Source organism: Pseudomonas sp. WPR_5_2, from assembly GCF_003634475.1.
Taxonomy (GTDB): Bacteria; Pseudomonadota; Gammaproteobacteria; order Pseudomonadales; family Pseudomonadaceae; genus Aquipseudomonas; species Aquipseudomonas izuensis.
On sequence record NZ_RBLA01000001.1, the window covers coordinates 916,701 to 1,032,043 of the forward strand.

The following is a 115,343-nucleotide window of genomic DNA, read 5'->3' on the forward strand; positions in this document are numbered from 1 at the left end:
GGCAATCTCGGCGGATTTACCGGCCCCTTCATGATTGGCCTGATCAAAGATGCCACCCATAGCTACTCGATGCCTTTCTTCGCAGTGGCGGCAATACTTTTGGTTGGGACATGCTTGATGGTGTGGCTGGGAGATCCGGCTCGACTAAAGCCAGAAAATCACCAAGTAGCCACTAGCACTGCCTAATTGGGTCAATACCAGTAGCCCGCCATTTGCTGGATGGGTAATAAAAAGAGCCCGCGCCTAGGGCCGCCACTCGCTTTGTGTGAGGAGATACCGCGATGACGACGCTCAACTCCGGGGCCCAGCCCCAGAACCGCACGCCACAATCCATAGGCTTTCTGCTGTTGGATAATTTCACATTGATTTCCCTGGCTTCGGCGGTCGAACCGCTGCGCATGGCCAACCAGCTATCGGGTCGTGAGCTGTATCGCTGGTCTACCCTGACCGTTGATGGCGGTCAGGTGTGGGCCAGTGACGGCCTGCAAATCACCCCCGATGCCGCCATGCACAAGGCCCCGCCCCTGGACGCTGTGATCGTTTGCGGTGGCATCGGTATTCAACGCACCGTTACCCGTGAGCACATTACTTGGCTGCAGAGCCAGGCGCGTCAGTCCAAGCGCCTCGGCGCGGTGTGCACCGGCAGTTGGGCATTGGCCAGCGCCGGCTTGCTTGATGGATTCGATTGCAGCGTGCACTGGGAATGTCTGGCCGCCATGCAGGAAGCCTTCCCGCGAGTGAACATGAGCACCCGGCTGTTCACCCTCGATCGCAACCGATTCACCAGCTCCGGCGGCACCGCGCCGCTGGATATGATGCTGCACCTGATCAGTCGCGATCACGGTCGTGAACTGTCGGCGGCGATCTCGGAAATGTTCGTCTACGAGCGCATCCGCAACGAGCAAGATCATCAGCGCGTGCCGCTCAAGCACATGCTCGGCACCAACCAGCCGAAGCTGCAGGAAATCGTCGCACTGATGGAAGCCAACCTGGAAGAGCCGATTGATCTGGATGAGCTGGCCGTCTACGTTTCGGTGTCGCGCCGTCAACTCGAGCGCCTGTTCCAGAAGTACCTGCACTGCTCGCCATCGCGGTACTACTTGAAACTACGCCTGGTTCGCGCACGGCTACTGCTTAAGCAAACGCCGATGTCGATCATCGAAGTGGCGTCTGTCTGTGGTTTCGTATCTACACCACACTTTTCCAAGTGCTTCCGCGAATACTACGGTACTCCACCACGCGACGAGCGAGTCAGCTCCAACACCGCGAAACACGTCGCGATGATTCCGTTGCCGCAAACCCTGGTGCTGTCACCGTTGTCCAGGGCGCTGTCGACGCTCAACGACGCCCGCGACGAATCAACCTTTGCCAGCGTCCGTCTTTAGGTTTTGCATCATGCTGATCCGAATACTTATTTTCTTCCCCAAATGCGGAGCGTTGAAGGGCGATGCATCTATAAAACCACTACAGCCGGTCGCACCTAATGCAACGAGGAGGCCCACCATTTCCGAGCCTCCTCAGCGGCAATGGGTTAACTGCTGACCGCAGCGATTCGCTTCGCACGACGGTTCTGTTTGCCAATCAGAAACACCAACAGTGAACCGATTGCGGTCAAGGCGCAGAGCGGCATCAGTGCGATAGGAAAACTCCCGGTCTGATCACGCAGTACCCCGATCACCGAACTCATGGCGCCCGTACCCAAATGGGCAAAGGTATTGATCGCTGCAATTCCCGTGGCCAAAGTCGCCGGCGGCAGGGATTCGGAGCAAAGCGCCCAGAACGGTCCCTTGATCGCATAGTTACCCATCAATACGAGCGTCAGCAGTATCAGCGTGATGGTCAGGGAGTCCGTGAACAGCGTGGCCGCGAAGCTCACTGCAGTAATGGCCAGCGGTATAGCAGTGCTCTTGATCCGTTCCCCGCTCTTGTCCGCACGCAGTCCCCAGAAAATCATGAAAGCGGCGGCTATGCCGAACGGAATCATGTTCAGCAGACCCGTTTGCATGTTGGACAGTTGGAAGGATTTCAGGATCTGCGGCATCCACAGCGACAGCGTATTGCTGGTTGCCGAACTGCCCATGTAGATAATCGAAAGTACCCATACATATTTGTTGGTAAATACAGCCTTGAGGGTGCTGGTTACGCTATGAACGGGCTGAGGAATTGTGCTTTCGCGCGTGGCCTTATCGCTGTTCAGTTGCTCGCTCAACCAATCCTGTTCCTGCCGAGTCAACCATTTCGCTTCGCTTGGCCGATTTGGCAACACTTTCAGCGCGAGCAATCCCAGCGTGATGGCGGGAATTGCTTCAAGCATAAGCAACCATTGCCATCCCTTGAAGCCTGCCACACCGTCCAGTTGCAACAGCAGGGCCGACACAGGTGAGCCGAGAAAGTTGGAGAGTGGTATTGCCACCATGAACAGCGCAACTATTCGAGCCATGTACGCTTTGGGGATGCACTGCGTGAGGTAAAGAATGACGCCGGGAAAGAAACCGGCTTCGGCTGCACCCAAGAGGAAGCGGGAAATCGAATAGGATATCGGCCCGACCGCAAATGCCGAACAGAAGCCGACGATTCCCCAGGTGATCATGATGCGCGCGATCCACCGCCGGGCACCGAAACGCTCCATGGCCATGTTGCTGGGCATTTCGCAAAGTACATAAGCAACGAAAAACAGCGTGGCGCCGAATCCGAACGCACTGGCCGTCAGGCCGATGTCCTGGTTCATGGTCAGGGCAGCAAAGCCGATATTGACCCGGTCAATGTAGGCGATGAAATAACAGAGCACGAGAAAGGGAATCAGGCGAAACCCCAACTTGCGCATCGTCGAACTTTCAATTTCAGCATTGGAAGGCTTGTTCATGGAAACCCCTCTTTTGTAATTGGAATAGGCTGACCCTGTGCAGAACTTCTCGATGCGGCACGAGAGGTTTGACTGCAACGTCACACTTCAAACGTTCTGTATGTTTTCGTTAATGGGTGAGATGAATGGTTATCTGCAAATACACGCGTCAGTTTTAGCGTTCGCCTTTTGCAAAACCGAATAACCTTCGAGGTGCTTGCACCAGCAACGAATAACTAAGCTGCGTCGAACACTCCAGGGCTTGCAACTGATCGATTACTGTGCCGAAGCCGATGCTTTGCTCATGCTGCGTGTGCGGCCAGTCGCTGCCCCACACAAGCTGGTGAAGGCCGAAACTTTGTTCCAACAGCGGTAATGCCATTCGAGCGAAATTGATGTTCTGTTGCGGCGTACCTCCCAAGCGATAGATTCCCGATACCTTGATCCAGATCGACCCTTTCGAGCCCAATTCCAGTAACTCGCAAAACCCCGGCTGATCGACGCCCGAACGGGCATCCGGCCGGCCGAAATGATCAATCACCAACTTCAAGCCGAACGGCGTCAATTGATGGATCAGTCCCGGCAGATCCTTTACCTCCCGATGCAATTCCACATGCCAGTCAAGATCAGCGATGTGGCTGAAAAACTCTCTCCAGGCACTGTTACGAAAATCAGGTAACGCCTTGCCCATGAGGTTCAAGCGAACGCCGACCACGCCCTGGTGATCCATCTCATCCAACGTGGCGCGACTGACGCCTGGTTCCAGCACGACCACGCCTCGCAACTGCTCCGGCGCTTGTCTCAACGCCGCCAGCAGGTAGCTATTGTCGGTCCCGAGAAAGCTCGGCTGCACCAGTACGCCATGACTCAAACCATGAGCACCCAGATGGTTCAGATACTCGGCAAGCAGGGCATCGTAGTCAGGGGCGTAGCGCCGTGTAGCGGCCAGGCTCAGTCCCCGACTAAAGACATGCGCATGGGAATCGATGCCAGTGATCGATGTTGAACAGGTATCAGACATGGGTTTCATCTATCGCAAGTAAGGATCATCACGCTCGGGCGCTCTCGCCGTTAACCGGGATGGATGGGGTTGTGGCTTCGAGACTGCGACCACGGGTTTCCGGCAGGCAGAGGGCCGCGACTACCGCCACGCCATAGGCGATCCCGGCGTCGATGCCAATGGCCGAGCCCAGCGACATGGAGTCACTCATATGGCCGACCAGAAACGGGAACACCGCAGAGAGCACTCGGCCGAAGTTGTAGCAAAACCCCACGCCAGCACCGCGCACATCCGCCGGATACAGCTCATTGAACAGTGCACCGAGGCTGGCCGGAATGCCCGCCGCGAAGAAGCCGAGCGGAAAACCGAGGAACAGCATTTGGGTATTGGTCAGGGGCAGGAACACGTAGCACTGCACGGTTACCACACAGCACAGGGCGAACAGCACGATGTTTTTGCGGCGGCCAATACGATCGATCAAGAATCCGCTGACGACACAGCCACACCAGAAGGCAATGATGATCACGGCCAGGTAGCCGCCGGAGTTCAGCACCGACAGGTTGCGCTCGGTCTTGAGGAATGTCGGCAGCCACGTCATCACGGCGTGGTATCCGCCATGTGCGCCCAGGCCCAACAACCCGCCGAACAGCGTTACGCGGATCAGCTCAGGACGGAAAATACCGGCCAGGGATTTGAAGAAATTCTGAGGAATGGCGTGTTCTTTCTGCAAACGCTGGAAGCTGTCGGGCTCCTCGACATTGCGGCGCACCCAGAGGATCAGGAATGACGGCAGCAGGCCTACGATAAACATCACACGCCAGGCCATGTCTTGCGGTACGAACGTATAAATCAGTGCAAATACCCCGACCGCCAGACCCCAACCGACGGCCCAGGCACTTTGCACGGTGCCCATCACTTTGCCGCGATATTTCGGGTTGATTGTTTCGGCCATCAGTACCGCACCCGCAGCCCACTCACCGCCAATGCCGAAGCCTTGCAGTGCCTTGACCATCAGCAACTGATGGAACCCGGTGACGAAGGCGGACAGAAAGGTGAAGAAAGAGAACCACAAAATCATCCACTGCAACGTACGCACCCGGCCGTAGCGGTCGGACAACGTCCCCCCTACCCATCCGCCGATGGCCGAAGTGACCAGCGTGACGCCGCTGATCAGCCCGGCATCGCCCTTGGTCAGGGCGAACGCAGCGATCAACGCCGGAATGGCCAGGCCGAACATTTGTACTTCCAGAGCATCCAGCGACCATCCGCCGAAGCAGGCCCAAAACGTTTTGCGCTCCCGAGGAGTGACTTGGCGATACCAGCTGAACATGATTTCTTATCCTTATAAGTGAAACGTGAGGCAGCCGAAAGCGAACCGCGCCGCTACGAGGCCAGGCATGGCGAGCAAGACGATGAAGCCGGCGCAGATCAGGCGCCGATGAGCGATCCGCTATTGAGGCAAGGCGCTAGCGAATATCCACGCTGTAACGGAAATGCTCGGCATGCCCACGGGAGCGACGCCATTCCAGAGGCGTCCCGGCGTAGTCACGCGCCAGACGCTCGATCACCACCACGGGACTGTTGACCGGGACTTGCAGTAATCGCGCATGCACGTCGTTTACAGACTCGGCGGTGAGCGTTTCTTCGGCAGAGGCGACGACCTGACCGCAGACCTCTTCATAAATCGGGTAAAGCAATGGCCCTTTTCGGCTCAGATCAATTTCCAGCAGCGGCTGAAAACGGTTGCGAGGCAGCCAGATTTCTTCGGCAAGTACCGGCTGAACATCGAGAAGACGTACGCGAACAATGCGAATAACCGGTGCGTCGATTGCCAGGCCTAACGTTTGGGCCACCGCCGAAGGTGCAACCACCGGCTCAATCGACAAGATGCGGCTCTGCGGCACCTGGCGTTCGCCCGCGGCCGTCTGGAAGCGGAAAAACCGGAACAGTGAAGATTGAAACTGCGGCCGGCGAACGAAGGTGCCCCGACCTTGCTGACGCTCCAGAACGCCCTCACTGACCAGCGCGTCGACCGCTTTGCGTACGGTGCCAGTCGACAGTTGGTACTCCGCAGAAAGTGCGGCTTCGGTGGGAATGGCCTCCCCCGGACGCCAACGATTGTTGGCAATCTGTTCGGCCAACTGATCTCGCAGGCGTTGATAAAGCGGTAGCCGGGCATCACTGGATAGAGAATTCATCGACTTTACTCATCTTGTTATCTAGTCATGTATATGAATTTTAGGCGAGTATTCTCCTGATGCATTTTTCTGTCAAGAAGGGTTACCGAACCTGGCTGACGAACGGAGGGCGATAACCGATTCAAGCAGCGCAATGCCGCCTCGGCAGTTCTTGTCGCTGGGTCTGCGAAGCTTGTCCAGCAACGACCTTATCTCTGGCTACTGAGGTGTACATGCCTTGTAGATCAGGCTGATTGGCCGTGTGGTATGGCTCAGCGGGAGCAGCCCTCTGATGTTCCGAATCGGTCGAATCTTGTTTGCTACGTGTTGAACGTTGTCGCCCGGAAATAGCATCCCTGGACGATTGTTGTCCGTCGCGACAGGCAGCTGTCGGCCAAAAGCGGACCGAGTGCAATATCCGCTTTTGGCCGATCTCTGCTTTTCGCCACTGGCAGCTTCACGCCCTGAGGAAGTCAGTCAACCTAAATCGAGGTTCTTCAGGAGCGGTGAACCGCGCTTCCTCAAGGCATTCAAATAGGTCGTTTCATCGTAGAGCGTCCTGGTCTGCCAGCACCGATATAGAATCCGAATCCACTTAAACGCGAGTGCGCGTACAGCAGCTTGATAGGTGCTCCCTTTGGCGCGTTGCTGCCGGTAGAAAGCTCCAGCCCAAAAGGATTTATTGATGGTCTGCCCCGCCCATTCCACAAAGGTCTGACGAAGAAATGTTGGACATTGCCAGCGCCAATGCACCCAGCTCTTCTTACCGCTCCGTTCCGTCACCGGGGCAATGCCTGAGTATTTTTGCAACTCGTCCGCGCCATGGAAACGCTCACGTTGCTCTCCGAAGGCTGCGAGTAAACGTGGCGCTAGATGCGGGCCTGCGCCCGGCAAGCCACGAAACAATGCGTAATCCGGTAGTGCAGAAGCGACCCGCTCGACTTCCTTATCGAAGCGATCGATCACCGTGAGGACGGTGCGTAGTTGCTCCACCAACGCGAGGGCGTGTAAGCGGCAAGGCTCGATAATGCCGGCATCTTCTGTGAGCGCAGATGCCGCACGAATCGACGCCAAACGCGCCTCGATCAATGTGGCGCGACGCCCGTTGTGGGCATAAAAGAACGCCTCAAGCGTGGTTTTACGCGCCCGTTTGGCTGACAGGAGTGTCGGCCAGCGAGTGAGGAAATCGCAAAACAACAGAGTGTCTCGCTGCTCGAACCATTCCAGTGCCTGCGGGTAATATTGCTTGAGGGTGTTGCATAAACGGTTGGTAAAACGCGTCTTGTCGTTGACCAGATCCCGGCGCTGTTCGATCAGGCTAAGCAGCGAACGCATGGCCACACTCTGCGGCCTGAGCGCGGTGAACCGTTCAGGATGGCGAAGCAGTAGATCGAGTGCTAACTCCGCATCGGTGGGATCATCCTTGGCGCGACTCGGCTTGAACGCCACGCGATATTTGGCAAGCGTCGAGGGATTGATCGGGAACAGCACGAAAAAGTCATACTTCAGCAGAGCCGACACAATAGGCCCTTTGGCCAACTCCAGAGCTACAGCGATAGGGCCACCGAAGCGCAGGTGCAATGCCTTGGCCCACTCATCAATGCGATCAACCTGGTGCGGAATACAGTCGAACTGACGATGATTGTCATCCCCAGCCTGTAGGCAAATATCATGTTTGGTATCTGCCCAATCAATGCCGACATAGGCTGTGAAGTGCTGACTCAAGGACGCTGTCACGTGAACCTCCGCAAGCGATAAAATAGCTGCTAGGGACATGCATGCTTGCGTTCAGCGAAGGCAATATAGTGAGCCGGTGCGACGGCGAACCCTGAGTATTCGTTATCGAGCGCAAGCGCACCTGTAGACTCGGAACTAAAGCTGCAAACGTCATGCGTTTGGGTCGTTTTATTCGTAGTCTACAGGTGCATGTTCCACCCTCGCTGACAGCTACCTGCCAACCGTTACCAGTATCGATGAAGGTGGGACGGACTATCTATAAAGGGTCACTCTCTGCCGGTCATGGTTACGAAGCGTGCTGGTCAAATCCGATGCAATCGGTGGTCAGATCGAATGCAAACGGGAGGTCAAGTGGTAACTATTCTTTTCACTTATGGTCAGGTCAATAGTCGCTCACTTACTGCCATTTGATCCCGTCCACGGGCTACCAGCCATCGATGGAAGTCGCGACAGTGGGCTTTATCGAAAGCATCTTTGGCACCCACTAAAAAATACGACGAAGGCATTTGCAGCCCCTGCGCGAACGGCATGATCAAACGCCCATCCGCCACGGCATCGGCAATCATTGAGTATTGTGCCAATACCACGCCCTGCCCAAGGATCGCCGCCTGGATTGCCATTGACGACAGTGAATAGACACGATAACCGTCACAAATCTGAGAACAGTCGACTTGTTGCGTGCTGAACCAATCTCGCCAGGAAGGTGGGGAGGCGAACTTGGGCAACCAATCGATAGACAATAGCGGATAAGCCAACAGATCTGCCGGAGTCCGTAACGGCATATCGGCACGCAACATGTGAGGGCTATAGACCGGAACGACACAATCGCGGAACAGCTCGATGGCGTGCTCGGTTGCTGCATAATCTCCGTATGTCACCCGAAAATCGATTTCATAGCCGTCAGGTGAGGGTTCCGCATGGCTGCCATCAAGGAACAGATTAATATCCGGGTGGTCGCTCTGCCAAGTGTAGATGAGCGGAGCCAGCCAATCTGAAAGCAGCGATGGCAAGGCACTGATTCGCAAGTTGGTGGCACTCTTCGCTCGCTCGACCTCTACCTGAGCAATACGCAGCACTTCAAACGCCGCCACGCAGCTATCGTGGTATCGCTGCCCCGCAGCAGTCAGGCGAATACGCTTGCCCACCCTGAAGGTCAAGCTCATCCCCAGACTGTCTTCCAGCAATCTCATTTGCTGACTGACAGCCCCTGCCGAAATGCCCAATCGCCTTGCCGCTTCGACAATCCCGCCGAAGCGTCCAACAGCTTCAAATACCTGTATGGCCCGTAGAGAAGGCAAGTTGTTCATAGGCACCTCCAGAAAAGCGAGTGCGAATTAATACTTTAGCTCAGCTACACAAAGCAACAGTTTTAGGCATCTTTTCGAATGTTCAGACTCTCGTATTCTGGTCCTACCAGCGCTGCTGATTGCAGGCAGCGAGGGCAACACGATGAGCCTTGCACCCTGACCTTGCATTAGCCCTGCGCACACTCCAATGACTAAAAAAGGCAAAGAACAATGAAAAAAATAATTCTCGCCACAGTATTTGCTCTCGCTTCGACTTACGCGTTCGCCAACGACATGAACACGCTTCGCTTCGGCGTAGATCCGACCTTCGCGCCTTTCGAATCGAAGGAGCCCAGTGGTCAATTAATCGGTTTCGATATTGATCTGGGTAATGCCATTTGCGCTCAGCTCAAGGTCAAGTGCGTCTGGGTCGAAGTCGCTTTCGACAGCATCATCCCGGCACTCAAGGCGAAGAAGTTCGATGGCATCCTTTCGGCGATGACGGTCAACGAAAAACGCAAAGAAAATATCGCGTTCTCTGACCGGCTCTACAACTCACCCAATCGTCTGATCGCCAAGGCTGACAGTGGTTTGCTCCCCACCGTGGAGTCGCTCAAGGGCAAGCGTGTCGGCGTCGCCCAAGGCAGCACTCAAGAAGCTTACGCCAAGGCAATCTGGGCACCACACGGCGTTACCGTTGTGTCTTACACCAATCAAGACCTTCTCTACCCAGACCTTGTCAGCGGCCGTATCGATGCCACCCTTACAGACGCGGTCGTCGCGGATATCGGCTTTTTGCAAACACCGCAAAACAATGGGTTCGCCTTTGCCGGCGACACTGTTCAGCATGAAGAGCTACTAGGCCAAGGGATTGCGATTGGGCTGCGCAAGGATGACGAAAAACTTGTCCAGGCTATCAATGGTGCGCTTGCAGAAATACACAAGAACGGAACTTACGACGCGATTCAGAAAAAGTATTTCACCTTCGATATCTATAACTGAGTCCTTGTCCTGGCGGGCTCTGATCTCCATGCATGGGTGATCAAGAGCCCTGGCCATGCCCCCCCGCGATTCCCCCTGATTTCAAAGCCTCTAAATAGACGGTTTACGGACCACTATTGCCGAAGGAGAGACAGAACATGTTTTTACAGGGTTATGGTGCGTTGATTCTCGAAGGTACTTTCGCAACCATCAAACTGGCGTTGCTCTCGATGTTGCTGGCTGTTTCGCTCGGTTTAATCGGTGCGTCGGCAAAGCTTTCCAACCGGCGCCTCTTGCGAGTGTTGGCAACAGGTTACACAACGTTGATCCGCAGTGTTCCTGATCTGGTGATCATGTTGCTGTTGTTCTACAGCCTGCAAATTTTGTTGAATGTTTTTACCGAACGGATGCACTTCGAGCAGGTTGATCTCAATCCATTTGTTGCCGGGGTTTTTACCCTTGGTTTCATCTACGGCGCCTATTTCACCGAGACGTTTCGTGGCGCCTTTCAGTCCGTACCTGGCGGCCAGCTTGAGGCCGCTATCGCTTATGGAATGAGTCGTCGACAACTATTTGTGCGGGTCCTGTTCCCACAAATGATGCGCTTCGCACTTCCAGGCATCGGCAACAACTGGCAGGTGCTGATCAAGGCGACCGCGCTGGTCTCGATTATCGGTCTTATCGATATCGTCAAGGTCACGCAGGATGCCGGCAAACACTCGATGCAACTGTTCTACTTCAGCCTGATCGGCGCTCTGATTTATCTAGTGATTACCACCCTGTCCAACGGCATCCTGATGTGGCTGGAGCGCCGCTACTCTGCCGGTGTCAGAGGGGCGCAGCTATGATCGAAATCATCCAGGAGTATTGGCAATCCTACCTCTGGTTCGACGGCTATCAACTGTCCGGCGTTGCCATGACGTTGTGGCTGCTGGTGGTTTCCATCGCCATCGGCGGCGTCTTCGCTGTGCCACTGGCAGTGGCACGCGTCTCAAGAAATCCGTTCATCCGTGGGCCCGTCTGGTTCTATACCTATGTGTTCCGGGGTACGCCGCTGTATATCCAGTTGCTGCTTCTTTACACCGGCGTCTACAGCCTGGAAATGGTCCGCTCCCAACCGGAACTGAATGCCTTCTTTCGCGAAGGGATCAACTGCACGTTACTGGCTTTTGCCCTCAACACCTGCGCATACACCACAGAGGTTTTCGCCGGTGCGATCCGCGCCACACCTTACGGTGAAATCGAAGCCGGACGCGCTTATGGCATGTCCAGCTTTACCTTGTATCGACGAATCATTTTGCCGTCTTCGCTACGTCGTGCGCTGCCGTACTACAGCAATGAGGTGATCCTCATGCTGCACTCCACCACCCTTGCATTCACCGCCACCGTTCCTGATCTGCTCAAGGTCGCCCGTGATGTGAACTCGGCCACTTACTCCTCGTTCGAGGCATTCGGGATAGCGGCGGTGCTCTATGCCTTGATGGTGTTTACCCTGGTCTGGCTTTTTCGTCGCTGCGAAATCCGCTGGCTGGCTTTCTTGAAACCTCAAGCTCATTGATCTGCCGCTACCTGGAGAGCATCGATAATGTACAAACTGAAAATAGATGAGTTGTACAAGAAGTACGGCCCTCATGAAGTCCTCAAGGGTGTATCGCTCAAAGCAAAAGCAGGTGATGTCATCAGCATCATCGGTTCGAGCGGATCGGGCAAGAGCACCTTCCTGCGCTGCATCAACTTCCTCGAACAGCCCTGCGCCGGGCGAATTACCGTGAACAACGAGGAAATTCGCACGAAACAGGATATCAACGGCGCCATGAGTGTGGCCGATCCGCGCCAACTGCAAAAAATACGCACCAAACTGTCGATGGTGTTCCAGCACTTCAACCTGTGGCAGCACATGACGGTGCTGGAAAACATCATCGAAGCGCCCGTTCATGTCCTTGGCATCAAGCGCAAGGAAGCTGTGCAGCGAGCCCACCAGTACCTGCGCAAGGTTGGCCTGGACTCAAGCGTGGACAGTAAATATCCCTCGCATCTCTCGGGCGGTCAGCAACAGCGCGTGGCGATTGCGCGTGCGCTGGCGATGGAACCGGAAGTGATGCTTTTCGACGAACCGACGTCAGCACTCGACCCGGAACTGGTCGGCGAAGTGTTGAAAGTGATGCAAGCGCTTGCAGAGGAAGGCCGAACCATGGTCGTGGTCACCCACGAGATGGGCTTTGCCCGCAACATTTCCAACCACGTCATGTTCTTGCATCAAGGTCGCGTAGAAGAAGAAGGACATCCCGGCGAAGTATTGGTCAACCCGAAAAGTGAACGATTGACCCAATTTCTCTCCGGCCGCTTGAAATAGCGCTTCGTTCAAAACCCTCGCACCGGACGCTCCATGAGCGTCCGGTGCCAGCGATCGACAAGAGATGACCATGAGCATAGGTTTTCCCACGCATCCGAGTTACAACAGCCAACGCGAGCAATTTCTGGCTGCCGCTAAAGCGGCAGATGCCAGCCTGACAACCTACCCCCACCCATTGAACGGGCCCTTTGGCGAGCCACTGAGTACCGATGTTGCCTGGCTTGGCGATCCACGCGCCAGCAAAGTGCTGGTCGCCCTCAGTGGCACCCACGGTGTTGAAGGTTACTATGGCTCGAACTGTCAGATCAGATGGTTACAGGAATTCAACAAAAGGACCCTGCCTGCCGATGTCGCGGTGCTGATGATCCACCTCATCAACCCTTGGGGTACGGCCTGGATGCGCCGCGTCAATGAAGACAACATCGACATCAATCGCAACTATCCGGACTTCACTCCAGGACTGCCCGATAACCGCCAGTACGAGTCACTACACGCTATCTATGCCTGCGAACAGCTGTCGGGGCCATCGCGCGAAAAGGCCGACGCCCTGCTCGACGATCGCGTTCGCACAGAAGGCTGGGCAGCGGTGATGTCGATTGTCGAGGCCGGCCAGTACAACCACCCTGACGGTCTTTACTACGGCGGACAAACTGCAAGTTGGACGAACAAAACCCTGCATACGATTTTGCAGGAGCACCTGCACCGCTGCGACACGGTCATGAGTTTTGACCTTCACACCGGCGCCGGGGACTATGGCCACCCCATGCTGATGACGATTGCCCAGTCCTCCTATCCAGCGCTTGCCGATGCTCAAGCGATCTATGGGCCTTGGCTGTACACCCTGATCACCGGACCTGGCAGCCAGAGTGATACGGGCGTAGCCGCAACAGCGACTGGCTACACATCACAAGCCATCATTGACGCGCTACCGCACGTACACTTGATGCCATTCGTCATTGAATGCGGCACGTATCCGGGAGAACAGATCCATACCGTTTTGCGCAACGACCATTGGTTGCACCTGCACGGGGATTTCACGGATCCAGTTGCCGGGCAAATCAAACGGGAGCTGCTCGAACAGTTCTACCCAGCCGATCTTGATTGGCAAGCCGTCGTCTGGCAGCGCACTCGACAAATATGGGAGCGTGCCTTGGTGGCACTGCCACTCATTCAGCCTCCATCCCACCCATAAATCCCGGCCCACCACAACGGCCGAAATCCATCGCGATACCCCACATTCAAGACTGCCTTGCGCGGTCTTGAATGCGTTGCCTGAGGCAAGTTCAAGTCCAGGTTCCGCGCACTCATTCAATCCTATGACCCGTTAGTAGATCTAAACTAACAAACAGATTTAGACATCTATTCTTACTCAAGCAGATCCTCGTAACCTGTCCTCCTTGTTAGCCAACGTTCGCCAGCACAGGGCGAACAACAAAATAATAAGGAGAAATGCCCATGTTTTTGCGAAACGCATGGTATGTAGCCGCCAGTGAAGCCGAGTTGGGTGAGGATCTCTTCCCGGTGACTCTTCTCAGTGAGTCTGTGGTGCTTTACCGCAAGAGTGACGGCACCCCGGTAGCCCTCGAAGATGCCTGCCCTCACCGCAAGCTGCCACTGTCAATGGGGCGTCGCAAAGGTGATGACATTGAATGTGGTTACCACGGCTTGACCTTCGACTGCTCGGGTAGCTGCGTCCGCGCACCCGGTAGTCAACGCATTCCCCAAGGCGCCAGGGTTCGCAGCTACCCCCTGGCCGTGCGCTACGGTTTGATCTGGATCTGGATGGGTGATCTCGAACTGGCAGACGAAGCGAAAATTTGTCACGTGCCTGAATGGGGTGACCCCGCGTGGGGGCTCAATCGCGGCGACAGCATGGTTATCCCGTGCAACTACCTGTACATGACCGACAACCTGCTGGACCCCGCACATGTCGCGTGGGTGCATCAATCTTCCTTTGGTAACGCAGCCTGCGCAGAGGAACCGTTGCAAACCACGGTAACCGATGTCGGTGTAATTGTTTCGCGCTGGATGCGCGATGTCGAGGTGGCACCTTTCTATGCCAAGTTCGTCAAGTTCAGTGGTCATTGTGATCGCAAGCAGCACTACGAAGTGCACTACCCGTCCCAGGCCATTATCAAGGCGCTGTTCACGCCAGCTGGAACGGGTAGCGATGAAGGTGAACTGCACGAACTTGTGTTCCTGATGAACTCCTACAATTTCATGACCCCGATCGACGAATCGAACACGCGTTACTACTGGTTCCAGGTCCGTAATTTCGATACCGAGAATGAAGATGTATCACGCCAGTTCGACGAAGACGTCCGACACGCCTTTGCCGAAGATCGGGTAGTGCTGAGTGCTGTGCATAAGGGCATGGCTAGTAAAAGCACGCCCAACATCGATCTGGCTTCCGACTCGGGGCCGCTACGTTTTCGCCGTAACCTCGATAAGTTGATTGCCCAGGAACAGGCTGGCAGCTTGATTCCGCTCACCCAACGGCACACTGCGGAACAAAAGACGGAGGCATGAGATGGGCACTCAACTGCAAACGCTGTCCTCCTCTGCAGGTTTCAAGACCTTCCGGGTGATTGAAAAAAAACAAGAGAGCGCAGTCATCACCTCCTTCGTCCTGACGGCGAGCGACGGCGTTTCCAACCTGTGCTTTCGCCCGGGGCAGTACCTCATCGTTCGCCTCGCCCTGGACGGCGGTGTCAAGGTGCTACGCAACTACAGTCTATCCGGAGACGCCAATGACCTTGCGCGCGTCCGCATTTCGGTCAAACGTGAGCCTGCACCGTTCGACCAGCCAGAACTGCCACCGGGTCAAGGGTCCAACCACCTGCACGACCATGTGCAGATTGGCGATTTCCTGGAGATCGCCGGTCCCACTGGCACCTTCGTGCTGGACGAAGAAAGCCCCAGGCCAGTGGTGTTGTTCAGTGGTGGCGTGGGACTCACTCCGATGCTGAGTATGCTCCATCAACTGAGTACACATTCGTCGCGCCCGGTGTATTTCATCCATGCCTGCGAAAATGGAGCGGTACATGCTTTTCGCGATGAGGTTTTGGCACTGGCCAGCCGTCGCCCAGGGATCAGCGTGCATTTCTGCTATCGCAACCCGAATGCCGACGATCAGGCCAGCGCGGCCTTTCACAGCCAGGGTCTGGTAAGCCGAGAAACCTTGCAAAGGCTTCTTCCACTGGACGACTACGACGTCTATCTGTGCGGCCCCCGGTTCTTTATGCAGGCGAACTGGCGCCTGTTGCGCGACCTCGGGATTGCCAGCCAACGCATTCATTATGAGTTCTTCGGCCCGGCGACAATCCTCGAAGAGGATGAAGTCGTACCAGTGGCGCCCCCTCCTCGCGCGTCGCCTGTACTCAAAGCGCCGACCGCGTCGATTGAAGGGGCCCTGACCGTGGAGTTTCTGCCATCGGGTAGGCGCGTGGCATGGGATCAGAGTTGCCAATCACTGCTCGAACTTGCCGAACAGAACGGCCTGACTCCGTCATTCAATTGCCGCGCAGGCCTGTGTAACACCTGCCAGGTCACCCTGCGGAAAGGTTCTGTCGAGTATTTCGAAGAGCCATTGGATACCCCTGAATGCGGCCGAATTCTGCTCTGTTGCACCCGCCCGACCACCGCGGTGACGGTGGACCTGCGGCAGTAATCGGCCCAATCACGATCAACACCGCTACCGCCTTCGTTGCACTGAGGAATCAAGAACATGATCAAATCGCGAGCCGCCGTTGCCTTCGCAGCCAACCAGCCCCTGCAAATCGTTGAAGTCGATGTCGCACCGCCCCAGGCGGGTGAAGTACTGGTGCGGATCATCGCTACCGGGGTCTGCCATACCGATGCCTTTACCCTTTCCGGTGCTGACCCGGAAGGCCTCTTTCCAACCATTCTCGGTCACGAAGGCGGCGGTATCGTTGAGGCGATTGGCGAGGGCGTTATTTCAGTAGCGGTGGGTGATCACGTGATCCCGCTCTACACCCCTGAGTGCGGAGAATGCAAGTTCTGTCTGTCCGGCAAGACTAACCTTTGCCAGAAAATCCGCGCCACTCAGGGCAAAGGCCTGATGCCTGATGGCACCAGTCGCTTCTCATACAAAGGCGAGCCCATCTATCACTACATGGGATGTTCGACCTTTTCTGAATACACCGTACTACCAGCAATCTCGCTGGCGAAAATCCCAAGGGAAGCGCCGCTGGAGAAGGTGTGTTTGCTCGGTTGCGGTGTCACGACCGGCATCGGTGCAGTGCTCAATACCGCCAAGGTCGAAGCAGGCGCTACGGTAGCGATTTTCGGTTTGGGGGGCATCGGCCTGGCAGCCATCATCGGCGCCACCATGGCCAAGGCGGGGCGGATCATCGCTGTGGACATCAATCCGGCCAAGTTCGAGATAGCCAAACAACTGGGAGCCACCGACTTCGTCAATCCGAAGGATTACGACAAGCCAGTTCAAGATGTCATCGTTGAATTGACCGAAGGCGGCGTCGACTACTCCTTCGAGTGTGTCGGCAACGTTCAGTTGATGCGCGCGGCGCTGGAAAGCTGCCACAAGGGTTGGGGCGAGTCGGTGATCATCGGCGTCGCCGGTGCTGGCCAGGAAATCAGCACGCGGCCATTTCAACTGGTGACCGGTCGCGTCTGGCGCGGTTCGGCCTTTGGCGGCGTGAAGGGGCGCAGTGAGCTACCCAGCTATGTCGAGAAAGCGCAAAAGGGCGAAATCCTGTTGGATACCTTCATCACCCATACCATGGGGCTCGATGACATCAACAACGCCTTTGACCTGATGCACGAAGGCAAAAGCATTCGCACCGTCATTCATTTTGATCGCTGAGCTTGGGCGCAGCGACGTTCGTCAGGGTTGCCCTGACATAACTGCACCACCCACTGTGTTTACACTCGGAGAAGTAAATAGATGAGCATCTTTACCCACGTTACCGTCGGCACCAACGATCTGAACAAAGCCCGTGCTTTCTATGACAGTGCTTTGGGTCAGTTGGGCCATAAGCGCATCGCCGATCTGGCCGACAATGGTTCGATCTGGGGTGAGAACGCCCCCTCTTTCTTCGTTTTAAAACCAGCCAATGGCGCCCCTGCCAGCGTAGGTAACGGGGTTACTGTCAGCTTCGCAGCTCCGAATCGCGCCTCGATTGATGCTTTCCACGCAGCAGCACTGGCGGCCGGTGGTACCGATGAAGGAGCGCCAGGAACTCGCGATTGGGCGCCGAATGCTTATGCCGCCTATGTCCGCGACCTAGACGGCAATAAATTGGCTGTTTATTGCTTTAAACCAGCCTAAACGCTGATCCTGCGTCCTTAGAAGTCTCCAGATTGAATCGCCTCTGATTTTTTTCAGAGTCATCTGAGAGACTTCTATTCGCCGGTTATGGTGCCGGCGTAAGGATGCAGACTTCAGGCGCAATTACTCCTCGCTTGGCTCGAACAGCGGTGTTTCACAGACCTCGGTCGGACGGTCCGCTTGGATTTCATATATCTGCTGCAGGGCCTGATCTACGCCTTCCTGTTCAAGCGTGGCCTATTCCTTGCCCTGCTGGAGTTCACCTCGGTGAATTTCGCTTGGACATTCCAGTTCCCACCCAGTGTGATTAACATGCAGGTGATCTGGGCCATCGGTGTAAGCATGATTGCCCTCGCCATACTGGTCTGGCTGCCAAGTCCAACCCTGTTTGCTCTTGGACTGCTCATTGTCGCCGGGCACAACCTGCTCGATGGTCTGCACTTCCCGGTCGGTTCAATAATCTTCATGGTTTGTCCTCCACGTTGAGGGAGGACCCCGGCCAGCTTTCGCGTCAGGAAGTGCGTTGCACCCATCTACTGTTTGAGCGTCCCGAAGGGATGATGCTCTATTCAATTTCTCCCATTCGCCGCTACAGTTTGGCGCTCGTGAAATTGCGGTCGCGGTTGTTGACTGCTTAGAATTTACTGCTATCGATGGGGATCAGATTCTCTCCAAACAGTTCCAACTGCTGACACAGCACAACGAACTAGCGACAGACGCCTCGGATGGCCTTGCTATTGCCTTTTCGGAAGTTCGCGATGGTCTTGAAGTCCGGCATCAAACGCCCGGTCAACCACAAAAGCTCAACGTTGCGTTGAGCTTCTCGTTCCAGCCGCCTGCTCGACTGAATGCGGTTGAGATAGCCGTAGATGTAGATTTTCAGCAGGATTGAAGGATGGTAAGCAGGCCGGCCTGTGTCAGCAGGAATAGCACCGTCAAAACCCAGATTGTCGAGTTCATCGACGAAGACGTCGACTATGCGAATCGGATTGGTATCGTTGACGTAGTCGTCGACGCTTTCGGGAAGTAAGGTGCCTTGGCCTCGATGTTCACCTTGGATGAAGCGCTTCATGGGCGATCCCTAAGATGAAACCCTCAGAAATCATAGCAAGGGCTCGCGGAGGTGTTTTTACACGCTCAGGGCCTATAGCTGTCCTTCACGAAGGGCTGCAATCAAAACCGGTCAGTCGTGGCAGGCAGAAATCGGCCAATTTCTGCCAATGCTGAGCGGCTGCTTCACGCCCTGAGGAAGTCAGTCAACCTAAATCGAGGTTCTTCAGGAGCGGTGAACCGCGCTTCCTCAAGGCATTCAAATAGGTCGTTTCATCGTAGAGCGTCCTGGTCTGCCAGCACCGATATAGAATCCGAATCCACTTAAACGCGAGTGCGCGTACAGCAGCTTGATAGGTGCTCCCTTTGGCGCGTTGCTGCCGGTAGAAAGCTCCAGCCCAAAAGGATTTATTGATGGTCTGCCCCGCCCATTCCACAAAGGTCTGACGAAGAAATGTTGGACATTGCCAGCGCCAATGCACCCAGCTCTTCTTACCGCTCCGTTCCGTCACCGGGGCAATGCCTGAGTATTTTTGCAACTCGTCCGCGCCATGGAAACGCTCACGTTGCTCTCCGAAGGCTGCGAGTAAACGTGGCGCTAGATGCGGGCCTGCGCCCGGCAAGCCACGAAACAATGCGTAATCCGGTAGTGCAGAAGCGACCCGCTCGACTTCCTTATCGAAGCGATCGATCACCGTGAGGACGGTGCGTAGTTGCTCCACCAACGCGAGGGCGTGTAAGCGGCAAGGCTCGATAATGCCGGCATCTTCTGTGAGCGCAGATGCCGCACGAATCGACGCCAAACGCGCCTCGATCAATGTGGCGCGACGCCCGTTGTGGGCATAAAAGAACGCCTCAAGCGTGGTTTTACGCGCCCGTTTGGCTGACAGGAGTGTCGGCCAGCGAGTGAGGAAATCGCAAAACAACAGAGTGTCTCGCTGCTCGAACCATTCCAGTGCCTGCGGGTAATATTGCTTGAGGGTGTTGCATAAACGGTTGGTAAAACGCGTCTTGTCGTTGACCAGATCCCGGCGCTGTTCGATCAGGCTAAGCAGCGAACGCATGGCCACACTCTGCGGCCTGAGCGCGGTGAACCGTTCAGGATGGCGAAGCAGTAGATCGAGTGCTAACTCCGCATCGGTGGGATCATCCTTGGCGCGACTCGGCTTGAACGCCACGCGATATTTGGCAAGCGTCGAGGGATTGATCGGGAACAGCACGAAAAAGTCATACTTCAGCAGAGCCGACACAATAGGCCCTTTGGCCAACTCCAGAGCTACAGCGATAGGGCCACCGAAGCGCAGGTGCAATGCCTTGGCCCACTCATCAATGCGATCAACCTGGTGCGGAATACAGTCGAACTGACGATGATTGTCATCCCCAGCCTGTAGGCAAATATCATGTTTGGTATCTGCCCAATCAATGCCGACATAGGCTGTGAAGTGCTGACTCAAGGACGCTGTCACGTGAACCTCCGCAAGCGATAAAATAGCTGCTAGGGACATGCATGCTTGCGTTCAGCGAAGGCAATATAGTGAGCCGGTGCGACGGCGAACCCTGAGTATTCGTTATCGAGCGCAAGCGCACCTGTAGACTCGGAACTAAAGCTGCAAACGTCATGCGTTTGGGTCGTTTTATTCGTAGTCTACAGGTGCATGTTCCACCCTCGCTGACAGCTACCTGCCAACCGTTACCAGTATCGATGAAGGTGGGACGGACTATCTATAAAGGGTCGTTCTCTGCCGGTCATGGCCACGCAGTGTGATGGTCAAATCCGATGTAAATAATTGGTCTGGTCGAATGCAAATGGCTGGGCAAGTCTGTGCAATTACCCAGATATGATGCCTTCATGTGCATCCAGCTTCCGAAATCAGACTGGTGTCGAGTAGGTGACGCCCAGGCGCAACCACGAAATATCTCAACGTACACCGTGGCCAGCACACGCAGATAAGGTAATTGGCTTACCTGAGAAAGACGCGTCCGAAAAGACTGCATTGACGAGTCAAGAAATCGAGGTCTGCCAGGACGCCGCCAAATTGGACGTAGATAGAGATAAGCGTCCGGCAGACATACCTTGCGTAATTGAACGGGCGGCCATTTATGCGGCAGCAGCTCCGTGATCTCACTTGCCCGCTGCGTCGACAGACGAATCAGAACGACCTTCAGAAAACTAGACGAACATGGCTCCCACCGTCAGCGTTTGGCTGAACCTGTCAAAGGTGTTGTCTCGGTGCAGCGATCTCACCTGCCAAAGATAAAACGAGCGCACCGTCCCTTCCATCAAGACAAGCTCTTTCCGGTAGCCCGTGCCTCGCGAAGTGAGTGCGGTACCGCAGTTACCACCGAACTGCACCGGGCGGGCGGCTCAGAGACGAAGTACACTCCGTAGAGACAAACAATCGTAAAAGACAGCTATGGGCTGTGGGATCAACCCGTTCCATACACTTTCCGACGGTGGCTCCACCATGATTGCTGGCGCTATGCACAAGGATGCTTACCGTGACTACCGGGTTCGGTTGGAGTTGCTCCTGCATATTCCTGCCAATGCGTCAGAGCAGGAAATCCACGAGCTCATTGAGGCTGGCTTCTTGACGGATAGCGTCATGGCTCTTTGCGACATAGGCGTGATAGGCCCATCCGAGCGCAATCAGATTATTCCGCTCAGAACCCTCAAAGCTCGATTGGCAACACATCAGCGACTCACGCTGCACGAGAGTGATCGGATGTTCCGATTTGCTCACATCATAGCCATGGCCGTGACGCTCTTCGGGAGCAACGAGAAGGCGAAGCGTTGGCTCTCCAAACCCAAGGATCGTTTTTCGGGAAAGCCCCCATTTGCGATGCTCTCCACGTTCCTGGGTACCCGTCTAGTTGAGGAGATGTTGATACAGACAGTAGAAGGCATCGCATTTTGAGCCAACACTGGTCTCGAATGGAGTCAACCTTCGGCGCTATTCACTTTGGGCAGTGTTGGACTTGCTGACGTCTCGACAGAAGAGTGGCTGCAATTCGGCGCCCGGGTTTTCAGAGCACATGAAAGCTTCATCGGCTGGATAGCCGAGACCTCCAGCCCAGTCATCTACACATCGCCAAAAGTGGAAACGCCGATTGATTCAATGGCTAGCCCGAACGCACCGGCCCTGGAGGGCACGTCCTCTAGCCAGGAACGAAATCTCATTCGAAAGGATTCCGGTCGGGTGCTCACGGACTGTTTGCCGCTGCAGCGGTCAAATACAAACGATACCAACTGCTCAAGTAAGTTGGGCAACGGGTTGGTTGGGGATTACGTGAAAATACGATCCCACTCACGGGCCAGCAAGACGCGGCATGCCGATACTGAACCACCGAAGCAGCGTTGTGAGACCGTTTGCATGTGGGCCTCAGTAACGTAAGTAATCGGTTGTCCTCGCTCATCGAATAAAACGCCGCCTGCGCCTCTCAAAAGGGCGTGGCCGGCTACCACGTCATGCGCAGAAACTGGATAAAGAGAGACGCCACAGACCCCCTCCCCGGCGGCGACTTTGGCGAGCCTGTAGGCAATGGATGGCATTGCAACAAAGGTGCTGGGTTGGCAGAGCTCGCTGTTAAGTTCAGGTTTATTGATCGCCGCGGCACTGACCATTACGAACTCGTCGCTCGACAACGTTTTGGTTGAAAGGGGTGACACGATCGGCAGCCCATTACGCCTCACCTCGGCCATACCTTCGGCCCAAGCAATGCAATCAGGCACGCCCTCCACGGTGACGGGGGCATACACCACACCTAATACCGGCGTTTGTTGGTGCAACAGACCGATGGAAAGGGCTGAGCCTTTGAGCCCCTTAAGAAAGTCCGCGGTCCCGTCGTTCGGATCAACGACCCAACACCATGGATGGCCGGTCAGACGATGACCAGTTTCCTCTCCCCAGAAATCGCAAGGCAGGAGCTTCGGCAGCTGTTGATGTAAAAACTGTTCGATCTCTTCGTCGACGGCGGCCTTGTCACCTTGACCCCGTGGCCCGTCCATTCTCGCCCACTCGGCAATCAGCAGTTGGCCGGCGCGAACAACGACCTCGATGGTCTGGGTGAGCAGTTGTACAAGGTTGAGGTTTTGCACGAGATGGGATGCCCTAAGGTTGGGTGGGGGAATGCGATGGTCCTCGCCCGTCAGCCGCCCAATTGGCTGTCGGCCAGACGGGCAACGCCGCCTATCAAAATCGGTATCTGCCCTTCTTGGCTCCTGTCCTCAAGATTCGATGGGCATCTCCTCAAAACTACACCTGCAAGACTGATGATCGCTGATGAATTTATGCACAGCGGAGGGGGCGCGGCCCCGAGACACAGCCCGTTGGTGGGTTAAGGACTGTCGAGTCACTTTTTCAAGGTGTACGCCCTTGTGCTTCGACCTGTACCAGCAAGCAAGCCGCTTGCCCCTGCCGGGTGATGACGAACGTATGCCCTTGCGCAACTAACACCAGCAGGCGACGCATCCGCCGGCGAGCCTAGCTTTTGCTGTAGGTGGTGCGCATGGCCGATACCCCTGACTAGATCTCGATTTAGAGTAGCCTTTTCACCCCCCATGCTGCGACCTGAGTGCACCGACGGCACCGCCCAACGCGAGGGGGATGCCCCCCCAATTTGAGGACTGATAACGCCTAAAATTCTAGGCGTTACCGGGGTAAATCTGGCGTTGCGCCTAAAAACCTAGGCATTAGCTCAATGCAGTGGTTGGTCGCACGATGGTCGAGCTACCGCGCAGAATGCTGGAAAACCCGCATTGGTTACCGACGAGGGTGGCGCTGAAACGAACCCTCTCCTTTGGTGGAGTTTCGACGAAAGCACGGGGGTCGAAACCACCACACCCTTCACATTTTATTTCACATATTTTGCTGACCACGCTTCTACAACCACAAGGCTTACAGAGCTGCGTTTAACACACGTAAGACTCAAGGCCTGCACATTTTTTCAGCGCCTCCCGAGCATATAAAATGCCGTATGGCCACGCCACACAATGGCCCACCGCAGTGCAGTTTCAACACGTCCGACTTAGTCTTCGACCCTCATGCGCCTGCGAAGTGGCCAATAGGCAAGTGTCCGAGCCACGGGGTGTAAGGATGGCGTTGGCAGCCTGGACTAACGAGTCGCCAGATCAGCTCGACCGCGGCAGCGGGCGGAGACGCCAAGATCGAGAACAGAGGTGTCAGTCGGATGGAGACCAAAAGACCGTCGGTGGCCGCGACCGAAGCAGTAACATCCATCGACGGTTTCCCGGCGAAGATGGCGAGCGATCGCTGACGGCTCAGCTCGTTGGCACGGGTGATTCCCTCGTGCGTACCAGCGCTGGCGGCCTCAGCGGTAGGGGTAGGCCAACCTAACACCGGCTGACGACAGGATCCGAGTGCCGCCGCCCACTGATTCGCTGCTTCGGCCCTGGTCGACATTGCCTCAGCGCCAACGCACCTTGCAGGTAAAACGCCTATCGTTCAATACGGTGGGTACGCTTCAACGCCGCTCTTCAAGGAGGCAGCATGTCAGCAAAGAAAATCGAGGTCCGCCACGGTTCACACGGCTACACGCCGGCGTCTGAAAAGGCGGACGGGATCCAGCTCCACATTGAGCTGCCGGCAATGAGCGGGCACGCAGCAGACGTGTACCTCGATTGCCTCGAGGTCTTGAACTGTGTGTTTCTCGGCGCCCTGCCCCAGACGGCCGATACAGAGGAGCTTGCCTCAGGCCTCAGCGCGCCCCGCACGCTGAACCCGCGCACCTTGTTCAGGGAGGCGGTCATGCTGGCGGAGGCGCGGCAGTTGATCCTGCAAGGCGGCGACTGGGTCACCGCGGCAGGCTTGTCCCAACTCACCGGGCTCGAACCTGCAGCGCTCGCCGCCGGCCTCCGGGCGTGGCTGCGCGACGGCCGTCTCATCAGCGTGAGCGACCGGAGCCAGGAGTACTTTCCAGCGTTCGCGTTTGGCGACGCAACGGAACCGCGGCCCAGCCCCGAATTCGCCGCAGTGGTCACAGTGCTGCGCGAAAAAAAGGACGGCTGGGGCATGGCGTTCTGGTTCGCCTCGAGCAATCACTTCTTGGGCGGCAACCGCCCCCAAGACCTGCTGCGATCGACACCGGAGCGCGTGCGCGATGCGGCTGAAAAAGAGGTGGCGTGGCAACTGGATGGCTAGTCCGGAGGTCGCTTGGGCGGCAAGCCGGTGTGTGATGGCGGCCGGGTAAACCCAACTGGTGGTGAAACAGCCTTGCCTGCAGTGACAGCACGGTGGATTCCCGCCAGTAATCCGACCGGTTCCAAGTCTCTACCCGCCAACAGGGCGGCGTCCAAGAATCGATTCGCACGGGCCGAGCGCGCCCTGAGCGCCGCCTGCGCCGCGGCCTTGAAATGCTCAGCGACCTGCCATTTTTTCGTTTTGACTTTGCGCTTACCTTTCATCGCGGCTCTCGAAGTGAATCACGAACGTCTACTCCCGACAGACATTGAGCCATGAGCGGACCGCCTTGGGACTCCTCCCGCCCCCACGCTCGTTGCTCCAAAGGGACCACTCACGTTAATCAGGGTGGGCCACGCGTCTCCTAGACGTACCGTCCACCATGGCCATCGCCCCAAAAAACACCATGGGGTTTGAGAATCTTGGTTTCTCAAACCCGTTAACTCACACGAAAGAATGATCAATGGTGGCGCCATACAGGTGTGAGTTCATGACCTAAATTTCAATATAAATCGTTTGTCCTGCAGTCAAATTAAATCTGGCATGGCTATATCACCAAGTGACAAAGGGGGCGTCGGCGTCGACATAGCTCATTCCGATATTAGAAACCATAGTGAGTTAGCTTAGACTCCAGCGCAAACGGCGTAGATGGTGTGGGCGATCCCCCGATGCCACTGTTGACTATTCAGCAAGTCAACATTATCTGAGTCGGCTAAGCTGGGGCACCGGCAGCCTCTCGGGCGACGAAGCGATGCGCAAGCAGATGCGCCGCACCCTCGGTGATGAAGTCGATGACTTCATCTGGCACCTGCGCTGGCGCGGGCACCGGATCATCCAGCAACGGGTGGAAAAATACGGCATTGCCTGCGACCTCAAGCACGGTCACCTGCACGCGGCATACAAACCCAGCCACATGGACGGTTTGCGCAAGGATTACGACGAGGCCGTGCGCCGTGGCATGGGCGATGAGGTCAGCCTGCTCGACCGCAGCCAGGTGCGCGACCTGCTGCAAAGCGACCTGTACTGTGGTGCGATCAAAAACACCCGCAACATGCACCTGCACCCGCTGAACCTGTGCATCGGTGAAGCGCGGGCGGCCGAGAGCCTGGGTGCGCTGATTTTCGAGAACAGCGAAGTGCTGGAGATCATCCACGGCGACACGCCCGGCGTACGCACCGCCCAGGGTCGCATCGACGCCAATCAGGTGCTGCTGGCGGGCGACGTCTACCACAAGCTGGAACCGGGAAAGCTCAAGGGCAAGATCTTCCCGGCCATGGGCGGCATCGTCACCACCGCGCCGCTGGGCGATCTGGCGAAACAGATCAACCCCGAAGACCTGGCCGTGTATGACTGCCGCTTCGTGCTCGATTATTACCGCCTGACTGCCGACGGTCGCCTGCTGTTCGGTGGCGGCGCCAACTACAGCGGCAAGGATTCGCGCGACATCGCCGCCGAACTGCGCCCGTGCATCGAGCAGACGTTCCCGGCGCTCAAGGGCGTGGCCATCGATTACCAGTGGAGTTGCGCGATGGGTATCGTCATCAACCGCATCCCGCAACTGGGCAAGCTGTCGGACAACGTCTGGTATTGCCAGGGCTACTCCGGCCATGGCATCGCCACCACGCACATCATGGGCGAAATCATGGGTCGGGCGATCACCGGGCAACTGCAGCAGTACGACACCTTCGCCGCGTGCCAGCACATCCGCGTGCCCATGGGCGACCTGCTCGGCAACCCGATGCTCGCCGCGGGCATGTGGTACTACCAGATGCTTGAGCGGTTGCGTTGAGATCAGCTATCGGCACAAGACCTGTGTGCGAGCCTGCTAGCGAAGAGGCCGGCACATTCAATATATGTGTCGGCTGCTACACCGCCTTCGCGAGCAGGCTCGCTCCCACAGGGGGCGAGGTCGACCAAAAATCGAGGCTTAAGCCTCCACTTGCACCACCTCGATCCCAAGCGCGCGGTAGTCCTCGATATTGCCCGACGCCACATGGCGCTCGGTGATCAGCGTGTGCAAGCGCGTACACGGCGCGACCACGAACGGTTCCACGGCCCCCAGCTTGTCCGCGGTGGTGACCGCAATCACGTGGGACGCACTGTCGAGCATCGCCTGTTTCACCGGCACTTCGTCAAAGTGCAGGGAACTGATGCCGATTTGCGGGTGAATCGCGCACACCCCGGTGAACAACAGGTCGGCCTTGATGCCGGCAAGCAAGCGCAGGGTTTCATGGCCACTGGCCGACATCGTCGCGGGATTGAGTTGACCGCCGGCCAGAATCACCTTGATGCCTTTGTTTTCGGACAGGGTAATCGCCGTCATCGGCGACGCGGTGACCGCCGTGATGCAAATGTCCGGCGGCAACGACCGGGCGATCTGCAAGGTCGTGGTCCCGGAGTCGAACATCACGATCTGCCCGTTCTCGACCCGATTGGCCGCCAGCTGCGCCAGGCGGGTTTTCACCTCATCGGTTTCGCTGATGCGGGTGAAGTAATCCTTGCCGGTGTCCTTGGGTCGCGGCAACGCCCCACCGTGCACCCGCTGCACCAGACCGGCCGTGGCCAGCTCCGACAGGTCGCGGCGAATGGTGTCTTCGGAGACTGCGAAATGCTGGCTCAGCTCGGACGCCATGACCTTGCCGTCGCGCTCGAGGATCAAGAGAATTTTCTGTCGGCGCAGGTGAGGGAGTTCGGCGGGAGAATGGTCGTGCATGATTTTGCCTGTTTGTGCGCGTAGTTGCGTGTTTGTGCGAGATTAGACAAACCACCGCGCAAATACAAACCCCTGGCAACCACGCCAAGTATCAATTCCTTCGATCTTTCAAATCATTAAGGCGAATTTCTTATTTCCTCCCGGCCTGTTCAGAATGGCGCCGTCACTCATGTTCTGGATGGAAACTTCATGAATCTCAATTTCGCTTTTGCCTGCATGATCGTGGTCTCGTTCACCATCGCGCTGGTGCACGCCTGATCAGCAGCATGGTTGCACGGCGTCCACTCCTACGTTTCAGCTAAGTTTCGCTCGGTAGCCTTTCTCCTGCGCACTTTATAGCGCTGCACAGGAGATTCGACATGAACCCGACCATAGCCGGCTGGCTCAACAAAGTGCCCGAAGTGACGCTGTCCTTCTGGGTCATCAAGATCATGTCCACCACGGTGGGTGAAACCGGCGCCGACTTCCTCGCCGTCGACGCGGGCCTCGGGGCTGGCTGGACCAGCATCGGCATGGCCGTGCTGCTGGCCATCGCCCTGGCCTGCCAACTTCGCACCAAGGCCTACACGCCCTGGATCTACTGGCTCACCGTGGTACTGGTGAGCATCGTCGGCACCCAGATCACCGATATTCTCACCGACATGCTGGACGTCAGTCTCTACGTCAGCACGGTAGTGTTTTCGGTCCTGTTGGTGATCAACTTTCTGGTCTGGTACCGGATCGAGCACAACCTTTCCATCCGCGAAATCGTCACGCCCCGGCGCGAGCTCTTCTATTGGGCCACGGTGCTGTGCACCTTTGCCCTGGGCACAGCGGCGGGTGACCTTGCCACCGAAGCACTGGGCCTGGGCTTCACCCTCGGCGCGGTCATCTTTGGCGCCTTGATCGCCGTGACACTCGTCGCCTGGCGCCTGGGCGGCAACGTCGTGCTGACCTTCTGGATCGCCTACATCCTCACCCGCCCTTTTGGTGCGTCCCTGGGCGACTTGCTGACTCAATCCAAAACCTACGGCGGGCTCGGCATGGGCGCGACCTGGACCAGCGCCCTGTTCCTGACCGTCATTGTCATTCTGGTTGCGGTCGCGCAAATGAGCGTCGGCAACCGCAAACAAGTCACTTCGTAAATTTTCAAGAGCCATCCAAGGAATCCATCGCCATGCGCTATTTCCATAACGCCATCCGCCACGTCGCCATCGTCACCTCCATTGCGCTGCTGAGCATCGCCGCCGGCTGTTCGAAACCCGCCGACAAACCCAGTGCCGGTGCCACGGGTGCGGTGACCACCCAAACTAACGCGGGCTCGAAACTGGGCGACCTGTCCCAATTCCGCAACATCGCCGCCGACGTCGCCGGCCTTGTCGACAAAAGTGACCTGCCCGGTGCAAAAGCCCGGATCAAGGACCTGGAAACCTCCTGGGATGAAGCCGAAGCCGGCATCAAGCCCCGCGCTGCCGCCGACTGGCATGTGGTAGACAAGGCCATCGACCATGCCCTCTCCGCCCTGCGTAAAAGCAGCCCGGTCCAGGCCGACTGCAAGGCAGCCATGGATGAATTGATGAAAGCCTTCGATTCGATGAAAAGCAAAGCATGACCGACGCACGCTGATACGGCGGCGGACAATTCCCTGAACAGGTGTTTCAATACAGGCGCGACGGTGTTTACCGTCGCGCCTCTTTTTTCTGGAGCGGGCTATGCGGATACTGCTGGTCGAAGATGACCCGATGATCGGCGACGCGATCCAGGGCGCCCTCAAGGACGCGAGCTACACCACCGACTGGGTGCAAGACGGCCTCGTCGCCCTGGCCGCGCTGGAGAATCAGCACTATGACCTGGTGCTGCTGGACCTCGGTTTGCCCGGCAAGGATGGGCTCGGGGTACTGAACAGCGTTCGCGGCCAGAACAACCCGGTGCCCCTGCTCATCATCACCGCCCGGGACAACCTCGATGATCGATTGCGTGGCCTCGACGGCGGTGCCGACGACTACCTGCTCAAGCCCTTCGAAATGGCCGAACTGCTGGCGCGCATGCGGGCCGTCCTGCGCCGTCACAACGGCAACGCCTCGTCGCGGCTCGACAATGGCATCGTGTCCCTGGACCTGGTATCCAAGGAAGCCAGCACCGAACAATACCCTGATGTCCTGCTTTCCAGCCGCGAATTCGCCCTGTTGCAAGCCCTGTTGATCCGACCTGGCGCGATTCTCTCGCGCAGTGAACTCGAAGACCGTCTCTATGGCTGGGGCAATGAAGTGGAAAGCAACGCGGTGGAGTACCTGATCCATGCGCTGCGCCGCAAATTGGGCAACCATGTGATCAAAAACGTCAGGGGTATGGGATGGATGGTTTCAAAAAACGTTTAGGGGAGTCGGTGCAGCTCAGGCTGTCCGTTGCCCTGTCGCTGGCCATCCTGATCATTGCGTTCGTGGCAGGGGTTTTCGCCTACGTTTCAGCCTTCGATGAGGCCCACGAAATGCAGGATGACACCCTGCGCCAAATGGCCGAATTGTTCGATCGGCAGCAAATGACGCTCAAGTATCCGGAAAATCCCGTCGAAGAAGATGACGAAACCCGGATCATTGTTCAGTACCTGGCCGATGGCAGCCAAGCGTCCGGCAACGACGACGTCGGCACGCCTTTGCCCTTCCCGACGACGCTGGCGGACGGCTTGTCGACCGTGCCCATCGCCGGCGAGGCGTTTCGCGTATTGGTCAAAACCACCCGCCAGGGTCAGCGCATCGCCGTGGCGCAAGAAACCGGCGCCCGTGACACGGATGCCCGCGCCAGTGCGCTGCGCAGTGTGCTGCCGTTCCTGATTTTGCTCCCTGTCCTGCTGCTGGTGGTGAGCGACCTGGTGCGCAAACTGTTCCGCCCCATCGCCACGCTGTCCTCTGAAATCGACCGGCGCGACGAGCAGGAACTGCACCCGATCGACGAACAGCACCTGCCCGTCGAGATCCGCCCCTTTGTGGTGGCCATCAATCGATTGCTCAAGCGCGTGGCACAGTCCATGGAAACCCAGCGCCGTTTCGTCGCCGACGCCGCCCATGAACTGCGCTCGCCCCTGACGGCCCTGTCCTTGCAAGCCGAGCGCCTGGCCGCCGCCGACATGTCGGCCCCGGCGCGCGAGCGGCTGCTGAAGTTGCGGCGTGGAATCGAACGTGGCAGGAACCTGATCGATCAGCTCTTGACCCTGGCCAGGGTGCAATCAGCCTCGGGGCTTGCGCTCCCGACAGCGGTCTCTGTCCATGACGTCTATCGACGTGTCCTGGAGGATCTGTGGCCGCTGGCCGAGGTCAAGCACCTGGACATCGGCGTCGAGGCCGGCGAAGACGTGCGGGTCATGATCCATGACGCGGACTTGTTGGCCGTGGTCAAAAACCTGGTGGACAACGCCATCCGCTACACCCCGGAGGGAGGGCGGGTGGACCTGTCGGTGACACTTGAGAACGGCGCAGCGCTGTTGCAGATCAAGGACTCCGGGCCAGGCATCGCCAGTGAAGAACAGGAGCGCGTGTTCGATCCGTTTTATCGCAGCCTGGGCACCCAGGTGTCCGGCTCGGGGCTGGGGCTCTCGATCGTCAAGGCCATCATGGATCGTACCGGGGCACGGGTGCGCCTGGGCTTTACGGACGAGCGGGAGCGGCGCGGCTTGTGTGTATCGCTGTGGTTGACCGTTAGCCGGTAAAACCTTGGCGATTCCCGAACTTGATCTATACCCAGTGTTGGCTTGCTTTGGATCAAGGCGCTTGAGCGCGCCGCCACAGCACAATGATCTCTTGAACAACGGTGGACAAATGGATGTCTGCCAGGAGATTTCCCAGCATGAAAGCATTGAAGATTGCCGCGAGCGACACCGTACTCGACTGTTTCCTGACGACCCGCGAAGTCATCCCCATCACACGGACCGACTACACCGACGTCGCCGCCGCCGTGTTTGACGTCAATGATGTCATGGGCGGTGCCCTGGCAGACCTGCAACGCACCGGTTTCAATATTCCGATTTTTCTGGTCGCCGCCCACGGCACCCGCGCCCGCGACGTGTACAAGCATCTGGAAGACGTACTGTTGCAGGTAACCGGAATTTTCGATCCCTCCAGCAAAAACGCCCAATACCATGGCAATCAACTGGAAACGGCGGCCAAAGCCTATGAAGACAGCCTGCTGCCGCCGTTTTTCGACACCCTCAAGCGGTACACCGAATCGGCCAACGCCACGTTCGCCTGCCCCGGTCACCAGGGCGGCCAGTTTTTCCGCAAGCACCCGGCGGGCCGGCAGTTTTTCGACTTCCTCGGTGAAAACGTGTTTCGCGCCGACATGTGCAACGCCGACGTCAAGCTCGGCGACCTGCTGATCCACGAAGGCCCGGCCCTCAGGGCACAAATGCACGCGGCCAAGGTGTTCAACGCCGACAAGACCTACTTCGTCCTCAATGGCACCTCGGCTGCGAACAAAGTCGTCACCAACGCCCTGCTGACCCCCGGCGACCTGGTGCTGTTCGACCGCAACAACCACAAATCCAACCACCAGGGGGCGCTGATCCAGGCCGGCGCCACGCCGGTGTACCTGGAGACCGCGCGCAATCCCTACGGCTTTATCGGCGGCATCGACGCCCATTGCTTTGAAGAAGCTTACCTGCGCGAACTCGTCAGTGAAGTCGCGCCGGAAAAAGCCAACCTGCCACGGCCGTTCCGCCTGGCGATCATTCAATTGGGCACTTACGACGGCACTGTCTATAACGCCCGGCAGGTGGTCGATCGCATCGGCAAACTGTGTGACTACATCCTGTTCGACTCGGCGTGGGTCGGTTACGAACAGTTCATCCCGATGATGCGGGATTGCTCGCCCATGTTGCTCGATTTGGATGAGAACGATCCGGGCATCTTTGTCACCCAGTCGGTGCACAAACAGCAGGCCGGCTTTTCCCAGGCCTCGCAGATCCACAAGAAAGACCGCCACATCAAGGGCCAGGCGCGCTATTGCAACCATCACCGCTTGAACAATGCGTTCATGGCCCAGGCCTCGACCAGCCCGTTCTATGCGATTTTTGCCTCACTGGACGTCAATGCGCGCATACATTCCGGCCGCAGTGGCTTGCGCCTGTGGGAAGACTGCGTGAAGTTCGGTATCGATGCGCGCAAGTTGATCCTCGAAGCCTGCACCATGATCCGTCCGTTCGTACCCGACACCATCGAAGGCCGCGCCTGGGAGGACTACCCGACCGAAGAGATTGCCGCCGATGTGCGCTTCTTCGAGTTTCACCCCAAGGATCGCTGGCACGCCTTCGCCGGTTATGCCGAAAAACAATACTTCATCGACCCCTGCAAGTTGCTGTTCACCACGCCGGGCATCGACCCGGTGGACGGCAGTTACACCGACTTTGGCATTCACGCCGGGATTCTTGCCAACTTCCTGCGGGAAAACGGCATCGTGCCGGAAAAGTGCGACCTGAACTCGATCCTGTTCCTGCTCACCCCGGCGGAAGACTGGGCGAAGATGACTCACCTCGCTTCGCAGATCGCTCGTTTCGAGCGTTTCGTCAGTGACGACGCACCGATGAGCCGGGTGTTGCCGGCCATCTACGCGCAACATCAAGAGCGGTATCGCAATTACACTATTCGCCAACTTTGCCAGGAAATGCACGACCTCTACCGCAAGCACAATGTGCAGCAATTGCAGAAGGCGATGTTCCGCAAAGAGCATTTCCCGAAAAAAGCCATGGACCCCCAGGCCGCGCAAATCGAGTACATCCGTGGCAACGTCGAACTGGTGGCGCTGGCCGACGCAGACGGCCGCATCGCCGCCGAAGGTGCACTGCCCTACCCACCTGGCGTGCTCTGCGTGGTGCCGGGTGAAATCTGGGGCGGCGCGGTGCTGAAATACTTCCTGGCGCTGGAAGAAGGCATCAATGCCTTGCCCGGGTTTACCCCGGAACTGCAAGGTGTGTATTTGAAGGAGGACGGTGGGCGTATTCGTGTTTATGGGTATGTGATCAAGGCTTGACCCCGGCCAGGTCTTTCACCCAGGCAGCCACAGGGCTGTCTGGGCGAAAGCCAGTTGTACTTGATGCGCAAGCACGTTCAGAGAGGACCAGTATTGGATCCATCTCAACTCCCGCTGCAACACCTGTTCCATCGTTGAAACAATAGAGCAAGACGATTACATATTAGTCTTCGTTTTATGCCAGGCCCAAGTAGTTAATGAGTTCTCCTGTCATTTACACGAGTATAAATTTACAGTATCGGCAACTTTACACCCCCCTCTTCAATCTCCCCAGCACGACTTCACGCCGCAGAAAAAGTTTAATTCAATCGACGAAAAAAAAATTACCCCTCAAAACAAGCGCTTGCTGTTAACTCCCTGATTTTTTTGGATAAAAGGCGTGCATTTTGACTGACAGCATTTGACAGTTTCGCAAGACTGGCAGATAACTAAGTCGACCTATCAAAAGTAGGCCAACATCGGAGTACTAGTCGGCGTTCGCCGATCACATGGAAACATTAGAGTAACTATCGACTTGCAGGCCCGATACACGGGTCGTGCGGTAGCTTTGACTCTTGGAACTATCTTAGTGCCAACTCAATTTCATTGAACAGACACTCTCGTCAGTCGAAAAGACCCGAGCTTAGAGTGCTTCATTTTTGACACACCCTTTTCGTCAAAACAAAAACAAAAAACAGTTACGCCGGCGCCAAGCCTCCAACACTGCCTACTAGCAAGCATGAAGGCGTCCTGATTTCAGAACGAACAACGACGCTCATATTTTCGCTAAGTACGGAGTTTGTCGACATGCTGACCACTTGCACCAACGGCTCTAGTTGGTACCTCCTACAGTGCAAACCGCGTCAGGACGACCGGGCACAAATCAATCTGTTGCGACAAAGCTATGACATCTTTCGTCCGCAGCTCACCACCGAACGCCTGATTCGCGGCAAACCCCGAAGGGTGTCCGAATCACTCTTTCCCGGCTACCTCTTCGTTCATTTGAGCAACGAGGACAACTGGTCGCCGATCCGCTCCACTCGTGGGGTCAGCCGAATTGTCGAATTCAATCACGGCCCGGCTGTCGTGGCCGATGAGGTGATAGAGCACCTGCGTGCACGATGCCTGACACCGGCGACACCCGACATTCCAGAACTTCAACCTGGCCAGACATTGCAAATAGTCCGGGGGCCGCTAGCACCCCTGGAGGGCGTTTTTTTGTCAATGATGGGTGCCGAACGCGTCATGTTGTTACTTCAGTTCCTGAATCGGGAGCAGTCGATTTGCGTTCCGCTGAGCGATCTCGTCCCCCAATAAAACAAGAAAAGCCTACTGCCGAAACCACACGACCGAAGAACATCGCACGGGTTAGAACTCACGCCTAATATTTCTATACCAGTCTTGCACTGACAGTGTTCAGTCCAGCGCAAACTGCGCCTGAACACCCACTTTCCAGGAGCAATGATATGGCCATAAAGCCCCACCATCCCTTCGTGCTTATTATGGCCAGTCTGTACCCTGGATACGTCTGGTGCACCAACCCGCAAAGTATCGATGTCTACGGTTTCGACTTCACCCCCAGGTTGCTGTTTTCAGAAAGCTACGACGATAACTTTCGCGAGTTCGAGCACAATGTCCAGTCGTCCATGATCACGCGCATCGCCCCCTCCTTCGAGCTCAAGGCTGAAGACCGCAACAGTGCGACCCGGCTGACCTGGCAACCAACCCGCAACATTTATCATGATGAGCCGGACGCCTCGAATACCGCACAACGGGTGCAATTGGACAGCATCATGGAGTTTACCGACCGCCATCGCCTGAAACTCGAAGGGGAATGGCACAAATACGAGCGTACGACTTCAACGGCAGTCCCAGGCGTCAATGACAAGATCCAGAACAGTCGGGTCAACAGTCTCTATACCTACGGCGCTAGAAGTGCCGACAATCAAATAGATCTGGGGGCCGGTTACGCACAACTTCGCTATGACAACTCCGGTGGAATCAATGACGACAAGGAGCGCGATACCACCGCGCTGACCACCACCTGGTACCACCGCATTGGCAGCAACACCCGTGGCCTGCTGGAATACGACCATACGATCTTCGACTACTTGCAAGCCAACAGCCCCCGCAGCAGCAAATCAGATGCCCTGCTCGCCGGCGCCGAATGGGATTTCACCGCCCGCACGACCGGCAAGCTCCGTGTCGGCTATGAACACAAGAACTTCGATGACAGCAATTCCAAGGATCTGAATAACCCAACCTGGCAAGTAGATCTGCAATGGAAGCCGCGTACCTATTCGACCTTCACTTTTCTCGCTCGTCAGGCCATGGCCGAGGGCGACGATGGTGCCGACGCCGTCAAGACCACCTTTACCCAGGTTGGCTGGCGTCACGGTTGGACTGAACGCATCACCTCCATCGCCGAAATCGGTGCAGGTCGCGACGTCTACGAAGGACAAAGCCGTACCGATGACCTGCGCGATTACCACCTGGCTCTGGCGTACAAAATGCGTCGCTGGCTCGACATTGAAGTTGGCTATCGCTACCTGGACGACAACTCGGATGCCGACAACAAAAGCTACCAACGCAACATATTCCAGATCGGGTTCGATGTAAGTCTCTGAGGAGATTCCCCATGAACACACGCATCTTTGGCCTGTTGCTCGTGTTTTGTCTGACGCCCGTCTCCCACGCCGGCGAACCCGGCACCGAATACAAACTGGCGGCGGGCGACGTTCTGCGCATTACCGTTTTCGGCGAGCCGGAATTGAGTCTCAAACGGATTCGCCTCAACGACGCGGGGACCTTTTCCTACCCGTTCCTGGGGGAAATTTCTGCCAAGGGCCTGACCCCCAACCAGGTCGAAAAAATCATCGTCGACGGGCTTAAACAAGGTTATCTGGTCGATCCCAAAGTCAGCCTCAGCCAAATCGAATACCGCGCCTTTTACATCAACGGCGAAGTACAGAAACCCGGCAGTTATCCGTTCGTACCGGGGCTGACCCTGGACAAGGCCATCGCCCTGGGAGGCGGCCTGACCGAACGAGCGTCGATCAAGCGTGTAACGATCGTGCGCGGCGACGGCGGCCAGACGCTGACCGAGAACATAACCCGCAACACCGCGATCGCTCCCGGTGACACCATTTCCATTGCACAAGGCTTTTTCTAATCATGGACAACAGCCCTAGCACTTACGTCGAACGTCCGCTTCAAGCGTCTGCCCCCGTGCAACACGGTGAAGAAAAGGACACCATTGACCTGCTCAAACTCTGGAGGGTGATCTGGCGTGCCAAATGGAACATCGGATTATGGGTACTGCTGAGCGTCGCACTGGCCATCGCGGTGGTGATGACCATCACCCCGCAGTACGTCGGCAGCACCACCCTGCTGATCAAGGACCCCACACCGCCCTTGCTGAACTTCCAGCAAACGACCGAAAAGGGCAGCCCGACACCCGACTATCTGCAGACGCAACTGGCGCTCCTGCAATCGCGGGACCTGGCCGAGCGGGCGGTCAGGACGCTCAAGCTGACGACCAACCCGGTGACGGACCCCCGCCAGCAGCCACAACCCTTGTTCAACCCTCGGCAGTGGCTGGCCGATCTCAATCGCGACCAGTGGCTGCCGGGGTTGGATTTCCTGATACCGGCGACGACAACGCCCACTGAAGAAGACATCTTCAATCAGGTCACGCAAGACCTCATGCGCCATACCAGCGTCAAATTTGTCGGCAAGAGTCAGTTGATCGAGATCGACGTGGAACTGCCAGACCCCCAATTGGCCGCAGCCGCCGCAAACGCGCTGGCCCAGGGCTTTCTCGACAGTCAGTCCGATACCAGCCAGAAATCTTCGCAGACCACTACCAGCTGGATGAACACTCGCCTGATAGAGCTGCGCGACAACCTGCGCAAGGCCGAGGACAAACTGCAGGCCTACCGTGAACAACAGGGTCTGGTGGATGTCGACGGGGTTGCCACCATCAGTGCCAACGAACTGCAAATGACCGGCAACCGGATGATCGACGCCCGCCGTAACCGGGCGGAAGCCGAAAGCCAGTACCGTCAGGTGCAGGGGCTGAGTAACGGTGACTTGAACAAGTTGTCCAGTGTCCCCGCGGTGCTTGCCAACCCGCTGGTCCAGCAATTCCAGGCCGAGCTGGCCAAGGCGCAAGCCAAGGTCGAGGAGCTGTCGGTGCGGTATGGTCCGAAACACCCGTCCCTGATCTCCGCCCGCTCGGAGCTACGCACGGCGACAGAAAGCCTGCGCCTCCAGGTCAAGCAAGTGATTTCCGGTATCGAGCACCAATATCAACTGGCGGTGGCCAGTGAAGATGCGCTGCGTAAATCCTTTAACACCAACAAGTCGCAGATCCAGGACATCTCGCGCAAGGAATTCCAGTTGCGCGAATTTCAGCGTGAAGTCGACAGCAGCCGGGCGCTGTATGAAACCTTCATTACTCGCCTGAAGGAAACCGCGGCCACCGCGGACATGGACTCGACCAAGGCGCGCATCGTCGACCCCGCTATCGTGCCGCTGGAAGCCAGCAAACCGCGCAAGACCCTGATTGTGGCGATTGTCGCCCTGCTGGCCGGGGTGGTCGGCGTGGTATTGGCTTTCTTGTTCGAGTCGCTGAGCAACACCTTCAAAACCGATGAAACCATCGAAAGCACCCTCAACATTCCGCTGCTCAGCGTGGTGCCGCTGGTGGCGAAGAAAAGCCGTCGGCAACTGGCGCGCCTGTTCGATGACAACGTCAACCCGCGTTTTTCCGAAACCATTCGCAACCTGCGCGCCTGGTTGATGTTGCAAAGCAGTGAAACCGAAACCCCATTGCAGGTCGTACTGGTAACTTCGACCGTCGCCGAAGAAGGCAAAAGTACCATCGCCAACAACCTCGCGTGCTCGCTCACGCCGCTGGAGCGCGTGCTGCTGATCGATGCGGACATGCGTCAACCCACCCTGTCGCTGAACTTCGATTTCCCACCGGACTGCCTCGGCCTGGCTAATGTGATTGCCGGTACGGCACGGCTCGAAGACTGCATTCGCACCGTGGGAAATCTCGACATGTTGCCCGCCGGTAACATTTCGTCACCGTCGCTGGATCTGTTCAGCTCACCGCGCCTGCCACCCCGACTGACGCATATCGATCCATCACGCCAGCCGCCGCCCCAGGACTTGCTGTGCTCCCCGCGCCTGGCGCGCATGCTCGAAGTGCTCAAGACACGTTACCGGCACATCATCATCGATTCACCGCCGGCAGAAATGGTCAGCGATGCGTTATTGCTGGCTCAACACTCGGACGCCGTGATCTACGTGGTCAAGGCCGACAGCACTCCTGTCGGCCAGGTGCAGAAGTACCTCGCCATACTGCAACAAAGCCACGTGCCGATGTTCGGCGCCGTGCTCAACCAGGTCGATCTGCGCAAGGCGCGCAAGTACGGCTACAGCCACTCGGAAACTTTCTACAACTACGACTACGTGCCCAGGTAACGACCAGGCGCACCGCTTGTTTGCCTGCTGTTCATCTCTGTCAGATCGCATCAGCCACACCCGTAGCGGCGATGGTGCATCACTCATGTCTGGAGATTGAGGCCATGACTCCGCAAATCACCACTCAAATGGCGCATCGCCGAGGCCTGCTGTTTTGGGGTCAGTGGCTGTGCGCGATGCTTGTGATCAACCTGCTGCTCATGCTGCTCGTGCATTGGCGCGTCGGCAGCCTGACCAGCGACTACCGCGTGCTGATGATCCTCACCGTGCTTGGCTCCATACCGATTTACAGCACGATGCAGGTTTATCACAAACGGTTTGGCCTGTTGGCCGGTCTCGGTCACTTGCTCGCCGCGTGGCTGATCCTGCTGGCAGTGTTGATGGCGATTGCGTTCGTCACCCAGACCAGCGTCAGGTTCTCGCGCCAGGTCATCATCGTCTGGGCCGTGGCGGGCTTTCTGGCCCAGGCCGTGATCTTCCTGCCATTGCACTGGTTCGCCCGTCGGTATATGCGCAAAGTCTGCAACGCGCGCCGATCGGTGATCATCGGTACCTGCCCGACCGCCGCCGAGCTGGCGCGTAAACTCACTCAACCGGAGCATGCGCGGGTACTGGGGTTTATCGCCACCGATGACGTCGACGGTCCCGCACCCAGCGTGTTGCCGCTACTGGGCCGCATCAGCGAGATCCGCGACATCCTCGCGCAGATGGAGATTCGCCGGGTCTACATCGTCCTGCCAATGGCGCAGGCCGCGATCATCGAAGCCTTGTACATCGACCTGCTGGACATGAACGTCGACGTGGTGTGGATCCCGGACCTGGGCAGCATGGTATTGCTCAACCAATCGATCTCCGAAATCGAGCGCATGCCGGCGATCTACCTCAATGAAAGCCTGATCAGTTCGCATCCCGGCAGCCTGCTTTGCAAGGATCTGTTCGAGCGCAGCCTGGCGGCTATCTCGATTGTAGTGCTCAGCCCGCTGCTGCTGGGCGTGGCCATCGCCATCAAGCTCACTTCGCCCGGCCCTGTGCTGTTCAAGCAGAACCGTCACGGTCACGACGCCGAGATCATCACGGTCTGGAAGTTTCGTTCGATGCGCGTGCACGACGATCAACAGGTGCGCCAGGCCACGCGCGACGATGACCGCGTCACCCCGCTCGGACGCTTTCTGCGCCGCACGTCCATCGACGAATTGCCGCAATTGTTCAACGTGCTGTTCGGCCAGATGGCCCTGGTCGGCCCCCGCCCGCATGCTGTCACACACAACGTCTACTACACCGGCAAGGTGCGCGCCTACATGGCCCGTCATCGGCTCAAACCCGGCATTACCGGGCTGGCGCAGATCACCGGGCATCGGGGTGAAACCGAGACCCTTGAGAAAATGCAGCTGCGCGTCGCCCAGGACCTCAACTACATCAACCAATGGTCGTTGTGGCTGGACATCAAGATTCTGGCCAAGACGCCCTTCACCCTGTTCTCCAAAGACATCTACTGACGTTGTGTCCACGTGGATCGATCCGTCTGAAACATCGTGGTTCCACCTGATGCTCAGTAGGCCGGCAGACTCCCCAATAATAATGAAGGCGTCAGGCAATGATCAGGCTCAATTTAGTCGAGCGGTTCACTCCCGGTCTGCTCAAGACCAACAAGGCTTATTCCTTCATCAACTTTGCCTCCATCGGCAGCCTCTTCCATCGTGCCGAGGGCAGCAACGTCAGCTATTTTTGCGACGGCATGCTGTTGTCGGCGTTCATGTCCAGGATCACCGGCCGGCCTGTGGAACGGGTCAGTTTCGACTTCACCTCCATCGCCGACCCGGTGCTGCGCCTTGCCGAACAACAAGGTCGTCGCGTGTATTTTGTCGGTGCCCGACAAGTGGAACTGGACCTGTTCCTGCACAAGATCAGGGTCCGTTATCCGCACTTGCAAATCGCCGGTTTTCACGACGGTTACTTCGATACGGCGCAGGCACAGCAAATTCATGCCGACATTCGTGACAGCGCCGCGGACATCCTGATCACCAGCCTGGGCGCGGGACTGCAAGAACAATTCGTCGAGGACGCCCTGAGCCAGGGCTATGGCGGGGTGGCATTCACCTGCGGTGGCTTCATCCGGCAAGAAGCCACGGCCACCCACAACTACTATCCCGACGTCATCAACCGCCTGCACCTGCGCGCGTTCTACCGCATGTATCGCGAGCCGCACACCATCAAACGCTACCTCATCGACTATCCGGGCAATTTCCTGCACCTGTGGGCAATGATCGCCCGGCACAAGGTGGCCATTGATCTGCTGCCCCCTGATTGCCGCGAAGCCCGCATGAAGATTCTGTTCATTCTCAAGGATTTCACCCCCGGCGGCGGTGTCGAGAGTGTCCAGCAGCGCCTGGCCGAACAATTTCTCAAGGAGGGGCATCAGGTCGGTTTTTTTGTCATGAACGGCGATACACCGGAGCAGGAAGGCGCGACGCTGTTCCAGGGCGGCGGCAAGGGTTTCAAGGGCCTGCTCAAGTCCATCCTCCAGTTGCGTCGGATCATCGACCGTGAAGGCATCACTCATCTGATTGCCGCCAAGGAGCAAGCTAACCTCTGCACTTGGTTCGCCACATTGAACAGTCCGTGCCGCGTCATTTATGCCCGTCACGCGGCACTTGATTGTGCGGAACAGAAGACCGGGCCCGTCAGTCTGCGCCTGCTCTACGCTTTGTACCTGTGCGGCAATGGCAAGGTCGTCGCGGTATCCGATGGCCTGCGCCAGGGCCTCGCCGACCTGATGCCCTGGGGACGCCAGCGCATTCGCTACTGCCCCAATGCCGTGATCACCGAATACATGCTCAATGCCGCACAGGCTCCCTTGCCGGACGGTTTGCCCTCCAGCTATTGGCTGGGCATGGGAAGGTTGGTGCAACCCAAGGGCTTTCATCTGTTGCTCGATGCCTATGCCCTGGCGTTGACCGGCACACAACCGTTGCCGGATCTGGTGATCGCCGGGGACGGCCCGGAACGTGCCGCCCTGACCGCTCAGGCACTACGCCTGGGCGTTGCCGACCGTGTGCATTTCACCGGTTTTCTGAGCAATCCCTATCCACTGATCCGGCACGCCCGACTGCTGATCCTGAGTTCCTTTCATGAAGGGTTGCCAACGGTGCTGATCGAAGCCCTGGCGCTGGGTACGCCGACGTTGGCCTGTGATAGCGGCAGCGGTCCCCGGGAGTTGCTCGATCACGGCCGGCTCGGGCGCCTGGTGAAGGTCAATGATGTGGCGGCCCTGGCAGAAGGCATGCTGCACAGCCTGACTGCGGATGGCCAGGACGCCCCGGCCGGTCGCGGCGCGGCGGAGGCGGTTCGACAGTACAGCAGTCATCAGGCCGCCGAGGCGTACTACCAGGTCTGGAATCAATGAAGAAACTGCTGATCATTCTGCATGACCTCGGCGCAGGGGGTGCCGAGAAGATGATGACGCGCCTCGCCGGTGCACTGGTCGATGCAGGCAATGACGTGACCCTGTTAATGCTCACCGGCGGCGGTATAAATGCCGCGGGCCTCGACCCGCGGGTCAAGCAGGTCGAATTGCACAGCGGTCGCAGCGCGAATGCTGTGCCGGCCCTGGCGCAATTTCTGCGGCACAATCGTTTCGATGCGCAATTGGCCGCCCTCACCCATGTCAACGTGGTGGCGATTGCCGCTGCGGCGCTGTCCGGGACCCTGTCCCGCCTGCATGTCAGCGAACGCAACGCGTTCTCCCACGACAAACACGTCAACCCGTCTCTGCGGGTACGGCTGGCCTATTGGGTGGCGCCGCTGCTGTACCGGCTCATCCCCAATCCGGTGATCTGTGTGTCACGGGGGGTTGCCGAGGATCTGGTGCAGACCACCCTGGCCCGCCGGCGCGACGTCACCATTGCCGACAACCCGGTGCTGGACAATGATTTTCGCGAAAGGCTGCTGCCCGCTCCGGAACATCACTGGCTGCGGGTAAAAACCATGCCGGTGATCGTCGCCGTGGGGCGCCTGGCCCACCAGAAAGGTTTCGACACCCTGATCGATGCGTTCGCCCGACTGCCGCAGCGCACGGTGCGATTGATTATCTTCGGAGACGGCACGCTCCGGGCTCAATTGCTCGATCAGGCCCGCGCGCTGGGCGTGGCCGATCGGGTCGACTTGCCGGGCTACACCCCTGATCCCATGGCGCAAGTCGCGGCGGCCGATTGCTTTGTCTTGTCGTCGCGTTTCGAAGGCAGCCCGAATGCGCTGGTCGAAGCCCTGGCCACCGGAACACCTGTGATAGCGACTCGATGCCCGCATGGCCCGCAGGACATTCTCGACGACGGTGCAGTCGCGCCGCTGGTGGCAGTCGATGACCCCGCGGCCCTGGCGCAGGCAATCAGCGATCAACTCAGCGCCACCAGCGACACCCGGCGCCAGACACGTATCGATGCCGCCGCCCGCTTCATGAATGCCCGGGCGGTGAAGACCTACCTGAACGCCTTGCTCGGGAGTGCACCGCCATGAACACATTGCAAGTCCGGCTCACCACCCTGCGCGACATGTTCACGTTGTTCGGCGTGCTGTTTTACATGCAGGTGATCAGTTTTTTTTCCAGTCTGGGCAACGCCTCAAGCCTGGACGATGCCCAGCGTGACCTTGAGGGTAACGTCGTGAATCAGGTCTGCGGCCTGATCACCCTGCTGGTGCCGCTGTTTTTTTTCATCCGCCACAAGGTATTCCTCAGCAAGAGCTTTTACCGTCAGAACGCCTTTTTGCTGCTGTTCGTGCTCTGCGTTGCCGCGTCGATCAGTTGGTCCCAGGACCCGGTGCTCAGCCTCAAACGCTTTGTAGCCTTGATGAGCGTGGTGTTTTTCGGCGGGTACGTCGCCTATAACTACAGCCTCGAAAAAATCAGCTTCATGCTCGGCTGCACCCTCGGCGTTGCGGCGCTCATCGGGTTGATCTGCGCCCTGATCCTGCCGGATATCGCCTTCATTTCCGGGGGCATTCGCGACGGCGCGTTCAAGGGGATCTTCCCGGAAAAAAATGCCGGGGCGCGAATCAATGCCATCGCCATTGTGCTGCTGCTGCCCATGATCCGCCGACACAATCCCTGGGCCATATTCAGTGCACTGTGCTCGCTGGTCGCCATCGGACTCGCTCAATCCGCGACGGGGCTGGCGCTGATTTGCGCCGGTTCGGCGAGCTACTGGTACTTTCTGACGATGATCCGCCTGCGTATCAACCGCTCGCTGCTGGCGTTCTTCGCGACCACCGTTCTTTACTTGCTGATCTGTCTGTTTCTCTACGGCAATTACACGCTATTGCTGGAGATGGTCGGACGCGATCCGTCACTGACCGACCGCCTGCAGATCTGGGAACTGCTGGCCCCGTTCATCGATGCCGAATTTGTCAGGGGCTACGGCTTTGGTGCCTTCTGGTCCAGTCCCGACGCCGACGCGTTCATCACTCGCTGGGGTTACATCGGCAACGCCCACAGCGGCTACATGGAAACCCTGCTCAACGGTGGCGTGGTGCAATTGACAGCGTTGGGCCTGATGCTGGCTGAAGCGCTGGTCAAACAATATCGCGCGGTGACGGCGGGCCAGTCGGCCCAGTACCGCGCCAGTGCCCTGGTGATCATCGGTCTGTTCATCGTCACCAACTACGTGGCGTATGTGATCCCCAATTACCGCTCCGCGGAGTTTCTGGTGTTCTGCATCCTGGCGTTGTCCTTCCGGCATCACCACGCCGGACGCAGCGTTGCCAGGCGGAGCGCAGAGTTGCAGCCGAAGGCACAACGCAGCGTATACAGTGGCGCCAGTGCCAGGGTCGTCGCCAAGGAGAAAGACCCATGTTGAAAGACGCGCCTTCCTCACCGGCTTCGGTGTGCGTGGTCATTCCGATGTACAACGCCGCCAGCACCATTGAAAAGACCCTCGCGTCCCTGATCCAGCAAACCCGTCAACCCGAGCAGGTGATCGTCGTCGACGACGGCTCCAGCGATGACGGCGCACAACGGGTCAGGGACTTTGTCGCACCTTTTCGCCTGACCTTGTTGCAGCAAACCAACCAGGGCCCCGCCTGCGCACGCAACGCTGGCATCTTCGCCGCCGAGCAAACCTTCATTGCCTTCCTCGATGCCGATGACCAGTGGCATCCGCAAAAACTGGAAATGCAGCTGGCGCTGTATGAGCGGTTGACGGCCCAGGGGCATTCGGTCGGATTGATCGATTGCTACCAGCTGAGTGTGTTCAGCGACGGCAAACAGCAACGGGAAGAACGGCGTAAATGCGGTCATCACTTTGCCGATTTCATGCGCGAGAATGTCATCAACGGGACCTCCGGCGTGCTGGTGGTGCGTGAAGTGGTCTGCGCCCTGGGCGGTTTCGATGCTTCCTTGCGCTTTGCCGAAGACCGCCTGCTGTGGACGCGGATTGCCGAGCACTGGGAAATCCACACCGTGCCGCAGACCCTGCACCGGCGCGGGGTCGACAGCGGCAACATCACCGCCCAGCCGCAAAAATACTACCCGTACAAAGTCAAATTCATCGAGCTGTTCCTGGCGCGCTACGGCGCAAGAATGACCCGGCAACAGCGAATCCATTTCGTGCTGGCCAACCATGCCGACTTCCTCAATGCCTTCTCCCGGCGCGGCGACCATGCGCAGGTGATCCAGGTGTTCCGACAGATGCTAGGGCACTCCTGGCAGGCATTGATTTTCTTCAATGGCAAGCCGACCCTGCGCTACCTTTATGCGCGGCTCAAGACGCTGCGCAAGGTGTCCTGAAGCGATTACCCCTCTATCGAACGTCTGCCCGGGTTTACCCCATGGCCAATCAACGTCTCGTCACACTGACCTGGATCTTCACCGAGAAATTCGGCCTTATTTTCTTGTCGATGTTCACCTTTGTCGTTTATGCCAGGCTCTTGTCGCCGGAAGAACTGGGGGTGGGCACCGTCATCATCGCCAGCGTCGAAATGATCGGCATCCTCTATTCCTCCGTGCTGGAAGACCCGCTGGTGCGGCTCGAGCGCCTGGATGACCGACGCATCGCCACGGCGTTCTGGGTGGCGGTACTGACCAGCCTCGTATCCATCGCAATCATTACAGGTGTGGCGGTGCTATGGCTCGATTCCGCCGCCCTGCAATGGATGACGGCAGTGGCGTCAGTGAAAATCCTGTTCACCATGATGGCGCGGGTTTATGTCGCGCAAATGCGCCGCAGCAGCAATTTCCGCATGCTGGCTTCGCGTACGCTGCTGGGCAAGGTGCTCGGCGGCGTAGTCGGCATTGCCGTGGCGCTCTGGGGAGGGGGCGCCTGGGCGGTGATTGCCCAGGCACTGGTCATGGAATTCGTTTCCATCGTGGTGCTGATGGTCGGCGACCGACGTCGCATCCCATGGGTGATTGACGGGCCGTTCCTGCGTGAGCTGCTGGCGGCCGGCCTGCCGGTGGCCATCAACACCTTGAGCTCGCAGACCCTTCAGCGCGGGGTCAATGTGGTGCTCGGCATCACGGCCGGCACCCACGCCGTCGGCATGTTCAACCTGGCACTGCGCATCATCGATTTGCCGCGCACGGCGTTCTACAACGGCTTGATGAGTTACGCACTGCCGGCATTCGCCAGGCGCAGCGCCGAACCGCCGCGATTGATCGTCTTCATCAGCGACTCGACAGCCGTCAGCGGCTTCCTGCTTACCCCGGTGTTCATCGGTATCGCCGTCACCGCAGCGGACATCATCCTGCTGATCTTCGGTGCCAAATGGGCAGACGCGATTCCCCTGCTGCAAGTACTGGCCTGTACTGCCGCCATCGGCAATACCGCCATGTACGCCACCACCGCGCTGGTAGCCGTCAACCGCACGCACCTGACCCTCAAGGCGGAGGTGGGCACCACCTTGCTGGCGCTGGCGCTGGTTTACGGCCTGGGGCCACTGTATGAAGGCATGGCGGCGGCCTTGGCGCTACTGCTGCGCATGGTGATCGTCACGCCGTTGCAGATCCGCGGCCTGAACACTGCCATCGGCTATGGCTGGGATACGTTTTTCGCCTCCAGCTACCGCAGTGTCAGCGCCTCGCTGGTCATGGCCGCAGCGGTGCTGTTGCTGACGCCACGGCTGCAGGTGCACGGGGTTGTGCACCTGATCTGCAGCATCGGCATCGGCGCGCTGACCTATGGGCTGGTGTACAGCCTGTTGCACCCGCGCTGGCCCCAGGAATTCAAATCGGTATTTACCACCCGCTGAACCCATTCCCCCCGAAATCCCACTGTGACAGGAACGCCCCATCATGCGTAAAACCACGCTGGTTACTGGCGGGGCCGGTTACATCGGCTCCCATACTACGCTGACCCTCATTGATGCCGGCCACCCGGTGGTGCTGCTCGATAACCTCTGCAACAGTTGTCGGGAGTCGATCACCCGTCTTGAGCATCTGACGCATCGACATGTCGACTTCATCGAAGGCGATGTGCGCGACAGCGCCTTGCTCGAAGACATTTTCGATCATTACGACATCGATGCCGTGGTGCATTTCTCCAGCCTGAAATCCGTTGCCGAAAGCCTGCAAAAACCGCTGGAGTATTACGCCAACAACGTGGTCGGTACGTTGAACCTGTGCCAGGCCATGGCCAGGGCGCACGTATTCAAACTGGTGTTCAGCTCTTCGGCCACGGTTTACGGCGACCCCGTGCACACACCGATTGCCGAAGACCTGGGCACGGGCAAACCGGTCAACCCCTATGGCCGAAGCAAGCTGATGATCGAAGAACTGCTCGAAGACCTGGCGCAATCCGACCCGCGCTGGAGCATCGCGCTGTTGCGCTATTTCAACCCGATCGGCGCGCACGAAAGCGGCTTGATCGGCGAAGACCCCCATGGCCGGCCCAACAACCTGTTGCCCTGTCTGACCCAGGTCGCCATCGGGCGGCTCCCCGAACTCATCGTGTACGGCAACGACTACCCCACCGTCGATGGCACCTGCGTGCGCGATTACATCCATGTGGTCGATGTGGCCGAAGGTCACCTGAAGGCGTTGCAGATACTGCAGCACAGCCCCGGCATCCATATCTGGAATCTGGGCACCGGCACCGGTTACAGCGTTTTGCAGATCATCCACAGTTTCGAAGACGTGACCGGCATCAACATCCCCTACCATTTCGCCCCGCGCCGTGCCGGTGACATTGCCCAATGCTGGGCCGACCCCAGCAAGGCCGGACGCGACCTGGGCTGGTGCGCACGACGTAATCTGGAACAGATGATCATGGACACCTGGCGATGGCAGTCACGCAACCCCTATGGGTACCATTCCCGGCTCGAGCTGCCGGCAACGGTGGCCATGAAGTAAGGGAGCCTGGACATGATCAGGGAGTGTCTACTCATCGTTATTCTGGCAACCATGATGTTCGAGGCGACAGCGGCGCCCGCCCGCCCCCCCGCCGATGGCCTGGTGCTGTGGCTCGACGCGGCCGATGCCTCGAGCATCAGCCTCGATGAACATCACCGCGTGCTGCGCTGGAAGGACAAATCCGCCCGGAACAACCCTGTGACCACGGACGAAGCATCGGCCAGCGCACGGCCCGACTATGTGAGCAATGCCCTCAACGGTCATGCCGTGGTGCGATTGAAGGGTTCGGCGGCGTTCAGCGCCAAGGCGTTGCGCACGGCAAAAGGTCCGGTCACGCTGTTGATCGTGTCGCGGCGACTGCCGGAACAGGCCGGTGGCAAGGCCTGGCAGCGCCTGTTCAGTTCGCGTCCGCACCGGGCCGACAACGACAACGTGGCGCCGAACTTCGGCATCAGCGTGCAACAGACCACCGCCTACGAGCCCACGCTTGCCTTCCTCGAAAGCAGCGATGTGCCGATCGGCCCCCTCGCCGTGGGCCGCAATGTGGTGGGCACCTCTGAAATCCTGCGCGGCGACATCGCTGAAGTGCTGGTGTACGACCGCCCGTTGTCCACTCAGGCCGAGCGTCAGGCAGCGTTTGAGTACCTGGCGAAAAAATGGTCGGTCGCCATCCCGCCGCAAGCCAAGGCCTGGACCCGAACCGGTCCGCTCGGCCCGGTGCCGCAGCACACCCACCCCAACCTGCCACTGTCCGATCAGGCCAATGCCGGCCACTGGCGACTGGACACGCGCTTCACCGACGATTTCAACGGCACTGCCCTCGACCCTAAACGCTGGCACGTCAACGACGCCACCGGCACCGATTCACTGGGACGCAAACCGGCACTCTTCACCCCCGACAACGCCCGTGTCAGCAATGGTTATCTGAACATCACCTTCCGCAAGCAGGCCTTGCCCGACAAATACCTGCGCCTGGGCTTCAAGGACTACACCAGCGCCATGGTCCGCACCATTGAACGCGGCGATTACGGCTACTACGAGGCCCGGGCCAGGCCCATGAATTCGGCGGGTTCCAGCGCATTCTGGCTGGCATGGACGGGGCTTGCCGACAACGCCACGGAAATCGACATTTTCGAGATCGGCGGCAAAACCAAAGACGCCAGATTCGACCGCTTGTACAACATGAACGCCCACGTCTGGGCGACGCCGACCAGTACCGCGCACTTCAGCGAAGGCGGCAGCTGGACCAGCCCCTGGCGCTTCGCCGCCGCCTTTCATGTGTATGGTCTGGACTGGCAGCCCACCACCCTGCGCTGGTACGTCGATGGCGTGCTGGTCAGGGAAGCGAAGAACAGTCACTGGTTCTTCCCGATGCAAATCGTCTTCGACAGCGAAGCCATGTGGGATTGGTTCGGCGTGGTCAACGATGCTGATCTGCCCTCGACCTTCAGCATCGACTACATCAAGGTCTGGCGGCGCGGTAATTAGTCGCCGGGGACTGGATCGCAGGTTAATTGCTGGCGACGTGAGCGACAGTACCGGCGGTGACCAGTGCCTTCAACGACGCATCGAACTGCTTCAGCGCATGCACTTGCAATTCGGTTTGCTGATTGATCTGCGCGGCGATCTGCGGCGCGGCCTTGCCATGCACCCACACCGACGGCATCTGCTGTGCCTGCGCGCCTTCGGCCTGACCGATGTATTGCAGGTCGGCATCGTAGAACTTGGCGATAAACCGCGCTTCGACCTGGTTGTTGCGTTTGGACACCAGGCGGTTGTAGGTGTCGAGCATCACCACCACATCCGGATGGGCCTGCACCGCCGCGTCGAGGTTGTCGTAGACCGTCACCGAAGCGAATTCCTTCTGTAACGACCCCATCAACCAATTGATCGCCCGCTGCGGATCGGAGCTGTCGACGAACGCCTTGGCGATCTGCGAATTCATCTCGGGATTCTGCGCCCCCTTGACCGCCACCGCGTGGTAGCTCTCAAGGTATTGCTGGGTATTGAGGGTGTTTTCGCTGTACAGCACCGCCACGGATTTCGCCTGCTGCAAACTCGCAGCGCTGTCGGCGATCGGCAGGAAACGGCAGGACAAATCGGCAGCCACCGCCGGTGCGGTAGCCGCCACGCTGCCGCTGAACACGGCGATAAAAGCCAGCAAGGTCGACATTCTCATCGCGCTGATTCCTTCAATGGCGAGATAGGTATGACCCTATCCTCCTCTGATGACAGAAAAACAGAACTTGCATTCTTTAATGATGGGTATCGATGGAATGAATGGTAGTTATGAGGATAGCTCCTCTTGAAACGAACCGCGCTTGATACGTCACTGTTTCCCGCTTGTTACCTCAGCGCCCCTGTTGTCACTTCTGCACCGCCGGACCGGTCAATACAGTAGGGCCTTCGGTGGGTTTTCAGGGTTAACGGCCTGCCGGCCCTGCCCTGCGCCGATCCCCCCATCACGGAAGAGGTGAATCATGCATTTCGTAACCGTTGAGAAAAACGACAAAAGCGCCCCATCGGGGGCAGACATGAAAAAAGCCATGACTGATTCTGGCGGTACACCGATTGAGGTAACCGGGGACAACGCGGCCCGTAAACTGACGTTTACCGGTACCGTCAACCACAACACGTATCAGAACAATCTGAGGAAGGTGGCGGACGGCAAGCAAAACAGCTGGAATTTCGTCTGGGCCGACGCGGCGGCCAACAGTTCGGCTGCCTGATGATCCCAGCAGGGCGGTCGAACAACCGCCCTGCTGTTTCTGCGCGTTGATACAACCGCGTTACCTGCCTGTAACGCCAAGACACTTAGCCACCCTGCCCCCTGCGCCTAGAGTGAAGCCCTCAATGGATCGACAGGGCTGACTGCCCACCGCCCATTGATTGCCCAACACACCACCAAGGAAGAGGGAAACCATGAGCAAATCCATCGCTGTCAGCCAACACAGCCAGCAGCTTCACAATGATGTGCAAGAAGCCGTCAAGTCGATCATGGGTGCAACGCAACTGAAGGCGCAGGATTACAACAAGGTACTGAGGTCCACCCTTGCGGCGACACAAAAAGTCGTCACCATCGAGATTGCCTCCGGCGATCTGACTTTGCTCAAGAAGTCCGGCTACAAACTGTGTTTTGCCAAGAAAGTGGGTGACGAAGACTACAACGTGGTCTGGCAGTCCTATGTCGCTTACCTGAGCAACAACGAATTCAGCTGGACTCCGCAATATCAGCTGTTCGCGTCCAATGTGTTCAAGGAAAACGTGCAAGTCAAAGTCTCGACCAACATCGTCAACATCGGTCTGGGTCAAACCTCGACGCTCGCCGATTCGGGCCTGTTGAGCCAGGCGGTGACGGGGGGGCCAGACACTTCGTTTACATTCGTGAACAACTACGCGCCGATTCACCCAGGGGTCAACCAATTGTCCACCGGTATCGATGGCAACCAGGTCAGCACGCCCATCTATGTGGCGGTCAATCCAGTGGTGACCGGCAATACCGTGCTGACCCCGGTCGAAACCATCCTCGTGTGGTTCGAACAAAACGTGCAGACGAGCACCATGTTCAGTTCCTCACGCTCCAAGGCGATCGAAATCGACCTGACTTTCGAAAACACCGCCGGTCGCCTTTACGAAGACGGTAAGTGGAAAACCATCTGACCCAAGCACCGGGGGGGCAACCACAGGGTTGCCCCTTCCCTTCAGTTGTCGTCCATTGCGCTGCCAGCGAAATACCCTGTCAGCGAGCGACAGATCGACTCCGCCAAATCCTCCTGGGTCGCAATGCCATAAGGCTGATTGCGATCGAACTGCGCCGACCAGCGAATCCGCCCCTGCGACACATCCACCAACCGCAACGATGCCCGTACCCGCGCCGGTTCCACCCGCACGCTGCCCTCCAGGCAATAGCTGTAGCGACCGCCACGCTTGGGGTCCGGCGCTTGCACGCTGTTGCGTGCCACCCGCATCAACACATGGCTGCTCCCGGTCTGCGCCTGTTCGAACGACTCGAACAAGCGACAACTCAACTCCTCGCACAAGCCACGGGTGAAGTCATCGCCATCGCGGGTGATGCAAGTAAACGGCTGGATCTGCAGCACCGGATGGCGTACGCCGATCCCCTTAGGTCGCAGCCGCTGATACGCCAGGCGATAACAACCGAGCGGAATGCTCAAGCGCACCGGGTCCTGCTGACCGCTGGTGGCGTAATGCGCCGCGAGCTTGCGCCGTAATCGCCCCACCTGCACCCGCACCACCGGATCGTCGCCGGTGCAGTAAATCGCCGGATCACGACGAAACACCGCGATGCCGATGGCGTGCTCGGTAAGCGGTGAATGGGAAGACTGCAGGTCGTGCTCCACCAGAAAACGCAACAGACCGCCCATCCGCCTGGACTTGGCAAACAAGGGGCTGGCCAGCAACGACGCCAGCACCCGCTCCATCTCTTCGCGATCGAGGGGCTCGGGAATTTCAGCCGCACTCGAATCGACCATTCGTTTGATCTCCATCGCCTGCCTCCGTGCAGGTTGCCGACAGGAATAGATGTCGTACTCCGTGAATACACCTGCAACGTGAGCCAGAAACAGGCTCGGGCGTTGCAACGAGCAAGCGTAGCAGCCGTGATGGGATCGGGAGGCGATTGCACTGATAGCAACCTGACATCCGACGAACGTTCAAATCTGGAGGGCTGTAAAATCCGTAACGCCGAAAACGACATCAACACCGTCACCAGCATCGCCCGGATTCTGCTTCATGTAGGAGCGAGCTTGCTCGCGAAAAACGTCTGGACAACGCGATCATTCAGACAGCACGCGTTATCGTTGACGTCCATCGCGAGCAAGCTTGCTCCTACAGAGAATCTCCACTCGGTCTCTCGAGCGGGCGAACACCGCGAAAAGCCAAAGCGATGCGGCCTGGCAGCCGACCTGGCTGTTGTGGATATACCTCGGACCAAACTGTAGGAGCTGGCTTGCCAGCGAAAAGGGTGGCTCAGTCGACAAACTTATTATCTGAAACCGAAGAAACGGATATGTACACCATCCTTTATTGAATCTATCTGCCCCCCTTTATGAGGCAACGCTTTCAACCAGACCGTCTACGCTCACCCCACAGGATCCAACTCCCTGCCGCAAGACCCGACTATTTCCACACACTGGAACTCACTATGCCCCGCCTCCTGCTGACCGCATTGACGCTGTTCGCTTTGAGCCTTCCGGCACACGCTGCGGTCACCCCCTTCCCTACCTCCTTTCGCACCCAGGACATCCCCGTCGAAGGCGCAACCATGCACGTACGCATCGGCGGCAAAGGCCCGGCTGTGGTGCTGCTGCACGGATTCGGCGACACCGGCGATATGTGGGCACCGCTGGCCGCCGATCTGGCACGGGATCACACGGTGGTGGTACCGGACCTGCGCGGAATGGGTTTGTCGTCGATTCCCGACGGCGGTTATGACAAGAAGACCCAGGCCGGCGATATTCGTGGGGTGTTGGCGGCGTTGAAGATCGAGCATTCGGTGGTCATCGGTCACGACATCGGCACCATGGTCGCGTTCGCCTATGCCTCGCGTTATCCGGAGCGTACTGATCGTCTGGTGGTGATGGATGCGCCAGTGCCGGGCATTCCACCGTGGAACGAGATTGTCCGCTCACCGATGCTGTGGCATTTCGACTTCGGTGGACCGGATATGGAACGATTGGTAGCCGGCCGGGAGCGGATTTATCTGGACCGCTTCTGGAACGAGTTCGCGGGCGATCCCGCCAAGGTCGATGCAGAGATCCGCCAGCACTACGCCAAGCTCTATGCCCGCCCCGGCTACATGCACGCAGCCTTCGCGCAATTTCGCAGCATTCGTCAGGATGAGGTCGACAACAAGGCGTCGATGGCGACGCGGTTGAAGATGCCGGTGCTGGCAGTCGGCGGGGAGAAGTCCTTTGGGAGCAATGAAGCGATCGTGATGCGTAACGCCGCGGACAAGGTCACGGAGGTGGTAATACCGGGGGCCGGGCATTGGTTGATGGAAGAAGCGCCGACACAGACTATTGCGGCGATTCGTAACTTTATTGCTGGTCAGGCGCCTGCGACTACGCCTTGATCGCCATAATTCATCCCCACTCATGTCGTTTTAATTCTGAGCCAAGGCCAGCGGGCCCTATAGCTTTCCGCCATCTGCCCGAACAAATCCGGCTGTGGGTTTTTCGGGGCATTTCGGGCACAAAAAAACCGCATCGCTGCGGTTTTTTTTGGTTGCCTACGCTGTTCATCCGGGCGTTGCTGCACTTGCTCAAAGACGTAACAAGCACTTGCTCAATGGGATTTCTTCGTGCCCGTCATGCCAGTCTTGCTCAACCCTTTCGCATTGTGGTCGCCCGGGGTCGTGGCCGCAATGGCGCGGGCTTTGGAGAGGCCGCGGGTATCTTTGGAATGGGCGATACCGGACGTCGTTGTGCCATGCCCGTTATCGTCATTGCGCTGACTGCCAAAGTGATTGCCGCTGATGCCGTGGTTGCGAGTAGCCTTGCCGGCGTGATCGCTGGCCAGTCCTTTGCCATGACCATTGCTGGTGGAGTTGCCGGCGTGATCCGAGCCGTTGCGCCCGCCACCCACGCCTGCACCATGACCACCACCATTTCCGCCAGCGTTTCCGCCACCATTGCCTCCGCCGTGGCCACCACCACCACCACCACCATCTTTAGCGTGTGCGGAATTGATGATGGACAGGTTAGCGGGCAGTAATGGAGCGGCTGCGAGCATCAGGGCGCAGGACAGGACGGCGGCGAGACTTTTTTTGTTTAAAAGCATGATTGCTTCCGTAGGATTGATTTCGCGTGCTGTATGACGCGATAACCCCCTGACAGTTCAAACGCTCGCGACAGCCGGTGCCCAAACGTCGCTTTCGAGAATGTGGTCGAATCGCCTCGCCCCTCAAACGCTAATCAAAAGCCCCGTTGAGCACTTCATAAATGAGCCCGGTGGCCAGCGCGACCAAAATCAAGTCCGTGCCTGCCTGTTGCCATTCGTACCCGTCATAATGTGGCAATCTGCCGATCAACCGACCATCGAGCTTTTTGGCAATCCCCGGTGGCAGCGGTTTGCCTCGAGCGAGGTTCTTTTGAATGCCGGGAGGCAAGGCCGGACCAGGCGTCCAATAGTCGCGATAGCCACCGACAATCCCGAGAACGCCGGCGCGATCGATACTCGGGCCATGATCCCAATCACTGCCCCCTGACTTTTTACCTTTATTTCCATGTCCGCCCTGGTTGCCGTGGTCCTGCGTATTTTGCGGGTTTCCCTTGGCATTACCCTGGCCCTTTCCATTGCCGGGATCGGCCCATGCGGTCACTGGGCCGGTGACCATTGCAAGGCATGTAACAGCTGCGATCAATGAGCGGGATCTGTGCATGAGTCGTTCCTTCAAGGCAGGCCAATTGCTGTGAACTTTAGACGTTGTTGAAGACGGAACCGCGCACTTGTTCACGTTTTCGAAACTCTATCAGCGCCGATCCTTGATCAATCAGGGCGCCATTGGAGAGGAAATCCCGATGAACAATAGACCACTGCTTTTACTCGTCAGCCTTGGCCCCACACTGGTATTCGCAGAAGGCTGCGACGTGCTGACCCGATCCCAAAGTCCCTCGGTTCCCGTCGTCGAAACCCACAGTTGCTACGAATATGAAGGCATGCCGGTCAACGCGATTGACTGGTCGTGCAGCAACGAGGGCAGGGATATGCTGACCAGCACCCGGAAAAAAGTCGAAAAATGTGCCGATCTGTATGAGGCCACCTGCACCGCCACGCTGACGCAAGAATCCCTGGCCAACCCACACGCCACCAGCAAGGACAAGAACAGCAATGCCCTGAACATTCCGGATAATGCTCAGGTCACGACTTATTATTACGGCGCGGAACACATGGATCAGGCCAGGATCGATTGCGAATCAGGGGGCGGGCAATGGAAGGCAAAATAGCCGGTTCACGCCCGCCGTCAGAAGTTCGCCGGCGTATTCGCGCTGATAATCTCGGCCTCATCCGCCCCAATATTCCGGAACTTGTGCGGCAGCGTCGTCGGGAAGTAATACCCGTCTCCGGCGTTCAATACACTGATCTGACCATCCACGGTCAACTCGACTGTGCCACGGGTCACAAGCCCGCACTCCTCGCCTTCGGAGTGCACGATCGGCTCTTCCCCGGAACTGGCGCCCGGCGCGTATTGCTCGCGCAGCAGGCGCATCTGCCGACTCGGGACGGAGGCGCCGATCAACAGCAGGCGCAGGCCATGGCGGCCCAGGTCAGGTTGTTCGCTGGCGCGGAAGACGTATTGGTGTTCGCGCGGGGGCTGGTCGAAGGTGAAGAAGTCCGCCAGGGACATGGGGATGCCTTCGAGCAGCTTTTTCAGGGAACTGACCGAGGGGCTGACGCGATTCTGTTCGATCAGCGAGATGGTGGCATTGGTGACGCCGCTACGCCGGGCCAGCTCGCGCTGGGAGAGTTTGTAGCTTTCGCGTACTAATTTGAGTCGTGAGCCCGTATCCATGACAGCCTTATGTGCCAACCTGCAGGAACGAAATTGCTCGCTCCCGCAGTGATAATGGAAGGGTGGAGAGCAGGCGCGGATAACGCCGTTTTCCGGTCCCGGAAACGTGAAAGGCGGCTATTAAATCACGTTTGTTGGTGTTGCAAAGCAGGTTCGATAAACGGCAGAAAAAAACTTCCGCCAGTTCTGATACTGCACCACCTGTGGGAGCGAGCCTGCTCGCGAAAGCGGTGTGTCAGGCGACATCGATAGTGGCTGATATGGCCTCTTCGCGAGCAGGCTCGCTCCCACAGGGTTGTTGCGGTGTTTCAAGTAAATAAAAAGCCGGCGGTACCTTTTGGGGCGACCGCCGGCGAGGTAACGCTTAGATGCCGAAACGGTCGCGCAGCGAGTAGTACACGGCGCCCATGGCGGTGAGCGGCGCGGAGAACGTGCGCCCGCCAATCATCGGCATGTGTGGCAGGGAAGCGAAGGCGTCGAAGCGTTCAGCGTCGCCGCGGATCATTTCCGAGATCAGCTTGCCGGCCAGGTGCGAGCAGGTAACGCCGTGGCCGCTATAGCCCTGCATATAGTAGGCGTTTTTCTCGATACGGCCGAATTGCGGCATGCGCGACATGGTCAGCAGGAAGTTGCCGGTCCAGCGGTAGTCGATCTTCACGTCCTTCAATTGCGGGAAGGTCTTGAGGATTTTCGGGCGGATCAGTTGTTCAATGTCGTCCGGCTCGCGGGCGCCGTAGACCACGCCACCGCCGTAGAGCAGACGGTTGTCGGCGGTCAGGCGGAAGTAGTCGAGCAGGTAGTTGCAGTCTTCAACGCAGTAGTTATTGGTGATCAGGCTCTTGGCCTGTTTCTCCGTCAACGGCTCGGTGACGACGATCTGCGAACCGCACGGCATGCTCTTGCTGGTGACACGGTTGTCCAGGCCTTGCGGCAGATAGGCGTTACCGGCGATCAGCAGGTACTTGGCCCGCACCACGCCTTTGGCGGTGCGCACGGTGATCGGTTCGCCGTAGGTGATTTCCACCGCCGCCGATTGTTCGAAAATCTTGCCGCCCAGGCCGATGATCGCCGAGGCTTCGCCCAGCGCCAGGTTCAGCGGGTGAATGTGCCCGCCCTGCATGTCCAGCAGGCCGCCGACGTAGTTGTCGCAACCCACTTCGCGCTTGATGTCCGACTCGCTGAGCAGGGTCAGGTTCTTGTTGCCGTAGCGTTCCCAGCTTTTCTTCTGCTCGGCCAGGCCCTTGAACTGCTTTTTGTTCAGCGCGGCAAAGATGCCACCCGGACGATAATCACACTGGATGTCGTAGTGCTGTATGCGCTGGCGAATGATGTCGGCGCCTTCGAAGATCATGCTGCCGAGCACTTCTGCGGTCCTGTCGCCATAGCGCTCTTCGATGACATCGACGTCGCGGCTGTAGGAGTTGACCAGTTGACCGCCGTTGCGACCGCTGGCGCCGAAGCCGACTTTGGCCGCTTCCAGCACGGTGACGCTGTAGCCCGCTTCGGCGAGGAACAGAGCCGAGGACAGGCCTGTGTAGCCGGCGCCGATCACGCAGACGTCGCATTCCACCAGTTCTTCAAGTACCGGGAAGTCGCCGGTGAAGTTGCGGGTGGCGGCGTAGTAGCTGTTTACATGTTTCATAAGATTCTCCGATGGCCACCAGCTCAACCGGCGGCCGCCGCTTTTATTGTTGTTAGAGCTTGATCCAGGTCGCCTTGAGCTCGGTGTACTTGTCGAACGCGTGCAGCGATTTGTCCCGACCGTTACCCGATTGCTTGTAGCCACCGAACGGCGCGGTCATGTCGCCGCCGTCGTACTGGTTGACCCAGACGCTGCCGGCGCGCAAGCCACGGGCGAAGGTGTGGGCCTTGCTCAGGTTGCTGGTCCACACGCCTGCCGCCAGGCCGAAGATGCTGTCGTTGGCGATTGCCAGGGCTTCTTCAGCCGTGTCGAAGGTGATCAGCGACAGCACCGGGCCGAAGATTTCTTCACGGGCGATGGTCATGGCGTTGGTCACGCCGTCGAAAATCGCCGGTTCCACGTACAGGCCGCCGGTGTCCTCGAGGGTGCGTTGGCCGCCGGCGATCAGCTCGGCGCCCTGCTCGCGACCGATGTCGATGTAGCGCAACACGTTATCCAGTTGACGCTGATCGACGACCGCGCCAACCGTTGTTGCAGGATCCAGCGCGTGCCCCGGTTTCCATACCTGCAAGGCTTCCACCAGCAGCGGGATGAATTGGTCGCGGATCGAACGTTCCACCAGCAGGCGCGAGCCGGCGGTGCAGACTTCGCCCTGATTGAAGGCAATGCCGCTGGCCGCTGCCTGGGCGGCCACGCGCAGGTCCGGTGCGTCGGCGAACACCACGTGCGGGCTCTTGCCGCCCGCTTCCAGCCAGACGCGCTTCATGTTGCTTTGCCCGGCGTAAATCATCAGTTGCTTGGCAATCGCGGTGGAGCCGGTGAAGGCCAGCACATCGACGTCCATGTGCAGCGCCAAGGCCTTGCCGACGGTGTGACCGTAGCCTGGCAGGACGTTAAACACGCCTTTGGGAATGCCCGCTTCCAGCGCAAGCTGCGCGATGCGGATCGCGGTCAGCGGCGATTTTTCCGAAGGCTTGAGGATGAACGAGTTACCCGCTGCCAGCGCCGGGGCGAATTTCCAACTGGCCATGATCAGCGGGAAGTTCCACGGCACGATGGCCGCGACCACGCCGGCCGGTTCGCGCGTCACCAGGCCAAGCTGATCGTGGGGCGTGGCGGCGACTTCATCGTAGATTTTGTCGATGGCTTCGGCGGTCCAGCGGATCGCGTTGGCGGTCGCCGGGACATCGACGTTCATCGAGTCGCTGATGGGCTTGCCCATGTCCAGGGTTTCCAGCAGCGCCAGCTCTTCCCGGTTTTCCAGGATCAGATCGGCGAAGCGGATCAGGATACGCTTGCGTTCCACCGGAGCCAGGTTGGCCCAGACGCCGGACTCGAAGGTACGACGCGCAACGGCAACAGCGGCGTTGGCATCGGCTTCGTCAGTGCTGGCGACGTTGGCCAGGAAGCGGCCGTCTACCGGGCTTACGCATTCGAACGTGGCGCCACTGGCGGCCGCGCAATATTGACCGTCGATGAAGGCACGGCTTTCGATGTTGAGGGACTGGAAGCGTTGCTCCCAGTCGCTGCGAGTGATTGTCATGGTTGTGACTCGACGCAGGGGAATAAGTGATCGCAAGACCTGTGGGAGCAAAGCTTGCTCGCGATAGCGGTGTGCCAGGCAACATCAATGTTGATTGATCCGCCGCCATCGCGAGCAAGCTTTGCTCCTACAGGTTTTTGTGTCTGGCACTGTGGGAGCGAGCCTGCTCGCGAAGGCGGAGTGTCAGGCGACATCCATGTTGAATGTGCCGCCATCTTCGCGAGCAGGCTCGCTCCCACAGTTGATCGGTGTTGTTCGTCTTAGACGGTATGCAAGTACCAGTTGTACTCAAGGTCCGAGATGGAGTTTTCGAACTCGGCCAGTTCGCTTTCCTTGCACGCCACGAACACGTCGATGTACATCGGGTCGATGTATCTGGCCATGACTTCGCTGTCGTCCAGCTCACGCAGTGCATCGCGCAGGTTGTTCGGCAGGCTTTGCTCGTTTTGCTCGTAGCTGTTGCCTTCCACCGGCGAACCCGGTTCGATCTGGTTGGTCAGGCCGTGGTGCACACCCGCCAGCACCGATGCCAGCAGCAGGTACGGGTTGGCGTCGGCACCGGCTACACGGTGTTCGATGCGCACGGCGTCCGGCGAACCGGTCGGTACACGCACCGCCACAGTGCGGTTGTCGATGCCCCAGCTCGGCGAGTTCGGTACGTAGAACTGCGCGCCGAAACGACGGTACGAGTTGACGTTCGGGCAAAGGAACGCCATCTGCGCCGGCAGGGTCTCGAGCACACCGCCGATCGCGTGTCGCAGCGCGGCGTTCTGCTCGGGATCCTCGCTGGCAAAGATGTTGTTGCCTTCCTTGTCGAGAATCGAAATGTGCACGTGCAGACCGTTGCCCGCCTGGCCCGGATACGGCTTGGCCATGAAGGTGGTGTCCATCTCGTGGTCGTAGGCGATGTTCTTCACCAGACGCTTGAGCAGGACCGCGTAATCGCAGGCCTTTATAGGGTCGGCCACGTGGTGCAGGTTGACTTCGAACTGCGCCGGGGCGCTTTCCTTGACGATGGCGTCAGCCGGGATGCCCTGTTCTTTCGCACCTTCAAGAATGTCCTGCAGGCAGTCGACGTATTCGTCGAGGTCGTCGATCAGGTACACCTGGGTCGACATCGGACGCTTGCCCGATACCGGCGAACGTGGCGATTGTGGACGCCCGTTCACGTTGTCCTGGTCGATCAGGTAGAACTCCAGTTCGAACGCGGCGCAGATGGTCAGGCCCAGGTCGTCGAACTTGCGCACGATATTGGCCAGCACTTCACGCGGGTCGGCGAAGAACGGCTCGCCTTCCAGCTCGTGCATGGTCATCAGCAACTGTGCAGTCGGGCGCTTCTGCCACGGCTCGATGCTCAGGGTGCCGGGGATCGGGTAGCAGATCCGGTCGGAGTCACCGATGTCCAGACCCAGGCCGGTGCTTTCCACCGTGGAACCATTGATATCCAGAGCAAACAGAGACGCCGGCAGGTTAATGCCTTTCTCGTAAACCTTGTGGAGACTGGTGCGTTCGATGCGCTTGCCGCGCACCACGCCGTTCATATCCGCAATCAGAAGGTCGACGTACAAAACCTCAGGATGTTTCTTAAGGAATGCGTTTGCTTCGTTGAGTTGAACGGCACGCGAGGGGACCGACATGAGGCACCTATTAAGCTGTTAATTATTATGTTCACCGCCCTTTCACGTAGCCAGTCAATCCGAAAGGCAAAGTGAAGTCAATAGCGAACACTCAGCCTTTCAGCGTTTATTTTCGGGCCTCTCAGGAGTACGAGAGTGCCAGATTGGCCGCCAAACACGCGTAAACCCTGAAGATCGGACGTGCGGCGTTTAGAATTTTTTACATGAGAGTTGTTAATTAAAATCAACAAGGCTAAGCTCCGGAAAAGCTCGTTCAAGTGTGAAACTTCGAGGTGATAAAAATGGCATTCAAGCCATTGATCGGCGTTACTGCGTGCGTCAAACAGATTGGCCTGCACCCCTACCATGTCAGCGGCGACAAGTACTTGCGTACTGTCAGCGTTGCCGCGCTGGGGTTGCCCGTCGTCATTCCTTCCCTGGCTGAACTGACCGAAATCGAGGATCTGCTGCCGCAGCTCGACGGTCTGTTGCTGACCGGCTCGCCATCGAATGTGGAACCCTTCCACTATCAAGGCCCCGACAGCGCTCCCGGCACGGAACACGATCCCCAGCGGGATCGCACCACCCTTCCCCTGATCCGTGCGGCCATCGCCGCCGGCGTGCCGGTACTCGGTATCTGCCGTGGCTTTCAGGAGATGAACGTGGCGTTCGGTGGCAGCCTGCATCAGAAAGTCCATGAACTTCCCGGCTTCCTCGATCATCGCGAAGCCAACCACCCGGACCTGGCCGTGCAATACGCACCGGCCCATGCGGTCAAGGTGCAACCGGGCGGTGTGTTCGAAGCCCTGGATCTGCCTGCGGTGTTCCAGGTCAATTCGATTCACAGCCAGGGCATCGACCGATTGGCCCCCGGCCTGCGCGCCGAAGCCGTGGCTCCCGATGGTTTGATCGAGGCAGTCTCGGTGGAGAACAGCAAGGCCTTCGCCCTCGGCGTGCAATGGCACCCGGAATGGCAGGTCCTGGACAATCCGCCTTACTTGAGCATTTTCCAGGCGTTCGGCGAAGCGTGCCGGCAACGGGCGGCGCTGCGGAACGCGCGCTGACGTAAAGCACTGAACATCAATTTACTGCCCCCGCGGGTCATGCGGGCGTGCCTTTGCGCGCCCGTCGCCCGCGACAACAACACACTGCAATAAAAACAAGTACCGCAGCCAGGAAGGCGGCACCGGATAAACCCGGCTGAAACGGTAACCCTGTAGGAGCAAAGCTTGCTCGCGATGGCGACGGATCAACCAACATTGATGTCGCCTGATGCACCGCCATCGCGAGCAAGCTTTGCTCCCACAAGAGCCAGAGCCGGGTTTGCAAACAACTATTAAGTCGGGCCGCGTTGGCCTGGCGACTGAAACCTGTTGGGAGTTTCACATGGCAAACGCCTCCAGCATTTACAGGAAGGCCCTTGAAGGTCACCAGGCACCGAAAAAGGTGTTGGTGAAAGTCGATCGCGTCACCAAGAAATTCGACGAGACCACCGCCGTGGACGATGTGTCCCTGGAGATTCATCAGGGCGAAATCTTTGCCCTGCTCGGTGGTTCCGGTTCCGGCAAATCGACGCTGCTGCGCATGCTCGCCGGCTTCGAACGCCCGACCGAAGGGCGGATTCTGCTCGACGGCGTGGACATCACCGACATGCCGCCCTACGAGCGGCCGATCAACATGATGTTCCAGTCCTATGCCCTGTTCCCACACATGACCGTGGCGCAGAACATCGCCTTCGGCCTCAAGCAGGACCGTTTGCCCGCCGCTGAAATCGACGCCCGCGTGGACGAGATGCTGCGTCTGGTGCACATGACCCAGTACGCCAAGCGCAAACCCCATCAGTTGTCCGGCGGCCAGCGTCAGCGCGTGGCCCTGGCCCGCTCCCTGGCCAAGCGGCCGAAGTTGCTGTTGCTCGACGAACCCATGGGTGCACTGGATAAAAAGCTGCGTTCGCAAATGCAGCTGGAACTGGTGGAGATCATCGAGCGCGTCGGCGTGACCTGCGTGATGGTGACCCACGACCAGGAAGAGGCCATGACCATGGCCCAGCGCATCGCGATCATGCACCTGGGCTGGATCGCCCAGATCGGCAGCCCGGTCGATATCTACGAAGCACCGGTCAGCCGCATGGTCTGCGAATTCATCGGCAACGTGAACGCCTTCGACGGCCAGGTGGTGGAAGACCTGGAAGGTCACGCGATCATTCACAGCCCGGACCTGGAGCAGAAGATCTACGTCGGTCACGGCGTCAGCACCTCGGTGCAGGACAAGTCGATCACCTACGCGATCCGCCCGGAAAAACTGCTGGTCAGCACCACCAAGCCCGACACCCGCTACAACTGGTCCAGCGGCAAAGTGCATGACATCGCCTACCTCGGCGGTCACTCGGTGTTCTACGTCGAACTGCCTGGCGGCAAAGTCGTGCAGTCGTTCATGGCCAACGCCGAACGCCGTGGGGCACGTCCGACCTGGGACGATCAGGTCTACGTGTGGTGGGAAGACGACAGCGGCGTGGTACTGCGCGCATGAAAACCTTCAATCAGCAATTCCTGCGCCTGGTGCCCAGCGGTCGCAAGATCGTCATCGGCATTCCGTTCCTGTGGCTGTGCCTGTTCTTCATGTTGCCGTTCTTCCTGGTGATGAAGATCAGCTTTTCCGAAGCAGCCCTGGCCATTCCGCCCTACTCGGAGATCTACACCTACGCCGAGCAGAAATTCAATCTGCTGCTCAACATCGGCAACTACACGTTGCTGGGCGAAGATGAGCTTTACATCTCGGCGTACCTCGGTTCGTTGAAGGTCGCGCTGTTCAGTACGTTGATGTGCCTGGTGATCGGTTTTCCGATGGCCTACGCCATCACCAAGGCGAGCAAGGAAGCGCAAAACGTCTTGATGCTGCTGATCATGATGCCGACCTGGACGGCGATCCTGATCCGCGTCTATGCGTGGATGGGCATCCTCAGCAACAACGGTTTGCTCAACGCCTTCCTGCTGTGGACCGGGCTGATCGATCACCCGATCGAGATCCTCAACACCAACACTGCCGTCTATATCGGCGTGGTGTATGCGTATCTGCCGTTCATGATCCTGCCGCTGTACGCCAACCTGGTGAAGCACGATCAGAGCCTGCTGGAAGCCGCATCGGACCTGGGTTCGAGCACCTTCAACAGCTTCTGGAAGATCACCGTGCCGCTGGCCAAGAACGGCATCATCGCCGGTTGCATGCTGGTGTTCATTCCGGTGGTGGGCGAGTTCGTGATTCCGGAACTGCTGGGCGGCCCGGAGACGCTGATGATCGGTCGCGTGCTGTGGCAAGAGTTCTTCAATAACCGCGACTGGCCGGTGGCGTCCGCCCTGGCGGTGGTCATGCTGTTGATCCTGATTGTGCCGATTCTGCTGTTCAACCGCAGCCAGGCCAAAGAAATGGAGGCACGGGGATGAAACGTTTCGGTTTCTCGAAAATGATGCTGTGGCTCGGCTTGTCGTTCATCTACCTGCCGATGCTGATTCTGGTGATCTACTCGTTCAACGCCTCGAAGCTGGTGACGGTGTGGGGTGGCTGGTCGTTCAAGTGGTACGCCGGCCTGCTCGACAACTCGCAACTGATGGGCTCGGTGGTGCGCTCGCTGGAAATCGCCTGCTATACGGCGGTTGCCGCCGTCGCACTGGGAACACTGGCCGCGTTCGTCCTGACTCGGGTGACGCGCTTCAAGGGTCGCACGCTGTTCGGTGGCCTGGTGACCGCGCCGCTGGTGATGCCGGAAGTGATCACCGGTCTGTCGCTGTTGCTGCTGTTCGTGGCCATGGCGCAATTGATCGGCTGGCCGATGGAACGCGGCATCGTGACGATCTGGATCGCTCACACCACGTTTTGTGCCGCCTACGTGGCGGTGGTAGTCTCCGCCCGCCTTCGCGAGCTGGATCTGTCCATCGAAGAAGCGGCCATGGACCTCGGGGCCAAGCCGTTCAAGGTGTTTTTCCTGATCACCATCCCGATGATCGCGCCGTCACTGGCGGCCGGCGGCATGATGTCCTTTGCCCTGTCCCTGGATGACCTGGTACTGGCGAGCTTCGTTTCCGGCCCGGGTTCCACGACCCTGCCGATGGAAGTGTTCTCGGCGGTGCGCCTGGGCGTGAAGCCCGAGATCAACGCCGTGGCCAGCCTGATTCTGCTGGCGGTGTCGATCGTGACCTTCATGGTCTGGTACTTCAGCCGCCGCGCCGAAGCCAGCCGCAAACGGGCGATTCAGGAAGCCATGGACCAGACCGCCAGCGAATCGTGGCAGCAACCTAAGAAGCAAATGGTAGAAGCAACGGCCTAGCACCACCCCCTGTAGGAGCGAGCATGCTCGCGATGGACGTAAACGATAACGTTGGCTACCTGAATGAACGCGTCGTCCTTGAGTTTTTCGCGAGCAGGCTCGCTCCTACACGAAGTGTGATTTGAATAAAAAAGAAATGGAGTTGTACCGATGAAAATGTTTGGCAGGACTCTGCTGACACTGTCCTTATTGGGCGCGATTGCCACCGGCGCCCAGGCCAATGACAAGGTTCTGCGCGTCTACAACTGGTCGGATTACATTGCCCCGGACACCGTCAAGAAATTCGAAGACGAGACCGGGATCCAGGTGACCTACGATGTGTTCGACAGTAACGAAACCCTTGAAGCTCGCCTGCTGGCGGGCAAATCAGGCTACGACATCGTCGTGCCGTCCAACAGTTTCCTGGCCAAGCAGGTCAAGGCCGGCGTCTATCGGGAACTGGACAAATCCAAACTGCCGAACTGGAAAAACCTCAACACGGTGCTGTTGAAGAACGCCTCCGCCAGTGATCCGGATAACGCCCATGCGTTCCCGTACATGTGGGGCTCGATCGGCATTGGTTTCAACCCGGACAAGGTCAAGGAAGTGCTCGGCGCCAACGCCCCGACCAACTCCTGGGACTTGCTGTTCACGCCGGAAAACGCGGAAAAACTGAAAGCCTGCGGTATCAGTTTCCTCGATTCGCCAACTGAAATGCTCCCGGCCGCCCTGCACTACCTGGGCTACCCGGTGAACGATCAGGACAAGCAGCACATCAGCGAAGCCGAAGCGTTGTTCATGAAGATTCGCCCGTCGGTGGCGTACTTCCATTCCTCGAAGTACATCTCTGACCTGGCCAACGGCAATATCTGCGTGGCCGTCGGTTATTCCGGCGACGTGCTGCAAGCCAAGGCCCGGGCCCAGGAAGCCGGCGACAAGGTGAAGATCGACTACAGCATCCCCAAAGAAGGCGCCGGCAGTTTCTACGACATGGTGGCCATCCCGCGGGATGCGGCCAACGTCGAGAACGCCTACCTGTTCATGAACTTCCTGATGCGCCCGGACATCATTGCCGAAATCACCAACAGCATCGGCTACAGCAACGCCAACGCGGCGGCAACGCCCTTGGTGGATGAAGCGATTCGCAACGATCCGGGCTCGTACCCGTCGCAGGAAACCATGGCGACCTTGTATGCCATTCCTGATATGCCGATCGGTGTGCAGCGGGTGATGACCCGGGGTTGGACCAAGGTAAAACTCGGCAAATAGTTCACTCAGCACGGCTGTTGAATCTGACACCGCTTTCGCGAGCAGGCTCGCTCCGACAATGAAATGCATTCCCCTGTGGGAGCGAGCCTGCTCGCGAAGAGGCCGGAACATTCAACATAGAAATCAGGCTTAACTTTTTCCGTTCACGCAGCGCCTTACCACCGCTGCGTCGCTCACCTGGCTCCTCGGTTAAGGTGAAGTTTGGCGCCCTTGGGCGCCTTTTTTTCGTTTACGCGTTACCCAGCGGCCACGAGGCCAGCGCCAGGTAGCGGCCCTTGTGGGATTCGAACAGAGCGAAACGGTCGGCGCGCAGGAAAAACTCCGGTGGCGTGGCGGACTCGGGCACCGGTGCGCGAAAGTCACGCGCCAGGGTCAGGTGCGGGCGAAACTCCCGTGGCGCATCTTGCGGCGCAAACGGCAGCACGGCCTGTTCCAGGTCATACACCAGCCGCAACAATGCCGGCGGCGCCTGCTCCGGCGCCAGGACCAACACCCCTGCTCTGCGCCATACATCGAGCCGATCCAGCACAACGGTCAATCGCTCGCCCGAGGTACGGATGGACGCGGCCGCCTTACAGATATCGGCAATCTGCGCCGTACCGACCGACCCGAGGAATTTCAGGGTCAGGTGGAAGTTCTCCGCCGGTACTGGCCGCCCGTTCCTCAGTTGCAGCGCGCTACGCCATTGGGCGATGGCCTTGCGTTGCGCCGGCGCACAGTCCAGGGCAAAAAACAGCCGTTTGAATGGCTCACGGGATTCGTCGCTCATGCGTGGCACCTCCTGACATCCAAGTTATAGTTCATGCAAACGCTAAAACTGGAGGGGGCCATGCGAGAAATCATCAGCAAAGAGCCATGGTGGGCCGTGCCACCGAAACCCGGTCAGGACGAGTTCGAGCTGGAATGGGGCTGGCTGGTTCACTACAACGAAGGTGAGCCGCGCTTCGAGTTCGTCAGGGAACGGCCCACGGACAGCGAGATTCGCAACCGCAAGAGTTGCAGGATCACCCCTTCATCCGAGTGATCCTGCGGTGGTGGTTCACGCCTTCACGATCGTTTCAAAACCGCCGAAGATCATGCGTTGGCCATCGAACGGCATCGGATTGGCGTCCGGCTGCATTCTCGGGTCGGCCATCATTTTTTCCATCGCCGCATCGCTGGTGGCCTTGTCCGGCCAGATGAGCCAGCCGAATACCACGGTTTCGTCTGCCTTGAGTTTCACGGCCATCGGGAACGACGTCACCTTGCCGTCAGGCACATCATTGCCCCAGCACTCGACCACGCTCAGAGCCCCGTTCTCCTTGAAAATCCCGGCAGCGATTTCGGCGTGCTTCTTGAATTTTTCACGATTGGCGGTGGGCACCGCAGCGGCAAAAGCATTGACGTAAGACATGGGTGTTCTCCTTGAGCTCACAGGTAAATACGTTCATGGGTTGATCTGCTGATTAGTCGATTGGCTCGGCTGCGATTCGACATGATCGACGGGCAGGCCGACCGGCGGTTGCGCGCTGGCAGCCAGGCTGCCTTCGATCTGCCCTGCCATGTACAGGGTCCCGGCCATGACACCGGTGGTCGGGTTCTGCACCAGCTTGGTCCAGGCCTTGTCGAACGTGTTGCCCAGACTGCTGCGAATCAGCGCTTCGCTGTCCGGCCGGTCGGCGGATTGAATCAAGGCACGAACCCCCGCGACCCCGACGGTAATCAAGCCGCCCGCGAGTTTCCCGGCGGCCGCCGCCACGGCACTGGCCGCCCCTCGTGGGGCCATTTCAGCTTCCATTCGTCGGCTGGCGCGCCTGGCCACCGGCGCCATGGCGATGTCGGTTGAACCGACGCCCTTTTCGCCCCCGGCCTTGTGGATTTTGTCGATCAGCGCGGCGTAGGCCGGCAGGTTGTTCAGCGGTTCGGCGTACACGATCTGGTACAGCGAGGCGTTGCGCGCCGGTGGTGGCCCGAGGGCAATCGCCGGGATTTTCTGGATGCGGCCATTGAGCTGAGCCATGGGTACGCCGTGGCGCTGGGAGATTTTTTGCAGTTCTTCCTTGAGGATGTCCACATAGAAGGCAGCCGCCAGGGTGAGAATCGCATCCGGATCAACCTCCAGCGCCGCCGGAGCCAGCACTTTTTCCTGATATTGCTCCAGCAGATAAGCGGCCAGGCGCTTTTCCGAAGCATCCTGTTCACCCTTGGCGCTGATGGTGTACCAGCTGACTTTCATCGACAGCCATTCCTGGGTCCAGTAGCTGCTGAACCAGGGAATGAAGTTTTGTTCGGTCAGTTCGTAGACCCGCGTGCGCCAGTAATCCATGGCGCCGCGGGCGTAGATTCTGGTCTGCTCGGTAGCCGACTGCGACGCCTCGACAATCTCCCGGTCCACCTGCTGCCAGGTGCTGGGCGCAACCATGATCTGCGGCGTTTCCACCGGCGCGCGAGGCGCCGTGACGCAACCCGCCAACACAAGCAATACAGCGACGATCAACGAACGCAGGTTCAAGATCGCGGCTCCTGAAAGTCTGCACCGAACCGAATGCCCGGTGCTTGAAAGGCCCTGATTTGAGTATAGGTGCGGGCCGTTGCCCATTTGGTTTTGCGGTGGTCTTTCGGGCGCCATCGCGGGCAAGCCCGCTCCCACAGGGATCAAGGGTGTTCACAACTCTGTATTCCACCACTGACCACTGTGGGAGCGGGCTTGCCCGCGATGGGGCCCGGGAGATCACCCACAAAACCGACCATCACTTGCATCGATATTCAACATCGCCACGAATGCCTTCCGCCTGACGACCGTCAGCGTAGGATCAATCTCAACCCAACACGAAACCTGTAGCGGAGGGTCGAATCATGCTGATCCATCTCCTGACCTGCTTGGCCCTGACGGCCTTCACGTTGACTGTATTTGGCTGGTTCGTCCTCTCCCAGGAGCGCACGTCATGATCAACGAAGTCACCCTGTCCGTGAGCTTCCCGGTATTCGGCAACAACTACTACTCGCAGCCATTCGAGTCTCGTAAAGTGTTGACCCTGGTGTTCGACAAAAAATTCGAAGCAATGCTGATTCCATCCGCCGGCCAGCACTTCAACAACGAAGTGGTCGGGCTCAACGATCAGTTCCGTTTCCTCAACGATGTGCTGGCCGAGCATTTGCTGGCGAGCGAGTTCGCCGCTAGCGCCTGCCGCAATCAATACTCCTGAGCAGATGGCCCAGGCCGTCGGCAACACAGGTCGGCGAGGCCGGGGAAAAACGTTCCAGCAGGCGGCGGTTATCGGCCCGTGAATGCCTGATATCACCGGGACGCGCCGCACTGTAGTTCAGTGTCAGCGGCCGCCCCAACAGCTCGCTCAACAGCGTCGCCAGATCATTGAGGCTGGTTGATCGGTTGAACCCGACATTGACCGCCTCGATGCCCGGTTTCGGCTCAGCAACCGCTTTTACCAGGATCTTGACCAGATCACCGACGTACACAAAATCCCGCGTTTGCTCCCCATCGCCGTAAACGGTAATGGGGAGTTCTTTTTGCCCTCGCTCACTGAAAATACTGATGACGCCGGAGTACGGCGATGACGGGTCCTGACGGGGTCCGTAAATATTGAAAAATCGCAGGATGACCGGTTCGAGGCTGTGCTGGCGGCGATAGAAGTCCAGAAAATGTTCGCTGGCCAGCTTGTCGGCCGCATAGGGCGTCAGCGGATTCTTGGGCGTGTCCTCGGTGATGGCGGTGCCGTCACCGTTGTTGCCATAGATCGCCGCGCTGGAGGCATAGACCACCCGCTTGACCCCCGCCTGACGCATGGCCTCGCAAATGTTCAGCGTGCCGACGAAGTTGCTCTGGTGCGTGGCGACCGGGTCGTCGACCGACGCCTGCACCGACGCCACCGCCGCCAGATGCACCACCGCGCTACAGTCTTTCATCGCCCGCGTCACCGTCGGCGCGTCGGCGACATCCCCCACCACCAGGGACAAGTGGCAGCAATCAATCGGTAAGTTCGACAGTTTTCCTGTGGAAAGGTCGTCCAGCACCCGCACGCCGTAGCCGTTTTCAAGCAGTGCTTCGACCAGGTGCGAACCGATGAAACCGGCACCGCCCGTCACCAGAATTCGCTCTGTCATGACTATTTACTCCCCTGCACGTTGGTGTCGGGTCGATACATGGCAATGAAGTCGCCCAACTCTTCAATGAACTCACGGCTGTCGGTGACCATTTGATCCCAATCAGTCGGAAAGCGGACATTCAACGGCAATTGATCAATGCGCCAGCGCGGCGGCAATGGGTGATCGAACCGGGCGGCGACCTGCAAACCCATCTCGCTGGCGGCAAATGGCCTCCGCAACACCGTCGGCGTACGACCGGCACTGTCCACGGACTGGACCACCCGGGCCGTCAACCATTTGCCGTCGGGCATACGCACGCGCAACGGCTGGCCGATCCCGGCATGGCTGATATTGAGCGGTTCCAGATAGATCCACAGCAGCGGCTCCTCCATCTGTTCGATGCGCATCAGCAAGGTGCCGGCGCCGACGTTTTCGCCGGGGTTGACCAGCACTTCCGCCACCCGCCCGCTCTGCGCGGCCGTGACCGGCAGCGCGGCGAGGCGCGTTTGCAACCACTTCTGCTCGGCGTTGCGTTGAACCTTGTCGCGCTCCTCGCTCAATGGCTGATTGGCCAGTTGCTCGCGGCGCTCGAACGCCAGCAAGTCGGCCTTGAAACTGTCGAGTTCGGACTGGGCCGCCAGCACTTCGCCACGGGACACGGCGCCCCGTATCACCAGATCCTCAAGCACCCTGATGCGATCCTGCGAACGGGCAATCCGGGTCTGGAGCAACTGGCGCTCACGGCCGCCCAGTTTGGCATTGCTCGCCCGCGCGGTGTCCGGCGGGATGGCGGCGAGTTGCGCAAGCCGGGCTCGCCATTCGGGGTTATCGAGATTGGCCAGGGGTTGATTGACCCGCACCTGGTCACCGGCCTTGACGAACAATTGCTCGACCCGTCCGGCATCCCGGGCGCGCACCTCCAGAATCGGCAAGCGCAATTGCGCCGGGGCGTCGATCATCAGCATGCCGTACACCAGCTTGCCCCCCAGCCAGATCAACGGACTCGCCACCAGCAACAGGATCAGATACCAGCGCACGCGAAACGCCGCGCGCTTGCTGGGAGCGTAGAGCACACTCAAGCCCTGTTCTTGAGTCGGGTTCAACTCCTTGCGACTATCGAAACGAATCTTCATCACGGCTCACCGTTTTGGAAAGTCTCGCCAGGCCTGCCAGTCGATGCCGGCAATCCCCAAAGGTTGCAGTTGTTCACGCCAGGCGTTGGTCTGGTGTTGCAACTGTTCGGTGGTCGCGCCGGCCCAGGACTCCGTGGCGTCCAGCTGCGGCTCTGTGCTCTGTGCCAGGCGAAATTGCAGCGCGGGCCAGCGTTTGGCGATCTGCTCGGCCATTCGCGCACTGTTTTTCGGGTTGCGGGTGTAGATCATCAGGCTGACCTGGCGCACCCCCGTGTCGGGCAGCGCACAGGGCACACAGGTTTGTCCGGGTTTCGGCTCGGCGAACCAGCGAGGGTGGCTGGACATTTCTACCGGCCAGGGGCTCTGCGCGGCGGCCATGCGCAAGGTCTCAAGCAGGTTTTTCAAGCGTTGATCGGGGACGGGAACGCCCAACTGCTCGACTTCCAGATCCAGGTGCAGGCTGGTGAAGGACAGACCCTTGAATTTCGCCAGCAGATCGGTGAGCTGATGGCGCCCTTCGGGTTCGATCCATTGCGGATCGCCCAGCAACAGGCTCACTTGAACCCCCTCTCTGGCCGCGTCCCGCAGCAATTGCTCCAACCCTTGGCGGGTGGTGCCCAGATCCCGAATCTGAGCCGACTTGAGGCCCAGGTAGATCTTGTCCATCCCGGCCTTGCGCAGCGCCGCCAGTTCAGTTGCCCGCTGCCCGGGATCGAGCAGCGTTTCGCTGTCCCACACGTAACTGGCCTGGGACCATGTCGACGGCGCCGCCTGCGCCATCAACGCGGGCGGTAACCACAGCGCCAGCGCAAACAGTATCGATCGCATATCAAAACCTCGTGGCTCGCTTGAGTACCCACCAGGGCGCCATCGAGCTTTCTTCATGCCCGCGACGGAACATCTCGTTGAGCATGGCCACCGCGCTCCAGCACCGCAGGATCAGCATGAACAGCGGAAAGACCGGCACCAGTAACCCCAGGGTCATGTCCTGCCGGGGTCGGTCGGAGACCATCAGCAACATGGCGAAGAACAACAGCGCGGTGATCATCAGGTACAGCAGATAGACCAGCACAAACAGAAACAGCAGCGTCTTGCCCGGCAGAATGAACAAGGCGAGCAAGGTGTAGCTGAAGATGAGGAATGGCAGTACCAACTGAAAAAAGAACCCCGTGAGCAGGATCATCACAAAGGTCGGCCAGCCCAGTAAGCGCGGGTTGATGTTGTGGTTGTGCTTTCTGATGTAGAGAAAATACAGGTCGCCGTCCCAACGCAATCGTTGCATCAGGAACTGCCTGAGCGTAGCCGGCGCGTCGGTGTGCCCGACCGCCTCGGGCTCGAAAGGAATTCGCAGGTCGTGGCGTTTGAAATAGCTTTTGATGCGCAACGTCAGGTCCAGGTCTTCGGCGGTATGGGTGTTCCAGCCACCGATTTTCACCAGGAAACTGCGCCGGAACGCGCCAAAGGCTCCCGAGACGTTGTTGACCAGGTTCCATTCGGACAGACCGATTTTCGACATGTGAATCGACAACAGGTATTCCAGCGCCTGCATCGCGGTGACCCAGGATGACCAGGCATTGCGTACGCGCAGGCTGCCGGCCACCGCCGGCACCGAAGGGTCCTCGAAATGCCGCACAATGGAGGTGACCATGTTGTTGTCGAAGGACGTATCACCGTCGAGCGCCATCACGATTTCACCGCTGGCCAGCGACAGGCCGGCGTTCAATGACGACACCCTTCCGCCACGCTGCCATTTGGCGATCGGCCGCAAATGGCGCCTGGGGTACAACTGCGGATCGACGTCGAAACTGCGCACGGCGCTGAGTGTCGCCTGGTTCATCGTGGCGCCATCCACCACGGGAATCATCTCGATGTGGCCCTGGTACGTCTGCTCGCACAAGCTCAGCAGCGTGGTCTGCACATCCATGCCTTCGCTGTAGCAGGTGATGATGCAAGAGACTCTCGGTCGATAAATGCTGATCTTCGGCACCTGGCTGCGTCGCCGTGTGAACCAGCGCAAGACCCCGAGCATCACCATGATCATCAGCGGCAGTTCGAACATCAGGAACAAGGGGAAAAGCATGTAGAACAAGCGGCTCAATCCATCCGAGCCCATGAGCGAAACCATCAGGTTGTAGAGTTGCTCCATCAATGGGCTCATGGTGCGTCACCCCAGCTCACTGGCCAGACGGGCCAGAAGCAGTTCGCCATCTTCCTGATCGAGCAGTTCCTCGGGCGCCGTGATGCTGATGACACGCAGGGAAATGTCGCTGATCTCCGGTGCGGAAAACAATTCCGCGACCTTGCCCAGGCGTTGCTTGACGATGGCCAGGCCCTTGGCATCGGTATGGGGCAGCATGATCCAGAAGAACTCCTCGGTGCTTCGCGAGCAGCGGTCCGTTTCCCGGACGGTTTCCTTCAGCCGATCGGTCACGCTGTCGATGAACGCGTGACCGCGTTGTTCACCCAGGCGCGACAAGGCCCCGCTCAGATTGACGAAGCGCAGGCCGATCAACGAAAAGGCCGGCTCCGGGTAGCGGCGCACAAGCTGGATTTGCCAGGTCAGCAGGTCATAGAAATCCTTGCCGCCCAGCAGCGTGAGTCGACCGAAGTGCTGGGCCGAGCGATCACTGAACTCCTGGCGGCAGCGGAAACGACCGGCCTCGGTCAGGCGGAAATCCCTGATCTCCCGCACCCGCAACTTGTCGGGGGTGTGCGACAGGCCGCAGTCCAGGCAACGGGCCTGCACTTCGGCATCGACAAAGAACGCCTGGCACGACCGACAGCGATAGTTCTCCATCGGGCGGTCGTAATCGCTGCCGATGTGGCGCAAACGGTTCAGGCAATTGGGGCACAACAACACCCCGTCCTTGAGGAAGGATTCCTGGGGGCCGACGTGACCGCAGGTGAAACAATGCAATGAAGGTTGCCGGGAAATGTCCAGGGCCTGGCATTCGGCGCACACATCGATGTAATTGAGCCGGCCCGAGCCGCAGTCCGCACAGAGGCGAACCCGGTCGACCAGAACGCCCTCTTCCAGCCAGTCCTGTTGCGCCATCAGACTCAACCAGACAAACGAGTTGACTTGCTCGTTGTCCGCCAGCGCGTCCAGTAACGGATAGCGATAATGCTGGGGCACTTCCGGGTCGCGCAGGGCATAGATGCGCGCATCGTCGCGCAGCCAAAGCCAGGACAGCACCCGACTTTCGAAGCGCTCCGGGGCGGCCTCTTTATTGAACAGGCGGAAGCGTTCCAGCCAGCTCCGCCAATTGGTTTTGATTTCGTTGGAGTCGACCGGGCACGCGCCATCCCCCAGGGCTTCGCACCAGGCATCCTGATCGCGGCAGCAGTAGATGAGGGTGTAACGATAGGGGCGGATGGAGCGCAACTTGCGCAGGAATTTTCCCGCATGGGTGCCGGGCATATCCAGCAGCAGTACATCAAATGCGGCGACAGCCAACAGGCTGGCAAAATCGGCAAAGTGTGCAATCTCGGGAAGATTCAGGCTGGGAACTCTATTACCGAGTATCGCGATTCGCGGATTTGAAATCGGCATGACATACGCCCTCTACAGGAGACCGAGAAGTGCGATTGACAGGAGATACCAACACTAGCACCGCATCAGAGAAGCGCATGCTTAATTGTGAAGTTATTTTTTGACAGTCCGACCGCCGAAAACTCTTCAGACAATTCAATGAATTTTTGTAAATCTTAGCGCGGGGCAATTTGATCGAAAGTAAAAACGAGACAAATTTGAAATTATTTATTTTTCAATCAGTTAAAATAACTAGCCAACTAATAACCTCACCCATAAATGATTGCCAATCAAATTGACATCATTGATAGCGTTGCGCCATTTGGCAGTACCTGCAATTCGAAACCAGTTGCACTCGGCTCTTTTCATTTACGACCAACGGCCGCAAATACAATGCAACACACTATAAGTTCAAATTATTTTTATATCAAAATAACAGTCTTTTATTACCAAACCAAACAGTAATACCCATCACTATTATCATCAGCTTATCAGCCATTATTTCAATATCAAGTTCATGGCACTCGATAGATCATGCAACTTGTTTATGGGTGCGTCCTTATGCGCAAACTTCCCTGAGACAGCCGCGCAACCAGCGATGCACCGGGTCGGCATCCAGCCGCGGATGCCACAGCATGGCCACGGTAAACTCCGCCAGGGACAGCGGTAGCGCAAAGCTGTGCATGCCCGCGCGCAGGTTGGCAGTGTGGCGTTCCGGCACGCTGGCGATCAGGTCGCTGGCGCGGGCGAGCGCCAGTGCAGTGGAGAAGCCGGCGACAATGGTCACGATCTGTCGCGCTAGACCAAGGGGCGCCAGGGCTTCATCGATCGGTCCCTTGTCCAGCCCGCGGCGGGACACACTGATGTGGCTGCCCGCTGCATAACGTTCAGGCGTGATCTCACCCTTCCCCAGCGCATGCCCGGCACGCACTACGCCGATGAAACGATCCCGAAACAAACCCTGGGTCCGCAGCTCCGGGCCAGCGGCGTGGCCGACGACACCGGTTTCCAGATCGACCGTGCCATTACGCAGTGACGTGCTGTCCTTGTCGGGTTTGTGCACGAAACGCAGGCGCACACCCGGCGCTTCTTCGGCAATGCGTGCGATCAGCGCGGCACCGAAGTTTTCGACAAAACCTTCGCTGGTGCGCAGGGTAAAAGTGCGCACCAGCTGTTGGAGGTCAGGCTGCTCGGCCGGGCGCAGTACCGTTTCAGCCTCCAGCACAAGCTGACTGACCCGCTCACGCAACGCCAGTGCCCTCGGCGTCGGCACCAGGCCGCGCCCGGCCCTGACCAGCAGCGGATCGCCCGTGGTTTCACGCAAGCGCGCCAGCGCCCGGCTCATGGCCGACGGACTCAGGCCCAAGCGCTTGGCGGCCCGCGCCACGCTGCCCTCGGTCAGCAGGACATCCAGTGTGAGCAGCAAGTTGAAATCGGGCGTCGACATGAAGGGCACCGTGGCTCAGTGAGATGGCGTCAGACGCACGTATCAAGTGCAACCGATGCGCCTTCCGCCATGTTAGGCGCGGGCGTAGATTTGCGGTAGCTCCAATCGGGAGTGGCCAGAAAAGAGGACCCCCATGGATTCCACAGCAGCTGTCACAGAAAGCAGGGAACGGACATTGTCTGTCAGGTGGGCGCTGGCCAGCCTGTCGCTGTCGATGTTGTTGTCATCCCTGGGCACCAGCATCGCCAATGTCGGCCTGCCGACACTGGCCCAGGTCTTCAATGCGTCCTTTCAACAGGTGCAGTGGATCGTCCTCGCCTACCTGCTGGCCATCACCACCCTGATCGTCAGCGTCGGTCGCCTCGGTGACCTCATGGGTCGGCGGCGCCTGCTGTTGACCGGGATCGCTTTGTTCAGCCTGGCTTCGGCCTTGTGCGGCCTGGCGCCGAGCCTGGAACTGTTGATCGGCGCGCGGGCGCTGCAAGGTCTCGGCGCGGCGATCATGATGGCGCTGACCCTGGCGTTTGTGGGCGAGACGGTGGCCAAGGACAAGACCGGCAGCGCCATGGGTTTGCTGGGCACAATGTCGGCCATCGGTACGGCGATGGGACCGTCGCTCGGCGGTGTGCTGATCGCCGGGTCGGGTTGGCGGGCGATCTTCCTGATCACGGTGCCCCTGGGCTTGTTGACCCTTGTGCTCGCCCATCGCTATTTGCCTGCCGATCAGCACCGGGCAAAGACCGCTCGGGCCGCGTTCGATCCACTGGGCACCCTGCTGCTGGCCCTGACGCTCGCCGCCTATGCGCTGGCCATGACCCTCGGACGTGGCCATTTTGGCGCGCTGAATATCGCTCTGCTGCTGTTGGCTTGCGTGGGTGTCGGGGCGTTTGTGTGGGTGGAGAAGCGTGTCGCCGCGCCGTTGATTCGCTTGGCGATGTTTCGCGATCGGCCGCTCAGTGGCAGCCTTCTCATGAGCCTGTTGGTGACCACGGTGATGATGGGCACGCTGGTGGTCGGGCCGTTCTATCTGGCGCAGGCCCTTGGCTTGAGTGCCGTCGAGGTCGGGCTGGTGCTGTCGGTCGGGCCCTTGGTCGCCGCACTGACCGGGGTGCCTGCGGGGCGCATTGCCGACCGCTTCGGTGCCCGGCGCATGACCCTCGCCGGGCTGGTCGCCATCGCGCTCGGCTGCCTGCTGTTGTCGGTGTTGCCGAGCACCTTGGGTATCGGCGGCTACCTTGCACCCATGGTCGTGATCACCCTGGGTTATGCGGTGTTCCAGACCGCCAACAACACGGCGGTGATGGCCGATGTCCAGCCGGAACAACGGGGGGTGGTGTCCGGATTGCTCAACCTGTCGCGTAATCTGGGGTTGATCACCGGGGCTTCGGTGTTGGGGGCGGTGTTTGCGTTGGCTTCGGCGACGGTCGTTACCGCGCCCCCGCAAGCTGTTGCCCACGGCATGCGCATAACATTTGCCGTGGCGTTAGGCCTGATCGGCGCCGCGTTCATTGTAGGAGCGATGCTTGCTCGCGATGGACGTCAACGATAACGCGCCCTGCCTGACTGACCGTGTTGTCCGGGCGTTTTTCGCGAGCAGGCTCGCTCCCACAGGTTCGCAGTCGAACTGGGCGGGACGGCGGCCTGCTACTGCTTGAGGATAAGCAGCGGCGTGTCTTTCTTGACGACGTAGGTCGCCAGTTCCGAGGCCTTGCCCTTGCCGATATTCTTCGCGACATGCACGGTGCCTGCCGGGATGTACAGGGATTCGCCGGCATTGAGTACAACGTTCGGCTGCCCTTCGAGTTCGTACTCGAACGTCCCTTCGATTACGTAAGCCACTTCAACACCAGGATGGGCATGTTTGGGCGACACCACGCCCGGATCGAAATCGACGCGCACCTGAATGACTTCGCGCCCCTCTACATCAAGGTCGCGATGGACCAGGTCGGTGCGCTTGATGCCTGTCTGCCAGCTCTTGGCAGGGGCTTGGCCAGCATCGGCGGATGGTTGGGTTTCCTGGGCCTGGGACAGGCCGGCAAAAGCGGTCAACGCGGCCGTGACGAAGGCGACGCCAAGCAGGCGGGTGGCGTTGGTCTGGTTATTTCGGGACATCGCAGTTCTCCAATGAGCGCCGGGTAAAAAGCGCGGGATGCCGTTGTGGGGCTACGCCATTACGCGGTCGTCATGTATCGCGTTCGTGTCGCGCAGGGACTGTTTTTGTATGCGCAAGTCGCTGTCGGCGAGGGAGATACGTTCAGATACAAGGGCCTGATTGGTCGCCCTTGGCGTGCAAGGCGGTTTCGCCCGGCGTCCCCCCCTGCGAGGGTGTCAGGCCTTCATTTCGGCGGCCAGCACATTTACCATTGCCGCTGCCGGCATGGACCGTACCAGTGGCGCGCCCTGCCCGGCCCACTGCACGGCGAAGTCGCTGTTGGCCCTGGCCGCTGCGGCGGCATTGAGCGCCTTGTTGGCGTCGTAGGCGATGGGATAGTCCGGCAGCGCCGGGGCATTGGCCTCAAGGCTGGTGAAGTTACGATTGACCATGCCCCGGGCAGGTCGGCCGGAGATGACGCTGGTGACCCTGGTTTGATGAGCACGCGGGCCTTTCAGGGCTTCCCGATAAACCGCATTGGCGGAGGATTCGGGACACAGAATGAATGCCGTACCCAACTGCGCGGCGCTGGCGCCCAGCTGCATGACGGCCTTGATGCCGGCGCCATCCATGATGCCGCCCGCCGCGATCACCGGCAGTCGGGACGCTTCGGTCAGCACACGCACCAGGCCAAGGGTGCCCATCTCGCTGTCCTGCTGCGGATCGAACACCCCGCGATGTCCCCCGGCTTCGTACCCCTGCGCCACCAGCGCATGCACGCCAGCCTGCTCCGCCTGCTGCGCTTCGGCCAGGTTGGTCACGGAACACAGCAGGACGATACCGGCGTCCTTGAGTGCATCGATGGCCGGTTGCGCTGGCAAGCCGAAATGGAAGCTGACCACCGCGGGCTTTTCTTCCAGCAGCATGTGCAGCATGCCGACGTCCTCGACGAACGAGGTGTAGATCTCACGCAGCGAGGTCGGCGCAGTGGCGTCGAACTCGGCGAAAAACGGCGCGAGGAAACTCAGCCACTGCGCTTCACGCACACTGTCTTGCACCGCAGGCGCGTGGCAGAACAGGTTCACATTGAACGGCTTGTCCGTCAGCGTCGCGGTCTCACGCAACATGGCCCGCGCCTGTTCGACGTTGCTCGCCCCGATGCCGATGGAGCCGAGCCCGCCGGCGTTGGACACCGCGGCCGCGAGCCTGGGGGTGGAGACGCCCACCATGGGCGCCTGGATGATGGGCAGTTCAATGTCTAAAAGGGACAACAAAGGGTTGGACATGAGAACACCTGAATGTCATGCGAAAAAATGAGGAGCATGGAGTCGCCCCCCCGGGAAAACGGACAACGTGCCAGCCCGCGCCAACACGCCCTCCCACCCGAAAAACTCAGTGATTACTTGGACGTCGGCATGGCAAATTCAGCGCCCTTGGCAATGCTGTTCGGCCAGCGCTGCATGATCGACTTCTGCTTGGTATAGAAGCGCACGCCTTCTTCGCCATACGCGTGCATGTCACCGAACAGCGAGCGCTTCCAGCCACCGAAACCGTGCCACGCCATGGGCACCGGAATCGGCACGTTGATGCCGACCATGCCCACCTGGATGCGGCTGGCGAACTCACGGGCGATGTGACCGTCACGGGTGTAGCACGCGGTGCCGTTGCCGAACTCGTGGGCGTTGACCAGATCGACTGCCTCGGCAAAATCCTTCACCCGCATGCACGCCAGCACCGGACCGAAGATTTCCTCTTTATAGATCTTCATTTCCGGGGTGACGTGATCGAACACCGTGCCACCGAGCCAGAAACCCCCGGCACAGTTGGCACCGGCCTCTGAACCGTCAAAGCCGCGTCCGTCGACCAGCAGCTCGGCACCCTCGGCGATGCCTTGCTCGATGTAGCCGGTGATGCGCTGATGCGCCACTTGCGAAACGATCGGCCCCATTTCGGCGGCCAGGTTCATGCCCTCGAGGATTTTCAGCGTACGGGTACGCTCCACCAGTTTCGGCATGACCTTGTCGGCGACATCACCGACGAACACCGCCACCGAAATCGCCATGCAACGCTCGCCGGCAGAACCAAAGGCTGCGCCGATCAGTGCATCGACCACCTGATCGATGTCGGCGTCGGGCATCACCACCATGTGGTTCTTCGCCCCGCCCAAGGCCTGCACGCGTTTGCCGTGGCGGGCCCCGGTCTCGTAGATGTAATTAGCAATCGGCGTCGAGCCGACAAAGCTCACGGCCTGGACTTGCGGATGATCGAGCAGCGCATCCACCGCTTCTTTGTCGCCCTGCACCACGTTGAACACACCGTCCGGCAATCCGGCTTCCTTGAACAGTTCGGCGATCAGCAGCGAGGGCGAAGGATCGATCGGACTGGGCTTGAGCACGAAGGTATTACCGCAGGCGATCGCCACCGGGAACATCCACATCGGCACCATCACCGGGAAGTTGAACGGCGTGATGCCGGCCACGACCCCCAGGGCCTGGCGCAGGGTCCAGTTGTCGATGTTGGTCGAGACCTGCTCGGTGTAGTCGCCCTTGAGCAACTGCGGGATGCCGCAGGCGAACTCCACCACCTCGATACCGCGGGTCACTTCACCCTGGGCGTCGGTGAACACCTTGCCGTGCTCGCGGGTGATCATCTGCGCCAGCGTGTCGCGATGCTCGTTGAGCAACGCCAGGAACTTGAACAGGATGCGCGCACGGCGCAGTGGCGGCGTCGCCGACCAGGCCGGGAAGGCGGCCGCTGCCGCTTGCACCGCCGCGTCGACTTCAGAGGCATTGGCCAGGGCCACCTTGGCGGTGACCGCACCGGTGGCCGGGTTGGTAACGTTCTGCCCACGGCCGGAAATGCCCGGCGTCACGCGGCCGTGAATGTAGTGTGCGATCTCTGCTGGCTGGTTGCTCATGGCGGGTGTCCCCTGCTGGTGGATAAGAGCCATCTCTTTTTGTTTTCGGGAGAGTGCCAGGCGGGATGTGGATGCGGCTGGCAGGGCCAAGGTAGGCCAGCCTTATAATCATGTAAAATGATGATTAATGATCTTATGGATCATAAATGGTGAATGCTATTTTGCACCGTGCACGGTGGGGAACCCGCGCGGGGAAATACAGACAAGCGATGGTCACACTCAGTTATCGCAGCACTCAATGCGATCCATCAGATTTGCGCCAGGCAGAGGCGCTTTTTGTCGAGCGTCGTTCACCCGTGCACCAGGTAGGCCCCTGCCGGAACCCGATGTCGCAGTTTCTTGCATTTGCCGGGTGCGGGCTGATGCCCCGGCGGGCGGTCAGGAAACCAGATTCGGCATCGACCCGGAGGCGGTAAATGGCCGCGGGGAATCCTGACCTCATCGTATGCAGGCTCTGGCTCGTCGGAAGCCATTCGCAAGTTTCCTGTGGGAAGCCTGCCAATGGTCGGTGAGTCCGATAGCCGGTCTGCCTTTACGTGAGTGAAGTTGCCAACGTCGCGCCCGTTGTCCGCAGTGGTTTGTTCTGCCACGTCCATTTCTGCTTCGTTGCGCCTTTGGGTCTCCATTTCCACCCCCTGGCGTACGGCGACCAGATCCTCTTTGGCGCTGGGTGGGGTACCCGTGGATTGGGCCTGCTGCGCCGCCTGAATCAATTGGAAGTTGCGGTTGCGTAACGCAACGTTGCGACCAACCCGCATGTTCGAGCGCGCCGCCAGGGTTTCAGCCTGCTGGTACTGCCCCTGTTGAAGACGCAATACACCGAGGTAATGCAGCGTCGCGGGATTGTTCGGCTGGATATGCAGGGCCCGCTCCAGCGTGGCAGCGGCTTGGTCCAACTGGCCATTTTCATACTGGCGCGAGGCGGTTTCGATCAGCGTGGTTGATGCACTGTTGCTTTGAGCAGCAGCGGTTCGCTCGGCAGCAACCGAACAAAACGGCGCAACGGCACAGCACACCAGGATCAAACCCGGTAAAAAACGTTTGGTTGGCATCAGGGACGGACTCGACTGATCTCGCACAGCACTGCCGAAAAACAGAACACAGTGCTCGGGGCTCCAATCGACCTGGCGAGCCCCTTGAAGTTCCCGCCCCATCATCCGGGCGTGTACCGCGTTTTCCGAACGTTTTTCATCGGAACGCCGCCCAGACCAAGCATCGCTCCTACAGACTGTCAGGGCGGAACCGTCAGTGGCCGTCGCCGCAGGATTGGATATGTACTCGATCAACAGCATTCAGGTCGGCTGTCAGGCCGCCTCGCTTTGGCTTTTCGCGGTGTTCGCCCCCTCGTGAGGCCGAGTGGAGGTTCTGCGCAGTGGGCAACCCGGCATGGATGCCGGGTTAGCCGCGCACGGCCAAGGATGGCCGATCGCGGCGGGCCCACGGAGCAGGACCGGAGCAAGGGCATGCCGAGCCACAGCGAGGCACCGAACGAAAGGGGCAAGAGCCCTTGGTTACTTGGGGCTTTTCCAAGTGACTCGCCGTAAGGGCGAAACCCTAAGTGGCCGTTACCGCAGGAATGGATATGTACTCAGTCAACAAAAGACAGGTCGGCTGTCAGGCCGCCTCGCTGGCAAGCCAGCTCCTACAGGGATAGAACAGCCAGGTCGCCGTTTCGATTGATACCCGCAAGCAGAATCAGGATCCGCTTGCGACGCGCTTTTGCAGATACTTCGCCCGCTCGGACAATCGCCGCTTCCAGTCCTCGGCCAGGCCTCGGGTGGTCGCCAGCGCCAGCAGATCATCGATCACCGGCCGGTGCGACAGCTGCACCTGCCAGAACCGGTCGATGGAAAAATGCTCGGTATGCCGTTCCAGCAGTTCGATCCCGTCCCCCGCTTGCAGGAAGCCCGGCTGAAGAACGCGGTAATACCAACCGGTGATGCGCTCCCTGGCAACGAACATTGACAGGTGCTCGGCATCAAAACGGTGGTTGATCTTCCAGCACGGGCTGCGCGGCTGGGACACCTGCAACACGCTGCTGCCGACCTGGAACACATCACCGATGTGCACGTTGCATTCACAGAGACCGAACGCGGAAATGTTCTCCCCCAGGCTGCCCGCCACCAGTTGCGGGGCGCTGTGGGCAAAAGCCTGGGCCAGGCGCGCGTAGTTCTGCGCCGCGTATTGATGCACGGCTTTTTCCGGACCGCCGTGTACCCGGGTGTCGCCGTGCTGGTCACCGACGATCCCGTGCAGCTCTACGCGGACGGGACCTTCGTGACGCCGCTTGAAGATGCCCGTGCATTGCCCCTCGGGCTGCAATACCCCCAGGCCACCGGCGAAGACGTGGTCAATTTTCGAAGTCAGTGTCATGGATCGAACGGCGCTCATTATCCGGTTTCGGTCACTTTACTAATCGTTGTCGCTGGTCGTAAAGTGATCGTTAAATATACCCATAATCACTTTTTATGATGGATGGTGACGATCATGGAAATGCGCCAACTGAAGATTTTCTGCGCCGTGGCCGAGCTGGGCAGCTTCACCGCCGCGGCGTTGCAGGTGAATACGGTGCAGTCCAACGTGACCATGCGCGTGAAAGAGCTGGAAGCGGAACTCAATCGCGAGTTGTTTATCCGCAAGAAGTCGGGGGTGGTGCTGACGTCGGCGGGCGAGACGTTCCTCGGTTATGCGCGACGCATCCTGCAGTTGACCGAAGAAAGCCGCAGCGCCTTGATGGACACCGGCAGCCCGACGGGCCTATTGCGGCTGGGCTCGATGGAGACCACCGCGGCCATACGCTTGCCGCAGGTATTGACCAAGTACCGCGAGCAATATCCTGACGTGCAGTTGTCGTTGCTGACCGGCACTACGGTGGAGCTGATCAAGGCGATTGAAGCGCACCGGCTCGACGGTGCCTTCGTGGGTGGCTTCCACCAGAACTCGGCGCTGACCCAGGAAGAGGTGTTTAGCGAAGAGCTGGTGTTGGTGAGTAGTAACCAGTTCGATTCCCTGCCCGCGCTGATGGAAAAAATGCCCCAGCAGACGGTGCTGGTGTTCCGCACGGGCTGCTTCTATCGCTCGACCCTGGAAAACTGGTTCTATCAGGTGGGGTTGGTGCCTAACCAGATCATGGAGCTGGGCACTCTGGACGGCATCCTGTCGTGTGTCGCGGCGGGTATGGGCGTGACCTTGCTGCCCAAGGCCATTGCGGAAAACTGCAGTGTGCGCCACGGGATTCGCTGGCACACACTACCGCCGGAGTTCGCCAACGTCTCCACCGTGTTCATCCGCCGCAACGACTCGATGATCACCTCGGCGATGAGTGCGTTCATTGGTTTGGCGCAACAGCAGATTGCGCGACCGGCGACGGTTTGAGTAACACCGATAACCACTGTGGGAGCGAGCCTGCTTGCGATAGCGTCGGGGCAGTCGACATCGATGTTGACTGTTCCACCGTCTTCGCGAGCAGGCTCGCTCCCACAGGGGATCTCTGTCGGTCGCAGAATTCGCGTTCACTGAAGATCAAACCTGTGGGAGCGAGCCTGCTCGCGAAAGCGCCGGGTCAGTCAACATCGATGTTGATTGTGCCGCCGTCTTCGCGAGCGGCTCGCTCCCACAGGGGATCTCTGTTGGTCGCAGAATTCGCGTTCACTGAAGATCAAAACTGTGGGAGCGAGCCTGCTCGCGAAAGCGCCGGGTCAGTCGACATTGATGTTGACTGTTCCACCGTCTTCGCGAGCAGGCTCGCTCCCACAGGGGATCTCTGTTGGTCGCAGAATTCGCGTTCACTGAAGATCAAAACTGTAGGAGCGAGCCTGCTCGCGAAAGCGCCGGGTCAGTCAACATCGATGTTGATTGTGCCGCCGTCTTCGCGAGCAGGCTCGCTCCCACAGGGGATCTCTGTTGGCCGCAGAATTCGCGCTCACTGAAGATCAAAACTGTGGGAGCGAGCCTGCTCGCGAAAGCGCCGGGTCAGTCAACATTGATGTTGATTGTGCCGCCGTCTTCGCGAGCAGGCTCGCTCCCACAGGGGATCTCTGTTGGTCGCAGAATTCGCGTTCACTGAAGATCAAAACTGTAGGAGCGAGCCTGCTCGCGAAAGCGCCGGGTCAGTCAACATCGATGTTGATTGTGCCGCCGTCTTCGCGAGCGGCTCGCTCCCACAGGGGATCTCTGTTGGTCGCAGAATTCGCGTTCAGTGAAGATCAAAACTGTAGGAGCGAGCCTGCTCGCGAAAGCGCCGGCTCAGTCGACATTGATGTTGATTGTGCCGCCGTCTTCGCGAGCAGGCTCGCTCCCACAGGGGATCTCTGTTGGCCGCAGAATTCGCGCTCACTGAAGATCAAAGCTGTGGGAGCGAGCCTGCTCGCGAAAGCGCCGGGTCAGTCGACATCGAGGTTGACTGTGCCACCGTCTTCGCGAGCAGGCTCGCTCCCACAGGGGATTATTGCCAGCCGAGCGTTCTTCGTTGCTCGTTCAGAATTCGCCCCGTCGCGGCATAGTCGGTGACGCCAATCTCCAACCGACCCGGTGCTATCGAAAGGCCTCGAGCAAGCTCCGCCACCCGCTCGGCGGCCGGCACCACACTGTGAATCTTGCCGACGCCCTGCCCCGCATACAGCGACAGCTTTTCAGCCATCCGCGGCTTGTCGATGGCCCGGGCGCCGCCACCGATGAAGCGCAGCAGGTTCCACTTGTCCCGGTTGGGGATCACCCGGTGCGGTGTGCCGTAGGTCCAGCCGAAGGAATAGCCGGTGCGGTACTCGGTGTCATCGGTGGTCGCCTCGACGATCTTCTGCTTGTACAGCGGATGCGCGTTGGACTCATCGGTGGCAATGAACGCCGTGCCCACCACCACCCCCGAGGCACCGAGCGACATCAGCGCCCGAACATCGTCGCCATGGGTAATACCACCGGCAGCCAGCACCGGCCGTCCCTCGCAAACACCGAGGATCGAGGTCAACAACGGCATGATGCCAATGGTGCCGCGATTGAGGTGACCGCCACTTTCACTGCCTTGGGCGATGATGATGTCGGCACCCTGGGCGATGGCAATGTGGGCCAGCTCCACCGACCCCGCCTGCACCATGACCACCATCCCGGCGTCTTTTGCCCGGGGGATCATGTCGGCGGAATACTTCTCGGCATAAAACAGCGACAGCAGTTTGGGCTTCTCCTTGAGGATCACCTGGAACTGCGCTTCGAAGACATCCGGGCCGCCGAACTGCGGCACCAGATTCACGCCGAAAGGCCTGTCGGTCAGCGCACGGGTTTCCCGAATCCAGCGACGCAAGGCCAAGGGCGGCAAACGCAAGCCGCCAATCACGCCCATGCCCCCGGCATTGGCCACGGCCCCGACCAGTTGCGGACCGGAAATCGCCGCCATGCCGCCGAGAAAAATCGGGTACTTCACGCCGCAGAGCCGGGTGACGGCGTTACCCGCAAAATCGAATTCGCTCATGACTCACAGCTCCACATGTTTGCCAAGCATCCGCTTGAGCGTGTTGTTCTTCAGGAGAAAGTGATTCTTGACCGCGCCGAAGATGTGCAGCGCCAGCCCGGCGAGAAACGCCGTGGCGCCGATATCGAACAGCCCATCGACCACCTGCTTCAACGCCTCATTGGCGGGCAGCAGGCCTGGAATCCACCAACCGCCGGGCAGCTCCACCACGTCCCCGGCCGCAGCGCGCGATGCCCACACCGCAATGGGCAACAGCACCATCGCCAAGGCCAGCGACACCGCCACCGAGCGGCTGATGATCACTTCGATGGGGTTGGGAGTGCCCACCGGCAGCGGATGGTAAGCGCTGATCCGCGCCCAGAATCGATAAATCGAAACGAGGAACAGCATCAGGCCCAGCAGGTTTTGCACCCTGCCAAGTTCCTGTTGCAGTGCCGCACTGGACGCGTGGCCGATCAACACTTGAAGGATGAAAATTGCCAGCAGCAAAAACGCCACGACCCAGTGCAATGCGATGGTGATGGGTGAAAATCTCAGGCCATTGTCTCTTAGTTGCATGGCTGACTCCTTTTGCAGAGGTCGCAAAAAAATTGGGAGCGAAGGTCTTAGTGATTGACGGCCTGCGCCGCCCCGAGCCCTGTCCGGGCACGGATCAACTGGTCGTCGAAACGCTCGCGCTCAAGCCCTGCACTGTGGCTGCGGTCGGTGACCGAGCCCAGCCAGGTGAAGAAGAACGCCACGTTCATCGAGATGATCGCCGGGTAGTCGTAGGGGAAGATTGCGTCGGTGTTGCCCAGCACCTTGACCCAGACCGCAGGCGAGAGAATCACCAGGCCGACCGCGCTGATCAGGCCGGCGACACCGCCGATCAATGCACCACGGGTGGTCAGCCCCTTCCAGTACATCGAGAGCACGAGGACCGGGAAATTGACCGAAGCTGCCACGCCGAAGGTCAGCGCCACCAGAAAGGCGATGTTCTGATCCTTGAACAGGATCCCCAGCACCACGGCGACGATGCCGATGCCCACCGAGGCGATCCGCGAGACTCGGCGCTCGTCCCGGGCATCGGCTTTGCCCTTCTTGACCACCATCACGTACAGGTCATGGGAAATCGCCGAGGTGCCGGCCATGGTCAGCCCGGACACCACCGCCAGAATCGTCGCGAACGCCACGGCGGAGATGAAGCCGAGCAGCAGATCGCCGCCCACGGCCTTGGCCAGGTGCATCACCGGCATGTTGCCGCCGCCGATGAGCTTGCCGGCCAGATTGCCCGACTCGTAGAAGGCCGGATCCTGCCCGACGATCACGATGGCGGCCAGGCCCAGCACGGCGACGATCAAGTAGAAGAAGCCGATGAAGCCCGTGGCGACGAATACCGATTTGCGCGCCTGTTTAGCGTCCGGCACGGTAAAGAAGCGCATGAGAATGTGCGGCAATCCCGCCGTGCCGAACACCAGGCCCAGTGACAACGAGATCAGCGACAGCGGGTCGGCCACCAGTTTGCTCGGCAGCAGGATTTTCTCGCCATCGTGGTGCGCGGCCACGGCTTTCTCGAACAACAGGTCGAAGGAAAAGCCGAACTTGCTCAGCGCCAGGAACGCCAGCAAGGTTCCGCCCAACAGCAGCAAACCGGCCTTGATGATCTGCACCCAAGTGGTGGCGACCATGCCGCCAAAGGTGACGTAGACCGCCATCAACAAACCGACGGCGACGACCGCGTAGTTGTAAGGCAGGCCGAACAACAGCTGGATCAGTTGCCCGGCACCGACCATCTGCACCACCAGGTAAAAGCACACCACCGTCAGCGAGCCGAAGGCCGTCATGGTGCGGATTCGGTTTTGATCGAGGCGAAAAGACGCAATGTCGGACAGGGTGATGCGCCCCAGATTGCGGATGCGCTCGGCGAACAGGAACAACAGCAACGGCCAGGCGACGAAGAAACTGATCGAGTACAGCACGCCATCGAAACCGTTAAAGAAGATCATGCTGGTGACGCCCAGCAGCGCCGCCGCCGACATGTAGTCACCGGCCAGCGCCAGGCCGTTCTGGAAGCCGGTGATGCCACCGCCGGCGTTGTAGAAATCGTCCATGGATTTGGTCTTGGAGGCGGCCCACCAGGTGATGCCGAGGGTCGTTACGACAAAGACCAGGAACATGCTGATCGCGGTGATGTTGATCGGTTGCTTTTCGACGCTCTGCAGCACGTCGCCGGCCATGGCACGCGCCGCCAATGTGCTCAGCAGAACAGGAAGGATGAGGTTTCGCAGGAGGCGTTTCATACGATCGCCCCCGCGCGGATGTGTGCGGTCAGCTCATCGAACTCGCCGTTGGCCCGCAGGATGTACAGCCCGGTGAACAACCAGGCGCCGACGATAAACACCAGGCCCAGCGGCCAGCCGATGTTGATGATGCTGGTGGCGGAAAGCTTCGTCGCTAGCAGGTGGGGGGCGAAAGCGGCGACGAGGATGAACGTGAAGTACGGGACAAGGGTGGCGGCGGTAAGGCCGGCGACGAATCGTCGCTGCCGCGAGACCAGCTCCTTGTAACGGGGATGATTGCGAATTCTGGCTGATTCGGTTGCATGGTTCACGTTGACTCCGTGTTGCAGTGGTGACGTTATTGTTGTTCCACAGCCTCAGACTCGAAGACTCGATCCGCCACTGGCTGCGGTATCTGTGCCCCTTCAACCTATGCCCGGCTATTGATCATGTAAAATGATCATTTGTGATTCAGTTGATCGCTTTTGGTGAATCAGCATCCCCTTCTTGCTTGCCTTCCCGACCCTCTGACACTAATCTCAATGAAGCTTTAGCCTGAGCATCAGTTATTACTTTTAGAGATAGGTGAGTTCGATGGATGTAGCGGATCTGAAGGTGGTGGATGCCGTCGCGCGCCACGGCAGCATGAACAAGGCCGCCAGCGAGCTGAACACTGTCCAGTCGAACGTTTCGGCGCGGATTCGCTCGCTGGAAGACGAACTTGGGGTAACGCTGTTTCAACGCAGCGCCAAGGGTGTGCAGGTGACACCCGCCGGCCGCCGCATCCTGCCCTTCGCCGCACGGCTCTCGAAATTGCTGCTCGATGCCTCCAGCGCCGCCCGGGATGACGGCCATCCCAAAGGCGTGCTGGAGATCGGTACGCTGGAAACCACCTTGGCCCTGCGCCTGCCACGTCTGATCGCCCAGTTCGCCAAGGCTTACCCCGAGGTTCGCCCGGTGGTGCGCACCGGCACCACGTGCAGCCTGATCCAGGGTGTCATCGACTGTAAGCTCGAAGGCGCGTTCGTCGCGGGACCGGTCAATCACCCGGACCTGCACAGCGAAGAGGCGTTTCGCGAAGAGCTGGTGCTGGTCACCTCGCCTGCGTTGCGCAGCCTGGATGATGTCGCTGCGGTCGAGAATCTGAAGACCGTGGTGTTTCGCATCGGCTGCTCCTACCGCCAACGCCTCGACACACTGTTGACCAGCCTCGGTATCGTCGCCCCCGAGCCGCTGGAATTCGGCTCGATCGAAGCCATCATTGCCTGTGTATCGGCGGGGGTCGGGGTCACGCTGTTGCCCCGGGGCGTCGTGGCCATCGCTGCCCGCGAGGGCTTGGTGGCGGTGCATGAGCTTGCGCCGGAACTGGCGGAAGTGGAGACAGTGTTCGTGCGGCGCATCGACGGCTATTTCTCCAGCGCGCTGGCCACATTTCTGCACAGCGTAAGGCTTGATGCCGTCTCTGCCCTGCCCGCCGCTACCCTGTAACGCTCCTACATGACAGCGTTACAGTGAAAAACCGGCGCTTCACCCAGCCGTTGATGCCGGCACACAGCATCAGCAACGCACCGGTCACCAGGAACACGTGGTGCAAACCGAAATGCGCGCCGATCTGGCCACCGATCAGCGGCCCGATTACCTGCCCGGAAAACTGCGCCGATTGCAGGTAGCCCAGGATTTTCCCGGTGTTGTGTTCTTCCACCGACTGCCGGATCAACTTGGCAATCGCGGGCAAGAGCCCGGCGATGGTCATGCCCATCAAGCCGCGTAACACCGCCAGTTGCCACCATTGCGTGACGAAGGCCTGAGGCACCATGACGATACCGGTCAACACCAGGCAACCGATGATCACGTTCCAACTGCCGACACGATCAGCCAGCGCCCCCAGTCTGGCGGCGGTCAATATGCTTCCCAGTGCCGAACAGGCCATCACCACCCCGGCTATCCGCGCCTGATCGTCGAGGGCCACGCCCAAGTGACCGATATAGACGGTGATGATCGGCTCAATCGACATGTTGGCCAGCAGCACCATCATCGCTGTCATCAGCAACGCAGCAATGATCGGCCAGCGTGAACCCGCACCCTCCCCTTGAGTTTTTTTGTCGCGCCGCGCCCCGTCCACCCCGCGCTCGAAATCTTCGCGAATCAGCACAATCGTGGTGATCGCCGCCACGGCGATCATCGCGCCACCGACAAAAAAAGTGCCGCGAATCCCGACCAGTTGCGGCAAAAACCCACCCACCAGCGGCCCGATCAAATTGCCGGACAAGGCGCCGGTCGAGAGTATGCCCAGCGCCCAACCCGCTTTCTCCCGCGGCACCTGGGAACCAATCATCACAATGGACGCCGAGGCGTAACCACCAATCAGCCCGGCGACCAGGCGCAGCACCACCAGGTCGGTGACGTCCCGCGCCAGCCCGATCAGCGACATCACAATCGCCATGCCGATGGCCGCGCGGATCAGCATCGGCTTGCGACCGTAACGATCAGCCAGCCGGCCCCACAACGGCGCGGTAATCGCTGTACCAAAAAACGTCGCACCGAAGGCCACCGCCGACCACTGCACCACGTCGGCCTGAGCCGTGACGCCCAGTTGTTGCACGTAAAGCGGCAGGAACGGCAGCAGCATGCTCAGGCTCACCAGCGTGGTGAATGAGCCAAACACGCAAACGGCCAGGTTTCGGCGCCAATAGGGAAGATTACGATCGGCATAGTTCTTCACGCTGTCCATCCCTTCTGTTTTTCAGTTGGGCTGACTCTACGCGCGAGCGTGATATCTAAAGAAACGAATTAAATAGACAAGTGTTATCTGTAAATTGGATATGTAGAACTGTATCTAATCCCTCGTGGGAGCGAGCCCGCTCGCGAAGACGGTATTCCAACCACAGAGAATGTGATGATGTACCGGCCTCTTCGCGAGCAGGCTCGCTCCCACAAGGGATTGGGGACATTTGATACACGGTGTATCAAGAGTAATTCCGGGAGGACGGTATATCTTCAAACCACGGCTTCTTACAGTGATCGATCCACTCCGTCCCCTCACGCCAAGAGTGCTCCTTCATGCCCCACGACTTGACCCTCCTCGATGCCGCTCTCGCCGCCTACCCCCGGGCGACCTTGCTCGAAGGCCGGACACCGATCCAAAAGCTGTCGCGATTGAGCCAGTTGCCCGAACTGAACGGCTGCAACCTCTACGTCAAACGCGATGACCTGACCGGTCTCGGCGGTGGCGGCAACAAGCTGCGCAAACTGGAATTCCTCCTCGGCGAAGCACTGGCCGAGGGCGCCGACACCCTGGTGACCTGGGGCGGCCTGCAATCCAACCATGCACGACTGACCGCTGCCGTCGCGGCGCGCCAGGGCCTGGCTTGCGAACTGATTCTGACCCCCTCGGCCGTACGTACCGACGAGGACTTCTGCCATAACGGCAACGTGGTACTGGACGCCCTGTTTGGCGCAAAAATTCATCGGCTGGCCGCCGGCGCCGCACCGGATGCCTACGCCGCCGAGTTGCTCGAAAAACTCAAACGCCAAGGCAAAAAACCCTTCGTCATGCCCTTGGGCGGCTCCAGCCCCCGGGGCAGCCTCGGCTATGCCGCCTGTGCCGCCGAGATCCTGCGCCAGGCGGATGCCCTCGACATCCAGTTCGACCAAATCATCGTTCCCAACGGCAGCGCCGGCACTCATTCGGGATTGCTGGCTGGCGTCACGCTGGCCCGGTCATCCACGAAAATCACCGGCTACTCGGTATTGGCAACCGAAGAACAAGCGTCGACGTTGACCCTGGAAAAAACCCGGCAGGTGCTGCAGCTCCTCACCTGCTCCACTCCGCTGGCCGAAAACGCGATCAAGGTGGATGGCAGCCAACGCGGCGAAGCCTACGGCGCACCGACCGAAGCCATGCTCGAGGCCGTGCGCCTGCTGGCATCCCATGAAGGCCTGCTCACCGATCCGGTCTATGGCGGCAAGGCGTTTGCCGGTTTGCTCGCCGCCGTGCGCCGGGGTGACTACCCGTCGGGCAGCAACCTGCTGTTTGTAATGACGGGTGGGCTACCCGGGATTTTTGCCTACCGCCGTGCTTTCGACTGATCGGGTATTTGTGCAGGCATAAAAAAACCTCCCCGGTTTCGAACCTGGGGAGGTTGGATTCACTCAGCACCATCAGCCCTGGGCTTTGCTCATTTTGGTGAACAGTTCGGTCGGTACTTTCTTGCCGTTGGAGATGTACTGGTTGGTGCGGAACTTGTAGACCTCGCCTTCGGAGAGGAAGCCGTCGCCGTTGGTGTCCATCGCCTTGAATTCTTCACCGCCCTGTGGGGCCACGGCCAGCAGTTCTTTCAGGGAAACTCGGCCGTCGTGGTCGGTGTCGGTACGGGCGAAGGAAGCGTCGCCGCATTTGCCTTCACCGCATTTGCCTTCACCGGCCTTGGTGACCTTGGCGCCGGTTTCGCTGGCACCGCACTTGCCTTCGCCACACTTGCCTTCACTGGTCTTTTCCGCCGCGGCCAGTTGGTAGCCTTGTGGCAGTGCGTCAGCAGCGAAGGCCGACGAAGCGAGGTTCAAGCTGCCGGCCAGTGCAACTGCGATCAGGCCAATACGGGATTTGTTCGACATACGGGACATGGTTATTACTCCGGATACAGTGTGCGGCCAGGCCGCTAAGGGTCATGCCACAAGGGCGATAAGCCGTGGTGCGAGTGCGTTTGCTTTCTCGCTGAGGCAGGGCTATTTGACTGCAACCGTGTATCCCGGATGTATCCGGATCGAGGGGCATTTGTAAGCGAGTCTCCGTACAGGGGGTTCGGATACACAGCGATACACATGCCCTGTTTTTTCTCCTGAAAGATGTTCGCGCAACGATCAACGCTAAGCGACAAGCTCAACGTAGCTCGACTCCCCTCCGCCAGTCGCACCCGACAGCCACCCCCATACGAAGCTCAGCGTGGTACGTCCCGCGTTATCAACGCCCACCGTGCCACGCGACCAACCGGAAAGAATCTCACCCTCCGTCGTCAAACACTGAAAAAGCAGCTCAATGGTATCGGGGCCCGTCACCCGCCCGACTTGATTGCCGATGCGGATCCGCCCGCCCTGGTAAGTGCCCGAAATGGCATCTTGCTCGACCTTGTAATGAAAGACTGTGCCCGCACCGGACAGCCCCTGGGCATTGCCCGCTACCGTGAATCGGCGGTTGTGCAAACGCTCGCTGATTTGAGAAAAGGGAGTTTCCATAAATGTCGCGTCCTTGAGTGGTGGGGTTCCATTACGGTCTCGGAGAATCCTAATCCATTTTCTCGCGACTGGCCCCAACGACGGGTGGTATGCAGTACCCTCTGCGCCCTCACGTCAAAAGGGAATTTTACTCGTGCCTGAACACCGCATACGCCCCCTCGCTCTGTGCATCTTTCACCACCACGGAAAAATACTGGTCAACCGATTCACCGATGCCGTCGAAAAGCGCACGCTCTTTCGCCCCATTGGCGGCGGCATTGAATTCGGCGAAAGGAGTGTCGATGCCATCGTCCGGGAAGTTCAGGAAGAATTGGGCCTTTCGATCAGCGACGTTCGACTGATTGGCACTCTGGAAAGTATTTTCACCTACGCGGGCAAGCCGGGACACGAGATCGTCCAGGTCTACGATGCAAGGTTTGACGACGCAGACGCCTATGAGAAACCCTGGCTGCAAGGCCATGAAAGCGACGGGGCATTGTTCAGGGCGACGTGGTGCTCCAGTTCCAGCTTCACCGCTGAATCACCGCTAGTACCTGAAGGGCTTTACGACCTGCTCAAGAAAGCTTCGCTGTTGGAGTGAAGCGAGCTGTAGTTATCACACCCCGCCCCACTGGATCTGCTTGCGCCCAACGGCTAATGGTTAGTCCTGGTTCACACGCCAGGCGTTTTTTGAGTGGCGATGCTTGGTCTGCTACCCGACTCTCTGCTTAAAATGAAGGGGCCTGCTGCGCAGTCCAACGGGAGCAAGCTCCCTCGCCACGAGTGGTGTGTCAGCAAAATCTGATTCAGCAGCGAGATCAGTTATCCAAAGCATGATGTCGCAGGGACAGGTTCCACGCAGCGTTCCAGCCACTGCCTGGATCGGTTTACGATGGCGACCATCATGTTCGCACCGTGACGACATTGGAGGATGAATGAAAGGAAGCTGCGCTTGTGGGGCCGTGGGTTATGAGATCGACAGCATCGATATGCCTATCAGCCATTGTCATTGCATCACCTGCCGCAAGACCCATGCCGCTGCCTACGTCTCCACGGCTGGCGTGCTCAGAAAGCATTTCAGATGGACTCAAGGCCAAGACGCATTGAGGGCTTTCGAGTCATCTCCCGGGAAGACCCGACACTTCTGCTCCCACTGCGGATCGCACCTTGCAGCTGAGCGCGACGGCTCAAGCGCAATGATCGTGCGCGTAGCTACGTTGGACGAGGAACCTGGCTCCAGACCCGAATATCACATCTGGACAGAGCATGACGTAGCGTGGCTGGAGGGGGAAGGTCTCCCAAAATACTCACAATGGCAGCCGAATCGACAATAGGGAGGTTGATATGGCGAATGTCGTAGACAAACGAGTCATAGTGATTGGAGCAGGCATAGTCGGCGCCTCCCTGGCGTATCACCTGGCGTCTAAAGGCGCGAATGTCACCGTGGTCGAGGCTGAAGGTATTGCGTCCGGCGTGACTGGAACCTCATTCGCCTGGATCAACACCTCGCACAGTGGGCCCGATCCCATCGCGTCATTACGCGGTGCAGCCATCAATGAGTACCGCCGACTGGAAACGGAGCTGCCTGACGTGAAGGTACGATGGACAGGCGCCCTGTCTTACAGCACGAACCTGGAGGGAGTGCTGCAAGCCTCAGGTAATCAGTCTTCGCTAACCCGGGTATCCCGTCCTGAAATTCTCGGCCTTGAGCCAAACCTCAAGAATCCCCCTGAACATGCTGTGTATGCAGCCGAAGAAGGCGCGCTTGACGCGGTGCAAGCCACCCATGCCTTGATCGCAGGTGCCCGGGTTCATGGGGCGAAGGTGCTCACACAGACTCGGGTTCTCGGTTTTACCACTCAGAACACAAAGGTGACCGGCGTCGAAACCGCGAAGGGCATCATCGAGGCCGACACTGTCGTATTGGCAGCCGGGACCGGCATTTCCAGGTTGACGGAGACGCTAAACGTGTCCCTGCCCATAGAGGCCTCTCCGGCTATCTTCATCCGCTACCCGTCACAACCTGATCTTGTGCGTACCCTCATCTCCAGCCCTGAAATGGAAGTGAGGCAAAGTGCGGAGGGTACGTTGCTGGCGGCGGAAGATTACCTGGACGACGCATTGGAAAACCGTCCAGCAGCAATAGCGCTACGAACCGCCAGAACCATCCGGAGCGAACTCCATGGGTTCATTTCCATTGAACCGGAATTGGCCTGCGTCGGACTCAGACCCATGCCTGTCGATGGCACCCCCATCATCGGCTATCTACCCGATATCGGCGGCGTGTATGTGTGCGCAATGCATCCGGGAGTCACGCTGGCGGCAATCGTGGGCCGTCTTGCCAGTGAAGAGATCATCGACGACAAGGCCTCTTCTGACCTTGGTCCATGCCGTCCTGACCGATTCTTCCAGGCATAGGGGCGCCCTCCCCACACCGGACTGTTGCTATCAAATCCAGCCCTTAGACGGCATTGGCAGCACGATTGCTGGTGCTCAACCGGCCGGTTTGATAAGGCGGCCCGAAGGCAATCAGTGGCCCGTTGAGTAGCTATGCTTGCTCTGTTACCCGACTCTGGCAGCCACATTGTGAAAGGAGGCGTTCGAGATGCAACTCATCACGTGGAAAATCGAAAAGCCGGATGAGACGAACTTCATTCTGGGTCAGACCCACTTCATCAAGTCCGTCGAGGATATCCACGAAGCCTTGGTCAATACGGTGCCGGGTATCCAGTTTGGCGTGGCCTTTTGCGAGGCCTCCGGCAAGTGCCTGGTGCGATGGTCGGGCACCGATACTTCAATGATCGAACTGGCGCAGAAAAATGCGAAAGCCATCGCCGCAGGTCATAGCTTCATCATTTTCCTGGGCGACGGTTTCTATCCGCTGAACGTGCTGAACACCATCAAAATGGTGCCAGAGGTCTGCCGTATTTTTTGTGCAACGGCCAATCCGACTGAAGTGATTCTCGCCGAGACGGAACAAGGGCGAGCCATCCTGGGCGTCGTGGATGGCTTCTGTGCCAAGGACATTGAAGGCGACGATGACATCCTGTGGCGCAGGAACCTGTTGCGCCAGATTGGCTACAAGCAGTGAACAGCGCCGTGGATTCTCCCTGGGCCGGGTTCAAGCCAACAGGTCGGTGATCCACCGGGCCTGCCGCGCAACATCCTGCACCTTTTCCTCGGGCACGGCCTGCCGCGCCCGGGCGAAGCTGGTCAGGGTTTTCTGTTTCTGGCGCAGCAGGCGCTGCCACTTGGCCAGGAATGCCGGGCTGCGGGCCTGCATCTGCAGCGGGCCGAAGTACAGTTCCTCGGCGGTATACGTCACCGGCCCGGCGCGCTCGGCGACAATGATTTCGTAGTCGAATCGGTTTTCCCGCAGCAGTTCCTCGCAGAAGATGCGGTAGCCATTTTCCATCAGCCATTGGCGCAGTGGCTGCTCGCCGCCGTTGGGCTGCAGGATCAGGCGCTCCTGCCCGCTCAGATGCGCCTTGCCGCTGTCGAGGATGTCGCGGATCGTCTCGCCGCCCATGCCGCAGATACTGATCGCCGTAATCCCGTCTGCCGGCTCGATCGCCGCCAGGCCATCGGCCAGGCGCACGGTGATCCGTGGCTCCAGGCCGTTCTCGCGCACGGTACGTTCGGCCGCGCGGAACGGTGTCAATGCCACCTCGCCGGCCACCGCCGCCGCGATGGCGCCACGACGCATCAACGCCACCGGCAGGTAGCCGTGATCCGAGCCGATATCGGCCAGACGCGCACCGGCTGGCACATGCCCGGCCACGCGCTCCAGGCGCATGGACAATGTCTGTTCGTTCAACGGCTGCCCCTTTTCACCACGAACGTCCGGCACCTGTGGCCGGATCGGGGCGCGATTGTGGCGAGCATTGCCGTGCATTTCAAATGTGTGCGACCAGAGCCCTGGCTTTTGGCTAAGCCCGAAAGGCTGCAATGGGTCAAATACATTAAAATTTTCGCATTTTTAGATAGCCTGCTAATTACAAGCTAACCTATCATGAGCTAACTTCTTAGCCATCGGCCCCGACATGACAGACACATTGACACTGGGCTTTGCCCTGCACGACAGCGCCCGGTTGATGCGCAAACGATTCGAGCAGCGCGCGCGGCATGTGGGCCTGACTCGCTCGCAGTGGCAGGTTCTGGCGATGTTGTCGACCCATGAAGGCATCCATCAAAAAGGGCTGGCGGATTTGCTGGAGCTGGAGTCGATCACCCTCGTGCGCCTGCTGGACAAGATGGCGGAGCGCGGTCTGGTGGAGCGACGCCGTCACCCCACGGATCGGCGCCTGTCCTTGCTGTTTTTGACGGAGCAGGCCCATCCGCTGTTGCAGCTCATGCGTGAGATGGGCAAAGCCACCCGAATGGAAGCCACGGACGGATTCTCTGAAGAAGAGCAACAACTGCTGCTGCAGATGATGAAGCGGATGAGGTCCAACCTGATTCAGGCTTGCAGCCTTCCCATCGATGAGGAGTCGCGTCGTCATGACTGATCAACGTCTCAAGTCCCCTGCCGGGCCATCCGTGAAACCGGCGACGTCACGACTCGAATCCCCTGCCTCGACCGAGGCGCGTCAACCGGACCTCGGGCAGACCGGGAACGACCAAAGCGATGTGCCCCCTGCCCACCCGAAACGCCGGCGGCTGCGAATGGCGCTTTTTGCATTGCTGCCCCTCGCGCTACTGGTCGGCGGCTATCTGTATGTCACGGGCGGGCAAATCATTTCCACCGACAATGCCTACATACAAGCCGATCATGTCGGCGTATCCACGGACGTCTCGGGCCTCGTCGCTTCGGTCGACGTCAAAGACAACCAGCGGGTCGTCAAGGGGCAGGTGCTGTTCACCCTCAAGCCCGAGCCTTTCCAGATTGCGTTGGCCAGTGCCCAGGCGCAACTGGGCAACGTGCGCAATCAGATCCTCAATCTCAAGGCCAATTACAACCAGGCGCTGGCCGAGATCGATCAGGCACAAATCGACCTCGCGTACTACCAGACCAGTTTCCAGCGCCAGCAAACCCTGCTCGGCGTTTCCGCGGTGTCCAGAACCAATTACGACGATGCCAAACATGCGCTGGACAGCACCCGGCAAAAAATCACCGTGGCCAAAGCCACTGCACAAATGGTGCTGGCGCAATTGGGTGGACATATTGAAACCCCGGTCGAACAACAGTCCGCGTATCTACAGGCCCAGGCTGCCGTCGACGAAGCCCGGCGCAATTTGAACAACTCGGTGGTCAGGGCTTCGTTCGACGGGATCGTGACCAACGTTGATTCGCTGCAAGTCGGTTCCTACCTGCAACCACCGCAATCGGGTATCAGCCTGGTGTCGGCCGATCACCTGTGGGTCGCGGCGTCGCCCAAGGAAACCGAGCTGACCCATCTGCAGCCCGGTCAACCTGTGGAGATCAGCGTTGACAGTTACCCCGGTGTCGAGTGGCACGGCACCGTGGAAAGCATCAGCCCGGCGTCGGGTTCAAGCTTCTCATTGTTGCCTGCGCAAAACACCACGGGCAATTGGGTCAAGGTCGTGCAACGGATTCCCGTGCGCATCAGCATCGACGATGCCGATGAGAAACCGCCGCTGCGTACCGGCATGAGTGTGCAGGCACAGATCGATACCGGTTCGGCTCGAGGCCTGCCGTTCTCGGGGCTGCTGGCCAGCAAGACCGCCGCCCATGAGTAATGCACCGGCGACAGAACCGGTGGCCCATCGCGGGATGATCACCGCCTGCGTCGTGCTGGCGGTGATCATGCAAGCGCTGGATACCACCATTGCCAACGTCGCCCTGCCCTACATGCAGGGCAGCATCTCGGCCAGTTCGGACCAGATCAACTGGGTGCTGACGTCGTACATTGTTGCGGCTGCGATCATGACACCGCCTTCGGCCTTTCTGGCCCGGCGCTTCGGGCGCAAACGCGTACTGATCTGGGCCATCATCGGCTTCGTCGTCTCGTCGATGCTGTGCGGCCTGGCGCAGTCGCTGGAAGAAATCATCCTCGCCCGCCTGCTCCAGGGACTTGCCGGTGCAGCCCTGGTGCCTTTGTCCCAGGGCATCCTGCTGGATATCTACAGCCTCAAGGAACGCGGATCGGCCATGGCGCTGTTCGGGGTGTCAGTCATGGTCGGCCCGGTGTTGGGCCCGATGCTCGGTGGCTGGCTGACCGAGCATTTCAGTTGGCGATGGGTGTTCTTCATCAATCTGCCCATTGGCCTGTTGGCACTGGCCGGGATCGTCTATTACGTCAGCGAAACCTCGACCGACACCTCGTCACGCCTCGACTGGCTGGGCTTTGGTTCGTTGAGCGTAGCGATCATGGCCCTGCAACTGTTCCTCGATCGAGGCGAGCAACTGGGCTGGTTCGCTTCCGGTGAAATCCTGATCGAAGCCATCGTGGCCGCCGTCGCCCTGTATGTGTTTGTGGTCCATACCTTTACCACCGACACCCCCTTCATCAGCCCGAAACTGTTCAGGGATCGTAATTTTTCGATCAGCGTGATCTTCATTTTCATCGTCGGTATTACCTACCTGGCCTCGCTGGCGCTGATGACTCCCTACCTGCAAACCCTGATGGGCTATCCGGTGCTGACCGCTGGCATGGTCATGGGCCCGCGCGGGTTGGGGACGATGTTGACCATGTTTCTTGCCGGTCAATTGCTGGGCAAGGTCGATACCCGCCTGTTGCTGCTGGCGGGCCTGGGATTGTCGGCACTGTCGATGGGTTTGATGACCGGCTGGACGCCTGATGTGTCGATGCAAACCATCATCTATGTCGGCTTCATTCAAGGCACCAGCCTGGGCCTGCTGTTCGTGCCATTGACCACTGTGGCCTTCGCGACCTTGCCCGCTTCCCTGCGCGCAGAAGGCACCGGGCTCTACAGCCTCGCGCGTAATGTCGGCTCCAGCGTCGGGATCTCCATCGTGACGGTGCTGCTGACCCAGAACATCCAGGCTAACCATGAGCAGATCGGTGCCTACGTCACGCCTTTCAACCGGGCCTTCGAGGCCTGGCCGATAAAAAGTTACCTGGACCCGATAGTCGCGTCCGGGCGCGCAACACTCGACGCCATGGTCACGGTGCAAGCGAGCTGGATCGCTTACCTTGATGACTTCAAGCTGCTGATGGTGCTGTCACTGGCGGTGATGCCGCTGTTGCTGATCATCAACCCCCCGAAAATCCAGGCCAGTGAAGAGCCGGCGCCGGTCATGGAGTAGCCCGCGAAGGCGTTGGGTCAGGTGCCATCTTTATTGACTGAACCGCCGTCTTCGCTGGCAAGCCAGCGCCTACAGTCAGGCCCCGTGTACTTCCGCGAAACAAAAGTCCGTTACCGTAGGAATGGATATGTACACCCTGTTTTGGGGGGGATACTCCCCGCCACAGGGGCTTTAAACCCGGTTTTTCATGCGCTCGTTAAACGCCGGCACACCAGGAAGCGCGGTGCTGGAACTAATTCTCACTTCCTGTCACTTCTGGCAAGAAAGTTGCGTCGTCACCCTCCAGGCTCGGAATCAAACTCCGAGGAACCCCTCAGAGGTGTGTGCGATGAAACCGGATACCGGAGGGTTGAAACCTGGCCCATTGTCCAAAACCAGGCTGGCGCTGAATATTTCTGCGGCCGCGATCATGCTGGGGCTGGGTTTGTCCCAGACCCAGGCAGTCCCCCTCGACAACACCGATCCACCGCCGCCTACCGACCCATCGGCGCTCACCAATCCACCCGCCGACCCCAAGGCTGCATTGAATAATTTGCTCAAGCAGCCTCGCGCAAACGTCAGCGCCTTCGACTTGCCCAATGGCGTGGCCGGTGACCGCAAGACACCCTTGGCCGACAATGCGCTGCCACCCAATCTGCAAACCGGCTTCAATATCCCCACCAACGGCAATGCCAGCCCGGTGTTCGGGGCTCAACCGTTCTCACAGAAGCTTGAACTGTTCGAGGAGTTCGGCTCGAACAAACTGGATGCGGCCGACCCGCCATCACCCGTTCCGTTTCCGGTCCCGACGGTGGGGCCGGCACCGGCGCAAGATCCGTTGAAAGTGGCGCGCAGCGGTCCGTCGCCGGATGCGCTGGATGCCTTTCTCAGGCAGCCGGCATTGACGCCCTTCCCGACCGAGTACTCCAACGTGCTGGACTACAACCCCTGGAAGGCGCAGATCGAGGATTTCCTCAATCGCCGGGTCAGTTCGCCCGCAGAAGGCCGGCCACCGGGAAAAGGCTGGTCGCACCAGCGTTACAACGAGTTTTTCCCGCGCAACGCCTTCAAGACGGTGCAAGCAGGTGCGCACGTCAACAGTGGCTTGCGTGATCGCATGCAACGGCATAACTACGCCGTGGGGGAATTCGCGCCAGGCGGGCTTTATCACAACACCAACGGCAACCCGGCCAATGAGGGCACCACCAAGGGCATTCAGGTGCAGTTTCACCCCAACTTCCCTGTCCAGGACCATAACGCGTTGTGGACGTTCGACGGCACCTTTCCACCCAAACTGCTTCAGGTACGCTATGGCCAGGCGATGCTGATGCGTCATTACGATGCCTTGCCCATTGACCCGTCGGCCAACCGCGGCTTTGGCCTGCACACCATCACCACCCATGAACATAACGGCCACTCACCCGCGGAAAGCGACGGTTTTACCAACGCGTTCTTCTTCCCCGGGCAGTACTACGACTATCGCTGGCCGATCCAGTTGGCCGGCTACGACTCCATCAATACCAAGGCCGAGGACGCACGGGCAGCGTTCCCCTGCGACCCTGGCGAAACCCTTTTCGTCAACGACACCAATCCCGGCCTCAAGACCTGCAACCACGGCACCATCAAGATCCGCGGTGACTGGCGCGAAACCATGAGCACCCACTGGTTCCACGACCACATGCTCGATTTCACCGCGCAGAATGTCTACAAGGGCAATGCGACGATGATGAACTACTACAGCGCCGTGGACCGTGGCAACGAGTCGGTGAACGACGGGGTCAACCTGCGCTTGCCCAGCGGTTCGGGACTGGGCTGGGGTAACCGTGACTATGACATCAACTTGACCATCGCCGACAAGGCCTGGGATCAGGCCGGTCAGTTGTGGTTCAACCCCTTCAACACCGACGGTTTTCTCGGTGACCAGATACTGGTCAACTGGGAGTACAAGCCCTTCCTGGACGTACGTGCCCGCCGCTACCGCTTCCGGATTCTCAACGGATCGGTTTCGCGCTTCTTCAAGCTGGCGGTGGTGCGTCAGGTCAACGGTAATGGCGGCGAGTTTCCCGGCCCGAAAAATTCCGGGGTTTCCTATAACCGGGTGCCGTTCCACATGATTGCCAACGACGGCAATATCATGGAACACGCGGTGCCGTTCGATGGCAGCCTGGACCTCAATGGCGACGGCGACAAACAGGACCACGATGGCATTTTGCCGATGCAGGGCATCGCCGAACGCTATGACATCGTCATCGATTTCGCGAAAAACGGCATCAAGCCGGGCGACAAGATTTTCTTCGTCAATATCGAGGAGCATGAAGACGGCAAGCGTCCCAAAGGTGACATTCCATTGGCCGATGTGCTCTCCGAGAAGTACCTGCCCGTCGTCAGGCAAACCAGCCACGGACCACAGTGGGACAAGGGTGACCCGGGCGTGGGCAGGTTCATGCAACTGAACGTCAAGCCTTACACCGGCCAGGATGTCAGCATGAATCCGGTTGACTTCGAGCCCGCCAAGCCTGGCAAGCCCGAGGGCAAGTTCATGATCCCGCTGCCCTTGCACCGTGATGACCCCGCCGATATCGCCCGGATTGCCCAGGCGCGGCACCGCACCTTTATCTTTGGCCGTTCCGACGGCACCGATTTTGCGCCCTGGACGATCAAGACCGACGGCGGCCCAGGCTTCAACATGGACCCGCGGCGGATTTCAGCCGCGCCACAATTGGCCACTGGCCCGACACCGGCCGGGTTCAAGGGTGAAGGCACACTGGAAGTCTGGAAGATCCAGAACGGTGGCAATGGCTGGAATCACCCGGTGCATGTGCACTTCGAGGAAGGGATCATTCTCAGTCGAGGCGGCAAAGCACCCCCAGAATGGGAAAAAGGGGCGCGCAAGGACATCTTTCGTATAGGCCCCGATCCTGACAGCCTCGACAACGTCGAAATGGCCATGCATATCCGTGAATTTGCCGGTACCTACATGGAGCACTGCCACAACACACAACATGAAGACACGTCGATGCTGCTGCGCTGGGACTCCGAGCACCCGGGCCAATTCCAGTTGATGCCCACACCCTTGCCCAGCTGGGACGGCGTGAAATTCGTGGACTCGGTTGCGTTACCGACATTCCGTACGGGAGACGGCGTCGGCCCTCAGGTCAAGGTCAACAATAACCAGGGAGATAACAGCAGCAGTGTTCCAGGGGGTAAAGGCTAGCGTCGTCTTCAGCGAGGGTTTCGTGGCTGAGTGTTTTCCGAGGGCGGCGACTTATGCCACGGATACCCCTTCGCGCTGAGTTGAAAGGCGTAATCGAACAAACGCTTCATGTACTCGCCATCGAACTTGCGAGTGTGCGCAAAGGAAAAGTCGGAGCCTATGTACGCAAGACTGAAATCCGCACCATCCTGCTGCGCCATGCGGTAGATCCGCTCCAGGTCGCTGATCCCCTGAGTCTGGATCAGTGCACTGATGGCTCGACCGCCGATGCTCAAGGTCCGGCGCTTGGTCCCGGACCACTGCGGCTCCAGTGTTCCATTACGGATGACATAGAAGTGGCGGTCGAATCGCAACGGTGCTCCGACGGCTTTGCTCAGCGACATCACGGTGGTGGGTGGGTAAAGAAACACCTGAGTGATGACCCCGCCGTCCACGTGCATTTCCTGGAACTGTTTGCCATCAACGTCCACGTCGATCATGACGGGTGAGACTGCACCGGGAATACTCATCGACGCGAGCATGATATTGCGAAAGAGATCGAGCGCTCCCGGTGCGTTGCTTGAGGCAATGGCACCCATGTTCCACGTAACCGGCCGTCCTGAATCAAGGTCAGTCGTGCCGATCAACAGAATCCGTCCTTTGGCGTACTCCGTGGCGATCGCCGCCAGAATCTGCGCAGTGACGTATTTTGCAATGAGCCGCGCCAGTGGCTTGCTGTCCGCTATCCCGTCGCTGGCAAGACGGGTCAGCACACTTCGCGAATGAAAAATGTCTTTTGGACCGATTGCATTGGAAACATACCGAATCACGCCGTCGTACTCAGGCCCCAGGTAAGCGAACGGGGCGACCAGGGCGCCAGCGCTAATGCCCGTGACAACCTTGAACATGGGCCGTGTCCCATGGGTGGTCCATCCGGCAATCAGTCCCGCCGCGAATGCGCCGGCATCGCCGCCGCCCGAAACGGCCAGCATATTTGCCAGCGGCAGGATGTCGTTCGGCTTTCCGGCCTTGGCGAGCACCTCGCTCTCCCGTTTGTTGGACTCAACTGCATCCTGCATGAACGGGGTCAGGTCGTGGTCCAGCCTGTAACGCGCATTGGGAATGCCCGGGATGACTGCTCTTTCCGTCAAGGTGGGCGGAACCGCGTCACGGCGTGGCAGGCATGCTTGAAGGAACAGGTCCAGCGTTGAAGTGCCAGGCGGGAACGGTTTCAAAACGCCTCCTCCGGCCCCTGCATTCACGCCAGCCGATTGCGACCTATCGTTCGAACGTCAAGTAGCTCATCTTGCTCTCCTTTGCATGATAAAAAAACTCATCCGCCGCACGCCCCCGGTAAGGAAACTGTAGGAGCGAGCTTGCTCGCGATGGACTCAAGAACGCTGCGTTTAACCAGTGAACACGCGTAATCGTTAGCGACCATCGCGAGCAAGCTCGCTCCTACAGAACGGCATGACGCGGGCCGAGGGAAAGGACGATCAATTGCATAGGTGGCATAATCACAAACTGTTTATAACAGGGGCGGATAAATGACCGTCGAAAGCTACGACCAACTCGCGATCTTCTCGGCTGTGGCCCAGGAACGCAGTTTCACCCGCGCCGCCGCCAGGCTTGGCATGTCTCAACCGGCCTTGAGCCGGGCGATGCGTCAGCTGGAGGAGCGATTGGGCGTCAGGTTGCTTGCCCGCACCACTCGCAGCGTCTCTCCCACCGAAGCCGGCGAGCACTTGTTGCGGGTGATCGCCCCCCGGTTTGAAGAAATTGACAGTGAGCTGGCGTTACTCAGCAAATTTCGCGACAAACCCGCCGGTAAATTGCGCATCACTGCGGGCGAGCATTCGGCGATCACGATCCTGCACCCCGTGCTCGCCAAACTGCTGCCGGACAATCCCGATCTGAATATCGAAATCATTGTCGACTATGGCCTGACGGACATCGTGGCGGAGGGGTTCGACGCCGGCGTACGGCTGGGTCAGCAAGTGGCCAAGGACATGATCGCGATGCGCATCGGCCCTGACATGCGCATGGCGGTGGTGGGCTCCCCGACGTATTTCACTCGATACCCAAGGCCCGTGATCCCGAGTGACCTCATGGTGCACAACTGCATCACCTTGCGCATGCCGACTTACGGCGGCCTGCTCCTCTGGGAGTTCGAAAAAGACGGGCAAGAACTGAACGTACGGGTCGAAGGCCAGTTGGTATTCAACAACATCGCCATGCGCCTGGAGGCGGCCCTCCAGGGACTGGGACTGGCCTATATGCCGGAGGACCTGGTGCTGGAGCACGTCGCGCAAGGCCGGTTGGTTCATGTGCTTGAAGACTGGTGCGAACCCTTCTCTGGCTACCACCTCTATTATCCGAGTCGGCGCCAGAGCTCACCGGCCTTCACCATGCTGCGCGAAGCCTTGCGCTATTTGGGTTGATTAGCCCGGACGCTCTCCAGCGCTTCACCGGCACGCTTGGCCGCGGCGGCATCACCCTGGTCAGCCAGCAACTTAACCAGTTGATGCAACTGCGCAGTGGTCAGGCCGACCCGCAGGCTGGCCGCCATGTGCGAGCGCAGTTGTGACTCCACACCGGGGGTAACGGCAAGCGCTGCAACGGTGGCCAGCTCACGACTTTGCCAGTCCAGGTTGTCGCGTTCGAAAATGTCGCCGAACAGATGCGCCTGCAGGTACTGGTTGATAACGGGAACGAAGTCGAACAGCGGGCCCTGGACAGGTGCTCCGGCGATTCGCGTCTGGTTGGCTTTGCCCACCGCGAGCAGTTCGTCGCCGGTGGGAATAACGCGACCGGGCTCGCGTCCCGGATCGTCCTGAACGCCGCGCTGCTTGCGTGCCTCGACCACGTTCATCAGTTCACCGAGTGCATTGAGACTGCGAGGAAAACCGCTGTAGGCATAGAGCTGCACCAGAATTTCCTTCGCCTCGCTGACCGTCAGGCCCGCATCCAGCCCCTGATTCAAAGCGGCATTGAGCGCTGACAGGTTGCTCGTGGCCATGGCGGCGGCGATCAACGGGATAGCCCGCTGTTTGGCGGACAGCGTCTCGGACACCGGTGGGGTCGCAGGCTCGGCTTTCGGTGCCATCGAAACCTGGGCGTTGTATTGCTCGTCGGTCACTTTCTCCAGCCATTGCACACTCTTGCCATCCACCGACCCCGTCACGGCCAGGTGCGTCATGGCGCTCGACGGAGCGGCGCCATGCCAGTGCTTGACGCCCGGCGGGCAGACGATTACGTCGCCCGGGTGGATTTCCTGCACAGGCTTGCCCCATTCCTGGACCCGTCCCACGCCGGAAGTCACCACCAATCGCTGTCCTGCGGGGTGGGTATGCCAGGCCGAGCGCGCGCCCGGTTCGAAGCTGACATAAGCGCCGGAAGCATTGATTTCGTCCGTGGCGGGAAACAAGGGATCGACGCGAACCCGCCCGGTGAAAAAATCCGCAGGTCCCGCCACCGCAGCCTGAGTGCCCGCACGGCTGATCTGCTGCCCGGTCCGGCGGGATTCACCGGCATTGTCTGCACCGGCGGCGTCGGCAAAGGGGGCCGCCGCACACACGGCGATGCCTATCAAGGTATTTTTCAGCATGAGATATCCCTTCAAGTCAGAGCGTTCTGGCGTAAAACGCGGTCAACTGGCCCATGGCGACGTCCACATACGCAGGCACCCAGTAAGTGTCGATATGGGTCGCGCCCTCGATGGTGAACAGTTTTTTGTCCCGGGTACCGGTGGCCCTGGCAAAGGCTTGTTGCGACATGTACAGGCTGTCGGCCTTGCTGCCCGCGATCATCAGCAACGGTTTGTCGATCAGTTCGATCTGATCCGTGGCATCGAAACTCATCAGGTCCATCAGGCTGCTTTGGGTGTAACGGAAGGTCGAGTTGGGGTGCGCGTGGGTCTTGCCGTAGTACTCGAAGCCCTGTCGATACAGATCAAACGGCAGCTTGGCGATCTGTTCATCGGTCAGCCTGGCATCACCGACGTAGAGCACTTCCCCTCCCGCCGCCTCCTGCGCGCGGGCCGCCGACGCCTGTTGCAAGCGTTCCTGAATCGTCGACAGCTGCGAATCCTGGTAGCCGTTGCGCCGAACCAGCCCGGAGTTGAACAGGCTCAAGGTCGCAATCGACTGGAAGCGCTTGTCGGTTCGCGCCGCCGCCAATGAGTAACCACCACCGCCACAGATCCCCAGCAAGCCCAGGCGCTTGCTGTCGACGCCGGGATAGCCGGCGATGAAGTCCGCCATGCCATGGATGTCTTCGATGCGATGCGCCGGTTTGTCCACATTGCGCGGCTCACCGCCACTGGCCCCTTGGTAGGCCGCATCCGCCGTGATCGTGATGTAGCCCTGATCCGCCAGACGCTGGGCATACAGGCCCGCGACCTGCTCCTTTACGCCCCCATTGGGGTGCGCCACAACGACGGCCGGGTACTTTTTCGCCGCGTCATAGTTCGCCGGGGTGTAAACGTTGGCGGCAATGTCCAGGCCATTGAGTGTGTAAGTGACCGGATGGATGTTGACCTTGCCCGGTTCGTTCCTGGTCAGCGCGCCACCGTAGGTCAACGTGAATGGATTCTGCCTGTAGTCGCCCGCTTCGGCTTCGGCACCGGACATGCCGATCATGGCGGCCATGAACGTGGCCTTCAACGTGGTTCGCATCATGGAAAAATTCCTGACATTTCGATGTTTGTGGAGGCGCTGGCTGATATCGCCGAGAAACAAACTACCTTTCAAGAATTAATCGATAAACAGCGCCAATCACATAGCACTGATACCAAATTCACATATATTCGGTGAATCAGGCGAAAAGTCGTTGACACCCGGGCTGACAGCAATAACCTATTTATGTGGGAATATTTCCCACAATATGATGCTGACTGGCTCTGAAGGATCGTACGGAACCGCAGTCGCTTGTTATCGCTGCAGATTGATGGCCGTGCCGGTTGGCTGGCCGCTCCAATGGGCGGCTGCGAACTCACTGGACGTTGCGTTCGATATGGAGATGGGTACGCAACGTCAAGCGGAGGTGCATCATGCTGCTCAAGAAATGTTTATTGGCTCTGGCAATTGGCGCAGTCCTGTCGGCATCGACTGTGCTGGTGCCCGATTACATCAGTAGTTTCTCCAGTGTGCAGGCCAAGGATGGTGGCGGTAGTGGCGGCCATGGCGGTGGCAACAGCGGTGGTCACGGTGGCTCCGGCAACGGCGGCTCCGGAGGCAGTGGACACGGTGGTGATGGCGGCAGCGGCCACGGAGAGGGTGGCGATCATGGTGCTGCAGGCCATGACGGTGACGGTCATGGCGGCCCGGGACGCGGCGACGCTGACCATGGTGGTATGGCCGGTAACAGAGGCCCGGGCAATGCGCATGACAACGACGCGGACAACGATGCCGCCGATGCTGCCAGGGACGCTGCCAGAAACGATGCGAACGCAGCCAGAGACGCTGCAAGAGCTGATGCAGATGCCGCCCGGGATGCTGCCAGGGCCGCTGCAGACGCCGCCAGGGATGCCGCCAGAGCTGAGGCGGATGCAGCCCGGGACGCTGCAAAAGCGGCTGGCGTAGCGGGCGCAGATGCAACCCGGGATGCTGCCAGGGCTGCGGCAGATGCGGCCAGAGACGCCGCCAAGGCAAACGCGGATGCAGCCAGAGACGCCGCCAGGGCTGCTGCAGATACCGCCAGGGACGCCGCCAAAGCTGAGGCGAACGCAGCCAGAGAGGATGTGGCGGACGCCCCGGACGCACCGGATGTCGACGCGGCTGAGGTACGGAATTAGGCCCGCACGTTCCGCAATGGATACGGCAAGCATACCCATGGAAAACGTCCCGGGCGCTTGAGGGACGTATTGGCAAAGAGTCGCAAGCCCTGATAAGCCACGGGGGTTTGCGACTTTTTTTTCGAAATCGTGTCGCACTCTCCCGCCTTCGCGTTCGTTTATTCAGCCCCCTCTCCTTCCATCTCCCCAACCGGCGGTCGGCTTTCTCCTGCGCGGGTTGACCCTGAGCCAGAAAAGGCTAACTTACAACAAGTGGGAAATTTTCCCACGCCGATATTTCAGAAGACACTGTAACGCTCAGGGGTTGCTCCCATGCTGCTCCCGGATTGCAACCTGATTGCGTTTGCACTGTTCGCGGTCAATCACCAGGAGAATGCACGATGAACACTTACTCGCTTTTCAAGAGAGGTTTACTGGCGCTGGCAATCGGTGGCGTCCTCTCGGCTTCCACTGTTTTGATACCTGACTCCATTTCCCATGACTCGAGCGCCTATGCCAAGGATGGTGGTGGCGGTGGTGGTGGTCACGGCGGTGGTGGCGGCGGCGGCGGTGGCGGCAACGGCGGTGGCGGCGGCAACGGCGGCGGTGGCGGTGGCGGCAACGGCGGCGGCGGCGGCGGTGGCAACGGCGGCGGTGGCGGCAACGGCGGTGGCAACGGCGGTGGCAGCGGTGGCGGCGGCAACAGTGGGCATGGCGATGGCGGCAACAGTGGTCACAGCGGCAGCGACCATGGCAATGGGAATTCCGGCCATGCCGGATCTGGAAGCTCGAACTCCGGTCGCAGTGGTACCCATGCAGAGGCAGGAGACGACCACGGTAACCATGCCCGCGGCGAGGTCGGTGACGATCACGGTAACCACGCCCGCGGTGAGGTCGGTGACGATCATGGTGTCCACGCCGGCGGCGAGGTCGGTGACGATCATGGCGTCCACGTTGGCGGCGAGCCCGGTGACGATCATGGCGTCCACGCCGGCGGCGAGCCTGGTGACGACAACGGCAACCATGCAGGTGGCGAACCCGGCGACGACAACAGCCGGACTTGAAGCGGCGACCTGATGGCCTCATACAAAACCCTGGGACCGGTTTTGTATGAGGCACGGCAAAAAACACATGCCAGCATTCATGGGATTATTTCCCACACAGCTATACTAGGGGTTGTCTATCCAGGAATGCGCTGAATGCAATCGTCCACCCTGCCCGCCTCCCTCCTCAAAGCCCTGCGGCATGTCATGCGGCCGCTGGTACGCCTGATGCTGCGCAAAGGCGTCACCTACCTGGTGTTCGCCGACCTGCTCAAGGAGGTTTTCGTCGAGGTGGCGGACCGTGAATTCCGCCTGGACGACAAGGTACCGACCGACAGCCGCATCAGTCTGCTCACCGGCGTGCACCGCAAGGATGTACGGCGCTTGCGCGATACCGGCGACCCTGTTTCTTCCACCCTTCCGGAAAACATCACCTTCGGTGCGCAACTGGTCAACGCCTGGACCAACGCGCCTTTTTGCGACAACGCCGGCCAGCCACTGCCGCTGCCTCGACTGGCCAGCGTCGGCGGCGACCGCTCCTTTGACGCCTTGGTGGCGAAAGTCAGCACCGATATCAGGGCGCGGGTGGTATTGGATGAGTGGCTGCGCCTGGGCGTCGTGCGCCTTGACGAGCAAGAGTGCGTGCACCTCGAAGTCCAGGCCTTCGTGCCGCAAAAGGGCTTCGATGAGAAAACGGCTTACCTGGGGCATAACCTGCATGATCATGCCTGCGCTGCGGTGCACAACCTGACCAGCGAAGGTCCGGCCTTTTTTGAGCGCAGCGTCCACTATGACGCACTGGCCCCGATGAGCGTCGAGGTGTTGCGCGAGGCCGTTGCCAGCGAGGGGATGCAAGCCCTGCTGAGTTTCAACCGACTCGCCGCCGAACTGGAATTCAAGGACCTGCCCAGCCCTGAACCACGCCAGCGCATCACGGTCGGCTTGTATTTCTACACCGAAGCGTCCGATCCCAATTCGCCGACGGCCCCTAAGCCATGACCCTCCATTTGCGCCTGATCCGTGCAATCGCCCTCATTCTGGGCCTCGGGCTTCCCATTGTGCTGCAAGCCGCCCCCGCCTGTGTCAGTCAGAATAATGCGGGCATAAGTGGAGAGCCGGTCATCCAGGCACCGGGCGGCACCGGCGGTACGGGCGCGGCGCCTGGTGGCATGGGCGGTACCGGCATCGACACCGATAACGGCGGAGTCGGCGGTACCGGCGCACCAATTAAAAAACGCCCTGGCGGCATGGGCGGCACAGGTGACGTTGCAGGCGGCGTGGGTGGCACGGGCATCAGCAACGACAACGGCGGGATCGGTGGCACCGGCATTGTCGGCACCATCACCGGTTTCGCATCGATCTGCGTCAATGGCCTGGAAGTGCACTTCAACAAAAACGTTCCGGTCAGCGAGAATGGCACTGCCGCCACCAGCACCCACCTGGCGATAGGCCAAGTGGTTGCCGTGGAAGCGTTCAATTCCCGGCGCGGCCTGGAGGCCGGACGCATTTCCATCCTGCACGTCTACGAAGGTCCCTTGACTGCCCTGCCGAGAGATTCCATGCCCATGCGTGTCATGGGGCAACCGGTACGCCTGGCCAGCGGTGCTCAAGTCGCTTCCGGCCTGCGCCCCGGTGATCCCGTACGGGTCAGCGGGCTGCGCGATGCCCGAGGTGAAGTGGTCGCCAGCCGTATCGACCGGGCGCCCGACCTCAAGGAGGCCAGCGCTATCGGCCCGGTGGATCGCAGCGGTTATCTCCAGGGGATCAAACTCGGCAATAACCCGGGCCCGGCGCAGGAAATGCTGGTACGCGGCCAGTGGTCCGGCCGTGAGCTGAACGTGACCCAAAGCCGACCCGATCCGAGCCTGCCTTTCATTGGCCGGGTACACAATGCGGTGATCGAGGGCCTGGTACAGGGCCGGAACGACCGTCAATGGGTGGTGGGTGGCTTTAATGTGACGCTGGCGCGCGACACCGTGTTCGTCGGTGTGCAGCCGTCGGAGCTGGCGCTGGATCGACGCGTGCGGGTCAGCGGTGTGTTCAGTGGTGCGCGGGACGTGCGGGCAACGCGCATCGAATTGCCCCGAGAACACTCCGATTCACCCGCGAGCAACCAACACGGACAACTGCGAACCAACGAGCAAAACACGGACGACTCAAGTGGTTCGAGCAATTCGAGCGATTCCAACAGTTCCGGCAGCTCCGGCAGCTCCGACAACTCCGGCAGTTCGGGAAACTCGGGCAGTGACAGGAGTGGCCGTTCCGAGAGCGAAGACAGCGTGCGCGACGACACTCGCCACGGGGGCAATGACAGTCATGGCGGCAGCGACAGGCTGGAAAGCGTGGACAAGTCCGGCAAGTCAGAGCGTATCGAGAGGGTCGAGCAACCCGACAAAGTCGAGAAAGTCGAAAGGGTCGAAAAGGTAGAGAAAGTCGAGAAGGTAGAAAGAGTCGAAAAGGTCGATCGCCCGGAGAAAGTTGACAAGGTCGAACGCCCGGAGAAAGTCGAGAAAGTTGAACGGCCAGAAAAAGTCGAGAAGGTCGAGAAAGTCGAAAAGGTCGAGAAGATTGAAAGAGTCGATCGCTCCGGCAAAGGGAGTTAAACCGTGCAGGCATGATGCACAATTGCCATAA

100 protein-coding genes and 3 pseudogenes (1 of these 103 only partly in view) are annotated in these 115,343 nt (G+C 59.2%); 59 read left to right on the plus strand and 44 right to left on the minus strand.

Annotation, left to right across the window (positions count from 1 at the left end; translation table 11 throughout):
* Both BJ917_RS04040 and BJ917_RS04045 read left to right on the plus strand, forming a co-directional pair.
* Nucleotides 1-186: the 3' portion of an MFS transporter gene (locus tag BJ917_RS04040; protein ID WP_121102089.1), read on the plus strand. It extends 1,155 nt beyond the left edge of the window; 186 of the gene's 1,341 nt are visible here — the last part of the coding sequence; the start codon falls outside the window, past its left edge; it ends in the stop codon at nucleotides 184-186.
* A gap of 95 nt (nucleotides 187-281) precedes the next feature.
* A complete protein-coding gene (locus BJ917_RS04045) occupies nucleotides 282-1,385 on the plus strand; it encodes a GlxA family transcriptional regulator (RefSeq protein WP_121102092.1) in 1,104 nt (367 codons plus the stop codon).
* 146 nt (nucleotides 1,386-1,531) lie between these two features.
* Here BJ917_RS04045 and BJ917_RS04050 read toward each other — a convergent pair whose 3' ends face one another.
* The 6 genes from BJ917_RS04050 to BJ917_RS04075 form a co-directional block, all read right to left on the minus strand.
* Nucleotides 1,532-2,863, minus strand: coding sequence for an MFS transporter (locus tag BJ917_RS04050; protein WP_121102095.1), 1,332 nt, complete (start codon nucleotides 2,861-2,863; stop codon nucleotides 1,532-1,534).
* Nucleotides 2,864-3,017: 154 nt separating this feature from the next.
* Nucleotides 3,018-3,863 carry an amidohydrolase gene (locus tag BJ917_RS04055; RefSeq protein ID WP_121102098.1) on the minus strand — a complete coding sequence of 282 codons (846 nt, stop codon included), beginning with the start codon at nucleotides 3,861-3,863 and terminating at the stop codon, nucleotides 3,018-3,020.
* A gap of 28 nt (nucleotides 3,864-3,891) precedes the next feature.
* Nucleotides 3,892-5,172: an MFS transporter gene (locus BJ917_RS04060; protein WP_121102100.1), complete on the minus strand. Its 1,281-nt coding sequence runs from the start codon at nucleotides 5,170-5,172 to the stop codon at nucleotides 3,892-3,894.
* 136 nt (nucleotides 5,173-5,308) lie between these two features.
* The gene (locus BJ917_RS04065) at nucleotides 5,309-6,040 is read right to left on the minus strand and encodes a GntR family transcriptional regulator (RefSeq protein ID WP_121102103.1); all 732 of its coding nucleotides are present in this window, start codon (nucleotides 6,038-6,040) and stop codon (nucleotides 5,309-5,311) included.
* A gap of 456 nt (nucleotides 6,041-6,496) precedes the next feature.
* Nucleotides 6,497-7,756: an IS110 family transposase gene (locus BJ917_RS04070; RefSeq protein WP_246218870.1), complete on the minus strand. Its 1,260-nt coding sequence runs from the start codon at nucleotides 7,754-7,756 to the stop codon at nucleotides 6,497-6,499.
* 377 nt (nucleotides 7,757-8,133) lie between these two features.
* On the minus strand, nucleotides 8,134-9,063 hold the full coding sequence (locus tag BJ917_RS04075) for a LysR substrate-binding domain-containing protein (RefSeq protein WP_121102109.1): 930 nt from the start codon (nucleotides 9,061-9,063) through the stop codon (nucleotides 8,134-8,136).
* 210 nt (nucleotides 9,064-9,273) lie between these two features.
* Between BJ917_RS04075 and BJ917_RS04080 the strand changes: the two genes are divergently transcribed.
* The 10 genes and pseudogenes from BJ917_RS04080 to BJ917_RS04125 form a co-directional block, all read left to right on the plus strand.
* Nucleotides 9,274-10,044: an ABC transporter substrate-binding protein gene (locus tag BJ917_RS04080; RefSeq protein WP_008017331.1), complete on the plus strand. Its 771-nt coding sequence runs from the start codon at nucleotides 9,274-9,276 to the stop codon at nucleotides 10,042-10,044.
* 137 nt (nucleotides 10,045-10,181) lie between these two features.
* On the plus strand, nucleotides 10,182-10,871 hold the full coding sequence (locus BJ917_RS04085) for an ABC transporter permease (RefSeq protein ID WP_121102112.1): 690 nt from the start codon (nucleotides 10,182-10,184) through the stop codon (nucleotides 10,869-10,871).
* Complete coding sequence (locus BJ917_RS04090; RefSeq protein WP_008017327.1) at nucleotides 10,868-11,581, plus strand: ABC transporter permease; 714 nt, start codon at nucleotides 10,868-10,870, stop codon at nucleotides 11,579-11,581. Before BJ917_RS04085 ends, BJ917_RS04090 begins: the two co-directional genes overlap by 4 nt.
* Before the next feature lie 27 nt (nucleotides 11,582-11,608).
* Nucleotides 11,609-12,376 (plus strand): ABC transporter ATP-binding protein, encoded by a 768-nt coding sequence (locus BJ917_RS04095; RefSeq protein WP_008017326.1) that lies wholly within the window; start codon nucleotides 11,609-11,611, stop codon nucleotides 12,374-12,376.
* Nucleotides 12,377-12,446: 70 nt separating this feature from the next.
* On the plus strand, nucleotides 12,447-13,568 hold the full coding sequence (locus BJ917_RS04100) for a DUF2817 domain-containing protein (protein WP_121102115.1): 1,122 nt from the start codon (nucleotides 12,447-12,449) through the stop codon (nucleotides 13,566-13,568).
* Between the two features lie 263 nt (nucleotides 13,569-13,831).
* The gene (locus BJ917_RS04105) at nucleotides 13,832-14,905 is read left to right on the plus strand and encodes an aromatic ring-hydroxylating dioxygenase subunit alpha (RefSeq protein WP_121102118.1); all 1,074 of its coding nucleotides are present in this window, start codon (nucleotides 13,832-13,834) and stop codon (nucleotides 14,903-14,905) included.
* A gap of 1 nt (nucleotide 14,906) precedes the next feature.
* Nucleotides 14,907-16,046, plus strand: coding sequence for an FAD-binding oxidoreductase (locus tag BJ917_RS04110; RefSeq protein ID WP_121102121.1), 1,140 nt, complete (start codon nucleotides 14,907-14,909; stop codon nucleotides 16,044-16,046).
* Nucleotides 16,047-16,103: 57 nt separating this feature from the next.
* On the plus strand, nucleotides 16,104-17,222 hold the full coding sequence (locus BJ917_RS04115) for an S-(hydroxymethyl)glutathione dehydrogenase/class III alcohol dehydrogenase (protein ID WP_121102124.1): 1,119 nt from the start codon (nucleotides 16,104-16,106) through the stop codon (nucleotides 17,220-17,222).
* Between the two features lie 81 nt (nucleotides 17,223-17,303).
* Nucleotides 17,304-17,687, plus strand: coding sequence for a VOC family protein (locus tag BJ917_RS04120; protein ID WP_008017318.1), 384 nt, complete (start codon nucleotides 17,304-17,306; stop codon nucleotides 17,685-17,687).
* Nucleotides 17,688-17,897: 210 nt separating this feature from the next.
* Nucleotides 17,898-18,149, plus strand: a pseudogene (locus BJ917_RS04125) (hypothetical protein); the annotation flags it as partial.
* Nucleotides 18,150-18,279: 130 nt separating this feature from the next.
* Here the strand turns inward: BJ917_RS04125 and BJ917_RS04130 are convergent.
* Together BJ917_RS04130 and BJ917_RS04135 are read right to left on the minus strand one after the other, a co-directional pair.
* Nucleotides 18,280-18,759: pseudogene (locus tag BJ917_RS04130) on the minus strand (transposase); the annotation flags it as partial.
* 184 nt (nucleotides 18,760-18,943) lie between these two features.
* Nucleotides 18,944-20,203: an IS110 family transposase gene (locus tag BJ917_RS04135; protein WP_246218870.1), complete on the minus strand. Its 1,260-nt coding sequence runs from the start codon at nucleotides 20,201-20,203 to the stop codon at nucleotides 18,944-18,946.
* 999 nt (nucleotides 20,204-21,202) lie between these two features.
* Here BJ917_RS04135 and BJ917_RS04145 point away from each other — a divergent pair.
* The gene (locus tag BJ917_RS04145; protein ID WP_121103091.1) at nucleotides 21,203-21,652 is read left to right on the plus strand and encodes an antitoxin Xre/MbcA/ParS toxin-binding domain-containing protein; all 450 of its coding nucleotides are present in this window, start codon (nucleotides 21,203-21,205) and stop codon (nucleotides 21,650-21,652) included.
* A 368-nt stretch (nucleotides 21,653-22,020) separates the two neighbouring features.
* Here the strand turns inward: BJ917_RS04145 and BJ917_RS04150 are convergent, their stop codons facing one another.
* Entirely contained in the window at nucleotides 22,021-22,833 is an 813-nt protein-coding gene (locus BJ917_RS04150) for an inositol monophosphatase family protein (RefSeq protein WP_121102127.1), read from the minus strand.
* 1,411 nt (nucleotides 22,834-24,244) lie between these two features.
* Between BJ917_RS04150 and BJ917_RS04155 the strand changes: the two genes are divergently transcribed.
* Both BJ917_RS04155 and BJ917_RS04165 read left to right on the plus strand, forming a co-directional pair.
* Complete coding sequence (locus BJ917_RS04155; RefSeq protein WP_121102130.1) at nucleotides 24,245-24,895, plus strand: hypothetical protein; 651 nt, start codon at nucleotides 24,245-24,247, stop codon at nucleotides 24,893-24,895.
* 760 nt (nucleotides 24,896-25,655) lie between these two features.
* Nucleotides 25,656-26,723: pseudogene (locus BJ917_RS04165) on the plus strand (NAD(P)/FAD-dependent oxidoreductase); the annotation flags it as partial.
* Nucleotides 26,724-26,861: 138 nt separating this feature from the next.
* Here the strand turns inward: BJ917_RS04165 and BJ917_RS04170 are convergent.
* Nucleotides 26,862-27,647 (minus strand): DeoR/GlpR family DNA-binding transcription regulator, encoded by a 786-nt coding sequence (locus tag BJ917_RS04170; protein ID WP_096510773.1) that lies wholly within the window; start codon nucleotides 27,645-27,647, stop codon nucleotides 26,862-26,864.
* Nucleotides 27,648-28,006: 359 nt separating this feature from the next.
* On the opposite strand from BJ917_RS04170, the gene BJ917_RS04175 reads away from it, so the two are divergent.
* From BJ917_RS04175 to BJ917_RS04260, 17 genes are all read left to right on the plus strand, one after another.
* On the plus strand, nucleotides 28,007-28,771 hold the full coding sequence (locus BJ917_RS04175) for a hypothetical protein (protein ID WP_096510771.1): 765 nt from the start codon (nucleotides 28,007-28,009) through the stop codon (nucleotides 28,769-28,771).
* A 32-nt stretch (nucleotides 28,772-28,803) separates the two neighbouring features.
* Nucleotides 28,804-29,238, plus strand: coding sequence for a hypothetical protein (locus tag BJ917_RS04180; RefSeq protein ID WP_121102135.1), 435 nt, complete (start codon nucleotides 28,804-28,806; stop codon nucleotides 29,236-29,238).
* 100 nt (nucleotides 29,239-29,338) lie between these two features.
* Nucleotides 29,339-30,004 (plus strand): response regulator, encoded by a 666-nt coding sequence (locus BJ917_RS04185; protein ID WP_096510767.1) that lies wholly within the window; start codon nucleotides 29,339-29,341, stop codon nucleotides 30,002-30,004.
* On the plus strand, nucleotides 29,980-31,329 hold the full coding sequence (locus BJ917_RS04190) for an ATP-binding protein (protein ID WP_121102138.1): 1,350 nt from the start codon (nucleotides 29,980-29,982) through the stop codon (nucleotides 31,327-31,329). Before BJ917_RS04185 ends, BJ917_RS04190 begins: the two co-directional genes overlap by 25 nt.
* Before the next feature lie 137 nt (nucleotides 31,330-31,466).
* Complete coding sequence (speF, locus tag BJ917_RS04195) at nucleotides 31,467-33,644, plus strand: ornithine decarboxylase SpeF (protein ID WP_121102141.1); 2,178 nt, start codon at nucleotides 31,467-31,469, stop codon at nucleotides 33,642-33,644.
* Between the two features lie 786 nt (nucleotides 33,645-34,430).
* On the plus strand, nucleotides 34,431-34,940 hold the full coding sequence (rfaH, locus tag BJ917_RS04200; protein ID WP_096510761.1) for a transcription/translation regulatory transformer protein RfaH: 510 nt from the start codon (nucleotides 34,431-34,433) through the stop codon (nucleotides 34,938-34,940).
* Nucleotides 34,941-35,089: 149 nt separating this feature from the next.
* Nucleotides 35,090-36,250, plus strand: coding sequence for an outer membrane beta-barrel protein (locus BJ917_RS04205; RefSeq protein ID WP_096510759.1), 1,161 nt, complete (start codon nucleotides 35,090-35,092; stop codon nucleotides 36,248-36,250).
* Between the two features lie 11 nt (nucleotides 36,251-36,261).
* Complete coding sequence (locus BJ917_RS04210; RefSeq protein WP_096510757.1) at nucleotides 36,262-36,795, plus strand: polysaccharide biosynthesis/export family protein; 534 nt, start codon at nucleotides 36,262-36,264, stop codon at nucleotides 36,793-36,795.
* 2 nt (nucleotides 36,796-36,797) lie between these two features.
* The gene (locus BJ917_RS04215) at nucleotides 36,798-39,116 is read left to right on the plus strand and encodes a polysaccharide biosynthesis tyrosine autokinase (RefSeq protein ID WP_121102144.1); all 2,319 of its coding nucleotides are present in this window, start codon (nucleotides 36,798-36,800) and stop codon (nucleotides 39,114-39,116) included.
* 104 nt (nucleotides 39,117-39,220) lie between these two features.
* Nucleotides 39,221-40,612 (plus strand): undecaprenyl-phosphate glucose phosphotransferase, encoded by a 1,392-nt coding sequence (locus tag BJ917_RS04220; RefSeq protein WP_256658496.1) that lies wholly within the window; start codon nucleotides 39,221-39,223, stop codon nucleotides 40,610-40,612.
* A gap of 98 nt (nucleotides 40,613-40,710) precedes the next feature.
* Nucleotides 40,711-42,519, plus strand: a complete 1,809-nt coding sequence (locus tag BJ917_RS32190; protein WP_256658497.1) for a WecB/TagA/CpsF family glycosyltransferase — start codon at nucleotides 40,711-40,713, stop codon at nucleotides 42,517-42,519.
* The gene (locus tag BJ917_RS04235; RefSeq protein WP_121102146.1) at nucleotides 42,516-43,628 is read left to right on the plus strand and encodes a glycosyltransferase; all 1,113 of its coding nucleotides are present in this window, start codon (nucleotides 42,516-42,518) and stop codon (nucleotides 43,626-43,628) included. Before BJ917_RS32190 ends, BJ917_RS04235 begins: the two co-directional genes overlap by 4 nt.
* On the plus strand, nucleotides 43,625-44,965 hold the full coding sequence (locus BJ917_RS04240) for an O-antigen ligase (RefSeq protein WP_121102149.1): 1,341 nt from the start codon (nucleotides 43,625-43,627) through the stop codon (nucleotides 44,963-44,965). Before BJ917_RS04235 ends, BJ917_RS04240 begins: the two co-directional genes overlap by 4 nt.
* On the plus strand, nucleotides 44,959-45,894 hold the full coding sequence (locus BJ917_RS04245; RefSeq protein ID WP_096510749.1) for a glycosyltransferase family 2 protein: 936 nt from the start codon (nucleotides 44,959-44,961) through the stop codon (nucleotides 45,892-45,894). The genes BJ917_RS04240 and BJ917_RS04245 overlap by 7 nt, the downstream gene beginning before the upstream one ends.
* Before the next feature lie 41 nt (nucleotides 45,895-45,935).
* A complete protein-coding gene (locus tag BJ917_RS04250) occupies nucleotides 45,936-47,354 on the plus strand; it encodes an oligosaccharide flippase family protein (protein WP_121102152.1) in 1,419 nt (472 codons plus the stop codon).
* A gap of 43 nt (nucleotides 47,355-47,397) precedes the next feature.
* On the plus strand, nucleotides 47,398-48,453 hold the full coding sequence (gene galE / locus BJ917_RS04255; RefSeq protein WP_096510746.1) for a UDP-glucose 4-epimerase GalE: 1,056 nt from the start codon (nucleotides 47,398-47,400) through the stop codon (nucleotides 48,451-48,453).
* Nucleotides 48,454-48,465: 12 nt separating this feature from the next.
* Nucleotides 48,466-49,941, plus strand: a complete 1,476-nt coding sequence (locus BJ917_RS04260; protein WP_172901598.1) for a family 16 glycosylhydrolase — start codon at nucleotides 48,466-48,468, stop codon at nucleotides 49,939-49,941.
* Between the two features lie 22 nt (nucleotides 49,942-49,963).
* On the opposite strand, the gene BJ917_RS04265 is transcribed toward BJ917_RS04260, so the two are convergent.
* Complete coding sequence (locus BJ917_RS04265) at nucleotides 49,964-50,632, minus strand: ATPase (RefSeq protein ID WP_096510743.1); 669 nt, start codon at nucleotides 50,630-50,632, stop codon at nucleotides 49,964-49,966.
* 301 nt (nucleotides 50,633-50,933) lie between these two features.
* Between BJ917_RS04265 and BJ917_RS04270 the strand changes: the two genes are divergently transcribed.
* Together BJ917_RS04270 and BJ917_RS04275 are read left to right on the plus strand one after the other, a co-directional pair.
* Nucleotides 50,934-51,182 carry a hypothetical protein gene (locus tag BJ917_RS04270; protein WP_096510741.1) on the plus strand — a complete coding sequence of 83 codons (249 nt, stop codon included), beginning with the start codon at nucleotides 50,934-50,936 and terminating at the stop codon, nucleotides 51,180-51,182.
* A gap of 193 nt (nucleotides 51,183-51,375) precedes the next feature.
* Nucleotides 51,376-52,113 carry a hypothetical protein gene (locus tag BJ917_RS04275; RefSeq protein WP_096510739.1) on the plus strand — a complete coding sequence of 246 codons (738 nt, stop codon included), beginning with the start codon at nucleotides 51,376-51,378 and terminating at the stop codon, nucleotides 52,111-52,113.
* A gap of 41 nt (nucleotides 52,114-52,154) precedes the next feature.
* Here BJ917_RS04275 and BJ917_RS04280 read toward each other — a convergent pair whose 3' ends face one another.
* Entirely contained in the window at nucleotides 52,155-52,961 is an 807-nt protein-coding gene (locus BJ917_RS04280) for a hypothetical protein (RefSeq protein WP_121102155.1), read from the minus strand.
* Between the two features lie 656 nt (nucleotides 52,962-53,617).
* Between BJ917_RS04280 and BJ917_RS04285 the strand changes: the two genes are divergently transcribed.
* Nucleotides 53,618-54,547, plus strand: a complete 930-nt coding sequence (locus BJ917_RS04285; RefSeq protein WP_121102158.1) for an alpha/beta fold hydrolase — start codon at nucleotides 53,618-53,620, stop codon at nucleotides 54,545-54,547.
* 212 nt (nucleotides 54,548-54,759) lie between these two features.
* Here the strand turns inward: BJ917_RS04285 and BJ917_RS04290 are convergent, their stop codons facing one another.
* Nucleotides 54,760-55,254, minus strand: a complete 495-nt coding sequence (locus BJ917_RS04290; RefSeq protein ID WP_121102161.1) for a hypothetical protein — start codon at nucleotides 55,252-55,254, stop codon at nucleotides 54,760-54,762.
* Nucleotides 55,255-55,384: 130 nt separating this feature from the next.
* Nucleotides 55,385-55,855 (minus strand): anti-virulence regulator CigR family protein, encoded by a 471-nt coding sequence (locus BJ917_RS04295; protein ID WP_121102164.1) that lies wholly within the window; start codon nucleotides 55,853-55,855, stop codon nucleotides 55,385-55,387.
* A gap of 139 nt (nucleotides 55,856-55,994) precedes the next feature.
* Between BJ917_RS04295 and BJ917_RS04300 the strand changes: the two genes are divergently transcribed.
* On the plus strand, nucleotides 55,995-56,420 hold the full coding sequence (locus BJ917_RS04300; RefSeq protein WP_121103094.1) for a hypothetical protein: 426 nt from the start codon (nucleotides 55,995-55,997) through the stop codon (nucleotides 56,418-56,420).
* Nucleotides 56,421-56,437: 17 nt separating this feature from the next.
* On the opposite strand, the gene BJ917_RS04305 is transcribed toward BJ917_RS04300, so the two are convergent.
* The 4 genes from BJ917_RS04305 to BJ917_RS04330 form a co-directional block, all read right to left on the minus strand.
* Nucleotides 56,438-56,986: a cupin domain-containing protein gene (locus BJ917_RS04305; protein ID WP_096510727.1), complete on the minus strand. Its 549-nt coding sequence runs from the start codon at nucleotides 56,984-56,986 to the stop codon at nucleotides 56,438-56,440.
* Between the two features lie 364 nt (nucleotides 56,987-57,350).
* On the minus strand, nucleotides 57,351-58,628 hold the full coding sequence (locus BJ917_RS04315; RefSeq protein WP_096510725.1) for an FAD-binding oxidoreductase: 1,278 nt from the start codon (nucleotides 58,626-58,628) through the stop codon (nucleotides 57,351-57,353).
* A 52-nt stretch (nucleotides 58,629-58,680) separates the two neighbouring features.
* Nucleotides 58,681-60,171 carry an aldehyde dehydrogenase gene (locus BJ917_RS04320; protein ID WP_121102170.1) on the minus strand — a complete coding sequence of 497 codons (1,491 nt, stop codon included), beginning with the start codon at nucleotides 60,169-60,171 and terminating at the stop codon, nucleotides 58,681-58,683.
* Nucleotides 60,172-60,431: 260 nt separating this feature from the next.
* Complete coding sequence (locus tag BJ917_RS04330) at nucleotides 60,432-61,808, minus strand: glutamine synthetase family protein (protein ID WP_121102178.1); 1,377 nt, start codon at nucleotides 61,806-61,808, stop codon at nucleotides 60,432-60,434.
* A 281-nt stretch (nucleotides 61,809-62,089) separates the two neighbouring features.
* On the opposite strand from BJ917_RS04330, the gene BJ917_RS04335 reads away from it, so the two are divergent.
* From BJ917_RS04335 to BJ917_RS04360, 5 genes are all read left to right on the plus strand, one after another.
* Nucleotides 62,090-62,851 (plus strand): gamma-glutamyl-gamma-aminobutyrate hydrolase family protein, encoded by a 762-nt coding sequence (locus tag BJ917_RS04335; RefSeq protein ID WP_121102180.1) that lies wholly within the window; start codon nucleotides 62,090-62,092, stop codon nucleotides 62,849-62,851.
* A 322-nt stretch (nucleotides 62,852-63,173) separates the two neighbouring features.
* A complete protein-coding gene (gene potA, locus BJ917_RS04345; RefSeq protein WP_096510717.1) occupies nucleotides 63,174-64,316 on the plus strand; it encodes a polyamine ABC transporter ATP-binding protein in 1,143 nt (380 codons plus the stop codon).
* 29 nt (nucleotides 64,317-64,345) lie between these two features.
* Nucleotides 64,346-65,227 carry an ABC transporter permease subunit gene (locus BJ917_RS04350; RefSeq protein ID WP_172901670.1) on the plus strand — a complete coding sequence of 294 codons (882 nt, stop codon included), beginning with the start codon at nucleotides 64,346-64,348 and terminating at the stop codon, nucleotides 65,225-65,227.
* Nucleotides 65,224-66,108 carry an ABC transporter permease subunit gene (locus tag BJ917_RS04355; protein ID WP_096510713.1) on the plus strand — a complete coding sequence of 295 codons (885 nt, stop codon included), beginning with the start codon at nucleotides 65,224-65,226 and terminating at the stop codon, nucleotides 66,106-66,108. Before BJ917_RS04350 ends, BJ917_RS04355 begins: the two co-directional genes overlap by 4 nt.
* Before the next feature lie 150 nt (nucleotides 66,109-66,258).
* Nucleotides 66,259-67,356, plus strand: a complete 1,098-nt coding sequence (locus tag BJ917_RS04360) for a polyamine ABC transporter substrate-binding protein (RefSeq protein ID WP_121102186.1) — start codon at nucleotides 66,259-66,261, stop codon at nucleotides 67,354-67,356.
* 229 nt (nucleotides 67,357-67,585) lie between these two features.
* Here the strand turns inward: BJ917_RS04360 and thpR are convergent, their stop codons facing one another.
* Complete coding sequence (gene thpR, locus BJ917_RS04365; RefSeq protein WP_121102189.1) at nucleotides 67,586-68,125, minus strand: RNA 2',3'-cyclic phosphodiesterase; 540 nt, start codon at nucleotides 68,123-68,125, stop codon at nucleotides 67,586-67,588.
* Nucleotides 68,126-68,185: 60 nt separating this feature from the next.
* On the opposite strand from thpR, the gene BJ917_RS04370 reads away from it, so the two are divergent.
* Nucleotides 68,186-68,380 (plus strand): hypothetical protein, encoded by a 195-nt coding sequence (locus BJ917_RS04370; RefSeq protein WP_096510708.1) that lies wholly within the window; start codon nucleotides 68,186-68,188, stop codon nucleotides 68,378-68,380.
* A gap of 15 nt (nucleotides 68,381-68,395) precedes the next feature.
* On the opposite strand, the gene BJ917_RS04375 is transcribed toward BJ917_RS04370, so the two are convergent.
* Nucleotides 68,396-68,749, minus strand: coding sequence for a DUF1428 domain-containing protein (locus tag BJ917_RS04375; RefSeq protein WP_096510706.1), 354 nt, complete (start codon nucleotides 68,747-68,749; stop codon nucleotides 68,396-68,398).
* Nucleotides 68,750-68,782: 33 nt separating this feature from the next.
* Nucleotides 68,783-69,847, minus strand: a complete 1,065-nt coding sequence (locus BJ917_RS04380; protein WP_096510704.1) for a hypothetical protein — start codon at nucleotides 69,845-69,847, stop codon at nucleotides 68,783-68,785.
* A gap of 433 nt (nucleotides 69,848-70,280) precedes the next feature.
* Here BJ917_RS04380 and BJ917_RS04385 point away from each other — a divergent pair, with 433 nt between their 5' ends.
* The gene (locus BJ917_RS04385; RefSeq protein ID WP_121102192.1) at nucleotides 70,281-70,541 is read left to right on the plus strand and encodes a hypothetical protein; all 261 of its coding nucleotides are present in this window, start codon (nucleotides 70,281-70,283) and stop codon (nucleotides 70,539-70,541) included.
* Here the strand turns inward: BJ917_RS04385 and BJ917_RS04390 are convergent.
* The 6 genes from BJ917_RS04390 to BJ917_RS04415 form a co-directional block, all read right to left on the minus strand.
* Nucleotides 70,513-71,457, minus strand: a complete 945-nt coding sequence (locus tag BJ917_RS04390) for an NAD-dependent epimerase/dehydratase family protein (protein WP_121102195.1) — start codon at nucleotides 71,455-71,457, stop codon at nucleotides 70,513-70,515. The two genes, BJ917_RS04385 and BJ917_RS04390, sit on opposite strands and share 29 nt — an antisense overlap.
* A 2-nt stretch (nucleotides 71,458-71,459) precedes the next feature.
* The gene (locus tag BJ917_RS04395) at nucleotides 71,460-72,572 is read right to left on the minus strand and encodes an HlyD family secretion protein (RefSeq protein ID WP_121102198.1); all 1,113 of its coding nucleotides are present in this window, start codon (nucleotides 72,570-72,572) and stop codon (nucleotides 71,460-71,462) included.
* A gap of 6 nt (nucleotides 72,573-72,578) precedes the next feature.
* Nucleotides 72,579-73,400 carry a hypothetical protein gene (locus tag BJ917_RS04400; protein WP_096510696.1) on the minus strand — a complete coding sequence of 274 codons (822 nt, stop codon included), beginning with the start codon at nucleotides 73,398-73,400 and terminating at the stop codon, nucleotides 72,579-72,581.
* Between the two features lies 1 nt (nucleotide 73,401).
* Nucleotides 73,402-74,730: a glycosyltransferase gene (locus tag BJ917_RS04405; RefSeq protein WP_121102201.1), complete on the minus strand. Its 1,329-nt coding sequence runs from the start codon at nucleotides 74,728-74,730 to the stop codon at nucleotides 73,402-73,404.
* A gap of 6 nt (nucleotides 74,731-74,736) precedes the next feature.
* The gene (locus BJ917_RS04410; RefSeq protein WP_121102203.1) at nucleotides 74,737-76,125 is read right to left on the minus strand and encodes a diguanylate cyclase domain-containing protein; all 1,389 of its coding nucleotides are present in this window, start codon (nucleotides 76,123-76,125) and stop codon (nucleotides 74,737-74,739) included.
* Between the two features lie 538 nt (nucleotides 76,126-76,663).
* A complete protein-coding gene (locus BJ917_RS04415; protein ID WP_121102205.1) occupies nucleotides 76,664-77,551 on the minus strand; it encodes a LysR family transcriptional regulator in 888 nt (295 codons plus the stop codon).
* A gap of 133 nt (nucleotides 77,552-77,684) precedes the next feature.
* On the opposite strand from BJ917_RS04415, the gene BJ917_RS04420 reads away from it, so the two are divergent.
* Entirely contained in the window at nucleotides 77,685-79,100 is a 1,416-nt protein-coding gene (locus BJ917_RS04420) for an MFS transporter (RefSeq protein ID WP_096510688.1), read from the plus strand.
* A gap of 95 nt (nucleotides 79,101-79,195) precedes the next feature.
* Here the strand turns inward: BJ917_RS04420 and BJ917_RS04425 are convergent, their stop codons facing one another.
* The 5 genes from BJ917_RS04425 to BJ917_RS04445 all read right to left on the minus strand — a co-directional run bounded on the left by BJ917_RS04425 (nucleotide 79,196) and on the right by BJ917_RS04445 (nucleotide 84,951).
* Complete coding sequence (locus BJ917_RS04425; RefSeq protein ID WP_121102207.1) at nucleotides 79,196-79,663, minus strand: cupin domain-containing protein; 468 nt, start codon at nucleotides 79,661-79,663, stop codon at nucleotides 79,196-79,198.
* A 216-nt stretch (nucleotides 79,664-79,879) separates the two neighbouring features.
* On the minus strand, nucleotides 79,880-80,929 hold the full coding sequence (locus tag BJ917_RS04430; protein WP_121102209.1) for a nitronate monooxygenase family protein: 1,050 nt from the start codon (nucleotides 80,927-80,929) through the stop codon (nucleotides 79,880-79,882).
* Between the two features lie 113 nt (nucleotides 80,930-81,042).
* A complete protein-coding gene (locus BJ917_RS04435) occupies nucleotides 81,043-82,560 on the minus strand; it encodes a CoA-acylating methylmalonate-semialdehyde dehydrogenase (protein ID WP_121102211.1) in 1,518 nt (505 codons plus the stop codon).
* A gap of 290 nt (nucleotides 82,561-82,850) precedes the next feature.
* Nucleotides 82,851-83,612 (minus strand): tetratricopeptide repeat protein, encoded by a 762-nt coding sequence (locus BJ917_RS04440; RefSeq protein ID WP_096515349.1) that lies wholly within the window; start codon nucleotides 83,610-83,612, stop codon nucleotides 82,851-82,853.
* 643 nt (nucleotides 83,613-84,255) lie between these two features.
* Nucleotides 84,256-84,951 (minus strand): MOSC domain-containing protein, encoded by a 696-nt coding sequence (locus BJ917_RS04445; RefSeq protein ID WP_256658498.1) that lies wholly within the window; start codon nucleotides 84,949-84,951, stop codon nucleotides 84,256-84,258.
* A gap of 96 nt (nucleotides 84,952-85,047) precedes the next feature.
* On the opposite strand from BJ917_RS04445, the gene BJ917_RS04450 reads away from it, so the two are divergent.
* Entirely contained in the window at nucleotides 85,048-85,935 is an 888-nt protein-coding gene (locus BJ917_RS04450) for a LysR family transcriptional regulator (RefSeq protein WP_096510678.1), read from the plus strand.
* A 1,069-nt stretch (nucleotides 85,936-87,004) separates the two neighbouring features.
* Here the strand turns inward: BJ917_RS04450 and BJ917_RS04460 are convergent.
* The 4 genes from BJ917_RS04460 to BJ917_RS04475 are packed head-to-tail and all read right to left on the minus strand — an operon-like array spanning nucleotide 87,005 to nucleotide 90,611.
* Nucleotides 87,005-88,021, minus strand: a complete 1,017-nt coding sequence (locus tag BJ917_RS04460) for a nitronate monooxygenase family protein (RefSeq protein ID WP_121102215.1) — start codon at nucleotides 88,019-88,021, stop codon at nucleotides 87,005-87,007.
* A 3-nt stretch (nucleotides 88,022-88,024) separates the two neighbouring features.
* A complete protein-coding gene (locus tag BJ917_RS04465; RefSeq protein WP_121102217.1) occupies nucleotides 88,025-88,579 on the minus strand; it encodes a cytochrome b in 555 nt (184 codons plus the stop codon).
* A gap of 47 nt (nucleotides 88,580-88,626) precedes the next feature.
* A complete protein-coding gene (locus BJ917_RS04470; RefSeq protein ID WP_096510672.1) occupies nucleotides 88,627-90,300 on the minus strand; it encodes a cation acetate symporter in 1,674 nt (557 codons plus the stop codon).
* Nucleotides 90,297-90,611 carry a DUF485 domain-containing protein gene (locus BJ917_RS04475; RefSeq protein ID WP_096510670.1) on the minus strand — a complete coding sequence of 105 codons (315 nt, stop codon included), beginning with the start codon at nucleotides 90,609-90,611 and terminating at the stop codon, nucleotides 90,297-90,299. The genes BJ917_RS04470 and BJ917_RS04475 overlap by 4 nt, the downstream gene beginning before the upstream one ends.
* 262 nt (nucleotides 90,612-90,873) lie before the next feature.
* Between BJ917_RS04475 and BJ917_RS04480 the strand changes: the two genes are divergently transcribed.
* Nucleotides 90,874-91,767 (plus strand): LysR family transcriptional regulator, encoded by an 894-nt coding sequence (locus BJ917_RS04480; RefSeq protein ID WP_121102219.1) that lies wholly within the window; start codon nucleotides 90,874-90,876, stop codon nucleotides 91,765-91,767.
* Here BJ917_RS04480 and BJ917_RS04485 read toward each other — a convergent pair.
* Complete coding sequence (locus BJ917_RS04485; protein ID WP_256658499.1) at nucleotides 91,757-93,001, minus strand: MFS transporter; 1,245 nt, start codon at nucleotides 92,999-93,001, stop codon at nucleotides 91,757-91,759. The genes BJ917_RS04480 and BJ917_RS04485 overlap by 11 nt on opposite strands.
* 338 nt (nucleotides 93,002-93,339) lie before the next feature.
* Here BJ917_RS04485 and BJ917_RS04490 point away from each other — a divergent pair, with 338 nt between their 5' ends.
* Nucleotides 93,340-94,368, plus strand: a complete 1,029-nt coding sequence (locus BJ917_RS04490) for a D-cysteine desulfhydrase family protein (RefSeq protein ID WP_121102223.1) — start codon at nucleotides 93,340-93,342, stop codon at nucleotides 94,366-94,368.
* A gap of 72 nt (nucleotides 94,369-94,440) precedes the next feature.
* On the opposite strand, the gene BJ917_RS04495 is transcribed toward BJ917_RS04490, so the two are convergent.
* Together BJ917_RS04495 and BJ917_RS04500 are read right to left on the minus strand one after the other, a co-directional pair.
* Nucleotides 94,441-94,902: a hypothetical protein gene (locus tag BJ917_RS04495; RefSeq protein ID WP_096510662.1), complete on the minus strand. Its 462-nt coding sequence runs from the start codon at nucleotides 94,900-94,902 to the stop codon at nucleotides 94,441-94,443.
* Nucleotides 94,903-95,145: 243 nt separating this feature from the next.
* Nucleotides 95,146-95,511, minus strand: coding sequence for a hypothetical protein (locus tag BJ917_RS04500; protein WP_121102225.1), 366 nt, complete (start codon nucleotides 95,509-95,511; stop codon nucleotides 95,146-95,148).
* Nucleotides 95,512-95,644: 133 nt separating this feature from the next.
* Here BJ917_RS04500 and BJ917_RS04505 point away from each other — a divergent pair, with 133 nt between their 5' ends.
* The 4 genes from BJ917_RS04505 to BJ917_RS04520 all read left to right on the plus strand — a co-directional run bounded on the left by BJ917_RS04505 (nucleotide 95,645) and on the right by BJ917_RS04520 (nucleotide 98,581).
* Complete coding sequence (locus tag BJ917_RS04505) at nucleotides 95,645-96,091, plus strand: NUDIX hydrolase (RefSeq protein ID WP_096510659.1); 447 nt, start codon at nucleotides 95,645-95,647, stop codon at nucleotides 96,089-96,091.
* A gap of 334 nt (nucleotides 96,092-96,425) precedes the next feature.
* On the plus strand, nucleotides 96,426-96,824 hold the full coding sequence (locus tag BJ917_RS04510; RefSeq protein WP_121102227.1) for a GFA family protein: 399 nt from the start codon (nucleotides 96,426-96,428) through the stop codon (nucleotides 96,822-96,824).
* A 10-nt stretch (nucleotides 96,825-96,834) separates the two neighbouring features.
* Complete coding sequence (locus tag BJ917_RS04515; RefSeq protein WP_121102229.1) at nucleotides 96,835-97,908, plus strand: FAD-binding oxidoreductase; 1,074 nt, start codon at nucleotides 96,835-96,837, stop codon at nucleotides 97,906-97,908.
* A 187-nt stretch (nucleotides 97,909-98,095) separates the two neighbouring features.
* Entirely contained in the window at nucleotides 98,096-98,581 is a 486-nt protein-coding gene (locus tag BJ917_RS04520) for an adenosine-specific kinase (protein ID WP_096510653.1), read from the plus strand.
* A 30-nt stretch (nucleotides 98,582-98,611) separates the two neighbouring features.
* Here BJ917_RS04520 and BJ917_RS04525 read toward each other — a convergent pair whose 3' ends face one another.
* Nucleotides 98,612-99,307, minus strand: coding sequence for a tRNA (adenine(22)-N(1))-methyltransferase TrmK (locus BJ917_RS04525; protein WP_305955475.1), 696 nt, complete (start codon nucleotides 99,305-99,307; stop codon nucleotides 98,612-98,614).
* 226 nt (nucleotides 99,308-99,533) lie between these two features.
* On the opposite strand from BJ917_RS04525, the gene BJ917_RS04530 reads away from it, so the two are divergent.
* From BJ917_RS04530 to BJ917_RS04545, 4 genes are all read left to right on the plus strand, one after another.
* Complete coding sequence (locus BJ917_RS04530) at nucleotides 99,534-99,998, plus strand: MarR family winged helix-turn-helix transcriptional regulator (protein WP_096510649.1); 465 nt, start codon at nucleotides 99,534-99,536, stop codon at nucleotides 99,996-99,998.
* Complete coding sequence (locus BJ917_RS04535) at nucleotides 99,991-101,190, plus strand: HlyD family secretion protein (protein WP_121102233.1); 1,200 nt, start codon at nucleotides 99,991-99,993, stop codon at nucleotides 101,188-101,190. The genes BJ917_RS04530 and BJ917_RS04535 overlap by 8 nt, the downstream gene beginning before the upstream one ends.
* Nucleotides 101,183-102,721: a DHA2 family efflux MFS transporter permease subunit gene (locus BJ917_RS04540; RefSeq protein WP_121102235.1), complete on the plus strand. Its 1,539-nt coding sequence runs from the start codon at nucleotides 101,183-101,185 to the stop codon at nucleotides 102,719-102,721. The genes BJ917_RS04535 and BJ917_RS04540 overlap by 8 nt, the downstream gene beginning before the upstream one ends.
* Nucleotides 102,722-103,049: 328 nt before the next feature.
* Complete coding sequence (locus tag BJ917_RS04545) at nucleotides 103,050-105,914, plus strand: multicopper oxidase domain-containing protein (RefSeq protein WP_121102237.1); 2,865 nt, start codon at nucleotides 103,050-103,052, stop codon at nucleotides 105,912-105,914.
* A gap of 8 nt (nucleotides 105,915-105,922) precedes the next feature.
* On the opposite strand, the gene BJ917_RS04550 is transcribed toward BJ917_RS04545, so the two are convergent.
* On the minus strand, nucleotides 105,923-107,128 hold the full coding sequence (locus BJ917_RS04550; RefSeq protein ID WP_096510641.1) for a patatin-like phospholipase family protein: 1,206 nt from the start codon (nucleotides 107,126-107,128) through the stop codon (nucleotides 105,923-105,925).
* Nucleotides 107,129-107,440: 312 nt separating this feature from the next.
* On the opposite strand from BJ917_RS04550, the gene BJ917_RS04555 reads away from it, so the two are divergent.
* Nucleotides 107,441-108,334 (plus strand): LysR family transcriptional regulator, encoded by an 894-nt coding sequence (locus tag BJ917_RS04555; protein WP_121102239.1) that lies wholly within the window; start codon nucleotides 107,441-107,443, stop codon nucleotides 108,332-108,334.
* On the opposite strand, the gene BJ917_RS04560 is transcribed toward BJ917_RS04555, so the two are convergent.
* From BJ917_RS04560 to BJ917_RS32610, 3 genes are all read right to left on the minus strand, one after another.
* Nucleotides 108,322-109,497, minus strand: coding sequence for a carboxymuconolactone decarboxylase family protein (locus BJ917_RS04560; RefSeq protein WP_121103095.1), 1,176 nt, complete (start codon nucleotides 109,495-109,497; stop codon nucleotides 108,322-108,324). The genes BJ917_RS04555 and BJ917_RS04560 overlap by 13 nt on opposite strands.
* A gap of 19 nt (nucleotides 109,498-109,516) precedes the next feature.
* A complete protein-coding gene (locus tag BJ917_RS04565) occupies nucleotides 109,517-110,572 on the minus strand; it encodes an alpha/beta hydrolase (RefSeq protein WP_096510637.1) in 1,056 nt (351 codons plus the stop codon).
* A gap of 389 nt (nucleotides 110,573-110,961) precedes the next feature.
* On the minus strand, nucleotides 110,962-111,279 hold the full coding sequence (locus BJ917_RS32610; protein WP_158602466.1) for a hypothetical protein: 318 nt from the start codon (nucleotides 111,277-111,279) through the stop codon (nucleotides 110,962-110,964).
* Between the two features lie 788 nt (nucleotides 111,280-112,067).
* On the opposite strand from BJ917_RS32610, the gene BJ917_RS32510 reads away from it, so the two are divergent.
* The 3 genes from BJ917_RS32510 (at nucleotide 112,068) to BJ917_RS31700 (ending at nucleotide 115,312) form a co-directional block, all read left to right on the plus strand.
* Nucleotides 112,068-112,730: a hypothetical protein gene (locus BJ917_RS32510; protein ID WP_177435559.1), complete on the plus strand. Its 663-nt coding sequence runs from the start codon at nucleotides 112,068-112,070 to the stop codon at nucleotides 112,728-112,730.
* Nucleotides 112,731-112,865: 135 nt separating this feature from the next.
* Nucleotides 112,866-113,708, plus strand: coding sequence for a DUF6502 family protein (locus BJ917_RS04585; protein ID WP_121102243.1), 843 nt, complete (start codon nucleotides 112,866-112,868; stop codon nucleotides 113,706-113,708).
* A complete protein-coding gene (locus BJ917_RS31700; protein ID WP_147432543.1) occupies nucleotides 113,705-115,312 on the plus strand; it encodes a DUF5666 domain-containing protein in 1,608 nt (535 codons plus the stop codon). The genes BJ917_RS04585 and BJ917_RS31700 overlap by 4 nt, the downstream gene beginning before the upstream one ends.
* The last annotated feature ends 31 nt before the right edge of the window (nucleotides 115,313-115,343 follow it).

Coding starts and splice junctions, on each gene's coding strand:
- BJ917_RS04415 (WP_121102205.1), bottom strand. CDS start 77,551: ATGTCGACGCCCGATTTCAACTTGCTGCTCACACTGGATGTCCTGCTG.
- BJ917_RS04425 (WP_121102207.1), bottom strand. CDS start 79,663: ATGTCCCGAAATAACCAGACCAACGCCACCCGCCTGCTTGGCGTCGCC.
- BJ917_RS04370 (WP_096510708.1), top strand. CDS start 68,186: ATGCGAGAAATCATCAGCAAAGAGCCATGGTGGGCCGTGCCACCGAAA.
- BJ917_RS04050 (WP_121102095.1), bottom strand. CDS start 2,863: ATGAACAAGCCTTCCAATGCTGAAATTGAAAGTTCGACGATGCGCAAG.
- BJ917_RS04520 (WP_096510653.1), top strand. CDS start 98,096: ATGCAACTCATCACGTGGAAAATCGAAAAGCCGGATGAGACGAACTTC.
- BJ917_RS04180 (WP_121102135.1), top strand. CDS start 28,804: ATGCGCTATTTCCATAACGCCATCCGCCACGTCGCCATCGTCACCTCC.
- BJ917_RS04355 (WP_096510713.1), top strand. CDS start 65,224: ATGAAACGTTTCGGTTTCTCGAAAATGATGCTGTGGCTCGGCTTGTCG.
- BJ917_RS04315 (WP_096510725.1), bottom strand. CDS start 58,628: ATGAAACATGTAAACAGCTACTACGCCGCCACCCGCAACTTCACCGGC.
- thpR (WP_121102189.1), bottom strand. CDS start 68,125: ATGAGCGACGAATCCCGTGAGCCATTCAAACGGCTGTTTTTTGCCCTG.
- BJ917_RS04240 (WP_121102149.1), top strand. CDS start 43,625: ATGAACACATTGCAAGTCCGGCTCACCACCCTGCGCGACATGTTCACG.
- BJ917_RS04515 (WP_121102229.1), top strand. CDS start 96,835: ATGGCGAATGTCGTAGACAAACGAGTCATAGTGATTGGAGCAGGCATA.
- BJ917_RS04445 (WP_256658498.1), bottom strand. CDS start 84,951: ATGAGCGCCGTTCGATCCATGACACTGACTTCGAAAATTGACCACGTC.
- BJ917_RS04260 (WP_172901598.1), top strand. CDS start 48,466: ATGATCAGGGAGTGTCTACTCATCGTTATTCTGGCAACCATGATGTTC.
- potA (WP_096510717.1), top strand. CDS start 63,174: ATGGCAAACGCCTCCAGCATTTACAGGAAGGCCCTTGAAGGTCACCAG.
- BJ917_RS32510 (WP_177435559.1), top strand. CDS start 112,068: ATGAACACTTACTCGCTTTTCAAGAGAGGTTTACTGGCGCTGGCAATC.
- BJ917_RS04305 (WP_096510727.1), bottom strand. CDS start 56,986: ATGGATACGGGCTCACGACTCAAATTAGTACGCGAAAGCTACAAACTC.
- BJ917_RS04100 (WP_121102115.1), top strand. CDS start 12,447: ATGAGCATAGGTTTTCCCACGCATCCGAGTTACAACAGCCAACGCGAG.
- BJ917_RS04245 (WP_096510749.1), top strand. CDS start 44,959: ATGTTGAAAGACGCGCCTTCCTCACCGGCTTCGGTGTGCGTGGTCATT.
- BJ917_RS04390 (WP_121102195.1), bottom strand. CDS start 71,457: ATGACAGAGCGAATTCTGGTGACGGGCGGTGCCGGTTTCATCGGTTCG.
- BJ917_RS04185 (WP_096510767.1), top strand. CDS start 29,339: ATGCGGATACTGCTGGTCGAAGATGACCCGATGATCGGCGACGCGATC.
- BJ917_RS04540 (WP_121102235.1), top strand. CDS start 101,183: ATGAGTAATGCACCGGCGACAGAACCGGTGGCCCATCGCGGGATGATC.
- BJ917_RS04410 (WP_121102203.1), bottom strand. CDS start 76,125: ATGCCGATTTCAAATCCGCGAATCGCGATACTCGGTAATAGAGTTCCC.
- BJ917_RS04280 (WP_121102155.1), bottom strand. CDS start 52,961: ATGGAGATCAAACGAATGGTCGATTCGAGTGCGGCTGAAATTCCCGAG.
- BJ917_RS04075 (WP_121102109.1), bottom strand. CDS start 9,063: ATGAACAACTTGCCTTCTCTACGGGCCATACAGGTATTTGAAGCTGTT.
- BJ917_RS04495 (WP_096510662.1), bottom strand. CDS start 94,902: ATGTCCCGTATGTCGAACAAATCCCGTATTGGCCTGATCGCAGTTGCA.
- BJ917_RS04430 (WP_121102209.1), bottom strand. CDS start 80,929: ATGTCCAACCCTTTGTTGTCCCTTTTAGACATTGAACTGCCCATCATC.
- BJ917_RS04080 (WP_008017331.1), top strand. CDS start 9,274: ATGAAAAAAATAATTCTCGCCACAGTATTTGCTCTCGCTTCGACTTAC.
- BJ917_RS04085 (WP_121102112.1), top strand. CDS start 10,182: ATGTTTTTACAGGGTTATGGTGCGTTGATTCTCGAAGGTACTTTCGCA.
- BJ917_RS04270 (WP_096510741.1), top strand. CDS start 50,934: ATGCATTTCGTAACCGTTGAGAAAAACGACAAAAGCGCCCCATCGGGG.
- BJ917_RS32610 (WP_158602466.1), bottom strand. CDS start 111,279: ATGCGCATTGCCCGGGCCTCTGTTACCGGCCATACCACCATGGTCAGC.
- BJ917_RS04320 (WP_121102170.1), bottom strand. CDS start 60,171: ATGACAATCACTCGCAGCGACTGGGAGCAACGCTTCCAGTCCCTCAAC.
- BJ917_RS04295 (WP_121102164.1), bottom strand. CDS start 55,855: ATGCACAGATCCCGCTCATTGATCGCAGCTGTTACATGCCTTGCAATG.
- BJ917_RS04555 (WP_121102239.1), top strand. CDS start 107,441: ATGACCGTCGAAAGCTACGACCAACTCGCGATCTTCTCGGCTGTGGCC.
- BJ917_RS04155 (WP_121102130.1), top strand. CDS start 24,245: ATGTCAGCAAAGAAAATCGAGGTCCGCCACGGTTCACACGGCTACACG.
- BJ917_RS04585 (WP_121102243.1), top strand. CDS start 112,866: ATGCAATCGTCCACCCTGCCCGCCTCCCTCCTCAAAGCCCTGCGGCAT.
- BJ917_RS04535 (WP_121102233.1), top strand. CDS start 99,991: ATGACTGATCAACGTCTCAAGTCCCCTGCCGGGCCATCCGTGAAACCG.
- BJ917_RS04435 (WP_121102211.1), bottom strand. CDS start 82,560: ATGAGCAACCAGCCAGCAGAGATCGCACACTACATTCACGGCCGCGTG.
- BJ917_RS31700 (WP_147432543.1), top strand. CDS start 113,705: ATGACCCTCCATTTGCGCCTGATCCGTGCAATCGCCCTCATTCTGGGC.
- BJ917_RS04275 (WP_096510739.1), top strand. CDS start 51,376: ATGAGCAAATCCATCGCTGTCAGCCAACACAGCCAGCAGCTTCACAAT.
- BJ917_RS04105 (WP_121102118.1), top strand. CDS start 13,832: ATGTTTTTGCGAAACGCATGGTATGTAGCCGCCAGTGAAGCCGAGTTG.
- BJ917_RS04330 (WP_121102178.1), bottom strand. CDS start 61,808: ATGTCGGTCCCCTCGCGTGCCGTTCAACTCAACGAAGCAAACGCATTC.
- BJ917_RS04055 (WP_121102098.1), bottom strand. CDS start 3,863: ATGTCTGATACCTGTTCAACATCGATCACTGGCATCGATTCCCATGCG.
- BJ917_RS04090 (WP_008017327.1), top strand. CDS start 10,868: ATGATCGAAATCATCCAGGAGTATTGGCAATCCTACCTCTGGTTCGAC.
- BJ917_RS04565 (WP_096510637.1), bottom strand. CDS start 110,572: ATGATGCGAACCACGTTGAAGGCCACGTTCATGGCCGCCATGATCGGC.
- BJ917_RS04490 (WP_121102223.1), top strand. CDS start 93,340: ATGCCCCACGACTTGACCCTCCTCGATGCCGCTCTCGCCGCCTACCCC.
- BJ917_RS04360 (WP_121102186.1), top strand. CDS start 66,259: ATGAAAATGTTTGGCAGGACTCTGCTGACACTGTCCTTATTGGGCGCG.
- BJ917_RS04500 (WP_121102225.1), bottom strand. CDS start 95,511: ATGGAAACTCCCTTTTCTCAAATCAGCGAGCGTTTGCACAACCGCCGA.
- BJ917_RS04440 (WP_096515349.1), bottom strand. CDS start 83,612: ATGCCAACCAAACGTTTTTTACCGGGTTTGATCCTGGTGTGCTGTGCC.
- BJ917_RS04175 (WP_096510771.1), top strand. CDS start 28,007: ATGAACCCGACCATAGCCGGCTGGCTCAACAAAGTGCCCGAAGTGACG.
- speF (WP_121102141.1), top strand. CDS start 31,467: ATGAAAGCATTGAAGATTGCCGCGAGCGACACCGTACTCGACTGTTTC.
- BJ917_RS04285 (WP_121102158.1), top strand. CDS start 53,618: ATGCCCCGCCTCCTGCTGACCGCATTGACGCTGTTCGCTTTGAGCCTT.
- rfaH (WP_096510761.1), top strand. CDS start 34,431: ATGCTGACCACTTGCACCAACGGCTCTAGTTGGTACCTCCTACAGTGC.
- BJ917_RS04215 (WP_121102144.1), top strand. CDS start 36,798: ATGGACAACAGCCCTAGCACTTACGTCGAACGTCCGCTTCAAGCGTCT.
- BJ917_RS04095 (WP_008017326.1), top strand. CDS start 11,609: ATGTACAAACTGAAAATAGATGAGTTGTACAAGAAGTACGGCCCTCAT.
- BJ917_RS04385 (WP_121102192.1), top strand. CDS start 70,281: ATGATCAACGAAGTCACCCTGTCCGTGAGCTTCCCGGTATTCGGCAAC.
- BJ917_RS04065 (WP_121102103.1), bottom strand. CDS start 6,040: ATGAATTCTCTATCCAGTGATGCCCGGCTACCGCTTTATCAACGCCTG.
- BJ917_RS04300 (WP_121103094.1), top strand. CDS start 55,995: ATGAACAATAGACCACTGCTTTTACTCGTCAGCCTTGGCCCCACACTG.
- BJ917_RS04060 (WP_121102100.1), bottom strand. CDS start 5,172: ATGTTCAGCTGGTATCGCCAAGTCACTCCTCGGGAGCGCAAAACGTTT.
- galE (WP_096510746.1), top strand. CDS start 47,398: ATGCGTAAAACCACGCTGGTTACTGGCGGGGCCGGTTACATCGGCTCC.
- BJ917_RS04190 (WP_121102138.1), top strand. CDS start 29,980: ATGGATGGTTTCAAAAAACGTTTAGGGGAGTCGGTGCAGCTCAGGCTG.
- BJ917_RS04460 (WP_121102215.1), bottom strand. CDS start 88,021: ATGAGCGAATTCGATTTTGCGGGTAACGCCGTCACCCGGCTCTGCGGC.
- BJ917_RS04405 (WP_121102201.1), bottom strand. CDS start 74,730: ATGAGCCCATTGATGGAGCAACTCTACAACCTGATGGTTTCGCTCATG.
- BJ917_RS04510 (WP_121102227.1), top strand. CDS start 96,426: ATGAAAGGAAGCTGCGCTTGTGGGGCCGTGGGTTATGAGATCGACAGC.
- BJ917_RS04235 (WP_121102146.1), top strand. CDS start 42,516: ATGAAGAAACTGCTGATCATTCTGCATGACCTCGGCGCAGGGGGTGCC.
- BJ917_RS04115 (WP_121102124.1), top strand. CDS start 16,104: ATGATCAAATCGCGAGCCGCCGTTGCCTTCGCAGCCAACCAGCCCCTG.
- BJ917_RS04265 (WP_096510743.1), bottom strand. CDS start 50,632: ATGAGAATGTCGACCTTGCTGGCTTTTATCGCCGTGTTCAGCGGCAGC.
- BJ917_RS04335 (WP_121102180.1), top strand. CDS start 62,090: ATGGCATTCAAGCCATTGATCGGCGTTACTGCGTGCGTCAAACAGATT.
- BJ917_RS04250 (WP_121102152.1), top strand. CDS start 45,936: ATGGCCAATCAACGTCTCGTCACACTGACCTGGATCTTCACCGAGAAA.
- BJ917_RS04210 (WP_096510757.1), top strand. CDS start 36,262: ATGAACACACGCATCTTTGGCCTGTTGCTCGTGTTTTGTCTGACGCCC.
- BJ917_RS04480 (WP_121102219.1), top strand. CDS start 90,874: ATGGATGTAGCGGATCTGAAGGTGGTGGATGCCGTCGCGCGCCACGGC.
- BJ917_RS04045 (WP_121102092.1), top strand. CDS start 282: ATGACGACGCTCAACTCCGGGGCCCAGCCCCAGAACCGCACGCCACAA.
- BJ917_RS04205 (WP_096510759.1), top strand. CDS start 35,090: ATGGCCATAAAGCCCCACCATCCCTTCGTGCTTATTATGGCCAGTCTG.
- BJ917_RS04400 (WP_096510696.1), bottom strand. CDS start 73,400: ATGCGATCGATACTGTTTGCGCTGGCGCTGTGGTTACCGCCCGCGTTG.
- BJ917_RS04395 (WP_121102198.1), bottom strand. CDS start 72,572: ATGAAGATTCGTTTCGATAGTCGCAAGGAGTTGAACCCGACTCAAGAA.
- BJ917_RS04170 (WP_096510773.1), bottom strand. CDS start 27,647: ATGCACGACCATTCTCCCGCCGAACTCCCTCACCTGCGCCGACAGAAA.
- BJ917_RS04120 (WP_008017318.1), top strand. CDS start 17,304: ATGAGCATCTTTACCCACGTTACCGTCGGCACCAACGATCTGAACAAA.
- BJ917_RS04375 (WP_096510706.1), bottom strand. CDS start 68,749: ATGTCTTACGTCAATGCTTTTGCCGCTGCGGTGCCCACCGCCAATCGT.
- BJ917_RS04220 (WP_256658496.1), top strand. CDS start 39,221: ATGACTCCGCAAATCACCACTCAAATGGCGCATCGCCGAGGCCTGCTG.
- BJ917_RS04530 (WP_096510649.1), top strand. CDS start 99,534: ATGACAGACACATTGACACTGGGCTTTGCCCTGCACGACAGCGCCCGG.
- BJ917_RS04145 (WP_121103091.1), top strand. CDS start 21,203: ATGATTGCTGGCGCTATGCACAAGGATGCTTACCGTGACTACCGGGTT.
- BJ917_RS04110 (WP_121102121.1), top strand. CDS start 14,907: ATGGGCACTCAACTGCAAACGCTGTCCTCCTCTGCAGGTTTCAAGACC.
- BJ917_RS04290 (WP_121102161.1), bottom strand. CDS start 55,254: ATGCTTTTAAACAAAAAAAGTCTCGCCGCCGTCCTGTCCTGCGCCCTG.
- BJ917_RS04545 (WP_121102237.1), top strand. CDS start 103,050: ATGAAACCGGATACCGGAGGGTTGAAACCTGGCCCATTGTCCAAAACC.
- BJ917_RS04420 (WP_096510688.1), top strand. CDS start 77,685: ATGGATTCCACAGCAGCTGTCACAGAAAGCAGGGAACGGACATTGTCT.
- BJ917_RS04470 (WP_096510672.1), bottom strand. CDS start 90,300: ATGAAACGCCTCCTGCGAAACCTCATCCTTCCTGTTCTGCTGAGCACA.
- BJ917_RS04465 (WP_121102217.1), bottom strand. CDS start 88,579: ATGCAACTAAGAGACAATGGCCTGAGATTTTCACCCATCACCATCGCA.
- BJ917_RS04450 (WP_096510678.1), top strand. CDS start 85,048: ATGGAAATGCGCCAACTGAAGATTTTCTGCGCCGTGGCCGAGCTGGGC.
- BJ917_RS32190 (WP_256658497.1), top strand. CDS start 40,711: ATGATCAGGCTCAATTTAGTCGAGCGGTTCACTCCCGGTCTGCTCAAG.